This is a genomic window from Streptomyces sp. NPDC093089 (assembly GCF_044754405.1).
Lineage (GTDB): Bacteria > Actinomycetota > Actinomycetes > Streptomycetales > Streptomycetaceae > Streptomyces.
This window is the reverse complement of record NZ_JBIVPA010000017.1, coordinates 1-112,816: the sequence shown is the minus strand read 5'-3', so window position 1 is coordinate 112,816 and position 112,816 is coordinate 1. Positions and strand designations below refer to the sequence as shown.

The window sequence follows — 112,816 nt, the reverse complement described above, 5'->3', positions numbered from 1 at the left end:
CAACCATGGGCACGCTTTTCGCGTGACCTGATTGGACAGGCCCCGTTCGGTGAGATCGGGAACCCCCCTGTCCACGACCGGTGCAGGGCACCGGTCCGCCCGGTGGGGACCTTCGCCGCTTTCCCGGTTGGTTTGCCGGGGTGGTGCGGTTCGGACCGAGCGTCGCCGATCGTGGTCCATTCCGGGCCCCCGCACAAGGGGGTTCGTTACTCGCTAGTAACGGGTGGATAACCGGGCGATGGCGGGGCGGCGCCGAACGGGCACTCAGGGTGCGGCCGCGCGACCGCCGATATCGGCAGATCGCCGGATGAATACGGACAGAATCAGGGATTCGATTTACTACAAGTAACAGCGGCCGCGATTACCAAGTTTTGGTAAAGCGCGGCCGCTGTCTGTCGCTCTGTCGCCAAATCGCCGGACGATTCGGCGCCCTGCGCCGGGGCGGAAAAGGCCTCAGAACAGCACGCGGGCGAGGGCCTGGCGGCCCGCCGTCACGCGCGGGTCGTCGGCGCCGATCACCTCGAACAGCTCCAGGAGCCGCAGCCGCGCCGCGTCCCGGTCCTCGCCGGCCGTGCGGCGCACGGTCTCCACCAGACGCCCGAAGGCGTCCTGCACGTGACCGCCCACCAGATCGAGGTCGGCGGCGGCGATCTGCGCGGCCACGTCGGCCGGGTTGTCGGCGGCGTTCTTGCGGACGACACCCGCGTCCAGGCCCTGCACCCGCTGGAGCAGTTCGGCCTGGGCCAGGCCGAGCTTGGCCTCGGGGTGCGCCGGGTCGTCGGCGAGCACGTTCTTGTACGCCTGGACGGCCCCGGCGAGGTCGCCCGCGTCGAGCGCGGACATGGCCGCCTCCAGGAGCACGTCGTACGGGCCGGCGGGCCGCGCGGCGGGGGCCGAGTCGTCGGCGTCCGCGTCCACGACGATGCCGGTGAGGCCGAAGCGCTCCTCGCCGATCTGGATCAGCTGGTCGAGGGTCTCCCGGATCTGGGCCTCGGGCACCGCACCCTGGAAGAGCGGCAGCGCCTGACCGGCGACCACCGCGAAAACGGCCGGAATTCCCTGGATGCCGAACTGCTGCATCAGCATCTGGTTGGCGTCGACGTCGATCTTCGCGAGCAGGAACCGGCCGTTGTACTCGACGGCCAGCCGCTCCAGGAGGGGGCCGAGCTGCTTGCACGGCTCGCACCACTCGGCCCAGAAGTCGAGGACGACCGGGACCTCGGCGGATCGCTGGAGCACATCGTGCTCGAAGCCCGCCTCGTCGACGTCGATCACCAGGGCGGAGGGGGACACCGCGGGGGTGCCACCCTGCCGGGCGGCTTCGGCGCGCACCTGCTCCGCCTTCGCCTTGGCCTCTCCGGCCGCCTTCACCGCGGCGAGGTCGACGACGCCGCTCATGGACATGTTTCGGGGCTGCATGAGTACATCCTCCCCCCTCCGCGCGCGTAACCGGTAAGCCATGGCTGAACCGTGCCGTCCGCACGCCTCCCGCCGGTTGCGAGACGCGTGGACGACACGGTTCTTCGTCTTCGGTTCGCGCCGGGTCCCCACCCGGCGCCGTGGTTGTCGCTCAGGCCGCTCAATGCCTTTCGCTACAGGTCGTAGCGTATCTCCGGGGCGGGAGCCGGCGGGAGGGCCGGGGCGCGATCCACCGGGTGAACTGCCTCACACGGCGCACCCCTGGCGCGATACCTACCGGCGGGTATGGTCGGCTTCCATGTGTAGCCGCACCAAGCCCCGCAGCAGCCGTACCGGGCGCCCCCGCTCCACCGAGGCCGACACGGCCATCCTGGAGGCGACCCGGGCCGCTCTGGTCGAACTGGGCTGGTCCAAGCTCACGATGGGGGACGTCGCCGTCCGTGCCGGGGTGGCGAAGACGACCCTCTACCGCCGCTGGGCCAACAAGAACGAACTCGTGGTGGACGCCGTCGCCGTCCTCTTCGACGAACTCGAACTGCCCGACCTGGGTTCCCTCCAGGCCGACATCGAGCACGTCGTCCTCCAGTTCGCGGCGCTCCTCGAACGCCCCGAGACCAAGACCGCCCTGATGGCCGTGGTCGCCGAGTCCACCCGCGACGCACCGCTGCGCGAACGCATCCGCGCCTCGATCGTCGAACGCCAGAAGCGCCTCGTCCTGGCCGGCCGCATGCGGGCGCAGCAGCGCGGCGAACTCCCGGCGCACCGCGACCCGGTGGCCACGGACGCCACCGACGACCTGATCTTCGACGTCATCGCGGGCGCGGTCGTCCACCGCGCCCTGGTCAGCGCCGAACCCGTCGACGAGGCATGGGTGGCCCGCCTCTCCGCCCTCCTCGTCGGCGGCCTGGGCGCGGTGGCGGCCCAGGGCTGAAAGTGGCGGGCGCGGCCCACCCGTCACCCTCTACCGTGGCAGCCGTGACGACCCCACTCACGGACTCCGTCCGCGCACTGCTCGACGACGTCAACCCGGCCGTACTGGCCACCATCCAGCCCGACGGCTCTCCCCAGACCTCGGTGGTGTGGGTGGGCCGCGACGGCGACGACCTCCTGATCTCCAGCCAGGACGGCCGCCGGAAGATCAAGAACATCCGGTCCGACGCCCGGGTCAGCCTGACCGTCCACGACCGCCACGACCCGCTCCGCTATGCCGAGATACGGGGTACGGCCACGGTCGCCGAGGACGCCGGTCGGGCGCTCGCGGTGGCGCTCGCCGAGCAGTACGAGGGCGAGGGCGCCGGGCAGGAGTACCGGGAGCTGCCGCCGGAGGAGGTTCGGGTGGTCGTCCGGATCACCCCGACGAACGTCCTCGGCACGGCCGCGAAGTAGGTCACCCCGTACGGCGGGGGCGGTACGGGACCTCCCGTACCGCCCCCGCCGTGTCGGACGCGGCCGTCAGAAGCCCGGGGGCTCCGTGTAGACGCCCCACTCGTCGCGGAGGGCGTCGCAGATCTCGCCGAGCGTGGCCTCGGCGCGTACGGCCTCCAGCATCGGGGCGATCATGTTCGAGCCGTCCCGGGCCGCGGCCAGCATCGCGTCGAGCGAGGCGCGGACCTTGGCGTCGTCGCGGCGCTCCTTGCGCTCGCCGAGGACGCGGACCTGCTCCCACTCGACCTCGTGGCTGACGCGGAGGATCTCCAGGTCGCCGGTGACGGAGCCGTGGTGCACGTTGACGCCGACGACCCGCTTGTCGCCCTTCTCCAGGGACCGCTGGTACTGGAAGGCGGACTCGGCGATCTCGCCGGTGAACCAGCCGTCCTCGATGCCGCGCAGGATGCCGGAGGTGATCGGGCCGATCGGGTGCCGGCCGTCCGGGTGGGCGCGGCGGCCGCGCTCCTTGATCTGGTCGAAGATCTTCTCGGCGTCGGCCTCGATGCGGTCGGTGAGCTGCTCGACGTACCAGGAGCCGCCCAGCGGGTCGGCCACGTTGGCGACGCCGGTCTCCTCCATCAGCACCTGCTGGGTGCGGAGCGCGATCTCGGCGGCCTGCGCGCTGGGGAGCGCGAGGGTCTCGTCGAGGGCGTTGGTGTGGAGGGAGTTGGTGCCGCCGAGGACGGCGGAGAGGGCCTCGACCGCGGTCCGCACGACGTTGTTGTACGGCTGCTGCGCGGTGAGGGAGACACCGGCGGTCTGGGTGTGGAAGCGGAGCCACTGGGCCTTGTCGGTCTTGGCGCCGTAGACCTCCTTCATCCAGCGGGCCCAGATCCGGCGGGCGGCGCGGAACTTGGCGATCTCCTCGAAGAAGTCGAGGTGCGCGTCGAAGAAGAAGGAGAGGCCGGGGGCGAAGACGTCCACGTCGAGGCCGCGGCTGAGGCCCAGCTCGACGTAGCCGAAGCCGTCGGCGAGCGTGTAGGCGAGCTCCTGCGCGGCCGTCGCCCCGGCCTCGCGGATGTGGTAGCCGGAGACGGAGAGCGGCTTGTACGCGGGGATGCCCTGCGCGCAGTGCTCCATCAGGTCGCCGATGAGGCGCAGATGGGGCTCGGGCTCGAAGAGCCACTCCTTCTGCGCGATGTACTCCTTGAAGATGTCGGTCTGGAGCGTGCCGTTGAGGACGGCCGGGTCGACGCCCTGGCGCTCGGCCGCCACGAGGTACATGCAGAAGACCGGGACGGCCGGGCCGGAGATCGTCATCGAGGTGGTGACGTCGCCGAGCGGGATGTCCTTGAAGAGGACCTCCATGTCGGCGGCGGAGTCGATGGCGACACCGCAGTGGCCGACCTCGCCGAGGGCGCGGGGGTCGTCGGAGTCGCGGCCCATGAGGGTGGGCATGTCGAAGGCGACGGAGAGGCCGCCGCCGCCGGCCTCCAGGATCATCTTGTACCGCTCGTTGGTCTGCTCGGCGTTGCCGAAGCCGGCGAACTGGCGGATGGTCCAGGTCCGGCCGCGGTAGCCGGTCGGGTGCAGCCCCCGGGTGAAGGGGTACTCACCGGGCCAGCCGATGCGTTCGAACCCCTCGTAGGTGTCGCCGGGGCGGGGCCCGTACACGGGCTCCACCTCGTCCCCGGAGAGCGTGGTGAAGTCGGCGTCCCGCTTGCGGGCCTTGTCGTAACGGGCCTGCCAGCGACGGCGGCCTTCCTCGATGGCGTCAGCGTCCATGCTTCGAATTTACTAGGACGTCCTAGTAAATGTCGACGGCAAACCTCCGCACATGCGTGCGGAGGCGGGGGTCAGGCCTTGACCGGCTCCGGCCGCGCGCCGCTGACCAGCGGAAGCGTCTCGGCGACGATCTTGCGCTCGACGAAGAAGGCGGCCAGCGGGATCGTTCCGGACAGCAGCACCCAGAGCAGCTTCCCGAACGGCCACTTGGCCTTGGAGCCCAGGTCGAAGGCGAAGACCAGGTAGATGATGTAGAGGACGCCGTGGGCCTGGGAGACCGCGAAGGTCACGTCCTCGCCCATGTCGAACCCGTACTTGAAGACCATGCACGTGCAGAGCACGAGGAGCATGACGGCGGTCACGTACGCCATGACGCGGTAGCGGGTCAGCACGCTGGATTTCATGCCGTCGAGCGTAACGGCACGTTCCGGTCGATCTTCGCGCGGGGCTACCTCTCCTCGAAGTCGTCCGCCGCGACGCGCAGGGGGCGGAGCATGGCGAAGATCTCGGCGCACTCCTCGGCGTCGTAGGCGCCGAGGCCGAAGTCCATGTCCATCAGGTCGCGGGTGGCGGACTCGACGACCTCGCGGCCCTTGTCGGTGATGGAGGCGAGGGTGCCGCGGCCGTCGTTGGGGTTGGGGCGCTTGGCGACGAGGCCGGACTTCACGAGGCGGTCGACGGTGTTCGTCACCGAGGTGGGGTGGACCATCAGCCGCTCGCCGATCTTGGACATCGGCAGCTCCCCGGCCTTGGAGAAGGTGAGCAGCACCAGGGCCTCGTAGCGCGCGAAGGTCAGTCCGTACGGCTTGACGACGGCGTCGACCTCCGCGAGGAGGATCTGGTGGGCGCGCATGATCGAGGTGATCGCGGCCATCGAGGGGACCGGGCCCCAGCGCTTCTGCCAGAGTTCGTCGGCGCGGGCGATGGGGTCGAAGGGGAGACTGAGCGGCTTCGGCACGCACCGACCTTACCGACTGGTCATATGCCGGTCAGCCCCGTCTCGAACTTCGGTCGCCCGCAGCTCGGCGACCACGGCGAGGACCGCGATCGTGCCGAGCACTCCCGCGCCCGCGACGACCGCGTGGACGGACGCGAACTCGGCCGCGATCCCGGCGCCGGCCATGCCGACGCCCTGGACGGTCATCATGCCCGCCGTCATCAGGGTCATCGCCCTCCCCCGCTGCTCCTCGGGGACGGCGGCGACGAACCAGGCGTCGAGGCCGAGGGTGTACGCGCCGGTGGCGCCGGCCAGGAAGAGCGCGAGGGCCGCGAGGGCGAGGCCCGGCTCGGGGGCGTAGAGGAGGTACGGCACGACGCTGGCGACGGCGAGCGGCAGGACGATCCGGGAGCGTGCCGCCGCGCTGAGGAACGATCCGGCGAGGAGCTCGCCCGCGATGGTGCCGACGGGCAGCGCGCACATGAGCAGGCCGAGCGCGGCGGTGGAGACGCCGATCTCGTCGGCGTAGGGGGCGGCGAGCGCCTCGGGCACGACGGCGAAGAGCGGCGGCACCCAGAACATCAGCATCAGGGCGCGCACCCGCCGGTTCCGCAGCACGTCCCAGGTGCCGGCGAGCCCGCCGCGGGTCTCCGCGGCGGCCCGGGCGGGACGGCGGACGGTGCCGAGGCGGAGCAGCAGCGCGGAGACGACGAAGGTGGTGGCGGTGACGGCGAGGGCGCCGCGCGGCGGTACGGCGGTGAGCAGGACGCCGCCGACGGCGAAGCCGGTGAGGAGGGCGCTCTGCGAGACGATCCGCAGCAGGGAGCGGCCGAGGACGAAGAGGTCGCCCTCGCCGAGGATGTCGGCGAGGGTCGCCATCCGGGTGCCGTTGAAGACGGGCGAGACGACGGCGATGGCGCAGCGCAGCACGAGCAGGACGGCGACGGGGGTCGCCGGGACGACCATCGCGGCGACGCAGGCGGCGCAGACGAGGTCGCAGACGACGAGGATCCGCCGGGGCGGCAGCCGGTCGGCGAGTCCGGCGAGCAGCGTGCCGCCGACGAGGTAGGGCAGGAACCCGAGCGCGAAGGTGAGCGAGGAGAGGAGCGGGGAGCGGGTCAGGTCGTAGACGAGGACGGTCAGCGCGAGTTCGCTGACGACGACGCCGACCAGCGAGAACAGGTGGGCCACGAAGACGAACCGGAACTCGCGGACGGCGAAGACCGCGCGGTAGCCGGGACTCGCGGCGGCCCCGGCGGGCGAGGCCGACGCGGCGGGCTCCGCGGACTCGGCGGGCGCGGCGGTCCCGGCGGGCGCGGGAGCGGCCTCCTTCGGGGCGGGGTCGGGCGCGGGTGCGGGGGTGTGCGGGGGTGCCGGTTCCGGCGGCCGGGTGTCGTTCGTGGGCATGGAGGGCAGCGTGCCGGGCGCGGGGACCGCGCCCTAGACTTTCGGCTCCAGCCGAATGTCCGGGGAGGTTCCGTGCCGTACCACCTGCATTTCGGGGAGGCGGATCCGCTGCGGATCCGGTTCGCGATCTCGCCGCTGTGGGAGACGCACTCGGCCGTGCGCGTCCTCGCCCGGCCCGCGAAGCAGGGGTACCACCTGCCGTGGATGCGGCGGATCGCCGGCGCCGCGCGGGGGCTCGACCTGGCGCCGCTGCACCTGCTGATGCCGCACAGGGGGCACAGTCCCGACTCGCTCTATCCGCCGCCGCTGGGTCCCGCGGCGTCGTTCGACGAGGAGATCGCCGCGGTGCGGGCGACGGACCCCGCGCTGGCCCTGGTCGACTTCGAGCGGGCGCTGGCCGAGACGCCGGGGGCGGCGGAGTCGGCGGAGGGGCGGCGGATGCTCGCCGATCCGGCCGGTGCGGTGGAGCGGCTCGCCGATCTGCTGCGGGCCGCGTGGGAGGCGCTGATCGAGCCCGACTGGCCCCGGCTGCGGGCGCTCCTGGAGGCGGACGTGGCGCACCACTCGCGGCGGCTCGCGGAGGGCGGGCTCGAACGGCTCCTGGGGGAGCTGCATCCGGCCTTCGACTGGGCGGCGGAGACGGCGACGCTGAGGGTCGCCTATCCCGGTGAGCACGTGCGCCCGCTGGGCGGGCAGGGTCTCGTGCTGGTGCCGTCGGTGTTCACCTGGCCCGACGTGGTGAGCGGCTTCGATCCGCCGTGGCAGCCGACGGTGGCGTATCCGGCGCGCGGGATCGGCGGGCTGTGGTCCGAGCCGGGGGGCCGTACGCCGGAGGCGCTGGCCCGGCTGCTCGGGCCGGTGCGGGCGGACGTGCTGTGCGCCCTCGACGAGCCGATGGGGACGACGGCGCTCGCGCACCTGCTCGGCAGGGCGCCGTCGTCGGTCTCGTCCCATCTCTCGGTGCTGCGGGACGCGGGGCTGCTGTCCTCCCGGCGCTACGGGCACCAGGTGCTGTACGAGCGGACCCCGCTGGGGATCGCGGTGTCGCAGCCGGACGCGAAGTGACCGTCATGTCACGATGAAGCGGTATGTCCCGTCGCGTACCCGACCCTGGGGGCCGGATGTCCCGCCGCACCGCCACCGCCGCCGCCCTGGCCCTCGTCTCCGCGCTGTTCCTGGGCGGGTGCGGCGAGGACGGGCCGCCGACGGGACCGGTCGGCCCGCCGTCCACGCGCGGCGAGGCCGCGGCCCCCTCGTCGGGCTCCCCGTTCTGGGTGGACCCGGACAGCGACGCGGCCAGGCAGGTGCGCCAGTACGAGGCGCAGGGCAGGACCGAGGACGCCCGGATCCTGAAGCGGATCGCGGACCGGCCGGTCGCGGACTGGCCGGCCGGCGACGATCCCGTACCGGAGATCACGCGTGCGGTCCGGGGCGCGGCGGCCGAGAAGCGTACGGCCGTGTTCGTCGCGTACAACATCCCGCACCGCGACTGCGGGATGTACTCGGCGGGTGGCTCGCACGACGCGCAGGCGTACCGGAACTGGGTGGACGCCTTCGCGACGGCGATCGGGGAGGCCTCCGCGATCGTCGTCCTCGAACCGGACGCGGTGCCGCACGTCGTGGACGGCTGCACCCCGGCCCAGTACCACGACGAGCGCTACGAGCTCCTCGCCGGGGCGATCGAGCGGCTGAAGCGGCAGCCGCGCACCCGGGTGTACCTGGACGCGGGCAATCCGGCCTGGATCGACGAACCGGGCAAGCTGGTGGAGCCGCTGCGCCGGGCGGGGGTCGCCCGCGCGGACGGCTTCTCCCTGAACGTGTCCAACTTCCAGCGGAACGACGTCGTGCGGGGTTTCGGCGCCACGCTCTCGGGGCTGCTCGGCGGCGTCCACTTCACGGTGGACACGAGCCGGAACGGCGACGGCCCCCTCCCGGGCGACCGGGAGGAGGCCTGGTGCAATCCGCCGGGCCGGTCCCTCGGCGTGCCGCCGACGGACCGGACCGGGGACGATCTGGTCGACGCCTACCTGTGGGTCAAGCGGCCCGGCGACTCGGACGGCCAGTGCCGGGGCGGCCCGGCCGCCGGGACCTGGTGGCCCGACTACGCCCTGGGCCTCGCCCGCCGGGCGAAGTCCTAGCTTTCCGGTCCCCCTACTTCACCTGGATCCACTTCGCCTCGGACGGGATGCCGTCGCGGTCGGCGACGAAGAGCATGTACCAGCCGGGCGGGACGAGGGTCCGGTCCTGCGGCACGTCGACGGTGACGGTCATCCGGTCCTGGCTCCTCGTCAGGCCGACCTCGATCGAGCGCTGTTCGACGTCCGTGGTGTGGGTGACGGCGCTCGGCCGCATGAGCCGGGCCGTGACGATCCGGTCCGCGTCCTTCGTCTTGAAGGTGGCGCGGCCGTTCTGGTCGAGTTCCGGTGCCCCCTCCCCCAGGGCGGGCCGGTCGGCGCCCGCCCGGTGGAGGTAGGGAGGGGTGAAGACCTCGATGCGCTGCTCGAAGGTGCCGAGCTTGGTGTTGTCCTTGTCGTCGAAGAGCGGGTCGGAGCCGAAGGTGGCGACCCGGCCGTCGGGGAGCAGCAGCGCCTCGGAGTGGTAGTTGCGGCCGACGGTGGGTTCGGCGGCCTCGGTGAAGGCGTTGCTCTTCGGGTCGTAGAACTGGGCCTTGAGGATGTCGCTGCCGCTGCGGCCCCGGTAGTCCCCGGAGCCGCCGGTGGTGAAGACGGAGTCGTCGGGCATCAGGACGCTGCTGAGGTAGCGGGTGCCCTGCGGGAGCGGGGGGCCGTCGGCGAAGGCGGGGCTGTCCTTCGAGAGGTCGACGATGGAGGTGCGGGCGGTGGACTTGGCGGACTCGCCGACCCCGCCGCCGCCGAGGACCATGACCTTCTGGGCCTGGGCGGGCGGCAGCAGCAGGGAGGCGGAGGTCTCCAGCTGGTCGGGCCGGGTGAGGCCGCCGAGCTTGGTGAAGGAGTTCTTCTCCAGGTCCCAGATGCCGGGTTCGCGGCCCTTCTCGGCGGGGCCGTAGCCGGCGTTGGAGCCGGTGTAGAGGAGCTTGCCGCCCTTGGTGAGGAAGAGGGAGGGGTAGGTGGGGAAGTAGCGGAAGGGGCCCTTGGACCACTTCTTGGTCTCGGGGTCGTAGTACTCGTTGTCGCCGGGGACGACGTCGCCGACGTCGTTGAGCCCGGAGACGGCGAGGACCCGGCCGTCGGCGAGGGTGACGAGGGTGGGGTACCAGCGGGCGTCCTTCATGGGGGCGACCGGGATGTACTTCTCCGCCTTGGGGTCGAACTCGTAGGCGCCCTTGATGCCCTGGAAGTCCTGCTTCTCGGTGGTGAGCTTCTGCGCGATGCCGTAGACGTTGTCGGCGGCCTCGCCCTTGAGGCCGACGATCTCGTACTGCGCGGCCTCGGTGGTGAGGGCCTGCGGGCCCTCCTTGCGCGCCTCGACGAAGACGCGCGCCTCGGCGGCGGTCACCTTGGTCTCCCACGGCTTCATCTGGCCGCTCTTGAAGTAGGAGATCTCGAACTCGCGCTTGGCCTTGGGGACGGTGACGTCGAACTTGGAGACGTACTCGACCCCGGACGGGGAGCGGAAGACGGTGCCCTTCTTGAGGGTGACCGCCTTGTCGGGGCTCTCGTTCTTGACCCGCATGCCGCCGCCGGCCTTCTTCACCTCGCCGTCGAGGATCTCGTAGCGGGCGGTGCCGCCGGCGACGAGCAGCCGCCCGTCGGGGAGCTGGGAGTGGCCGGAGCAGAAGAAGTCCTCGGGGGTGGGGATCTTCTTGAAGGTGTTCTGCGCCGGGTCCCAGAGGACGGACTCGAAGGTCCCGGCGTCGAAGTTCTTCTGGCTGTTGCCGGAGCCGGCGATCAGCAGCACCTTGCCGGTGTGCAGGAGCGCCGCGTGGATGGCGTTGACGCGGTACGGGGCGGGGACGGCGACCTCGTCCCAGGAGCCGAACCGCCGCATGTACTCGGGCTGGGCGATCTTGTAGGCGTGGTACTTCTCCTCCGCGAAGGAGACGGCGGCGGGGGCGTTGAGCGCCGCGAGGAGAAGGACGGCCGCGCTGCCGAGCAGGGTCTTCTTGAACTTCTTCGACGGCCGGTAGGACATGGTTCAGTTCCCTCCGGTCGTCGTGGGGGCGGGTGCGGTGGGCGTGGGAGGGATCGCCGTGACGGCGGGGCGCACCTCGACGCCCTCGCGGGCGTCGGCGAGGCCGCGGGCCCTGACGCGGGCGCGGGCGGCCTCGCGGACCCGGTGGGCCCGGCGCCCGCGCACGGTGGTGAGGCCCCAGACGGCGATCGGGGCCAGGGTGATGGCCAGGGCGAGGAGGGCCCAGGTGCGCATGGCGGCGTGGGTGTGGCCGAAGTGGACGGAGGCGACGAGCGAGGCGACGAGGACGACCGCCCAGTAGAGGTGGATGCGGAAGGTGGGGACCCGGTCGGGGCTGGCCTCGCCGCCCTTGGGGGTGACGACGAAGCGGCCGCGGGTGCGGAGGAGCGCCGAGCCGAGGGACTTGAGGTAGATGGGCGCGGAGAGCGCGGACATCGCCATGCCGGCGAGGCCGCCGGAGCCCTCGGGTTCGTGGGGCGAGACGTTGTGGCGCCGGTTCCAGAGGTAGAGGCCGATCTGGAGGGCGACGGCGTCGCTGTAGATCATCAGCCACACCTGGGTGGAGACCTGGGTGCCGGAGGCGCCGAGCCACAGGTAGAGGACGCAGCTGAGGATGCCGAGGAGCCAGTTGACGGCCGTCATCGGGTAGTAGACGAGCATCAGGGTGTAGTTGAGGAGGCGGCCCGGCGGGGTGCGGAAGGGTGCCTTCCAGAACTGCTTGAGGATCGTCTCGTAGGTGCCCCGGGACCAGCGGAGCTGCTGGGAGAAGAAGTCGGTCCAGGAGGCCGGTCCCTCGCCGACGGCGAGCACGTCGGGTGTGTAGACGGAGCGCCAGAAGCGGCCGGTGCCCGGGTTCCTCCTGCGGTGCAGTTCGAAGCCGGTGGCCATGTCCTCGGTGATGGAGTCGTACAGGCCGCCGACCTGCTTCAGGGCGGAGATGCGGACGGCGTTGTTGGTGCCGACGAACATGGGCGCGCGGTAGCGGTTGCCGGCCCGCTGGATGAGGGCGTGGAAGAGGAACTGCTGCGACTCGGCGGCCTTGGTGACGAGGTTGTCGTAGTTGCCGTAGACCTGCGGGCCGACGACGAAGGCGATGTCGGGGTCGCGGAAGTATCCGAGCATCCGCTCCAGGAAGTTGGGGAGCGGGACGTGGTCGGTGTCCACGGAGGCGAGGAAGTCGTAGTCGTCGCCGTGCTGGGCGAGCCAGGCGTTGTAGTTGCCGTGCTTGGTCCTCGCCTTGTGGACGCCCTTCCTGCGGTTCCACTCGGGGACGCCGGCGCGGGTGAAGTGGCGTACGCCGAGCTCCGCGCAGAGCGCCTTGGCCTCGTCGGAGTCGCCCTCGTCGAGGAGCCAGACGTCGAGCGGTCCTTCGTGCCGCAGCCGCACGGCGCCCTCGAGGGTGCGGCGTGCCATGGAGAGCGGCTCCTTGCCCGGGACGTACGTGGTGAGGAAGGCGACGCGGGTGCCCTTCTCGGCGTACACGGGTATCGGGTCGCGGGCGACCATGGTGGCGTGGGCGATCGACGTGACGTTCACGAGCATGAAGAAGCAGATGAGGCCGATCGACACGAGCATCACGGTGTCGTACGGCACGCGCCAGGTGTCGTCGCCCTCGCGGACGGTCCAGTGGGTCGGCCAGACCAGGTAGGCGAGGAGCAGCGCCGAGAGGAGCGGCGCGAGGCACATGAGCAGGACGGCTCGTATTCGGTGCGGCTCCTTCGACAGCAGACTCCGGTACCGCACCTTGTAGGCCGCCGGGTCCGGCTCCGTGAGCGGTCCGGCGAGTCGGCTGTAGGTGTCGTAGTCGTAGCCTCCCGGTCGCACGGTGCCTCCAGCTGTCGTCGAACGAGTCGATATCCCAACAAAAGGGGACATCGTTCGGCGTGTCGACTGGAGTAGTCCGAGTGAGGGTTTTTACCGGCCGCGACCGCTCTGCCGACGCAGCGTGTAGGTGACGGCCTTCCGGGCGACCGGGTTGAGCTCCTCGACGGCCGCCATCAGGGCGCCGAGCTGCTCCAGGGCCGCGAAGGCCGACTCGGCGCCGGCGGGGTCGACGCCCTCGTAGAGCCCGAGGCCGATGAAGGAGGCGCCGACCGCGCGGGCGAGTCCGGCGGGGTCGGTGAACTCGGCGAGCGGCGTCTCCGCGAGGACGCGGACGAGCACCTGCTCGATCTCGGCGATCCACAGGTCGAGCCCGGCGGCGGTGGCGGGCACGAGCCGGGGGTGCGCCTGCGCCCCGGCGAGCAGCTGCCCGAGGAAGGCGACGTGTCCGGCCTCCCGTTCCTCGTCGTGCATCTCGCGCCCGAAGGCGAGCAGCTCGGTGAGGCTGCCGACGGAGCGGAGGCGCTCGCGGTGGCGGGCGACCCGCTGCTCGGCGCCGTGCCGGCAGGCCGCGGCGAGCAGTTCGTCGACGGAGCCGAAGTGGTAGAAGACCAGGGCCTGGTTGACCCCGGCGGTGGCCGCGATGGCGCGTGCGGACGCCTTCGCGATGCCCTGCTCGACGAGCGTGCGCAGGGCCCCTTCGAGCAGCTTCTCCCGGGTCTCCTGGCTCCGCACGTCCTGCGCCGCCGTCCTGCGGCTTTTCGTGCCCCCGCCGGCGTCCCCGCTCATGCCCGTACCTCCTCGCGCACCGGGCGCAGCCCCGCGCGCACCCCACGGGAGGGTACGTCGGCGTATGCGGCGGTGAACGACCCCTGGTAGCCGAAGAGCGGTCCGAAGTACCGGTTCACCACCCGGACGTCGATGCGGAAGCGGCCGGTGCGCTCGTCGAAGGACTCGCGCACCTCGGCCCGGCCGCCGAGCAGTTCCGGCACGCGCACGTCCAGCGGGCCCTCGCGGAAGCGGTGCTCGCCGGAGGTGATGAGGAGCGAGCCGTCGGGCTCGGCGGAGGGGTGCAGGTCGCTGGCGAGGTGCTGGTGCGTGCCGAGGTAGTCGAGGACGCGGTCGCCTCCGGGGCCGAGGACCATCGTGGCGTCGAAGCGCCGGGGCCCGCCGGGCAGGGCGAAGGTGCGGACGAAGGTGACGGTCTCCCGCCCGAACGAGTCGGCGTAGGGCACGTTCTCGATCCGGAAGGGGACGTCGCGGCCGGTGCGGGGCAGCAGGATGTTGCGCAGTCCGCCGACCGCGAGGAACGGCTTCACGAACGCCCGGCCGTGCCAGATGCGGTCCATGACGCCCTGTCCGACGCACAGCTCCCCGCTCGCGAGACCCACCGAGAAGCGGCGCCGGATCTCCGGGTGCAGTCGCTCGAACTCGGCGTCCCCCATGGCGGTGCGGAAGATCGAGGGCGCGGTGGTCGCGGTCACGGCTGCTCCAGGGCGGCGAGGAGTCGGGGTTCCCGGGTGCGGGCGGGCGGGGTGCGCAGGCAGCGCCGGGCCGCGGGGGCCCGTGGCGAGGGCGGTACGAGGACGGCGAGGGCCAGTCCGAGGACGGTGAGCGGCACGGCGGCGAGCGCCGCGAAGCCCAGCGGCAGCGCGCCGGCGGTCCACGGGACGGCCACGGCCAGCACCCGGGCGAGGAGTTCGAGCAGCCAGCGGTTCCGCGAGCGCTCCGGGGTGATGCCCCGCTCGCACCAGAGGCGCAGCCGGTCGAAGGACCAGGCCGTGGCCCAGCCCATGAGGGGCCGGAGAACGAGCCGGTCGGCGACGCGGCCCGCGGGGCCCCAGCGCGGCCGGTAGTCGTAGCCGGTGAGGAAGCGGACGCCGTCGGCGGTGGGCAGGTACCTCCAGTAGCCGCTGCCCTCGGCGAGCGGGGACAGCGGGTGCGGCGAGGCGAAGCGGAGGGCCGAGACCCGGTCGCCGCCGGCCCGGTGGCGCTCCCCCGCGGAGACACCGGTGCCGGCGACGGCCAGGAAGGGCAGCACGCGGGTCGCGTACCGGAAGCGCCGGGGTTCGTCCCCGACGCGCGGCAGGGGGGAGATCTCCGTGAAGCGGAGGTCCCACCGCTGGTGGAGTCCGGGTTCCTGGGTGCGCTCCCAGAGCGTGTCCAGGTCCGTGCGCACCCGCGTCTCGATGTAGAGACCCATGACCGCTCCCCTTGCCGACCGGCATTTTGAGCGACTGCTCAAAACTGCCCCGCGGCTGAAGGTAGCCGATTTTGAGCAGTCGCTCAACCCTCGGGCACAAGGCAGCCCCCGGCCCTTGACCAGGACCGGGGGCTGCCGCGTTCACGCCTCGGCGCCAGACGCCGAGGCGGCGCTCCACGTCAGGCGCCGAGGTGGCGCTCCACCGTCTCGACCTTCGCGGTCAGACCGTCCGTCACGCCCGGGCGGATGTCGGCCTTCAACACCAGCGAGACGCGCGGCGCCCGGGCCTCCACGGCGGCGACGGCGCGCTTCACGACGTCCATCACCTCGTCCCACTCCCCCTCGATCGAGGTGAACATGGCGTCGGTGCGGTTCGGCAGCCCGGACTCACGGACGACCCTGACGGCGTCGGCGACGTACTCGCCGACCTCTTCCCCCACACCCAGCGGGGTGACCGAGAAAGCGACGATCACGCCTTCACCGCGTCCTCGGCCGCCTCGGCCCGCGCGCGGGAGGCGATGACCGCGTCCTCGGCCTCGCGCTTGAGCTTGCGCTCGGCGTAGAAGCCGCCGAAGGGCAGCACCGAGAGGGCGAAGTAGAGGGCGGCGGTGCCGAAGCTCCACTTGGTGCGGTTCCAGGCGTCCAGCCAGAAGAGGACGTACAGGACGAACAGCAGGCCGTGGACCGCGCCCATGACCGGCACCGCGTTGAAGTCCGTCGTCCGCTTGAGCACCGAGCAGACCAGCAGGAGCAGGAACGAGACGGCCTCCGGCGCGGAGACGAGCCGGAGCCGGTGGAGGGAGGAAGCGGTCTTGATGTCCACGGAGGGGGTCACCTTCGTTCGGTCTTGTGAACGGATGCACAAGGGCCCGTCCATTGTGCACGCCGACTTTGCTGTCTCTTTATCCGGGGGCCCAGTACCTTCCTGGGGTGGCAACGTTCCGACTCCAAGGCAGCAAAGTGCTCGCCGTCTCCATGACCGGCGACTCCGTCAAGGCGAAGAACGGCTCGATGGTCGCCTACGACGGCCAGATGGCGTTCAAGAAGATGAGCGGTGGCGGTGAGGGCCTGCGCGGCATGGTGACCCGCCGGCTCACCGGTGAGCAGATGGAGGTGATGGAGGTACGCGGCCAGGGCACCTGCTGGTTCGCCGACCGCGCCTCCGAGATCAACCTCGTGTCCCTGCACGGCGACAAGCTCTGGGTGGAGGCCAGCAACCTGCTCTGCACCGACGCGGGGCTGCGCACCGGCACCACCTTCACGGGGCTGCGCGGCGGCGCGACCGGCAACGGCCTCTTCACCACCACCGTCGAGGGCACCGGCCAGGCGGCGATCACGTCCGACGGCCCGGCCGTGGTGCTGCGCGTGACCCCGCAGTACCCGCTCCAGGTCGACCCAGGCGCGTACATCGCCCACCAGGGCAACCTCCAGCAGCACTTCCAGTCGGGTGTGACCTTCCGCACCCTCATGGGCGAGGGCGGCGGCGAGGCCTTCCAGATCCGCTTCGAGGGGGACGGCCTCGTGTACGTCCAGCCGAGCGAGCGGAACACGATCGGGGGCGACGTCTGATGCCGTTCCGCGAGATCAACTCGAAGATGGTCGAGGCGACCGTCATCCCCGGGCAGCGCATGTTCAGCCAGCGCGGCGCGATGCTCGCGTACCGCGGCGACGTCACCTTCACGCCGAACACGGCGGGCGGCCAGGGCGGCCTGGTGTCGATGATCGGCCGCCGGGTGGCCGGCGAGGCGACCCCGCTGATGACCGTCGAGGGCAGCGGCACCGTGATGTTCGGACACGGCGGCCACCACATCCAGGTGATCGCGCTCACCGGCGACACCCTGTACGTCGAGGCCGACCGCCTGCTCGCCTTCGACGGCACCCTGGAGCAGGGCACGATGTTCATGGGCTCGCAGGGCGGGGTCATGGGCATGGTCCGCGGCCAGGTGACCGGCCAGGGCCTCTTCACCACCACGCTCAAGGGCCACGGCTCGGTGGCCGTCATGGCGCACGGCGGCGTCATCGAGCTGCCCATCACCCCGGGCCGCCCGGTCCACGTCGACCCGCAGGCGTACGTGGCCCACCACGGCGACGTGCGCAACAAGCTCTCCACCGCGCTCGGCTGGCGCGACATGGTGGGGCGCGGCTCGGGCGAGGCCTTCCAGCTGGAGCTGAGCGGCAGCGGCGCGGTGTACGTCCAGGCCTCGGAGGAGAAGCTGTGAGCACCCCTGTCATCCACGACCCGCACTCCCTGCCGTCGGACGACAACGTCAACCCGTACACCTTCTGCGTGGAGCTCAAGGGCTCCCAGTGGTTCCTGCAGAAGGGGAAGATGATCGCCTACTACGGGCGGATCGAGTTCAACGGCATCGGTCACGGCCGGCTCGACCGGCTGGTCCGGACGTCCTTCCACTCGCCGCTGCACGCGAGCGACTGGGTGGTGGCCGAGGGCAGCGGCAAGATGCTGCTCGCGGACCGGGCCTTCGACGTGAACTCGTACGACCTGGACCAGGGCAACCTGACGATCCGCTCGGGCAACCTCCTCGCGTACCAGCCGACACTGGCGCTCAAGCAGTCGATCGTGCCGGGCTTCGTGACCCTGATCGGCACCGGCAAGTTCGTGGCCGCGTCGAACGGCCCGGTGGTCTTCATGGAGCCGCCGATGCGGGTCGATCCACAGGCCCTCGTGGGCTGGGCCGACTGCCCCTCTCCCTGCCATCATTACGACCACGGCTACATGACCGGCGTGATGGGCGGCCTCCGGGCGCTGACGGGCATCGGCGGCACCTCGGGCGAGGAGCACCAGTTCGAGTTCGTCGGCGCGGGCACGGTGCTGCTGCAGTCGACGGAGCTCCTCATGGCGGAGCGGTCGATCGGCGGGCCCCCCGCGCAGGCGGGTGTGCCCGGCGGGCAGTCGGCGCACGGTTCCGGCCAGGGCGTGCCCGGATCGGTACCGCGCCTTCCCGGCCAGCTCGGCGACCTCCAGCGTCGCTTCGGTCTGTGAGCGGTAGTCTGCGGAGTGTGACGTCCTCGAACGCGCGCTCCCAGACTTCGTCAAGTATTCAACTTCTTAGGTAGAATCCATATATGGAGACCGAGACCGCAGCCACCCCCTGGCTCACCGACGGCGAGCAGTGCGCCTGGCGCACCTTCCTGGACGTCCAGAGAATGCTGACGTACCAGCTGGAGAGGGACCTCCAGCCGTTCGGCCTGACGATGAACGACTACGAGATCCTGGTGAACCTCTCGGAGTCGGCGGAGCGGAGGCTGCGCATGAGCGACCTCGCCTCGGCCACCCTCCAGTCCAAGAGCCGGCTCTCGCACCAGATCACCCGGATGGAGAACGCCGGACTCGTCCGCCGCGAGAACTGCGAGTCCGACCGGCGCGGGCTCTACGCCGTCCTGACCGACGACGGCATGGAGACCATGCGCAAGGTCGCCCCGCACCACGTCGAGTCGGTGCGCAGGCACTTCATCGACCAGCTCAGCGGAGAGGCCCTCGGCGACCTCCACGAGTCCCTGAAGCCGGTCGCGGAGCAGCTCCGCGGCCGCCGCGGCAAGCCGTGACCTGACAGAGAACGCGAAGGGCCTCTCCGGACGACCGGAGAGGCCCTTCCCGCATGGACCGGGGTCAGTTTCCGGTCAGGCTCGCGATCAGCTCGTCGGAGGCCGCGTACGGGTCGAGGGCGCCGGCCACGATCCGCTCGGCGAGCGCGTCAAGACGCCGGTCGCCGTGCAGGTCGCCGATGCGCTCGCGCAGGGCCGTGACCGCGATGGCCTCGACCTCGCCCGCGGCGCGGGCCCGGCGGCGCTCCGCGAGGACCCCGTGCTCCTCCATCCAGGCGCGGTGCTTCTCCAGGGCCTCCACGACCTCGTCGACGCCCTCGCCGCGCGCCGCGACCGTCTTGACGATCGGCGGCCGCCAGTCGCCCGCGCCCCGCGCCTCGCCGAGGCCCAGCATGTGGTTGAGCTCGCGGGCGGTGGCGTCGGCCCCGTCCCGGTCGGCCTTGTTCACCACGTACAGGTCGCCGATCTCCAGGATGCCCGCCTTCGCGGCCTGGATCCCGTCGCCCATGCCCGGCGCGAGGAGGACGACCGAGGTGTCGGCCTGGGAGGCGATCTCGACCTCCGACTGCCCGACGCCGACCGTCTCCACCAGGATCACGTCGAAGCCGGCCGCGTCCAGGACGCGGATGGCCTGCGGGGCCGCCCAGGCGAGACCGCCGAGGTGGCCGCGGGTGGCCATGGAGCGGATGTAGACGCCCGGGTCGGAGGCGTGCTCCGACATCCGGACCCGGTCGCCGAGGAGCGCTCCCCCGCTGAACGGCGAGGACGGGTCGACGGCCAGCACCGCGACCCGCTTGCCCGCCCGCCGGTACGCGCTGACCAGCGCGGACGTCGACGTGGACTTGCCGACGCCGGGCGAGCCCGTCAGGCCCACCACGTACGCGCCGCCGGTGAGCGGCGCGAGCGCGGCCATCACCTCGCGCAGCTGCGGGGACGCCCCCTCCACGAGCGAGATCAGCCGGGCCACGGCCCGCGGCCTGCCCTCCCGTGCCTGGGTGACCAGAGCGGGGACGTCCACCATGTGCAGGGCTCCTTGCCTGGAGTGACTTACTTGCCGGAGACGCGGACGATCAGCGCGTCGCCCTGGCCGCCGCCGCCGCAGAGGGCGGCCGCGCCGATGCCGCCGCCGCGCCGCTTGAGCTCCAGCGCGAGGTGCAGCACGACACGGGCGCCGGACATGCCGATCGGGTGGCCGAGGGCGATGGCGCCGCCGTTGACGTTCACCTTCTCGGGGGTAACGCCGAGGTCCTTCATTGACTGGACGGCCACCGCGGCGAAGGCTTCGTTGATCTCGATCAGGTCGAGGTCCTCGACGGACAGGCCGTCCTTCTTCAGCGCGTGCAGGATCGCGTTGGACGGCTGCGACTGGAGCGAGTTGTCCGGGCCCGCGACGTTGCCGTGGGCGCCGATCTCGGCGATCCACTCCAGACCCAGCTCCTCGGCCTTGGCCTTGCTCATCACGACGACGGCGGCGGCGCCGTCGGAGATCTGCGAGGAGGTGCCGGCGGTGATGGTGCCGTCCTTGGCGAAGGCCGGGCGGAGCTTGCCGAGGGACTCGACGGTGGTCTCGGCGCGGATGCCCTCGTCCTTCGAGAAGACCACCGGCTCACCCTTGCGCTGCGGGATCTCGACCGGGGTGATCTCGGCCTCGAAGATGCCGTTCTTCTGGGCGGCGGCCGCGCGCTGGTGCGACAGGGCGGCGATCTCGTCCTGCTCCGGGCGCTGGATGCCGAGGCGGGTGTTGTGCTTCTCCGTGGACTCGCCCATGGCGATGCCCTCGAAGGCGTCGGTGAGGCCGTCGTACGCCATCGCGTCGAGCATCTCGATCGCGCCGTACTTGAAGCCCTCGCGGGACTTCGGCAGCAGGTGCGGGGCGTTGGTCATCGACTCCTGGCCGCCGGCGACGACGACGTCGAACTCGCCGGCGCGGATGAGCTGGTCGGCCAGCGCGATGGCGTCGAGACCCGACAGGCACACCTTGTTGATGGTGAGGGCGGGGACGTTCATCGGGATGCCGGCCTTGACCGCGGCCTGGCGGGCGGGGATCTGGCCGGCGCCCGCCTGGAGCACCTGGCCCATGATCACGTACTGCACCTGGTCGCCGCCGATGCCGGCCCGGTCCAGGGCGGCCTTGATGGCGAAGCCGCCGAGGTCGGCGCCCGAGAAGGACTTGAGCGAGCCGAGGAGGCGACCCATGGGCGTCCGGGCGCCCGCGACGATCACTGAAGTGGTACCGGTCGTTCCAGACATGAGGCACGGCCCCTTGGGATGAGGAGTGAACGAGGGTTTACCGCCAATGTACTGAGCGGCGCCGCGCCGGGTCACCGGCCTGCCGGTGTGACGGCGCGCACGTTGCGTCACCACCTTCCCGGCGGTGCACTGGAGGCATGCTGACGCGAATCGACCACATCGGGATCGCCTGTTTCGACCTGGACAAGACTGTCGAGTTCTACCGTGCCACGTACGGTTTCGAGGTCTTCCACTCCGAGGTCAACGAGGAGCAGGGCGTCCGCGAGGCCATGCTCAAGATCAACGACACCTCCGACGGCGGGGCCTCGTACCTCCAGCTCCTGGAGCCCACCCGGGAGGACTCCGCGGTGGGCAAGTGGCTCGCCAAGAACGGCGAGGGCGTGCACCACATCGCCTTCGGCACGGCGGACGTCGACGGCGACGCCGAGGCGATCCGCGGGAAGGGCGTCCGCGTCCTCTACGACGAGCCGCGGATCGGCTCCATGGGGTCCCGGATCACCTTCCTGCACCCCAAGGACTGCCACGGCGTCCTCACGGAACTGGTCACCTCGGCCGAGCCGTCCGCTGACCACTCCTCAGCGGAGCACTGACCCCCGGATTCCTGGCCCGGTAGAGTGGGCGACTCCGGGCCGGGGCCGGTCGGGGCTGCCCCGCGTGGCACCGAAGTCGGGATGTCGGGGTCGTCCGATCTGCCACGATTCCCCGGGGGTCCGTCCTCGACCGTGAGGGCGGTGCTCGTTGGAGTGTTGCGACCAGGGGACGGATGGACCGCGCTGTGCGGGGCTACGAACGCCAGGAGAGCCACCGAGCCGAGGACGACCATCTCGCGAGGTTCGAAGCCGAGATGGACCGGCTGAAGACCGAGCGCGAGAAGGCCGTCCAGCACGCCGAGGACCTCGGTTACCAGGTCGAGGTCTTGCGTGCCAAGCTCCACGAGGCGCGCCGCACCATCGCGTCCCGGCCCGCGTACGACAGCGCCGACATCGGCTACCAGGCCGAGCAGCTGCTGCGGAACGCGCAGGCGCAGGCCGAGCAGCTCCGCCAGGACGCCGAACGGGAACTGCGCGAGGCCCGCGCCCAGACCCAGCGCATCCTCCAGGAGCACGCCGAGCACCAGGCCCGGCTCCAGGCCGAGCTGCACAACGAGGCCGTCCAGCGCCGCCAGCAGCTCGACCAGGAGCTCAGCGAGCGCCGACAGACCGTCGAGGCGCACGTCAACGAGAACGTCGCCTGGGCCGAGCAGCTCCGCGCCCGCACGGAGTCCCAGGCCCGCCGCCTGATGGAGGAGTCCCGCGCCGAGGCCGAGCAGTCGCTCGCCACCGCCCGCGCCGAGGCCACCCGGCTCGCCGAGGAGACCAGCCGCCGGGTCGGCGCCGAGGCGGAGTCCGCCCGCGCCGAGGCCGAGGCGATCCTGCTGCGCGCCCGCAAGGACGCCGAACGGCTCCTGACCGCCGCCTCCAGCCAGGCGCAGGAGGCCACCAGCCACGCCGAGCAGCTCCGCTCCACCACCACCGCCGAGACCGACCAGGCCCGCCGCCAGGCGACCGAACTCTCGCGCGCCGCCGAACAGCGCATGCAGGAGGCCGAGGAGAGGCTCCGGCTGGCCCGCGCCGAGGCCGAGAAGGCCCTCTCCGAGGCCAAGGAGGCCGCCGCCCGCCAGCTCGCCTCCGCCGAGTCGGTCAACGAGCAGCGGACCCGGACCGCCAAGACGGAGATCGCCCGGCTCGTCGGCGAGGCCACCAAGGACGCCGAGGCGCTGAAGGCGGAGGCCGAGGAGAAGCTCCGCGAGGCGACCGCCCACGCCGAGAAGATCCTCTCCGAGGCCTCCGAGAAGGCCGTGTCGGCCGCCGCCGAGGACTCCGCCGCCGCGCTCGCCAAGGCCGCGCGCAGCGCCGAGGAGATCCTCACCAAGGCGTCCGAGGACGCCCGGGAGACCACCCGCAAGGCCTCAGAGGAGGCCGAGCGGGTCCGCCGCGAGGCCGAGACCGAGGCGGACCGGCTGCGCGCCGAGGCCGGCGAGCAGGCCGACGAACTGCTCGGCTCGGCCAAGGACGACACCAAGGAGTACCGGGCCAAGACGGTCGAGCTCCAGGAGGAGGCCCGGCGGCTGCGCGGCGAGGCCGAGCAGCTGCGCGCCGAGGCCGTCGACGAGGGCGAGCGGATCCGCAGCGAGGCCCGGCGCGAGGCCCTCCAGCAGATCGAGGAGGCGGCGAAGACCGCCGAGGAGCTCCTCACCAAGGCCCGCACGGACGCCGAGGAGCAGCGGGCCAAGGCCGGCGCCGAGGGCGAGCGGATCAAGTCCGAGGCGATGGAGCGCGCCCAGACGCTCCGGACCCAGGCCGAGGAGACCCTGGAGCGGACCCGCGCCGAGGCCGAGCGGCTGCGCGCCGAGGCCGACGAGCAGGCCGAGTCGGTGAAGGCCGCGGCCGAGGAGGCCGCCGCCGGGCTGCGCGCCGACGCCGAGCGGGCCGCGGAGGCCCGCCGCACGGAGGCCGCCGAGGAGCTGACCCGGCTGCACGCCGAGGCCGAGGCCAAGGTGGCGGCCGCGGGCGAGGAGCTGACCGACGCCCGCGCCGAGAGCGAGCTGATGCGGCGCGAGGCCGCCGACGAGACGGAGCGGCTGCGCACCGAGGCCGCGGAGCGCATCCGCACGCTCCGGGAGCAGGCCGAGCAGGAGGCCGAGCGGCTGCGCGCCGAGGCCGCGTCGGACGCGTCGACCACCCGTACCGAGGCCGAGAGCGCGGCCGTACGGCTCCGCACCGAGGCCTCGGCCGAGGCCGAGCGCCTGAAGTCCGAGGCCCAGGAGACCGCCGACCGGGTGCGGGCCGAGGCCGCCGCCGCCGCCGAGCGGGTGGCCACCGAGGCCGCCGAGGCGCTGGCCGCCGCGCAGGAGGAGGCCAACCGGCGCCGCCGGGAGGCCGAGGAGACCCTCGCGTCGGCCCGTTCCGAGGCCGGCCGGGAGCGCGAGCTCGCCCGCGAGCAGTCCGAGGAGCTCCTCGCCGCCGCCCGCAAGCGCGTCGAGGACGCGCAGGCCGAGGCGCAGCGCCTGGTCGAGGAGGCGGACGCGCGGGCGACCGAGATGGTCACCGCCGCCGAGCAGACCGCCCAGGAGGTACGGGATTCGGTCGCCGGCCTCCGCGAGCAGGCCGACGAGGAGATCGCCGGGCTGCGCAGCGCCGCCGAGCACGCGGCCGAGCGGACCCGTACCGAGGCTCAGGAGGAGGCGGACCGGGTCCGCGCCGACGCGTACGCGGAGCGGGAGCGGGCGTCCGAGGACGCGGCCCGCACCCGGACGCGCGCCCAGGAGGAGTCGGACGCCGCGAAGGCGCTGGCCGAGCGGACCGTCACGGACGCCCTCGCCGAGGCCGAGAAGCTGCGGACGGACACCGCCGAGTACGCGCAGCGGGTGCGCACCGAGGTGACGGACTCGCTCGCCTCGGCCGAGCAGGACGCGGCCCGCACCCGGGCCGACGCCAGGGACGACGCGAACCGGATCCGTTCGGAGGCCGCCGAGCGCGCCGAGACCGCGGTCGGCGAGGCGCGTGCGGAGGCGGAGCGGATCGCCGCCGAGGCGGCCGTGCTCCGCACGGAGGCCGAGCAGGACGCCCAGCGCCTGCGTGCCGAGGCCGAACAGGTCAAGGCCGACGGCGAGGCACACGCCGAAGCACTGCGCGACGCGGCCATCGCCGACAGCGAGCAGGTCCTCGACGACGCCCGCAAGGCCGCCGACAAGCGCCGCGCCGACGCCGCCGAACAGGCCGACGCCCTCCTCGCCGAAGCCACGAGCGAGGCCGAGCGGCTCACCACCGAGGCCGTCGAGCTCATGGAGACGACCGAGCAGGACGCCCAGCGCCTGCGCGCCGAGGCCGAACAGGTCAAGGCCGACGGCGAGGCACACGCCGAAGCACTGCGCGACGCGGCCATCGCCGACAGCGAGCAGGTCCTCGACGACGCCCGCAAGGCCGCCGACAAGCGCCGCGCCGACGCCGCCGAACAGGCCGACGCGCTGATCGCCGAGGCCACGAGCGAGGCCGAGCGGCTCACCACCGAGGCCGTCGAGCTCATGGAGACGACCGAGCAGGACGCCCAGCGCCTGCGCGCCGAGGCCGAACAGGTCAAGATCGACGGCGAGGCACACGCCCAGGCCCTGCGGAACGCCGCGCTGGCCGACGGCGAGCAGGTCCTCGACGACGCCCGCAAGGCCGCCGACAAGCGCCGTACCGACGCCGCCGAACAGGCCGACGCGCTGATCGCCGAGGCCACGAGCGAGGCCGAGCGGCTCACCACCGAGGCCGTCGAGCTGTCCGACGCGGTCACGGCGGACGCGCGGGCCGAGGCCGAGCGGGTCGCGGCGGAGGCCGCCGAGCAGGCCGCCCGGACCGTCGCCGAGGGCGAGCGGGCCAAGGCCGAGGCGGAGGCCGCGGGCGCCGCGGCGCTGGCCGCGGCGCAGCAGGACGCCGAGCGGATCCGTGCCGAGTCGGAGCGGGTCAGGGCGGACGCCGAGGCGGCGTCCGAGCAGATGCGCTCGGAGGCCCGCGAGGAGGCGGACCGGACGCTCGACGAGGCGCGGGAGGCCGGCGCCCGGAAGCGTTCGGACGCGGCCGAGCAGGCCGACCAGCTCATCGCGAAGGCCCAGGAGGAGGCGCTGCGCGCCACCACGGAAGCCGAGTCGCAGGCGGACACGATGGTCGGCGCGGCCCGCAAGGAGGCCGAGCGGATCGTCGCCGAGGCGACCGTCGAGGGCAACTCCCTGGTGGAGAAGGCCCGTACCGACGCGGACGAGCTGCTCGTCGGGGCGCGCGGCGACGCGACGGCCATAAGGGAGCGGGCCGAGGAGCTGCGGGGCCGCGTCGAGGGCGAGATCGAGGAGCTGCACGAGCGGGCGCGGCGCGAGACGGCCGAGCAGATGCGGACGGCGGGCGAGCGGGTCGACAAGCTGGTGACGGCCGCGACGGAGCAGCGTGCCGAGGCGGACAAGAAGGCCAAGGAGCTGCTCTCCGAGGCGAGCTCGGAGGCGAGCAAGGTCCGCATCGCCGCGGTCCGGAAGGCCGACGCGCTGCTCAAGGAGGCCGAGCAGAAGAAGGCCTCGCTCATCGCGGAGGGCGAGGGCATCAAGGCGGAGGCGGAGCGGATCCGGGCGGAGGCCGCGGCCGAGGCGGAGAAGACCGTCGCGGAGGGCCAGCGCGAGCTGGAGGTCCTGGTGCGCCGCCGCAAGGACATCAACGCCGAGATCTCCCGTGTCCAGGACGTACTGGAGGCGTTGGAGTCTTTCGAGACCCCGTCGACGGGAACGAAGTCGGCCGGGGGCGTGGGCGCCAAGGCGGGCGCTTCGGCGGGGACCACCCGTTCGAGTGGCAAGTCCCAGGACGGCTAGCCACTCAAAAGGCTGGACATTCTCCAGATCAAACGGGCATACGCTCGATGACACGCCGCTTCGGCCCCTAGGATTCCCCCTAACACCTCACCGGTCTCATTCGACAGGAAACCCATGAGCGACACATCCTCCCCCTTCGGCTTCGAGCTCGTGCGGCGCGGTTACGACCGCGGTCAGGTGGACGACCGCATTACCAAGCTGGTGTCCGACCGCGACAGCGCCCTGTCCCGTATCACCTCGCTGGAGAAGCGCATCGAGGAGCTCCACCTCGAGACGCAGAACGCGCAGGCGCAGGTCACCGACGCCGAGCCGTCGTACGCGGGCCTCGGCGCCCGGGTCGAGAAGATCCTCCGGCTCGCCGAGGAGGAGGCGAAGGACCTGCGTGAGGAGGCCCGCCGCGCCGCCGAGCAGCACCGCGAGCTGGCCGAGTCCTCCGCCCAGCAGGTGCGCAACGACGCGGAGTCGTTCGCGGCGGACCGGAAGGCGAAGGCCGAGGACGAGGGCGTCCGGATCGTCGAGAAGGCGCAGGGCGAGGCGAACTCGCTGCGTGCCGAGGCGCAGAAGGACGCGCAGTCGAAGCGCGAGGAGGCGGACGCCCTCTTCGAGGAGACCCGCGCCAAGGCCGCTCAGGCCGCCGCGGACTTCGAGACCAACCTGGCGAAGCGCCGCGAGCAGTCGGAGCGGGACCTGGCCTCCCGTCAGGCGAAGGCCGAGAAGCGTCTCGCGGAGATCGAGCACCGCGCCGAGCAGCTCCGCCTGGAGGCCGAGAAGCTGCGTACGGACGCGGAGCGCCGGGCCCGCCAGACGGTGGAGACCGCGCAGCGCCAGGCCGAGGACATCGTGGCCGACGCGAACGCCAAGGCCGACCGGATCCGTTCGGAGTCGGAGCGCGAGCTCGCGGCGCTGACGAACCGCCGCGACTCGATCAACGCGCAGCTGACCAACGTCCGCGAGATGCTGGCGACGCTGACCGGTGCCGCGGTCGCCGCGGCGGGCTCCCCGATCGACGACGAGCGCGCGGCCGGCGTCCCGGCCCAGCAGTCCCGGTAACGAGTCGGCAGCACCCGCCGAAACCCCCTGTCATTCCGGTGGCGGGGGGTTTTGCGCACCCGTAGGTTGGTACGCATGATCGAGCTTGAGGGCCTGACCAAGCGCTACGGGACGAAGACAGCGGTCGACCATCTCTCCTTCCAGGTGCGGCCGGGCATGGTCACCGGGTTCCTGGGGCCCAACGGGGCGGGCAAGTCGACGACGATGCGGATGATGCTCGATCTGGACAACCCGACGAGCGGGACGGTCCGGATCGACGGCAAGCACTACCGGGAGCTGGCGGAGCCGCTCAAGTACATCGGGGCGCTGCTCGACGCCAAGGCGATGCACGGCGGCCGCTCCGCGTACAACAACCTGCTGTGCCTCGCGCAGTCCAACCGGATCCCGGCGCGGCGGGTGGACGAGGTGCTCGGCCTGGTGGGTCTGACGCCGGTCGCGAAGAAGAAGTCGAAGGGTTTCTCCCTCGGCATGGGTCAGCGGCTGGGCATCGCCTCGGCGTTGCTCGGTGATCCCGAGATCCTGATGTTCGACGAACCCGTCAATGGTCTGGACCCCGAGGGAATTCACTGGATCCGCAATCTGATGAAGGCGTTGGCCGCCGAAGGCCGGACGATCTTCGTTTCCAGTCATCTGATGAGTGAAATGGCACTGACGGCCGATCATCTGATCGTGATCGGCCAGGGAAAGTTGCTGGCCGACACGTCGATGGCGGATTTCATCCAGCAGAATTCCCGGAGTTTCGTGCGCTTGCGCTCCCCGCAACAGGAACGCCTTCGGGACGTGCTCCACGACAGCGGGTTGATCGTGGTCGAGGCGGGCAACGGCACCCTGGAGGTGGACGGGGCGACGACCGAGAAGCTGGGCGAGCTGGCCGCCGAGAACGGTCTGACCCTGCACGAGCTGAGCGCCCAGCGCGCCTCCCTCGAAGAGGCCTTCATGCAGATGACGGCCGGTGCGGTCGAGTACCACGCGCACGGCACCGACGTACACGGCGCACCGGCGCCGGGCCCCCGATGGGGCGCGAACGCCGCGTCGGCCCCCGACTCCCCCGACTCCTACGACTCGACCTCCCAGGGAGCCTGAACGATGGCAGCGGCATCCGCGGTCCTCCAGTCCGAGTGGACCAAGATCCGGACGGTGTCGTCGACCGTCTGGACACTGGCGAGCGCCTTCCTCGTCACGATGGCGATGGGCGCGGGGCTGAGCGCCCTGGTGAACTCCACGTTCGGCGATCTGAACGAGGCGGAGCGGATCACCTTCGACCCGACCCTGGTCAGCTTCTCCGGGATGATCCTCGGCCAGCTGGCGATGGTGGTCTTCGGCGTCCTGGTGGTGGGGACCGAGTACTCGTCGGGCATGATCCGCACCTCGCTGGCGGCCGTGCCGCAGCGGGCCTCCTTCCTCTTCTCGAAGATCGCGGTGGCGGGCGGGCTCGCCCTGCTGGTCGGGCTCGCGACGAGCTTCGTCACCTTCTTCCTGGGGCAGGCGCTGCTCGGCGACCACAGCGCCTCGATCAGCGACGACAACGTGCTGCGCGCGGTGTTCGGCGCCGGGCTCTACATGGGCCTGATCGCGGTGTTCTCCATGGGCGTCGCGACGATGCTGCGCTCGTCGATGCTGTCGCTCGGCATCCTGGTGCCCTTCCTGCTCCTGGTCTCCAACATCCTCTCGGCGGTGCCGAAGGCCAAGGAGGTGGCCCAGTACTTCCCGGACCAGGCCGGCGCGAAGATCATGCGGGTCATCCCCGACGCGATGAACTCGGAGGAGGCTCCGTACGGGCCCTGGGCCGGGCTGGGGATCATGGTGCTCTGGGTGATCGCCTCGCTGCTCGGCGGCTACCTGGTGCTGAAGAAGCGGGACGCCTGATCCCGTAGGCGGCGCCCGATCCCGTAGGGGACGGCCAGGGAATCTCCCCGAGGTTCGGCGGAGGTTCCCTTCCGCTTCGCCGGAACCGTCCGTGGCTGGATAAGCTCCTAGCTCATACGGGGGGCTCCGGCCGCAGGCCGCCACGCCCCGACATGGATGCGACCGACCTGTCGATGGGGCTGGAGAATGATCGAGGCAGTCGGCCTGACGAAGCGCTACGGCGCCAAGACGGCCGTGTACAACCTTTCCTTCCAGGTGAGGCCCGGTGTGGTCACCGGGTTCCTGGGGCCCAACGGGTCGGGCAAGTCGACGACGATGCGCATGATCCTGGGGCTCGACCAGCCCACCGCCGGGCACGTGACGATCGGCGGGCACCCGTTCCGGCAGCTGCCGAACGCGCCCCGGCAGGTCGGCGCGCTGCTCGACGCCAAGGCCGTGCACGGCGGGCGGAGCGCGCGCAGCCACCTCCTGTCGCTCGCGCAGCTCGCCGGCATCCCGGCGCAGCGCGTCGACGAGGTCCTCGGCGTCGTCGGCCTGCAGGACGTGGCCAAGCGCCGCTCCAAGGGCTTCTCGCTCGGCATGGGCCAGCGCCTCGGCATCGCGGCGGCGCTCCTCGGCGACCCGCAGGTGCTGCTCTTCGACGAGCCGGTCAACGGCCTGGACCCGGAGGGCATCCTCTGGGTCCGCAACCTGATGAAGAAGCTGGCCTCCGAGGGCCGGACCGTCTTCGTCTCCAGCCACCTCATGAGCGAGATGGCGCTGACGGCGGACCACCTGATCGTGATCGGCCGCGGGCAGCTGCTCGCGGACATGAGCGTCACGGACTTCATCTCGGCGAACTCCGCCGACTTCGCCCGGGTGCGGACCCCGCAGACCGAGCCGGCGCAGCGGGAGAAGCTGACGGCGGTCCTCACGGAGGCTGGCGGCCAGGTCCTGTCCGAGCCGGACGGCGCGCTGCGGGTGACGGGTCTCCCGCTGCCGCGGATCAGCGACCTGGCGCACGGCGCGGACGTGCGGCTCTGGGAGCTGTCCCCGCACCAGGCGTCCCTGGAGGAGGCGTACATGCGGCTGACGCAGGGCGCCGTGGACTACCGCTCGACCGACGACCGCCTCGCGCACCTCCAGCCGGCCCCGCACCCCGGCCAGCAGGGGTACGGGATGCCGCCGCAGCCGGTGGTCCAGGACGTGCCGCAGCAGGGCTGGTACGCCCCGCCGCCGCCCGGGCAGAATCCTTACGCCGGGGCACCGCAGGCGCCCGCGCCGGGTCCGTACGCGCCGCCGGCCGTCGCGCCGTCGCCCGTCTCCCAGCCGACCACCCCGCAGCCGAGCGACACCACCGAGGACGCCCGATGACCGCCCCCGCCCAGCACCCCGCTCCGGCGCCGTACACGTACGTCTCCCCCATCCCGGTCCGCCGGGCGCACCTGGGTGACGCGCTCGCCTCCGAGTGGACGAAGATCCGCTCGGTGCGGTCGACGATGTGGACGCTCGGCGTCATGATCCTGCTGATGCTGGCCCTCGGCCTGGGGGTGGCGGCCATCGCCGCGGCCTCGGACGCGCCGATGGGCGAGGAGTCCGCGCTCGGGTTCGGCTTCTTCGGCATGCTGCCCGCGGCGATCTGCGTGATCACGCTGGGCGTGCTCACCATCGCCTCCGAGTACGGCACGGGCATGATCCGTACGACCCTGACGGCCTGCCCCAGCCGGGCGCGGGTGCTGACGGCGAAGGCGGCCGTCTTCTTCCTGCTGGTCTTCACGGTCACCACGGTGGTCGCGACGCTGGTCGCGGCGGCGCAGGTGGCCATCGTGGACACGGCCGCGGACCCGTCGGCGGGCGAGTTCCTGCGCGCCACGGTCGGCGCGGGCGCCTACCTGGCCCTGCTCGGTCTGCTGTCGCTGGCGATCGGAACGGTGATCCGCCACTCCGCCGGCGCGATCACGGTGATGATCGGCGTGCTGCTGCTGCCGCTGGTGGTGGCGCTCTTCATGTTCTCCGAGGCGCTCAAGTCGGTGCAGGAGTGGCTCTTCACGTACTCCATCCCCTCGCAGATGATCGCGCTGTACGCCGACCAGCCGCCCTTCGGGAGCGACGGCCCGGCGGGCTGGCAGCCGCTGTTCATCCTGGCGGGCGTCACGGCCGTCGCGCTCGGCGGCGCCTTCGCGCTGCTGAACAACCGGGACGTGTGAATCCGCCGGGTACCCCTAGTACTTCGGCGCGTTGCGGGACCGCTGCACCTTGCTGGTGCGGCGGTCCTTCGCGTTCCAGCAGGCCTTGTGCCAGTGGCGGCGGTCGTCCACCCCGCCGTACTCCGGCCAGGCGACGACGTGCGGGGCGCCGGGCGGGATCTCCTGGTCGCAGCCGGGGCAGCGGTAGCGCTTGCCGGGGGAGCTGGCGCCGGCGACGAGGCGGACGTACCACTCCTCGCCCTGCCAGGTCTCGGTGCGCTGCACGCCGCCGTACCGGTCGCCGTGGTCGGCCTGCGGGTCGGGCTTCTCGCCGCCTCGGGAACGGTTGTGGCGCGGGGACACGGGCACACCTCACGGGGTCTGGGAACACGGACCGTTCCCTCCAGCCTACGGGCCGCGACGCGGTGCCCCCGGCCCCGCCCGGGACGGCTTAGCGGAAAATCGCAAGAACTTCATGAACGGCCGTTGCCTTTGGCACGTGCAAGGCGTTGTTGCCAGTGCGAGGGGAGATACGCGTCGGCCGCAAGGAGGCAGAAGGCGATGCGCGTGGGTACGTTCGTTCTGGCCGCCCAGTTCCCGGGCCAGGGGCAGGGAGAGGCGCTGCACCGTGCGGTGCGGACCGCCGAGGTCGCGGAGGAGGCGGGGCTCGACTCCGTCTGGCTGGCCGAGCACCATTTCGTGCCGTACGGGGTGTGCCCGTCGGCCGTGACACTGGCCGCGCTGCTCCTGGGCCGCACCCGTCGGCTGCGGGTCGGCACGGCGGTGAGCGTGCTGCCCAGCGTCCACCCGGTCGCCCTGGGCGAGCAGGCGGCGCTGCTGCACCTGACCTCGGGCGGCAGGTTCACCCTCGGGGTGGGCCGGGGCGGCCCCTGGGTCGACCTGGAGGTGTTCGGCTCCGGCCTCGACGCGTACGAGCAGGGCTTCCCCGAATCGCTCGACCTGCTGCTGCGCTGGCTCACCGAGCCCAGCGTGGGCGCCCGGGGCGAGCGGTTCTCCTTCCGCGACGTGCCGGTGGTGCCACGGCCGGACGAGCTGATCGACGGCCCGGCCCGCCCCGAGGTGGTGGTGGCCTGCACCTCGCCGAAGAGCGTGCGGCTCGCCGCCGAGCGGGGCCTGCCGATGCTGCTGGGGATGCACTGCGGCGACGAGGACAAGGCCGAGATGGTCGCGGCCTGGGCCCGCTGCGCGCGGGAGGCCGGACGGGACCCGGACGAGATCGCGCGGATCGGCGCCTGCCACGTCTCCGCGGGGGTGGCGCAGCTCGCCGACCGCGGTCCCGACGCGGCCGAGGCGCTGGTGAAGGCGATGCCGGGCTGGCTGCGGCAGGGGCTCGACGCCCATGTCACGGTCGACGGCCGGCACCGGGCGATGCGGGACCCCGTGGCGTACACGGAGCTGCTGTGCGGGATGCACCCGGTGGGCACGCCGCGGATCGCGGCGGACCGGCTCGCGGCGACCTCGGAGCGGACGGGCATCACGCGCTTCGCCCTCCTCGCGGAGGGCTCGGGCGACCTCGCGGCGACCGAGGAGAACGTGCGGCGGCTCGGTGCGGAGGTCCTGCCGCTCCTGGTGTGATCCCCGGCACGGCCGGGACCGTGCCGCCGCTCCGGCATCTCCTGGCGACGATGCGCGTCGGCGCGCACCGATCGCGACCCCGTGATGCGGAGCGGCAGCACCATGCCTCAGCAGTCGCGGAGTTCGGGCGACTGGTTGAGAAGCTGCCCCCGTACGGATGTGAAGCGGGCGAGCCGCTCGTCCACCGCCGGGTCCAGCGGGAACACCGCCACCCGGTGGCAGTTCTGGAAGGCGAGACGCACCCCGAAGTGCCGCTGGAGCGCGCCGCGGATGGCGTCGCTGGCGAGCGCGCGCAGCAGCTGACCACGTGCCTGCTCGTTCGGCGGCGGCGTCTGGTTGTCGGCGAACTCTCCGCCGTCGACCTTCAGCTGGGCCACCAGAGAGCTGATCATCTCCCATGCGTAGGGCAGGGAGGTCCGGACGCAGTCGACGAAGTCGGCTTCGTCGACCTCGCCTCGCTCGGCCTGTTCCAACAGTGCCGGTGAGACGTCGAGCGACATGGGTTCTCCTCTCGCGACCCCGCGGACGGGGTCTTGCGGGCAGGGACGAAGGCCGGTCCGCCCGACACGCAGCGTGCACGGACGACGACCTCCAGCTTCCACGGTAAGCGCGCAGTCCTGAGCGCACCAGAAGATTGGGAACACAACCGGCTGATAACCGACGGGTGTTCGGCTCATGACCGTGCTCCGGCGCACCCCGGAGACCACTCGGAGAGTCCCCGGACGATGCCCGAATCGCGCGGAAGAGCACCCGTCTTGTAGCGTTGCCGACCATGCGTCTCGTCATTGCCCGTTGCTCCGTGGACTACGCGGGCCGGCTCACGGCCCACCTGCCCTCCGCCCCCCGTCTGATCCTGGTGAAGGCAGACGGCAGCGTCTCCATCCACGCGGACGACCGGGCGTACAAACCGCTCAACTGGATGTCCCCGCCGTGCACCCTCAAGGAGGGGGTCGACGGCGAGGAGGGCGTCTGGACCGTGATCAACAAAGCGGGCGAGAAACTGATCATCACGATGGAGGAGATCCTCCACGATTCCTCACACGAACTGGGTGTCGACCCCGGTCTGATCAAGGACGGCGTCGAGGCGCACCTCCAGGAGCTGCTCGCCGACCGCATCGAGACCCTCGGCGAGGGCTACACCCTGATCCGCCGCGAGTACCCCACCGCGATCGGCCCCGTCGACATCCTGTGCCGGGACGCGGACGGCGGGACGGTCGCGGTGGAGATCAAGCGCCGCGGCGAGATCGACGGCGTCGAGCAGCTGACCCGCTACCTGGAGCTGCTCAACCGCGACCCGCACCTCGCGCCGGTCAAGGGCGTCTTCGCCGCCCAGGAGATCAAGCCGCAGGCCAAGGTCCTCGCGACCGACCGCGGCATCGGCTGCGTCGTCCTCGACTACGACGCGCTGCGCGGCATCGAGGACGACAAGCTGCGGCTGTTCTAGCCGGGGCACGGAGTACGGAGAGTACGGGGACGGCCCCGGGCGCTAAGGACGCGCCCGGGGCCGTTCGTCGTTCCCGACCCGCGGTACGGGGTCAGGCGGGGGTCCCCGTGGCGGACGGGCTGCCGCCGAGCGCGGAGGAGGCGATGCCGACGGGGGCCTCGCTGCTGGTCGACGTGGAGGTGGGCGGCGTGGACGACGGCGTCTCGCTCGGCGTGGCCGGGGTGGACGACGGCGGCTTGGGCGTGGTCGACGACGGCTTGGGCGAGGAGGAGGTGGTCGACGACCGGGTCGGGGTCGGCCGTCCGGGCGGCGGGGTCGTGCCGGTCGACGGCGACCCGGACGTCGACGACGGGCTGTCCGAGGGCGAGGCGGAGTCGGACGAGCCCGGGCTCGCCGAGTCCGACGGGGACGCGCTGCCCGAGCCGGAGGGGCTCGGGGAGCCGGAGGCCGTGGGCGTACCCGTCTCCCCCGGCTCGCCGTCGGCCGGCGGCTCGTCGCCGGAGCCGTCGGCGGTCCCGTCGTCGGGCGCCGTGGTTTCGGTGGTGACGCTGTTGGTGACGGGCACCTCGTCGTCGCCGGAGGTGATGCCGAGGGTGACGACGGTGCCGAGGACGGCGACGAGGAGGGCGCCCGCGCCGACCGCGACGAGGTTGCGGCGGGCGCCGGCGAGGAGGCTGTCCTTGAGGCCGGGGCGGCCGGCGTCCTCTGCGGCGCCGGGGCGCGTGAGGAGCGTCGGGCCCTCGTCGGCGAAGTCGGGGAACGCCGGGAACGCGGGCTTCGGGGCGGGCTTCGCCCGGACCGGTCCGCCCGGCAGCGGGGCCGTGGCGGCGGCCGCCGGGCCGAGCGCGGGGCGGGTGGAGGCGGGGCGGGTGGAGGCGGGGCCGCGCAGGGCCGGGACGCCGCGCGGCGGGGAGACGTGCTCCTCGGCGCGGGCCGCGGCCGGGGCGCCGTGCTCCCCGGCGAGGTCGGCGACGAGGGCTAGGGCCCGGCGGCCGGCGACGGTGCCGCGCTTGTCGGCGAGCACGCCGCGCATGCCGATGGAGGCCTCCAGTTCGGCGCGGGCCCGCTCCAGGTTGCCGGCGAGGATCGCGAGGACGCCCAGTTCGTGGTGGAAGTACGCCTCCTCCGCCACGTCCCCGGTGTGCCGGGCGGACTCCTGTCCGGCGCGCAGGGCCCGCTCCCAGGCACCCCAGTGCAGCCCGGCGGCGAAGGCGGGCGCGGCGGCGCGGGCGAGGAGGACGGCGGTGGCCCGGCGCTCCGTGTCGTCGGCGGTTTCGGAGCCCGTACCGGAGCCGGCGGCCGTACCGGAGCCGGAGCCGGAGCCGGCGGCCGTACCGGAGCCGGAGCCGGCGGTCGTACCGGAGACGAGGGCGGTGAGGGCGGCGAGCAGCGCGTCGGACTCGGCGGCGGCGCGGTCGGGCGTGACGGAGGGGTGGGCGGCCCACCAGGCGTAGTGCTGGGCGACGGTGTGGGCGCGGTCGGCGGCCCCGTGCTCGTACCCGTGGGCGAGGAGCTGGGTGAGGACGCCGGAGGCGAGCCGGTAGCGGGGGCCGACCGGGGAGAGCAGGCCGCAGGCGACGAGCTCGCCGAGGGCGGCGTCGGCGTGGGTGTCGCCGACGAGGGCCGGCAGGTGGGCCTGGTGCGGGAGCTCGCCGCCGAGGGCGACGGCGAAGCGCAGGGTGGCCTGGGCGGAGCGGCTGAGGCGGGAGGCGAGGAGGGCCGCGGGGGCGGCGCCCTCGCCGAGGCTCGGCAGGGGTATCTCGCGCAGTTCGACGTCGGGGTCGTCGATGCCGTCGAAGGCCGCGGCGGCGACGGCCGCGGCCGCCTCGGGGTCGGTGGGCCCGAAGGCCTCTTCGAGGGCGCCGAAGGCGTCGAACTCGGCCGGGGTGACCCGCAGCCGGTCGCGCTGCCGGAGCAGGGCACCGGCCTGGACGAAGCGCAGGGGCAGGCCTTCGGACTCGAACCACAGGTCGCCGGCCCAGTTGGCCTCGTCGTCGGTGAGGGTGCGGCCGGTGGCGCTCTCCAGGAGCTCGAGGGCGGCGGCGCGGCCGAGGCCTTCGAGGTGGAGTTCCTCGATGGGGGCGTCGGCCGTCGGGACGGGCGCGTCGGTTCCCGCGGCGAACAGGAAGGCGCATTCGGGGGCCGCGTCGAGGAGCTCGTCGAGGGCGGCGCCGCCGAACTCCAGGTCGTCGACGACGACCACGGCGCCGATGTCGCGGACCAGGTCGAGGAGGGTGTCCCGGTCGGGCCGCTGGTCGGGAGCATGGCGGACGGCGGTGAAGAGCTCGTGGAGGAGTTCGGTGGGGGTGCGGTGGTGGCCGGAGAGCCGTACGACGCCGTCGGGGGCGAGCTCCGCGCAGTCGGCGGCGACCGCGTCGAGGAGGGCCGTGCGGCCGGATCCGGCGGGGCCGGTCAGCCGGGCGGAGCGGCCGCGGGTGATGGTCGCGGTGAGCTGTTCGCGCTGCTCCCGCCGTTCGAGCAGGGGCAGGGCGGGCGCGGCGGGTCCGGCCGGGACGGGCGGGGCGGCGGCGCGGGCGGCCTCGGCGCGCTCCTCGGCGGTGCGGGGGCGGGGGGCCGCGGGTTCGCGTCCCGGCGGGCAGGGTTCGATCTCGCTGCCGTCGACGGGATTGACGGTGAGGAGCAGTCCGCCGGAGACGAGCTGGACGACGCGGGCGCGCACGGGGGCGGGGGCCGGCGCGGGCACGCCCCCGCGCGCCTGGCGGGTCTCGTCACTTTCGGTGTCGTGCCCGTACTCCTCCGACCCACGGTTGATCGGGTCCATGGTGCAAGCCCCCAAGAAGCGGTGTCCGGTGCCCGCCGGATGGGTCCGTCAATGTGCAGGCGACCGAACCCTAGACCGTGGTCAGGCGCTCGGGAACAGGCGGGGTGCCTCGGAGACCAAGACGTCACGGTCTTGTGAGGATTGAGCGTGACGCCTGGTTCACACAGCTGCTTCACAGACGGGGGCGGCCCCGGGGGTCACACCCGGGGCAGGGACTCCAGGGCGAGGCCGCCCTCGATGGCGAGGATGCGGTGCAGCCGGGTGGCGACGAGGAGCCGCTGCATCTGGGGCGGCACCCCGCGCAGGACGAGCCGCCGGCCGCAGCGGCCGGCCCGCCGGTGGGCGCCCATGATGACGCCGAGCCCGGTCGCGTCCCAGGAGTCGAGGCCGGTCAGGTCCAGCACCAGGTCGCCGACTCCGTCGTCGACCGCCGAGTGCAGGACCGTACGGGCGTCCGCCGCGCTGCGGACGTCGAGGCGGCCCCCGACGACCAGCTCGACATGGTCGCCCCTGATGTGCATATGCGCTCCCCGAGAGTGCTCCGTCTTCGCAACAACTGACTGCCGCATCGGCAGATACGTTGCGCCTTGTCAGCGAACCGACACCGAAATTCACCCCACGGGGTGAGACGGGGTGGCGGGTCCGGCTCAGTACTTGTAGAAGCCCTGCCCGCTCTTGCGGCCGATGTCACCCGCGTCCACCATCCGGCGCATCAGCTCCGGGGGCGCGAACTTCTCGTCCTGGGACTCCGTGTAGATGTTGTCGGCCGCGTTCACCAGGATGTCGATGCCGGTGAGGTCGGCGGTGGTGAGCGGGCCCATGGCGTGGCCGAAGCCGAGCTTGCAGGCGATGTCGATGTCCTCGGCGGAGGCGACGCCCGACTCGTGGAGCTTGGCGGCCTCGACGACGAGGGCGGCGATGAGCCGGGTGGTGACGAAGCCGGCGACGTCGCGGTTGACGACGATGCAGGTCTTGCCGACGGACTCGGCGAACTCGCGCGCGGTGGCGAGGGTGGCGTCGCTCGTCTTGTAGCCGCGGACGAGCTCGCAGAGCTGCATCATCGGGACCGGCGAGAAGAAGTGGGTGCCGACGACGGCCTCGGGGCGCTCGGTCACCGCGGCGATCTTGGTGATCGGGATCGCGGAGGTGTTGGAGGCGAGGACGGCGCCGTCCTTGGCGACCTTGTCGAGCGAGCGGAAGATCTCGTGCTTGACGTCGAGGTTCTCGAAGACGGCCTCGACGACGATGTCCGCGTCGGCGACGGCTTCGAGCTCGGTGGTGGCGGTGATCCGGCCGAGGGCGGCCTCGGCGTCGGCGGCGTCCAGCTTGCCCTTGGCGACGAACCGGTCGTACGACGCCTTGATGCCGTCGGTGCCGCGGGTCAGCGCGGCGTCGGTGACGTCACGCAGGACGACGTCCCAACCGGCCTGCGCCGAGACCTGCGCGATGCCGGATCCCATGAGTCCGGCCCCGATGACGGCAAGCTTCCTGGCCACGATCTTCCACCCCTCAACACGTGTTCACGTCTGGCTCTCCGGCGGAGATTAGCGGTCGCGGGGCGCCATGTGACCGCTAAGTAACGCGCGTCACGCCCTCTTTGACGGACGTCACACTCGCGACACCCCCGCCGCGGCTGCGGGCCTCCCGCGACGACGCCGGGTGACGGTCGGCACACGGGCGTTCCGGAGCGCCGACGGCTCACTAGGCTGACCGCATGGTCAATCTGACGCGCATCTACACCCGTACCGGCGACCAGGGCACCACGGCCCTCGGCGACATGAGCAGGACCGCCAAGACGGACCTGCGGATCTCGGCGTACGCGGACGCCAACGAGGCCAACGCCGCCATCGGCACGGCCGTGGCCCTCGGGCAGCTCGACGAGGCGGTCGTGAAGGTCCTCGTCCGCGTCCAGAACGACCTCTTCGACGTCGGCGCGGACCTCTGCACCCCGGTGGTGGAGGACCCGAAGTACCCGCCGCTCCGCGTCGAGCAGTCGTACGTCGACAAGCTGGAGGCCGACTGCGACCGCTTCCTGGAGGACCTGGAGAAGCTGCGCTCCTTCATCCTGCCGGGCGGCACGCCCGGTGCGGCGCTGCTGCACCAGGCGTGCACGGTGGTCCGGCGGGCGGAGCGCTCCACCTGGGCCGCCCTGGAGGTGCACGGCGAGACGATGAACGCCCTGACCGCCACCTACCTCAACCGGCTATCGGACCTGCTCTTCATCCTCGCGCGGACCGCGAACAAGGAGGTCGGGGACGTGCTCTGGGTGCCGGGCGGGGACCGCTGAGCCGTCCTGACGAGCCGGGGCGCCGTCCTCGGCGGGGTCCTCGCCCTCCGGCGCCCTCTTCGGCCAGATCGCGTAGCTGAGCGCGATCAGGCCGTGGATGCCGACCAGCCGCCAGACGCCCCCGATCGAGGCCTCCAGCTTCGAGGTGTCGCCGTCCCCGCCGACGTACCAGACCGCGGCGAGCAGGAGGGCGGAGGCGACGGAGGCCATCACCACCGAGCCGAGCCAGATCCTCCCCTCGTGGTGGGCGCGCGCCATGCCGTACCGCGGCGCCTTCACGGGCGGCGGGCCGTCGCCGAAGCGGTGCGCGGCACGGCTGTCGAGCCACTTCACGGTCCGGTGGCCGTGGCCGACGGTGTAGCCGATGTAGAGGGCGGCGAGGGCGTGCTTCCAGCTGGGGTCGGCACCGTTCTTGAGGTCGATCGCGGTGACGACGAGGAGCAGGACCTCCAGGAGCGGCTCGCACAGGAGCAGCGCGATGCCCGTCCGGGGCATCTTCAGGAGGTAGCGGGCGGCGAGTCCGGCGGCGAGCAGAACCCAGAAACCGACCTCGCAGACGGCGATGAGCGTGACGATCACGACGGTTCCCCTTTCGGTTCCCCTCCAGCCTCCCGTGGGCCCCGGCCCGTTTCGTCGTCGCCGGTGACGAAGTCCGCCTACATCGTTCGACGGAGGCGGGCGGGGACACGGATCGATCCCGGCGAGGAGGTCCCGGCCCGCGGGGGCGTGTTGGATGGGTACGTGACGCTCCCCCGCCCGCACCGCACCGATCTGCTCATCGCCTTCGCGGGACTCGCCTGCGGGCTGCTCCTGTGGTCGTACGGCCTCTACACGACCGGCGGCCGCGTCTTCGACCAGCGGTGGGCGCCGCTGATCCCGCTCGTGGTGATGGCCGCGACGGAGGCGGTGCGCCGGACGCTGCCGCAGACGGCGCTGAACGTCGCCACGCTGGCGATCGTGGCGGACCAGTTCACCAACGGGAACCTGGCCACCGTCCTGATGTTCACGGACGTCGTCTACGCGGCCGTCGTGTACGGCTCGCCCGCCTCCGCCCGCCGCGTCCCCTACACCACCGCGCTGATCACCATCGGCGTGACGGTCGGCTTCCTCGTCTGGTGGCAGAACGCGATCGCCCTCCTCATCGGGGTGATCACGGGCATGATCTCCTTCCTGCCCGCGCTGACCGGCGCCGTCGTCCGCAACCACCGGAACGCGGCGGAGGCCGCCCGGCTGCGGGCCGAACAGACGGCGCTGCTCGCCGAGATGGACCGGGCGCAGGCGGTGGTGGCCGAGCGGGCCCGGATGGCGCGCGAGCTCCACGACATGGTGGCGAACCACCTGTCCGCCATCGCGATCCACTCCACGGCGGCGCTCTCGCTCGACGAGCCGGCCACCACCCGGCAGGCGCTGACCGTGATCCGGGAGAACAGCGTGGCGGGCCTGGCGGAGATGCGGCGGCTGATCGGGCTGCTGCGGGACAGCAGCGGGGACACGGCGCCGGCCGCCGCGCCCACGCTCGCCGGGGTGGACGCCCTGGTCGCCCAGGCGCGCGCCAACGGCGGACCGAGCGGCCTGGCGTTCGCCCTGGTCGACGCCCGGGAGAGCACGACCGCGCTGCCGGCGCCGGTGGAGCTGGCCGCGTACCGGATCGTGCAGGAGTCCCTGACGAACGCCCTCAAGCACGCGGCGCCGGGCGAGGTCCGGGTGCTCCTCGCGCGCGAGCCGGCGGCGCTGACGGTCGAGGTGACGAGCCCGCGCGGGGAGCGCCCGGGCCCGACCGCGCCGGGTTCGGGGGCCGGTCTGGTGGGGATGCGGGAACGGGTGGCCCTGCTCGGCGGGGTCTTCGAGGCGGGTCCGGCGACGGACGACGAGGGAAGCGAACGATGGCGGGTACGGGCGGAACTGCCGGTGGCCGCGAGCGACGAGGAGCGGGTGTGACGGTGCGGGTGGTGGTCGCCGAGGACCAGTCGGCGGTACGGGCCGGGCTCGTGCTCATCCTGGGCAGCGCCCCGGACATCGAGGTGGTCGGGGAGGCGGCGGACGGCGAGCGGGCGGTCGAGCTGGCGCGCGAGCTGCGCCCGGACCTGGTCCTCATGGACGTACAGATGCCCCGGATGGACGGGGTGACGGCGACCGGGATCGTGGTCGCGGAGGGCCTGGCCGACGTGCTGGTCCTGACGACCTTCGATCTGGACGAGTACGTGTTCGGGGCACTGCGGGCGGGGGCGGCCGGCTTCCTGCTCAAGAACGCCGACGCGCGCGAACTGATCGAGGCGGTGCGGACGGTGGCGCGGGGCGAGGGTCTGATCGCCCCGGCGGTGACCCGGCGGCTCATCGCGGAGTTCGCCGCGTCCGGCCGCCCCGCGCGCGCGGCGCGGGGCACGGACTCGGCCGTCCTCGACGCGTTGACGCCCCGGGAGCGGGAGGTGCTGTCGGCGCTGGGCGGCGGTCTGTCGAACGCGGAGATCGCGGTACGCCTCGACATGGCGGAGGCGACGGTGAAGACGCACGTCAGCAAGGTGCTGAGCAAGCTGGAGCTGCGCAGCAGGGTCCAAGCGGCCGTGCTGGCGCAGGAGTTGGGGGTCTGACCGAGATCGGCAACGTTGGTCTGGACCTCTTGACGATTGGTCCAGACCTTCCTACGCTCGCGGGGCGCGCGCAACTCTCTCGGACCACCCCCACCCAGAACGTCCGCAACTTGAGGAGCACCGTTGAGCACTCAAGCACCGACGCGCCGAAGAGGAATCAGGGCACGGGCCGCAGCCGCCGTGACCGCCCTGGCCCTCCCGCTCGCCGCCATGGTCGGTCTCGCCACCCCCGCCGAGGCGGCCACCTCCGCCACGGCGACCTATACCAAGACCCAGGACTGGGGCACCGGATTCGGCGCCAGCTGGACCATCAAGAACACCGGCACCACCACGATCAGCTCGTGGAACCTGGAGTGGGACTACCCCTCCGGCACCCGGGTCACCTCCGCGTGGGACGCCACCGTCACCAACAGCGGCAACCACTGGACCGCCAAGAACGTCGGCTGGAACGGCACCCTGGCCCCCGGCGCCTCCGTCTCCTTCGGCTACAACGGCGCCGGATCCGGCGCCCCCACCGGCTGCAAGATCAACGGCGCCGCCTGCGACGACTCCACCCCGCCGGGCGACAACCCGCCCTCGGCCCCCGGCACCCCGGTCGCCTCGGACATCACCAACACCTCGGTGAAGCTCAGCTGGGGCGCGGCCACCGACGACAACAGCGTCAAGAACTACGACGTCCTGCGCGACGGCACGAAGGTCACCACCACCACCGCGCTGACCTGGACAGACCAGGGCCTCACCGCCGGCACCGACTACACCTACTCGGTCGTCGCCCGCGACAGCATCGACCAGACCGGTCCCGCCGCCGGCCCGACCCCGGTGCGCACCACCGGGGGCGACACCCCGCCGCCGCCGAAGGCCGTCAAGCTGGGCTACTTCACCAACTGGGGCGTCTACGGACGCAACTACCACGTGAAGAACATCGTGACCTCGGGCTCCGCGTCCAAGATCACCCACATCAACTACGCCTTCGGCAACGTCCAGGGCGGCAAGTGCACCATCGGCGACGCCTACGCCGACTACGACAAGGCCTACACCGCCGACCAGTCCGTCGACGGCGTCGCCGACACCTGGGACCAGCCGCTGCGCGGCAACTTCAACCAGCTCCGCAAGCTGAAGAAGGCGTACCCGAACATCAAGGTCCTGTGGTCCTTCGGCGGCTGGACCTGGTCCGGCGGCTTCGGCCAGGCCGTGCAGAACCCGACCGCCTTCGCCCAGTCCTGCTACGACCTGGTCGAGGACCCGCGCTGGGCCGACGTCTTCGACGGCATCGACCTGGACTGGGAGTACCCGAACGCCTGCGGTCTCACCTGTGACACCAGCGGCGCCGCGTCCTTCAAGAACATGATGCAGGCCATGCGCGCCAAGTTCGGCGCCAACAACCTGGTCACCGCGGCCGTCACGGCCGACGCCTCCGCCGGCGGCAAGATCGACGCCGCCGACTACGCGGGCGCCGCGCCGTACTACGACTGGCTGAACGTGATGACGTACGACTTCTTCGGCGCCTGGGCGGCGAAGGGTCCGACGGCCCCGCACTCCCCGCTCACCTCGTACGCCGGCATCCCGCAGGCGGGCTTCAACTCCGCCGAGGCGATCGCCAAGTTCAAGGCGAAGGGCGTCCCCGCGAACAAGCTCCTCCTCGGCATCGGCTTCTACGGCCGCGGCTGGACCGGCGTCACCCAGTCCGCCCCCGGCGGCACGGCCACCGGCCCGGCGCAGGGCACGTACGAGCAGGGCATCGAGGACTACAAGGTCCTCAAGAACTCCTGCCCGGCCAACGGCACCGTCGCGGGCACGGCGTACGCCCACTGCGGCACCAACTGGTGGAGCTACGACACCCCCGCCACCGTGAACTCGAAGATGAGCTGGGCCAAGAACCAGGGCCTCGGCGGAGCGTTCTTCTGGGAGTTCAGCGGTGACACCACCAACGGCGAGCTCGTCGGCGCCATCAACACCGGCCTGAACTAACCCCTCCGGGGAAACGCCGAAGCGGGGGACGGTGCAGCACACCGTCCCCCGCTTCTCACGTACCGGGCCACGTACTAGGCCACGTTCACCCTCTGCCCGGGGGGCGCAGCCTCCAGCCAGGCCATGAAGCCGGTCCGCGCGTCCTCGCTCATCGCGAGCTCCAGACGCACCCCCTCGTACATACAGGGCTGGATCACCGCGTCGGAGAGCAGCGCGAGCTCCTCCTCGCCCTCCGGCATCCGGCGCTCCAGCGCCACGATGGACGAACGCTCCAGGATCCGGCGCGGACGGGGCGCGTACGAGAAGACTCGGAACCAGGCGATCTCGTCACCGCTGTAACGGGCGACGCCGTACACCCAGCCCTTGCCGGTCAGATCCGGTTCGTCGGGCACGTCCCAGCGCAGCGAGCAGTCGAAGGTGCCGCCGGCACGCTGGATCAGTCTCCGGCGCAAGCCGAAGACGAAGAGCCCGATCACCACCAGTGCGACGACCAGGCCGCACACGAGCAGAGCGAGGAACATCTTCACCGACCTCCTCGCTGCGTCCCGTAGCCGGCGCGACCGGCCGAACCGAATACAACCTGCATATGCATCGCCTCAGCCGCGGCACGGTCCGGAAGGTTCCGGACCGTGCCGCGGCTGAGGGCACTACCAGTCGGTGCGGACCGTCAGCGGACCGACACCGCGCGCAGCCGGACCTCGGCGCGCCGCTCGGCGGCGGCGTCCTCGTCCGTCTTCGCACGCTCCAGCGCGCGCTCGGCGCGCTGGGCGTCGATCTCGTCCGCCAGCTCGCAGATCTCCGCGAGCAGAGACAGCTTGTCGTCGGCGAACGAGATGAATCCGCCGTGGACGGCGGCGACGACGGTCCCGCCCTCGCTCGTACGGATGGTCACCGGGCCCGACTCCAGCACACCGAGCAGCGGCTGGTGGCCGGGCATGACGCCGATGTCGCCGGAGGTGGTACGCGCGATGACCAAGGTGGCCTCGCCGGACCAGACACTCCGGTCCGCGGCGACCAGCTCGACGTGCAGCTCAGCAGCCAAGGGTGGCTCCTCGGGTCACCACCCGGCGGTCGTGCCGGGTGTTGGGGTCAATTCTAGTGGGCGTGGTGAGGGGGGCGGGACGGATCCCACCCCCCTCGGGCGAGCACGGGGCTCAGGAGACGCCGAGCTCCTTGGCGTTGTTCTTGAGGTCCTCAAGACCACCGCACATGAAGAACGCCTGCTCGGGGAAGTGGTCGTACTCACCGTCGCAGATCGCGTTGAACGCGGCGATCGACTCGTCGAGCGGAACGTCCGAACCGTCCACACCGGTGAACTGCTTCGCCGCGTGGGTGTTCTGGGACAGGAAGCGCTCGACACGGCGGGCGCGGTGGACAACGAGCTTGTCCTCCTCGCTCAGCTCGTCGATACCGAGGATCGCGATGATGTCCTGGAGGTCCTTGTACTTCTGCAGGATTCCCTTGACGCGCGTGGCGGCGTCGTAGTGGTCCTGCGCGATGTAGCGCGGGTCCAGGATGCGGGACGTGGAGTCCAGCGGGTCCACGGCCGGGTAGATGCCCTTCTCGGAGATCGGACGGGAGAGAACCGTCGTCGCGTCGAGGTGGGCGAAGGTGGTGGCCGGGGCCGGGTCGGTCAGGTCGTCCGCGGGGACGTAGATCGCCTGCATCGAGGTGATCGAGTGACCACGGGTCGACGTGATGCGCTCCTGGAGGAGACCCATCTCGTCGGCCAGGTTCGGCTGGTAACCCACCGCGGAGGGCATGCGGCCGAGCAGCGTGGAGACCTCGGAACCGGCCTGGGTGAAGCGGAAGATGTTGTCGATGAAGAACAGCACGTCCTGCTTCTGCACATCGCGGAAGTACTCCGCCATGGTCAGACCGGCGAGGGCCACGCGCAGACGGGTGCCCGGGGGCTCGTCCATCTGGCCGAAGACCAGCGCGGTCTTGTCGAGAACGCCGGCCTCCTCCATCTCGACCATGAGGTCGTTGCCCTCACGGGTGCGCTCGCCGACGCCCGCGAAGACGGAGACACCGTCGTGCAGCTTGGCCACACGGACGATCATCTCCTGGATCAGAACGGTCTTGCCGACACCGGCACCACCGAACAGACCGATCTTTCCACCCTTGACGTACGGGGTGAGGAGGTCGACGACCTTCAGGCCGGTCTCGAACATCTCGGTCTTGGACTCGAGCTGGTCGAAGGCCGGGGCCTTGCGGTGGATCGTCCAGCGCGGCGCGTCGGCCACGGTGGACTCGTCGGCGTTCAGCACCTGGCCCAGCGTGTTGAACACGCGGCCCTTGGTGGCGTCACCGACCGGGACGGTGATGCCCGTGCCCGTGTCGGTCACCGGGGCCTGGCGGACCAGACCGTCGGTGGGCTGCATGGAGATGGTGCGGACGACGCCGTCACCGAGGTGCTGGGCGACCTCGAGGGTCAGCGTCTTGGTCGCGCCCTCCTCGGCCGGGTCCGGAACCTCGACGTTCAGCGCGTTGTAGATCTCCGGCATCGCGTCGACGGGGAACTCCACGTCGACGACCGGGCCGATGACCCGGGCGACGCGGCCCGTGGCGGCGGCCGTCTCAACAGTGGTCGTCATTACTTGTCACTCCCCGCGGTCGCGTCGGCCAGGGCTGCGGTGCCACCGACGATCTCGCTGATTTCCTGGGTGATTTCGGCCTGGCGGGCCGCGTTGGCAAGTCGGGAGAGGTTGTTGATCAAGTCTCCCGCGTTGTCGGTCGCCGACTTCATCGCGCGGCGCGTGGCAGCGTGCTTGGAGGCGGCCGACTGGAGCAGCGCGTTGTAGATCCGGCTCTCGACGTACCGGGGCAGCAGGGCGTCGAGGACGTCCTCCGCCGACGGCTCGAAGTCGTACAGCGGACGGAGCGTCTCCGTGTCGCCGGCCTCCTTCGCCACCTCGTCGAGGCTGAGGGGCAGCAGCCGGGCCTCGACCGCCGTCTGCGTCATCATCGAGACGAACTCGGTGTAGACGATGTGGAGCTCGTCCACACCACCCTCCGCCGTGTCCTTCTCGATCGCCTCGATCAGCGGAGCCGCGATCGTCTTGGCGTCGCCGTACGACGGCTGGTCCGTGAACCCGGTCCACGTGCCGGCCAGCTTCCGCTCACGGAAGTTGTAGTGCGCGATGCCACGACGGCCGACGACGTAGATCGTGACCTCGCGACCTTCCGCCTCGAGCTTCGCCGTCAGCTTCTCCGCCGCCTTGATGGCGTTGGAGTTGAAGGCACCGGCCAGACCGCGGTCGCTCGAGAGGAGCAGGACCGCGGCGCGGACCGGGTTCTCCGCCTCGGTGGTCAGCGGGTGCTTGTCGTTCGCACCCGTGGCCACCGCCGTGACCGCGCGCGTCAGCTCGGTCGCGTACGGAGTCGACGCCTGCACCTTGCGCTGCGCCTTGACGACACGCGAGGCGGCGATCATCTCCATCGCCTTGGTGATCTTCTTCGTCGCGGTGACGGATTTGATGCGACGCTTGTAGACCCGGAGCTGCGCTCCCATGAGTCAGGTCCCTTCCGTCGTCACTTCGAGACGTTGACGGCGGCAGGAGCGTCCTCGCCCAGCAGCTTGCCGTCAGAGGTCTCGAACTGCTTCTTGAACTCCGCGATGGCGTCACCGACGGACTGCAGGGTGTCGTCGGACATCTTGCCGCCCTCACGGATGGAGGTCATGAGACCCGAGTGGTTCTGGCGCAGGTACGCCAGGAGCTCGGCCTCGAAACGACGGATGTCGGCGACCGGGACGTCGTCCATCTTGCCGGTGGTGCCGGCCCAGACGGAGACGACCTGGTTCTCGGTGGGCATCGGCTGGTACTGAGCCTGCTTGAGCAGCTCGACCATCCGCTGACCGCGCTCCAGCTGCGCCTTCGACGCGGCGTCCAGGTCGGAACCGAAGGCGGCGAACGCCTCCAGCTCACGGAACTGGGCCAGGTCGACACGGAGGCGACCGGAGATCTGCTTCATCGCCTTGTGCTGGGCGGAGCCACCGACACGCGAGACCGAGATACCGACGTTCAGGGCCGGACGCTGGCCGGCGTTGAACAGGTCGGACTCCAGGAAGCACTGGCCGTCGGTGATGGAGATGACGTTGGTCGGGATGAACGCCGACACGTCGTTCGCCTTGGTCTCGACGATCGGAAGACCGGTCATCGAACCCGCACCGAGCTCGTCCGAGAGCTTCGCGCAGCGCTCGAGGAGACGCGAGTGCAGGTAGAAGACGTCACCCGGGTAGGCCTCACGGCCCGGCGGGCGGCGCAGCAGCAGCGACACGGCGCGGTAGGCGTCGGCCTGCTTCGACAGGTCGTCGAAGACGATCAGGACGTGCTTGCCCTGGTACATCCAGTGCTGACCGATGGCGGAGCCGGTGTACGGCGCCAGGTACTTGAAGCCGGCCGGGTCGGACGCCGGGGCGGCGACGATCGTCGTGTACTCGAGCGCACCGGCCTCTTCCAGGGCGCCGCGCACGGACGCGATGGTCGAGCCCTTCTGGCCGACGGCGACGTAGATGCAGCGGACCTGCTTGTTCACGTCGCCCGAGCGCCAGTTGTCGCGCTGGTTGATGATCGTGTCGATGCACAGCGCGGTCTTGCCGGTCTGGCGGTCGCCGATGATCAGCTGACGCTGGCCGCGGCCGACCGGCGTCATGGCGTCGACGGCCTTGTAGCCGGTCTCCATCGGCTCGTGCACCGACTTACGGGCCATAACGCCCGGGGCCTGCAGCTCGAGGGCGCGGCGGCCCTCGGTCGCGATCTCGCCGAGACCGTCGATCGGGTTACCGAGCGGGTCGACGACGCGACCCAGGTAGCCCTCACCGACACCGACGGAGAGGACCTCGCCGGTGCGCTGCACCGACTGACCCTCCTCGATGCCGCTGAACTCGCCGAGGACGATCGCGCCGATCTCGCGCTCTTCGAGGTTCAGGGCGAGACCGAGGGTCCCGTCCTCGAACTTCAGCAGCTCGTTCGCCATGGCCGAGGGAAGACCCTCGACCTTCGCGATACCGTCACCGGCCAGGCTGACCGTGCCGACCTCCTCGCGCGAGGCCGCGTCCGGCTGGTACGACTGGACGAAGTTCTCCAGTGCGTCCCGGATCTCCTCCGGCCGGATCGTGAGCTCCGCCATCTGGGTTCCCTGCTCTCCTTGTTGGGCCCGAAGTTTCTTAAGGGGTCTGGGGGCCGACCCCCAGGAATCTTCTGCAATCTCTGCACGGCCCAACCGGGCCGCTGGTGATGCTGTGTAGCTGTGTGCTGCGGTGGCTGCGTCAGCCGGCCAGTCGGCGGGTCGCCTCGTCGAGGCGCTCCGCGATGGAGCCGTTGATGACCTCGTCGCCGACCTGCACGGTGATCCCGCCGAGGACCGCGGGGTCCACGTCCAGGTTCAGGTGCATCTGGCGGCCGTACAGCTTGGCCAGGACGGCACCGAGGCGCTGCTTCTGCTGGTCGGACAGCGGCACCGCCGAGGTGACGACGGCGACCATCCGGTCCCGGCGCGCCGCGGCGAGCTTGGACAGGGACTCGAGTCCCGCTTCCAGGCTACGTCCCCGGGGCTGGGTCACCAGACGGACGACGAGGCGCTCGGTCGACGCGTGGGCCTTGCCGCCGAGCAGGCTGCGGAGCAGCTCGCCCTTGGCGGTGGCCGTGGCGGCCTTGTCCGTCAGCGCGGAGCGGAGCTCGTTGCTGGAGGACACGATCCGGCCGAAGCGGAACAGCTCGTCCTCGACGCTGTCGAGCGCGCCCGCCTTCTGCGCCGCGGTGAGGTCGGCGATGTTCGCCAGCTCCTCGGTCGCGTCGACCAGGTCGCGCGAGCGCGACCAGCGGGAACGCACCATGCCCGAGACCAGGTCGACGGTCGCGCCGCCCACCTGACCGCTCAGGAGTCGCTGCGCGAGCTCGGCCTTGGCCTCACCCGACTGTGCGGGGTCGGTCAGGACCCGGCGCAGCGACACCTCGCGGTCGAGCAGCGTGGTGACGGCGGCCAGCTCGTCCGCGAGCTTCGTCGCGTCGGCCGACGTGTTGTCGGTCAGCGCGTCGAGGGACTCGCGGGCGGCGGCCAGTGCCTCGCGGCTCGCTCCGTTCATCGGACGGCCTCGGCCTTCTCCTCGAGCTCTTCGAGGAAGCGGTCGATCGTGCGGCTCTGGCGGGCGACGTCCTCGAGGGACTCGCCGACCAGCTTGCCGGCCAGGTCGGTGGCGAGCTTGCCCACGTCCTGACGCAGCGACGCGGACGCGGCCTTGCGGTCGGCCTCGATCTGCGTGTGGCCGGCCGCGATGATCTCCTCGCGCTGGCGCTGGCCCTCCGCCTTCATCTCCTGGATGATCGCGGTGCCCTGCTCCGTCGCCTCCTGGCGAAGACGCGCGGCCTCGTGGCGGGCCTCGGCGAGCTGGGCCTTGTACTGCTCCAGCACGCTCTGAGCCTCGATCTGGGCCGACTCGGCCTTCTCGATGCCACCCTCGATGGCCTCGCGGCGCTGCTCCAGAACGTTGTTGATGTTCGGGAGGAGCTTCTTGGCGAGGAAACCGAAGACGATGACGAAGGCGATCAGGCCGATGACGAGCTCGTCGAGATGCGGGATGAGCGGAGGCTGCTCCTCCGCCGCTGCCGCAAGAAGCAGAGCGTTCACATCAGTGCCTTCCGTAAAAGTTGGGCTGTCGGTCCGGCTTACTTGTAGACGAAGCCCATGACGATGCCGATGAGGGCGAGCGCCTCACAGAACGCGAAACCCATGATCTGGTTGGTGCGGATCAGGCCGGCAGCCTCGGGCTGGCGGGCGAGGGCCTGGGTGCCGTTACCGAAGATGATGCCGACGCCGACGCCGGGGCCGATGGCCGCGAGGCCGTAGCCGATGGAGGCGACGTTTCCGTTGACGGCGGCGAGAGTCTCGAGAGCGGACATGCCGGTTCTTCCTTCTCTTTCAAGGACCCGGTGGGGGTTGGCCACCGGACGACTGTTGGTTGGGGGGTGGTGCTGCCGGTCAGGGCGGGACTCAGTGGTGCTCGGAGAGCGCGCCCTGGACGTAGCTGCAGGCCAGGAGCACGAAGACGTACGCCTGGACGGCCTGGATGAAGAGCTCGAAGGCGGTCATCACGAGGACCATCACGAACGAGGCGCCGGCGTAGACGAAGCCCAGGCCGTTCATGAGGTACCAGGTGGCAAGCGAGAACATCACGATGAGCAGGTGACCGGCGAACATGTTCGCGAACAGTCGGACCGCGTGCGTGAAGGGCCGGATGAGCAGGTTCGAGAAGAACTCGAGAACCACGACGAGCGGCAGGATCGGGCCGAGCGACTTGTCGTAGCCGACGATGTTCTTCCAGCCGCCGACGAAGCCGTGCTTCTTGAAGGTCAGCGAGACCCAGAGGACGTAGACGATCAGCGCGAGAGCGGCCGGGAAGGCGATCAGCGAGGTGACCGGGAACTGGGCGAGCGGGATGATCGACCAGAGGTTCAGCATCCACACGAAGAAGAACAGCGACACCATCAGCGGGACGTACTTCTCGCCGTCCTTCTTGCCGATGATCTCGTAGACGATGCCGCGGCGCACGAAGTCGTAACCGGCCTCGCCGACCATCTGCATCTTGCCGGGGATCAGCTTGGGCTTGTTGAAGGCGGCCCAGAAGAACCCGACGACCACGAGCGAACCCAGGATGGCGAGCAGCATCGGCTTGGTGAAGTCGAAGCCACCCACGGAGAAGATGGGCTCGTACATGAACGTGTGCAGGCCCGGCGCCGGGAAGCCACATCCGGTGAAGATGTGGCAATCCGGGTCGAAGGCAAGCGTCTGGTCAGCACTCACCGCGGGCTCCTTCAGCGTGGCGCATAGGTACGGCAACCTCGTTGTGTCGGCGCGGCACGCAGCCGCGGGTCGGCACTGGACTGGTCTTACGGATAAGGGGGCGGCGGTTCGGCATCGAGCCTCGCGCTGGGACAGGCGTCTCGGATGCCCGCGCCCGCAGTGCCGCAGTTGGCACCGGACGATAGCAGGAAGCCGAACACGGCTTTATCCCGGCCCTACCCTTCACTGCTTCGACCCCGACTTCTCGGGCTCGACATACATGATCTTGGCCTTCATGTAGGCCCGGGCCTGAGCGGCGACCCACACCACGGTCGTCGCCAGCAGCGTGAAGGCGAAGGCCTTGAAGTCGAACAGCGTCGTGTCCTTGAACAAGGCCAAAAAGATGAAGAGCAGCAGCAGTTGGGCCGTGTAGAGCATGAGCCCCATGGCCTGGAAGAGCTGCGGCAGCGACTTAGCCGTCCGCTGGAGCACCACGAGCCCCACACCCATGAACAGGAGCACGACCAGGGTGCCGGCGACGGCGCCGAGCGCACCCTTGCCACCGGCGACCACCCCGCTGACGACCGTGGCGATGACGCCGACGGCAGCGGTGGGTACGGCGGTGTGCAGCAGGGTGCGTGCGTCGTTGGACGGCATGGCGGTGTCTCCGCTTGTGATGGAGGGGGCGATGGTGTCGTCATGGACGAGCGTAAGCCCGGTCCGAGGTGGGTCTCGGGGCCAACAGACCGTCGCACTACGGTCTTTCGGCACTGTCGCCGGGTCTCGTGAACGGTATCACAAACTATTTGAATAGGTCTTTACCCATAAGGTGTGCCAACCGTCACACATGAGAGTTACAGCGCGCGTGTGTGCACGACACGAGAGCGCCGTGTCTGGTAATGGCCGCAGATGCGGCTTTCGTCAACTCGGCGTTCCGGCCTTCCGCCGGTCGGGGAAGCGCGCGCGGTTGCCGATGGCGGTGGCGCCGTTGATGCCCGCGGGCACCGGAACGCGCTCCTCCTCGACCGCCGGGGCCTCCACGACGGGCTCGGGCGCCGAAATCCGCTTGCGCCGGCGGTACCGGGGCGGCACGACCGACTCGGCCCAGCGGGGCGCGCGCGGCGCGAACCGCGGCAGCAGGAGCAGCACCAGGCCGATGGCGCTCAGCGCGACGACGCCGAGGACGATCCACATCGACGTCGAGTGGACCGAGTACGCCAGCGTGCCGAAGGCGATCAGGGCCGACCAGAAGTACATGATCAGCACCGCGCGGCTGTGCGAGTGCCCGATCTCCAGGAGCCGGTGGTGCAGGTGGCCGCGGTCGGCGGCGAACGGCGACTGGCCCTTCCAGGTCCGGCGCACGATCGCCAGGATCAGGTCCGCCATCGGGATCGCGATGATCGTCAGCGGCAGCACCAGCGGGATGAACACGGGCAGGGCGGCGTGCGTGGCCTCGCGGGTCGAGCCCTCGAACAGCTTCAGCACGTCGGGGTCGACCTGGCCGGTGATCGAGATGGCCGAGGCGGCGAGGATCAGGCCGATCAGCATCGAGCCCGAGTCGCCCATGAAGATCCGCGCCGGGTGCATGTTGTGCGGCAGGAAGCCCAGGCACATGCCCATGAGGATGGCGGCGAACAGCGTCGCGGGGGCGGCGGCCTCGATCGTGTAGCCGTACCAGAGGCGGTACGCGTACAGGAAGAAGGCCGCGGCGGCGATGCAGACCATGCCGGCGGCGAGGCCGTCGAGACCGTCGACGAAGTTCACCGCGTTGATCGTGAGGACGACCAGGGCGACCGTGAGGAGCGTGCCCTGCCCGGGGGTGAGGGCGACCGTGCCGACGCCCGGGATCGGCAGCCACAGGATCGTCAGACCCTGCGCGACCATCACGCCGGCGGAGATCATCTGCGCGCCGAGCTTGATCAGCGCGTCCAGTTCGAACTTGTCGTCGAGGACGCCGATCAGCCAGATCAGCGCGGCGCCGGAGAGCAGCGCGCGGGGCTCGTTGGACAGTTCGAAGACGCTGCCGAGGTTCTGCAGGTGCGCGGCGACGAGGAGTCCCGCGCACAGCCCGAAGAACATGGCGATGCCACCGAGCCGCGGAGTCGGTTCTCGGTGTACGTCGCGGGCGCGGATCTCCGGCATCGCCCCGGTCGCGATGGCGAACTTCCGCACCGGACCGGTGAGCAGATAGGTCACCGCGGCCGTGACACAGAGCGTCAGCAGGTAATCACGCACGGGCTGCCCCACAGGAATCGCTGGCCATCTCAGCCCCACACCCTAGCCGTGCCGTCCATGTGGTTGGAGACACCGGGGCCGCCCGAACGGTTGCGGGCGGCCTCCGCTCAGCGTCCATACGGGGGAAATCGGCCGGTCAGCTCCCGTACCTCCGCCCGTACCCGGGCCGTTTCCGTCGCTTCATCCCGGAGGGCGATGGTGAACAGGGCGGCGATCCTGGCCATCTCCGGGGCGCCCATCCCCTGCGTGGTGACGGCGGCCGTGCCGAGCCGGATCCCGCGCCCCTCCCCGTACGGCAGGACGCAGGTGTCGAGCACCATGCCGGCGGCGGCGAGCCGGGCGCGGGCCGTGCGGCCGTCGACGCCGAGGGGGGACGGGTCGGCGGTGATGAGGTGGGTGTCCGTGCCGCCGGTGGTCACCGCGAAGCCCTCGGCGGCGAGCGCGGCGGCGAGCACCTTCGCGTGTTCCACCACCTGATGGGCGTACGCGGTGAACGCCGGGGTGGACGCCTCGCCGAAGGCCACCGCCTTCGCCGCGATCGTGTGCATCTGGGCGCCGCCCTGCGTGAACGGGAACACCGCGCGGTCGATCCGGCCCGCCAGGTCCGCGCCGCACAGGATCATCCCGCCGCGCGGGCCGCGCAGCACCTTGTGCGTGGTCGCGCACACCACGTCGGCGTACGGGACGGGGTTGGGGGCCGCTCCCCCGGCGACCAGGCCGATGGGGTGCGCCGCGTCGGCGATGAGGTAGGCGCCGATCTCGTCGGCGATCTCGCGGAAGACCGCGTAGTCGAGGTGGCGGGGGTAGGAGATCGAGCCGCAGACGATCGCCTTGGGGCGGTGGTGGCGGGCGAGCGCGGCGACCTGCTCGTAGTCGACGAGCCCGGTCTCGGCGTCGACGCCGTACGGCACGAAGTCGAACCACCGGCCGGAGAAGTTCGCCGGCGACCCGTGCGTGAGGTGCCCGCCGTGGTCGAGGCCCATGGCCAGGACCGTGTCACCGGGCCTCAGGAGGGCCGCGTACGCCGCCAGGACGGCCGAGGAGCCCGAGTGCGCCTGTACGTTCGCGTGGTCGGCTCCGAAGAGCGCAGTGGCCCGTTCCACGGCGATCCGCTCCGCCGCGTCGACGTACTCGCAACCGCCGTGGTGGCGCGCGCCGGGATACCCCTCGGCGTACTTGTTCGCGAGCGGCGACCCCAGGGCCGCCAGCACCGCCGACGACGTGAAGTTCTCCGCCGCGATCAGCTGGAGGCTGTCCGCCTGCCTCCGCACCTCCCCCAGCAGCACGTCGGCGATCTCCGGGTCCTGCCGGCGCAGGACATCCAGATCCTCATCGGGGGGCGCGGTGACCGGCATGCCACCAATGTAGGCGCGCCCCCGCCGCACCGCCCGTCAGCGGCGGGCGGAGACGCCCGTCAGGGCGGTGACGACGGGGTCGAGGGCCTGGTTGATCTCGTCCCCGATGGAGCGGAAGAAGGTGATGGGGGCGCCGTAGGGGTCGTTGACCTCGTCGGCGTCGACGGAGGGGGCGAGGAGCCACCCGCGTAGAGCCGCGGCGGCGCGGACCAGGGCACGGGCGCGCTCGACCATGCCCTCGTCGCGGGGGTCGGGCAGCGTGGCGGGGTCGATCGCCCGGACCAGGCGGGTGAACTCCTTCAGGGTGAAGGTGCGCAGGCCCGCCGAGTGGCCCATGGAGATGACCTGGGCCCGGTGGTCGCGGGTCGCGGTGAGGACGAGGTCGGCGCGGATGACGTGCTCGTCGAGGAGCTCGCGGCCCACGAAGCCGCTGTAGTCGGCGCCGAAGTCGGCGAGGACCAGTTCGGCGTTGGCCTCCATGGGGGCGCCCTCGTGGCCCCAGGTGCCGGCGCTCTCCACGATCAGGCCGCCGCCGAGGGGGTCGCCGAGCCGGTCGCACAGGGCATGGCGGGTCAGCCGCTCGGTGATGGGCGAGCGGCAGACGTTGCCGGTGCTGACGTGGAGGATGCGGAAGGTGCTGCTGTCGTCGAACCCCGCTATGCCACGCCCCTCAGGGGCGGTCAACTGGCCACCTCGAGGTCGGGTACGACCTTCCGGAGCTCCTCCGCGGACAGCGCGCCCTCGCGCAGCAGCACCGGGACCTTGCCCGTGACGTCGACGATGGACGAGGGGACGATGCCGGGCGTCGGGCCGCCGTCGAGGTACACGGAGACGGAGTCGCCGAGCATCTGCTGGGCCGCGTCGCAGTCCTCCGGGGACGGGTGTCCCGTGAGGTTGGCGGAGGAGACGGCCATGGGGCCGACCTCGGTGAGCAGCTCGATGGCGACCGGGTGCAGCGGCATCCGGATCGCGACGGTCCCGCGGGTGTCGCCGAGGTCCCACTGGAGGGACGGCTGGTGCCGGGCGACGAGGGTGAGCGCGCCGGGCCAGAAGGCGTCGACGAGTTCCCAGGCCTGCTCGGAGAAGTCGGTGACCAGGCCGTGGAGGGTGTTCGGGGAGCCGATGAGCACGGGCGTGGGCATGTTGCGGCCCCGGCCCTTGGCTGCGAGCAGGTCCGCCACGGCCTCGCTGCTGAAGGCGTCCGCCCCGATCCCGTACACGGTGTCGGTGGGCAGCACGACCAGCTCGCCCCGGCGGACGGCGGACGCGGCTTCGCGCAGACCGGTCACGCGATCGGTGGCCTCGTTGCAGTCGTATCGCCGTGCCATCAGTTCCCGGCCTCCTCGTACGCGTGGTGCTTGGTCATGGCATTGCCTTGCGGGCGGTCGCGAAGCGCGGCCGGTTGTTCAGGTCCGGGTGGTCGGCGGCGTCGGCCCAGCCGGCCTCTTCGTTGAAGATCCACGGAACCTGCCCGCCCTGGGTGTCCGCGTGCTCGATGACGACGAGGCCGCCGGGCCGCAGGAGGCGGTGGGCGGTGCGCTCGATGCCGCGGATGGTGTCGAGGCCGTCCTCGCCGGAGAAGAGGGCCATCTCCGGGTCGTGGTCGCGGGCCTCGGGTGCGACGTACTCCCACTCGGTGAGCGGGATGTACGGCGGGTTGGAGATGACCAGGTCGACCTGGCCGTCCAGCTCCGGGAGCGCGCTGAGCGCGTCGCCCTGGTGGACGGTGACGCGGGAGGCCTGGGCGTTCTTGCGGGTCCAGACGAGGGCGTCGTCGGACAGCTCGACGGCGTGCACGCGCGAGCGCGGCACCTCCTGGGCCATGGCGAGGGCGATGGCGCCGGAGCCGGTGCACAGGTCGACGATCAGCGGTTCGACGACGTCCATGGCGCGGACGGCGTCTATGGCCCAGCCGACGACCGACTCGGTCTCGGGGCGGGGCACGAAGACGCCGGGGCCGACCTGGAGCTCCAGGTAGCGGAAGAACGCCCGTCCGGTGATGTGCTGGAGCGGTTCGCGCGCCTCGCGGCGGGCGACCGCCTCCCAGTAGCGGGCGTCGAAGTCCGCGTCCTTGACGTTGTGCAGCTCCCCCCGCTTGACGCCGTGCACGAACGCGGCGAGCTCCTCTGCGTCGAAACGCGGTGAGGGAACGCCGGCGTCGGCCAGCCGCTGGGTGGCCTGGGCCACCTCGGCAAGCAGCAGGTTCACGCTGGTCCTCCGTGGTGCGGGGTGGGGCTTACGGAACTTAGGCCGCAGCGAGCTTGGCGGCGGAGTCGGCGTCGACGCAGGCCTGGATCATGGCGTCCAGGTCGCCGTCGAGCACCTGGTCCAGGTTGTACGCCTTGAAGCCGACCCGGTGGTCCGAGATGCGGTTCTCCGGGAAGTTGTACGTACGGATCTTCTCGGACCGGTCGACCGTGCGGACCTGGCTGCGGCGGGCGTCCGCGGCCTTCGACTCGGCCTCCTCCTGGGCCGCGGCGAGCAGCCGCGAGCGCAGGATGCGCATGGCCTGCTCCTTGTTCTGGAGCTGGCTCTTCTCGTTCTGGCAGGAGGCGACGATGCCGGTCGGCAGGTGCGTGATGCGGACGGCGGAGTCGGTGGTGTTGACCGACTGGCCGCCGGGGCCGGACGAGCGGTAGACGTCGATGCGCAGGTCGTTGGCGTGCACCTCGACCTCGACCTCCTCGGCCTCGGGCGTGACGAGCACGCCGGCGGCGGAGGTGTGGATGCGGCCGGCGGACTCGGTCGCGGGCACGCGCTGCACGCGGTGCACCCCGCCCTCGTACTTGAGGCGGGCCCAGACGCCCTGGCCGGGCTCGGTGGCGCCGTTGCCGCCCTTGGTCTTCACGGCGACCTGGACGTCCTTGTAGCCGCCCAGCTCGGACTCGGTGGCGTCGATGATCTCGGTCTTCCAGCCGACGCGCTCGGCGTACCGGAGGTACATGCGGAGCAGGTCGCCGGCGAAGAGCGCGGACTCGTCGCCGCCGGCGCCCGCCTTGATCTCCAGGATGACGTCCTTGTCGTCGCTCGGGTCGCGCGGGACGAGGAGCAGGCGGAGCTTCTCGGTGAGCTCCTCCCGGTCCTTCTCCAGCTGCTTGACCTCGGCGGCGAAGTCGGGGTCGTCGTGGGCGAACTCACGGGCGGTCTCGATGTCGTCACCGGTCTGCTTCCAGGCCCGGAAGGTGGCGACGATCGGGGTCAGCTCGGCGTAGCGCTTGTTCAGCTTGCGCGCGTTCGCCTGGTCGGCGTGGACCGAGGGGTCCGCGAGCTTCGTCTCCAGGTCGGCGTGCTCGCCGACCAGTTCCTCGACCGCCTCGAACATCGGGGGCTCCTGGTTTTCGTCAGTTCTACGGGACGGCAAAGCGCCGGTCCCGGCCACCCGCGCGGGGCGACCGTGGACCGGCGCAGGGGCTCGCTACTTGGCGGAGCCGGCGGCCTTGCCGAAGCGGGCCTCGAAGCGGGCGACGCGGCCGCCGGTGTCGAGGATCTTCTGCTTGCCCGTGTAGAACGGGTGGCACTCGGAGCAGACCTCGGCACGGATGGTGCCCTCGGTCAGGGTGCTACGGGTGGTGAACGACGCGCCACAGGTGCAGCTGACCTGGGTCTCGACGTACTCGGGGTGGATCTCGCGCTTCAAGGTGTCTCCTAGTTTCGGGAGGGCTCCGGGTCGCCGTCGCGGGTTGCGGCAAGCGTGAACCGGGGCCGACGTACCAGTCTGCCAGGACCGGCCGCATCTCCCAAAACGGGGGTCGGGCCGAAGGTATTCCCGGGCTACCTCACCACGCCGTCGGCCTCGCCGGTGGCGGCGTCCTCCGTCGCCGACGCGGGGATCGGCAGGTCGTCCCTGAGCGCCGTCCAGACCTGGCGGGAGGCTGCCTCCAGCGGGACCACGCGGTTGGGGTCCCGGGGGTCGTACTCGACCGGCAGGGTGATCATGTGGACGTTCTGGGCGCCGATGCCGGAGAGGCCCTTGGCGAAGCCCATCAGCTCCTGGACGGAGTCGAGTTCGGAGTCCGGGGTGACGGCCTTGGTGGCGGCGTCGGCGAGGTCGAGGAGCTTCTTCGGGTCGGTGAGGACGCCGACGTCCTTGACCTGCTCGATGAAGGCCTTCATGAAGGCCTGCTGGAGCTGGATGCGGCCGAGGTCGCTGCCGTCGCCGACGCTCTTGCGGGTGCGGACGAGGCCGAGGGACTGCTCGCCGTCGAGGGTGTGGGTGCCGGGTGCGAGGTCGAGGTGGCTCTTGGAGTCCTTGATGGCCCGCGTGGTGGTGATCTCCACGCCGCCGAGCTCGTCGATGAGCTTCTTGAAGCCGGTGAAGTCGACCTCGATGTAGTGGTCCATGCGGATGCCGGACATCGCCTCGACGGTCTTCACGGCGCAGGCGGGGCCGCCGACCTCGTACGCGGTGTTGAACATGGCCCGCTTCTCGCCGGGGACGGTGCCGCCCTCGCCGTCGGTGCAGGCGGGCCGGGTGACGAGGGTGTCGCGCGGCAGGGAGACCACGCTCGCCTTCTTGCGGCCCTCGTAGACGTGGACGACCATCGCGGTGTCGGAGCGGGCGCCGCCCTCGTCCTTGCCGTAGGCGCCGTTGTCGCCGGAGCGGGAGTCGGAGCCGAGGACGAGGATGTCCATGGAGCCGTTGTCGACGTTCTCGGGGCGGGCGGTGCCCAGCTGGGCGTTGATGTCGACGCCCTGGATGTTGCCGTCGAGCTTCAGGTACGCGTAACCGAGGGCGGCGCCGCCGAGCACGAGGACCGCGGCGGCCCCGGATATGAGGATCGGCGCCTTCCGGCGCTTGGCCTGCGGCTTGCGTCGACGGCCGCTGCCGCCGCGCCCCGCGCCGCTGCCGTTCCGCTCGGTCATCGTCCCCCCTCGGGCCCTCGGTTCACCTTCTGTGACGGCGATGCACCCGAAAGGGTTGCACGGCATCCTGTGAGGTTTCGCCGGGCAACGCACCGCGCCCACCGTGCGGGGCACGGTGGGCGCGGTGGTTCACGCAGGTCACGACGGGGTTACGGGCGCGGGGCCCGACTGTCGTCGTGTGACGCGGCTCTCACGTCAGTCGTTGTTGCTCGCTCCGGGCGTCGTCTTCTGGATCTGGAGCAGGAACTCGCCGTTCGACTTCGTCTGCTTCATCTTGTCCAGGAGCAGCTCGATCGCCTGCTGCTGGTCGAGCGCGTGCAGCACGCGACGCAGCTTCCAGGTGACGGCGAGCTCGTCGGCGCCGAGGAGGATCTCCTCCTTGCGAGTGCCGGACGCGTCGACGTCCACCGCCGGGAAGATGCGCTTGTCGGCGAGCTTCCGGTCGAGCTTGAGCTCCATGTTGCCGGTGCCCTTGAACTCCTCGAAGATCACCTCGTCCATGCGCGAGCCGGTGTCGACCAGCGCGGTGGCCAGGATGGTCAGCGAGCCGCCGTCCTCGATGTTGCGCGCGGCACCGAAGAAGCGCTTCGGCGGGTAGAGCGCGGTCGAGTCGACACCACCGGACAGGATGCGGCCGGAGGCCGGCGCCGCGAGGTTGTACGCGCGGCCCAGGCGGGTGATCGAGTCGAGCAGGACGACCACGTCGTGACCCAGCTCCACGAGGCGCTTGGCGCGCTCGATGGCCAGCTCGGCGACGGTGGTGTGGTCCTCGGCCGGGCGGTCGAAGGTCGAGGAGATGACCTCGCCCTTGACCGACCGCTGCATGTCCGTGACCTCTTCCGGACGCTCGTCGACCAGGACGACCATCAGGTGGCACTCGGGGTTGTTGTGCGTGATCGCGTTGGCGATGGCCTGCATGATCATGGTCTTGCCGGTCTTCGGCGGGGCCACGATCAGACCGCGCTGGCCCTTGCCGATCGGCGACACGAGGTCGATGATCCGCGTGGTCAGCACGCCCGGGTCGGTCTCCAGGCGGAGCCGGTCCTGCGGGTAGAGCGGGGTCAGCTTGTTGAACTCCGGGCGGCCGCGGCCGGAGTCGGCGGCCATGCCGTTCGCGGAGTCCAGGCGGACCAGCGCGTTGAACTTCTCGCGGCGCTCGCCCTCCTTCGGCTGACGCACCGCGCCGGTGACGTGGTCGCCCTTGCGCAGGCCGTTCTTGCGGACCTGGGCGAGGGAGACGTACACGTCGTTCGGACCGGGCAGGTAGCCCGAGGTCCGGATGAACGCGTAGTTGTCGAGGATGTCGAGGATGCCCGCGACGGGGATCAGGACGTCGTCGTCGGCGACCTGCGGCTCGCCGGCCTGGAAGTCGTCACGGCCACGACGGCCGCGGCGGTCGCGGTAGCGGCCGCGACGCCCGCGGCGACCGCCGGCCTCGTCGTCGTAGTCGTCCTGCGGACCGGCCTGCTGGCCGCCCTGCTGACCCTGGCCCTGGCCCTGGACCTGCTGGCCCTGACCCTGGCCCTGGCCGCCCTGGCGCTGGCGCTGGCCGCCCTGGCCACCACCCTGCTGCTCGTCGCCCTTGGCACGGTCGCGCTGACGGTCACGGCGGTCACGGCGGTCGCCGCGCTCCCCGCGGTCGCGACGGCCGCGGCCCTCGGCGCCGTCGACGGCGGCCTCGGCCTGCGCGTCGGCCTTGGCCTCGGTGCGGACCTCGGTCTTGACGACCTGGGCGGCCTCGGCCTTGGCCTCGCCCTCCGGCGAACCGGCGGGGGCGGTGGCACGACGACGACGGCGCTCACCGGCCGGCTGGTCGTCGGAGGCCGGCTGGCCCGGGATGTCGATCTGCTGCGGGGCGACGGCCTTCTCGGCCTTCTCCGCCTTGGGCGCGGCGGCCTCGGTGGCGGTGTCGCCCGTGCGGGCCTTGGAGGTGGCGCGGCGCTTCGGCTTGGTGTCGGCGGCGGCGTCGGCCTTGGCCGGGGCGGCGGCCTGGGATCCCCCGGCCTGCGCCTCCTTGATGACCTCGATCAGCTGGCTCTTGCGCATCCGCGCGGTGCCCCTGATGCCGAGGCCCGACGCGACCTGCTGCAGCTCGGCCAGGACCATGCCGTCGAGGCCGGTGCCGGAGCGGCGGCGCCGTGCGGTGCCGCCGGTGGCAGCACCTGCGGCGGGCGCGGCGGTGTCGACACTGTTGTCGGCAGTCACGCCCATCAGATCGGTGGTGTCGCTCACGAAGGGTCCTTCCCTGGAGCGGACGTCGGCCATCTGGCTCGGCGACCGGTTGTGCTGTCCGGCAGCGGTCCTGGCTTGTGGACCGTGTCCGGGGCGGTGGTCCCGCCGGGTACGGCGGAAGGGAGAAAACGTGCTGTGGGTCCGGCCCGAGCGCCCCCTGCTCGGCCCTCACGCAGAAGAGCGAGGGGTGTCGTGCCGGTTCCGGAGCGTGCTCAAAACTGCTCAGGCAGGCTGCTCAGGCAGTTGAGGAGGCTCTCGGAAGAATGGTGGTCCCTGATGGGGACTCTCCGCACCGCTCCACAAAGAGGTCGGGTGCAGACTTGAGGTTAACACTACCGGCTCCAACAAACATTCCCCCTCTCCCTCACCGGCAATCTCGTGTCCGGAGCACGACGGGGGACGCTGCCCGGCGCCCCCGCCGCCGCGCCCTAGGGCGCCAGCGGCAGCACGACCGCTCCGGACGCGTCGAGGTCGAGCCGGTTCGCGGCCCAGCCCTCGCCCGCCAGTCGGGCGACCTTGTCGGCCGTCCCGTGTTCGGCCAGCGCGAGCACCGTGGGGCCCGCGCCGGAGATGACCGCGGGGACGCCGTCCGCCCGCAGCCGGTTCACGAGGGCGATGCTCTCCGGCATCGCGGGGGCCCGGTACTCCTGGTGCAGCCGGTCCTCGGTGGCCGACAGCAGCAGCTCGGGGCGGCGGGTCAGGGCCTCGACGAGGAGGGCGGCGCGCCCGGCGTTGGCCGCGGCGTCCACGTGCGGGACGGTGCGCGGCAGCAGTCCGCGGGCGGTCTCGGTGAGTACGGGCTTCCCGGGGACGAAAACCACCGGAACGATGGAATCGGAAGGGTCCATCCTGATCGCCCGCGCGGCGCCGGACTCGGTCCAGGCGAGCGTGAATCCGCCGAGCAGACAGGCAGCGACGTTGTCGGGGTGCCCCTCGATCTCGGTGGCGAGTTCGAGGAGGGCGGCCTCGTCGAGCTTGGCGTCCCCGCCTATGGTCACGGCGCGGGCGGCGACGATGCCGGCGCAGATGGCGGCCGAGGAGGAGCCGAGGCCGCGGCCGTGCGGGATGCGGTTGGCGCAGACGACCTCGAGGCCGCGGGGCTGCCCGCCGAGCAGGTCGAAGGCCGTGCGCAGGGAGCGTACGAGCAGGTGCCGCTCGTCGCGCGGGAGCGTCTCGGCGCCCTCACCGGCGATGTCGACGTGCAGCCCGGAGTCGGCGACCCGGACGACGACGTCGTCGTAGAGCCCCAGCGACAGGCCGAAGGCGTCGAAGCCCGGGCCGAGGTTGGCGCTGGTGGCGGGGACGCGCACCCGTACGGCGGCGGCGCGGAACGCTGGACCGGCCATCGCTCGTTGACTCTCCTTGATTGCGGCAACAGACATCTGGAACAGCGGGTGGGGCTTCGCACAACGAGCGCGGAGGGCGACGCACCCGAAAACCCGGGGGCCGTTTCGGCCACGGAGGCGACAACGGCAACGACACCGCGCATATGCGTCGGGGCGGGTTGGGTACAGCCTATCGAAGGAAGGTTCTGTGGCGACATAGGGCGCACAGGAGGCGCACGATGCGTGTCGCGAGCCAACCTGTGCGCCTATGTACGTTCCTGATCGGCTGTCGATCAGGGCTTTCCCCGCACAGGGGGGTGAGATCAGGCCAGACCGAGGCGCTCGGCGGCGGCCGCGGCGTCGACCGGGACGGTGACCGGCTGCGGCGCGCCGGCCACGGCCCAGTCGGGGTCCTTCAGACCGTTTCCGGTCACGGTGCAGACGATCCGCTGACCCGGGTCGACCTTGCCCTGGGCGGCGGCCTTCAGCAGACCGGCGACCGAGGCGGCCGAGGCGGGCTCGACGAAGACGCCCTCCTGCGCCGCCAACAGGCGGTAGGCCTGCAGGATCTCACGGTCCGTCACCTCGTCGATGAAGCCGCCCGACTCGTCGCGCGCGGCGATCGCGTAGTCCCACGAGGCCGGGTTGCCGATGCGGATCGCGGTGGCGATCGTCGACGGGTCCTTGACGACCTCGCCGCGCACGAGCGGCGCGGAGCCGGAGGCCTGGAAGCCCCACATGCGCGGCCGGTGCGTCGCGAGACCGTCCTCGGCGTACTCGCGGTACCCCTTCCAGTACGCCGTGATGTTGCCGGCGTTGCCCACGGGGAGCACATGGATGTCGGGGGCGTCGCCGAGCATGTCGACGATCTCGAACGCGGCGGTCTTCTGGCCCTCGATGCGGACCGGGTTGACCGAATTGACCAGCGCCACCGGGTAGTTCTCGGAGAGCGAGCGGGCCAGCGTCAGGCAGTCGTCGAAGTTGCCGTCGACCTGGAGGATCTTCGCGCCGTGCACCAGGGCCTGGCCCATCTTGCCGAGCGCGATCTTGCCCTGGGGCACCAGGACGGCCGACACCATGCCGGCGCGGACCGCGTAGGCCGCGGCCGACGCGGAGGTGTTGCCGGTGGAGGCGCAGATGACGGCCTGCGCCCCCTCCTCCTTGGCCTTCGAGATGGCCATGGTCATGCCCCGGTCCTTGAAGGAGCCGGTGGGGTTGGCGCCCTCGACCTTGAGGTGCACCTCGCAGCCCGTGCGCTCGGAGAGAACCTGAGCGGGGACGAGCGGCGTACCGCCCTCACGGAGCGTGACGACCGGCGTCGTGTCCGTGACCGGAAGGCGGTCCCGGTACTCCTCGATGATGCCGCGCCACTGGTGGGTGCCCTTGTCGGTCATGGGTCCTTACTCCCCTTCAACACGCATGATGCTGGCGACACCGCGCACGGTGTCGAGCTTGCGCAGCGCCTCGACGGTCCCGGAGAGGGCGGCGTCGGGCGCGCGGTGGGTGACGACGACGAGGGAGGCCTCGCCGTCCTTGCCCTGCTGGCGCACCGTATCGATGGATACGCCGTGCTCGGCGAAGACCGTCGCGACCTGGGCGAGGACGCCCGGCTTGTCGGCCACGTCGAGGCTGATGTGGTACCGCGTGACGACCTCGCCCATGGAGCTGACGGGCAGCTGGGTGTACGCGGACTCGCCGGGGCCGTTGGCCTCGTTGAGCTTGTTGCGGCACACGGCGACGAGGTCGCCGAGCACGGCCGACGCGGTCGGCGAACCGCCGGCGCCGGGGCCGTAGAACATGAGGCGGCCGGCGGCGTCGGCCTCGACGAAGACCGCGTTGTACGCCTCGCGGACGGAGGCCAGCGGGTGGCTGAGCGGGATCATCGCCGGATGCACGCGCGCGGTGACGGACCCGCCGTCCGCGGCCCGCTCGCAGATCGCGAGCAGCTTGATGGTGCAGCCCATCTGCTTGGCGGACGCGAAGTCGGCGGCGGTGACCTCGGTCATGCCCTCGCGGTAGACGTCGTCGAGGCGCACGCGCGTGTGGAACGCGATCCCGGCGAGGATGGCGGCCTTGGCGGCGGCGTCGAAGCCCTCGACGTCCGCGGTCGGGTCGGCCTCGGCGTACCCGAGGGCGGTGGCCTCGTCGAGCGCCTCGGAGTAGCCGGCACCCGACGTGTCCATCTTGTCGAGGATGAAGTTCGTGGTGCCGTTGACGATGCCCATGACCCGGTTGATCTTGTCGCCGGCGAGGGACTCGCGCAGCGGCCTGATCAGCGGGATCGCACCCGCGACGGCGGCCTCGTAGTAGAGGTCCTGGCCGTTCTTCTCGGCGGCGGCGTACAGCGTCGCGCCGTCCTGGGCGAGCAGCGCCTTGTTCGCCGAGACCACGGACGCGCCGTGCTCGAAGGCGGTGGTGATGAGGGTGCGGGCCGGCTCGACGCCGCCGATGACCTCGATGACGACGTCGATGTCGCCGCGTTTGACCAGGGCGGTGGCGTCGGTGGTGATCAGCTCCGCGGGGATGCCCTCGCGGACCTTGTCCGGGCGGCGGACCGCCACGCCGGCGAGCTCGACCGGGGCGCCGATGCGCGCGGCGAGGTCGTCGGCGTGCGTCGTCATGATGCGCGCCACCTCTGAGCCGACCACTCCACAGCCCAGCAGCGCCACCTTCAGCGGACGCGTACGCATCATCCGACCTCGTTTCTCGTACTTCTGTTGCGTATCTCTACGGTGGGAACCAGTCTCACTCACCGGACGGGGGTTTCCGCCCCTCGTCCGGATCCTGAGACATCGATTTCATCACTCGACTATTTCACCACGCGACTATTTCGTCAGCCCACGTCAAGGCGCAGGAGATCTTCCTCCGTCTCGCGCCGCACGATCACCCGCGCCTCGCCGTCGCGGACCGCGACGACGGGCGGCCGGAGCGCGTGGTTGTAGTTGCTGGCCATCGAGCGGCAGTACGCCCCCGTGGCCGGCACCGCGATCAGATCGCCGGGCGCCACGTCCGAGGGCAGGAACGCGTCCCGCACCACGATGTCGCCGCTCTCGCAGTGCTTGCCCACCACACGGGCCAGCATCGGCTCGGCCTCACTGGTCCGCGACACGAGACTGACGCTGTACTCGGCGTCGTACAGCGCGGTCCTGATGTTGTCCGACATGCCGCCGTCGACGCTCACGTACGTCCGCAGCCCTTCGAGCGGCTTGATCGTGCCCACCCGGTAGAGCGTGAAGGCCGTCGGCCCGACGATCGCGCGGCCCGGCTCCACCGAGATCCGGGGCGTCGCCAGCCCCGCGGCCTCGCACTCCCTCGCCACGATCTCGTTCAGCGCCTTGGCGATCTCGTGCGGCTCGCGCGGGTCGTCGTCGGAGGTGTACGCGATGCCCAGGCCGCCACCGAGGTCGATCTCCGGCAGCTCCACCCCGTGCTCGTCCCGCACCTCGGCCAGCAGCTGCACCACACGGCGGGCGGACACCTCGAAGCCCGCCATGTCGAAGATCTGCGAGCCGATGTGGGAGTGGATGCCGATCAGCTCCAGGCCGTCCAGCTTCAGCGCCCGCCGCACCGCCTCCGCCGCCTGCCCGCCGGCCAGCGCGATGCCGAACTTCTGGTCCTCGTGCGCGGTGGCGATGAACTCGTGCGTGTGCGCCTCGACGCCGACCGTCACCCGGATCTGTACCCGCTGCCGCTTCCCCAGCGACTGCGCGATGTGGGCGACCCGCACGATCTCCTGGAACGAGTCGAGCACGATCCGCCCGACCCCGACCTCCACGGCCGTACGGATCTCCTCCTCGCTCTTGTTGTTCCCGTGGAACGCGATGCGCTCGGCGGGCATCCCGGCGGACAGCGCCGTCGTCAGCTCACCACCGGAACACACGTCCAGGTTCAGCCCCTCCTCCTTCAGCCACCGCACGATGGCCCGGGACAGGAACGCCTTGCCCGCGTAGAACACGTCCGCGTCCTTGCCGAACGCCTCCGCCCACGCCCGGCACCGCGCCCGGAAGTCCGTCTCGTCCAGGAAGTACGCCGGCGTCCCGAACTCCTCGGCCAGCGCGTCGACGCCGATCCCCCCGACCGTCGCCACCCCCCGCTCGTCCCTCGCGACGGTCCTCGACCACACCTTCGGGTCGAGCTCGTTCAGATCCGCGGGCGGCGCGGAGTAGTGGCCCTCGGGAAGGACATCGGCGTGACGGGGGCCTGCGGGGTGGGCGGAACGGCTCATGTGTCTGCTCTTTCAAATCCGATCGGGTGCGCTGATGCCGAGCACGGACAGGCCACCGGCAAGCACCGTCCCGGCGGCTTCGGCAACCGCCAGCCGGGAACGATGGGCGGCCGAGGGTTTCTCCCCCCCGAGCGGCAGCACCGCGTACTGGAACCCGAGCAGCGCATCCGCCACCACTTCCAAGTGCCGCGCCACCCGATCGGGCGCCCGAAGCCGCGCGGCGGCGAGCAGGACGAGGGGGTGGTCGGCGAGGGCGGAGAGGAGGGCGCGCTCGTACGCGTATACGTTCTCGTGCGCGTTCTCGTGCGCGTTCTCGTGCGTGTACGTGCGCTCGTTCTCGCGCTCGCGCTCGTGCGCGTACTCGTTCTCGTTCTCACGCTCGTACTCGTACGCGGGGGTGACACCGAGCTGCTCGCCGTTGACCAGCAGCCTCCGCACCCGCGAGTGCGCGTACCGCACCCGGAACAGACCGTTGCGCTCGTGCTGGACGAGGAGCGGCGCGCCCTCCAGGGACCGGTCCTGCGGCGCGGCCCGCAACAGCGACCACCGCGCGGCGTCGACCCCGAGCTCGTCCACCGCGTACGCCCCGGGACGCACGTACATCCGCTCGTCACCGCCGCCGTACGCGGCGTCCGCCCCCTGGCTCCTCAACAGCCCCACGACGGTCTCGACGACGACCCCGGCCCGCGCCTCGCTCACCTCGGCGAAGCGCACGCGGCTCCCCGCGAGGGCGGTGCCGTGCCCGTACGCACTCCCCGCACCAACGATCGCGCGGACCAGCCCGCGCCTCACATCGCCCCGAAGAGTGAAGTTCAGAAACCCGGGCCCGGTGATCTCCACACCCGCGAGCCCCGGCGCGTCCCGCAGCCGCTCCTCGATGATCCCGGCGACTTCGAGCCCACTGCGCCCGGCCGGCCGCGCGAGCGTCAACGCGATATTGCTCGCGTACTCCCCCGCACCCCCCGGCCTCGCCCTCTCGACCTTCACCGAGGACGGCACCTGGACCCGCAACGCACCGTCGTCGACCGCACGCCGCACGGCGTGCAGCACGGTCAGGGACAGGTCCGCGGGGGTCACGCTCCCAGCCTAGGGGAGAAGGGGGGGCCCCACGCGAACCGGTTTCGCCATCCGGTCACCCACACCCACGACCAGCAACCTTGCGGTCCGCTGCGCCGGGGGACGGGGTGCGTCACTCGGGTCAGGGGACGGGGTGCGTCACTCAGGTCGGGGTACGGGGTGCGTCACTCGGGTCAGGGGACGGGATCTCGCACGCACACCGGAGTACGGGCTCCGACGAGTCACTCCGCCTCGGTCCGGCCCCGGCCACAGGCCCGGCCTGGCCACGGACCCGGCCCCGGTTCTGGCCTGACCCCGGCTCTAGCCCTGGCCCTGGCCCCGGTTCTGGCCTGGCCCCGGCCTATCGTCCGAACTTGTCCAACAGTCCGGCGGTGTCCTGCCTCCCGCCGGAGGCCTGGTCCGGTGACTGGACCTGGGGCTGCGCCGGGACCGGGGCCAGGACCGAGGTCGGTGCCGGGGGCGGGGCCGGGGTCGGCGCCTGGTCCTGCCATGTGGACGCACGTTCGCGCCCACCGCCGGAGTCCTGCCGGACCTTCCCACCGTCCGGCCCACCGCTCGATTCCTGCCGTACGCCGGCTGCGGCCGGCTCCTCTCCCCCGTCCTGCCCGTTCGTTTCCCTCCGCTCTCGTCGCTCGCGATGCATCAACTGACGCACCACGCGCACGAGCTCGGAAGGCTCGAAGGGCTTCGCGAGAAAGGCATCGACACCGGACACGGCCCCGGCGGCCGCATCGTGTTCTCCGCACGCACTGATGATCGCCACCGGCAGATGACTGGTCCGCGGATCCGCCCGCAGTCGCTCCGCGGTCCTGATCCCGTCCAAGCGGGGCATGACGACGTCCAGGGTGACGACATCAGGACAAACCCGATGCACGACATCCAGACACTCGGCACCATCGGCCGCGGTCACGACCTCGAACCCCTCGAGTTCGAGATTGACCCTGATCAACTGCCGGATCACCTTGTTGTCATCGACAACGAGCACCCGACCGGACATGCCTGACACACCCACGAGAGTAGGACCCGCCCACCAGCTGCGTCCGGGTTTTACCCACTTCTGACCCGTGCGAGGGACCCCACCCCCCATGACACCCCCGAAATCCCTGTTCACAGGCACACCCCCCAAGCTGGTAGGGTTCTACCCGTCGCCACAACCACAGCGACGAACGCCCCCGTAGCTCAGGGGATAGAGCAACGGCCTCCGGAGCCGTGTGCGCAGGTTCGAATCCTGCCGGGGGCACTCCAGCTCGGACAGCCTGATCAACCCGCTGACCTGCTGAAGTGCCGAAGATGAAGGGCCGGACTCAGTCTCACTGAGTCCGGCCCTTCATCGTTGTGTGTCACTGGTCGCGAGTGAGTGGTGCGTGAAACGTTCGCCACTCATTCGCCAGCGCTCTCAGAGCGGAAAACGCCCTCGCCGCCTGACCGACAAGGTCATGATGACGGGATGAGTAGCGGACAGCGTGTGGTCGTAGGCGCAACGGCTCTCCTCGTCGGAGTCCTTGCAGGTGTGTTCTCCCTGGTTACTTGGGATCGGGCGGGTCAGATCGCCGGGGTGGCTTCCGCCCTCGTAAGCGTGGCCGGGCTAGGGACAGCAATCTGGGCGTCGATGAGCGGTGGGCGGAGCCGGCAGATCAGAGTCACCGCGACTGGGGCAGCCAAGGCCAGGAATGGAGGGAACGCCAACACAGGCATCCACGACGCGGGAGCCACACACGGCGAAGTGTCCGTCGAGCGAACCGGCGATGCTGAGGGGGACGGCGGAGAAGCGAACACTGGCATTCGTGTGCAGTAGGTAAGCGCACGGCGCATCACTTGCCAAACGTCGCAGCCCGGTCGCTCCGCATCATGAGGAGCAGGAGAGGAGGTGGGCCCAAGTGGGGTCGCCACCGCAGAGGTTGTCTGCCAAGGGAACAGGCCAAGCAGAGGCGAATGGGGCCGGCGCCTTCGCCAACTCAGGCATTGTCGTCAACATCAACGTTCCGGCTCGCCGGTCGGCTCAGGCAGGCTACCTACACCAGGTGCGACGACTGGGGGCAGCCCACTTCCAAGGTCGCCAGGATGAGCTTGCCCGGATGTCGTTGTTCTGTACGGTCCCAGACGGAGCTGCGTACTGGCGGTGGCAAGCGCCAGCATGGGCCGGCAAGACCGCTCTCATGGCGCACTTCGCCCTCCATCCGCCCGCGGGAGTCGAACTAGTAGCGTTCTTCATCACCGCCCGCCTGGCCGGTCAGAGCGATCGCAGCGCCTTCTGTGAAGTCCTACAGCGCCAGCTGTACGCCATCCTCGGGGAAGAAGAGCCGCCAGTAACCGAGCACACTCGCGATGAGCAACTCCTGACCGCTTGGGAACGCGCGGCCGAGCGGTGCGCCGCCCAAGGTAACCGTCTCATCGTGCTGGTCGACGGCCTTGATGAAGACCGAGGCGTTGTTGCTGGGCCCGAGAGCTACAGCATTGCCGCGCTGCTGCCCTCCGAGCCGCCTCATGGCTCACGCATCCTCATCGCGGGACGCCCTCACCCTCCGGTACCAGACGATGTCCCTAAGGGTCACCCGATTCGCAGCCTGGTCAACGCCCATGCGCTGGCTGTCTCGAAACATGCTGAGGCAGTGCGGCGCGACGCGGAAGCCGATCTCTTACGACTACTGCAGCCCGGCACACTAGGTCACGAACTGCTTGCTTTGATCACGGCCGCTGGTGGTGGACTCAGCTCAGCAGACCTAGCGCACCTGGCTCACACGACGCCCCGCATGGTGGAACGACACCTGTGCACAGTGACCGGGCGGGTCTTCCGAACTAGCAAGTCGGCTTGGCAGCCTGTGGGGCAGGCACCGGATACAGGCGAGGACGTCTACCTCCTGGGCCATGAAGAATTGCAACAGACCGCGCTATCCCTTATATCGGCTACTGAACTCAGCGAGTTCCGCCAGCGCCTTCACACATGGGCCGATCGCTATCACTCCCAGAATTGGCCGCCAAATTCACCTGATTACCTCCTCCGCGGGTATCCAAAGGTTCTCCGGGAAACCGGCGACCTCAGACGTTTGATCTCACTGGCGACCAGCGAGCACCGGCACAGGTGCCTGAGGAAAAAATCGGGCACAGATCTAGCGGCACTCACCGAAATCGAGTCGTCCTTCGATCTAATGGCGAACACCGATGGCGTCAGCGCAACGCTTTTGAGGTCTGCTAGCCAGCTCGCATTTCACCGCGATTCCCTCCACGAAAGCAACAGGTATCTACCTGACGAGTTGTTCTCCCTGTGGGCTCGATTGGGCATGGTCGAGCGAGCAGTAAATCACGCATTTGCGCAAGATTCCCGCGACCGGACAATTGAGGCACTTCTCTCCATCGGGGACACCATGCATGAGATGGGAGAACTTGACAGCTTTCTGTCACTAATTAACGAAGCGTACGGCCTTACTCTTTCCGTACCCGACCCAAGTGACCAGGCATATCATTGTGCCGCGATTGCACACGCCTACATAAGGGGCAAGGATTCCTCTAGAGCCGCACGACACGCACAGGAGGCCTCCGACCTAATCGCTTCCATCGATCCGATTGACGCAGACAACGAGACCCATGCGCTCATTTCTAGAGCATTCGCGCACCTCGGCGATTGGGATCTCGCAGCAAGCCAGACCGAAAAAATCGTCGGAGAGGAGGAACGCGCCCACACAGTCGCGTCTATCGCGACCATTGCTGCACGTTTGGGGGACCTGCAACGTTCAACTGAGATCACCTACGAGATAGTAAATAAGCCCCAGAGAGCACGTGCCTTGGCGCAGATTGCCAAAGAGTTCTATAAGGCAGGGCTCCCTGCAAAAGCATCGAAGCTGATTCGGGATGCTATCGCCGCGAGCCGCTCGATCGAGAATCCAAACAAGAAAGCTCATTCGCTAGCTGCCACCGGTGAGGCACTGATAGACGCAGAGCAGCTTGACTGGTCCGCTGTCGTCACAGACGAAGCCTACAATGTGGCACTTTCTGCACCAGCAGACAAGAATCGCACATTCGCCCTCTCGGCTGTCGCGCAAACTTTCGCGAAAGCACGATACTTTGGCCACTCCGCAGAAGTCGTCAACAACATGGGCAACGATTCCTGGCAAGCGATGACGCATGCATACATCGCAGAGGAAATCGCGTCATCTGGCGACTACGAGAAGGCTACTTCAGTTGCCAAGGAAATTGGCGACAGTCAGCAGCGATCCAGAGCTCTCAGCGCGGTAGCTAAGGAGCTTTCCAAGGCTAAGAGATGCGATGATGCTCTAGATCTCGCAAGTGGCATCGAAGATCAAAGGCACAGGGTGGAGGCGATGATTGAAATCGCTACCGAGATCGCCAAGTCGGGTGATCTCAGTCGGGGTCTGCGACTCGCCGACGAAATCACTGACCTTAGTCGCTCTCTGGGTCAGAACGTAGCCGATGACCCCTGGGCCCTGAGCGATATCGCGCTGGCGCTCGCCGAGTCCGCATCGCCAGATGATGCATTGCCGGTAATTGACAGGATGAACAAGCACGCGGAGACTCCAAATCTGGACCCCACGATACGGAACAAGATAATTGATTTGGCCTCAGAGGCCACGGCCTGGACGAGTCACTCCGAGAAGGCTCTCGAGCAAGTGCGCCGGTTGAAAACATCTCACAGAAAGGCCTTCGCTCTCGCACACATCTCATCCATCCGCGCCCGATCGGGTGATATTAGTGTTGCGGATCAGCTTGCCGACGAGGCTGTCGCGGCCTCGCGGGCGCTAAGCAAACCAAAGGTCCGATCCACTGCTCTAGCGGCGGCCGCGCAGGCTACAGCAGAGGCAGGCCAGAAAGAGCGCGCCCTCCACCTCGCCGAAGAAGCCGTCAAAATCGCGCAGGCCCTAGCCGACCCAGAAACACATTCAGTGGTTCTAGCGGCCGCCGCACAGGCTACAGCAGAAGCAGGGCAGAAAGAGCGCGCCCTCCACCTCGCCGAAGAAGCCGTCAAAATCGCGCGAAGTCTAACCGACTTGGAAGTTCAAGCTCATGTAATGACGACCGCGGCAAAGACTTTTTGCAAGATAGGAGAATTCCACTCTGCGCGAGATATCGTCTCATCTCTCACCGAATCTGACCTTCGAGCAGAATCCACCTTCGAGGTGGTGCAAGACCTCTCCGAGATAGGTGAGTTCCATCTCGCAGCACAACTCGCCGCCTCACTAGCGTCACCCGACGTGCAAGCTAAAGCGCAGTGCGCAATCGCTGCGGAGGCCGAGAACGCCAGGAAAGCATTGGTGTCTGCACTGCGACTTTGCCGCTGGCGAGATCTCGCATGGCTTCTTGGCAAAATAAGCCCAGGAGACCTTATCCATATTTACGAACGCCTCACGCGCGAGAGTCGTTAGCCTGTCCGAAGCCTAAGCCAGCCGTCGATGGCCTACACTCATGGACCTCTCGATCCGTTCATTGTTCAGTTCCTCCTGCCCGTCGATACATCCCTCATACCTCCGGTGAATTACGTCCGGGGAGTTTCCTGCGCGCCGGGCAACCTCGGCGACAGGTACTCCAGCGTTCAGCCACATCGTTATGCACGTATGTCGCAAGTCGTACGGCCGTCGAGCGAGTGGAGATTCAGTCTTGCCCGGCGGCAGAGCGAGCAGACGGGCATCCTGCCAGACCCTCCAGTAGCTGGAGGTGCCAAGAACCCCGCCGTGCTCGCTTGCGAAGAGACGGCCGTCCGCCACAGTGCCGAACTCCTCCAGATGCGCTCGGAGCATCATGACCAGGAGAGGCGGGATAGGGACCGGGCGTTCCGCCTTAGGCGCACGAGCCTTGAGGCCACGCTTATCGTGGCGCTCCCCTGAGTCTGTCCACCGTTTCCCTGACACCGGCCGGGTCTCCCTCAACGTGAGGGTTCCCCATCCAGTGTCGGGGAGATAGCAGTCCTTCTCTCTAAGGCCGACCGCCTCGGCCGGTCTCATCGCCGCGTAGAGCTGGCAGGCAAAAAACGCGACGAGGCGGCGACCGCGGTTGCGGTGGACGGAGCCTACGTACGAGACCGCCGTCAGCAGTTCGGCGCCCTGGGCCGGATTCACCAGGACCCGGGGGTCGACGACATCGCCCTTCGTCGGGCCGGAGCGCTTGAGGCCGTGGAGCGGGTTCTCCTCCAGGTAGCCGCACTCGATCGCGTACTCCATCGCCGTGTTGAAGCCGCGACGCCGGCGCTTGTACGTCTCCCCTGCCGCGGGGGTGTCGTCCAGCTTGAAGGAAAGCCGGTACTGCACGTCCCGGACCACCTTCGGGTCCGTGAGGGCCGACAGCCGGAGCGAGCGGTGCTGAAGCCACTGGCAGGCCTCGGCCAGCTCGCGGGGTGGCTCCTCATCGCGGTGGGCCGGAACCACCGTCCACCGCATCGCGAGCCGGATCAGCTCCGGCTCCGGCGCCTTCTTCCCGGCCTCCACCATCGCGAGCGCCACCGTGGCGAGGCTGTCGGCGAGGCCCTCCCGCGTTTTGGCCGCCGCCGTGCGCCAGCGGCTCGCCATGTACTCGCGGCTGAAGTCCCACCACGACGGATCAGGGCGCTGGTTCTCCTTCGCGGCCGCGGCCCGGAGTTCGGACTCCGGGAGCCCGGTCCCGACATCGAAGGCTTCGCCCCTTCGCATCGCCTGCCACAGTTCGGAGCGGCGGCTCTCGGCGAGGGTGACCGTGGCGAAGCTGGCCGTCTTCACCTGGCCGGCGACCTTCCAACGGAGTTGGTACGGCGCCTTCTTGCTGCGTACCTGGCTGACCTTCCACACCCTGACGTCGGTGGAGAGCGTGGCGGCCTCGAAAACGGGCGGGCGCCCGCTGTTGCGGGCGCCCGTCGTCGTGCTGGTCTTGCGGTGGGTCACGCTGCGTCCTCCAGCGTCTCGATCCAACGCTCCAGCTCGGAGCGGCGGATGCGGACGGAGCCGTTCGGGAGCTTGATCGACCTGGGGCCCTTCTTCAGCTGACGCCACCTGTAGAAGGTCGCGCGGGGTACTCCGATCTCCTCCACGACCTGGTCGATGGTGAGCATCTCGTCACGCGCCATGGGCTCGGGTCCTCCTCATCTGGCTGAGCAGTACGGGACTGACGGGCGCCGCAAAAACCGCGGAGGCCGCAGATTGCAGCGGATCTGAGGTCTGACCTGCGGCATCGAGAGTGCGGCGGTGGCTGCCGCAAAAGTCTCGGGAATCGCCACAGAAACCGGTGCCGATGAGTACGGCGGGACGACCCGGGAGCCGAGTGCCCATTACTGCGGATGTTTCAGGGACTTCTGCGGCGACGACGTCGAGGGGCCGTCGCCGCAGGTGGGCGAGGGCGGCCGGGGTCTTCTGCGGGTTCTGCGATTTACGCGGCAAGGGGCCAAGGCAGGAGAGCACGCGGTGGCTCACGCCTGAGTCCCTCGGACGCAGGGGTGGATGAAGTAGCGGGGCGCCGGCGGGCGGCCTCGCTTGCCTGTCCGGGGCGGGGTCTCGATCCGGATGTAGCCGTGGTCCTCCAGGACGGCGGCGGCAGGCTCCAGCTCGGCGACCGTGGGGAAGGCGGAGCGCGAGACCTTGCTGAACAGGTCGCGTCGGCTGACGCTCTCCCAGCCGTTGTCCTCCAGGACTGACAGGAGGGTACGGGCGCGGGCGAGGGTGGCATCTGCGCCCATTAGGTCGAAGACGCTCAAAGCGTGGGCGGTGAAGTAGTCCGCCAACTCGATCGCGGACTGCATGGTCGCCGCGCTGATGGGCTTGTTGGTGCCGTCGTCGATGTGGTCGGCCAGGTGAAGGAGCCCGGCGATGCGGGCCGTGGCGCCGATGACCTTGCCCGCCCACTTCCCGATGTGCCCGAGACGCCCACCCTTCGCCCGGAGCTGCGGCTCGATGCGTTCCGCGTACGCAACCAGGGCGGCATCTGCCTCGGGGCCCACCTGAACCACGAGGGGGTCGGTCCAGTCCGCGAGCTTGAGCGTGAGGGCGAAAACGTTCCGCTCGTACGTCGCCGCCACGGCGGGCGGAACGGGTTCCGGGTCGATCTTCCGGTAACCGACCAGGGATTCCGGCAGGCAGTAGAGGAAACGGGCGAGCAGGCCGCGCCCGTCGAAGCCGCGGTTCTTGCCGATGTCCTCCAGGACGCTGGGCTGGACGGCGAGGCCCATGGTGAGCGCGGGCGCCTCGATGAACTCCTGGCGGGTCCGGCGGTCGACGCGCAGCCGGTCGCCGGCGTGGCCCTTGAGGAAGACCTCCATGTTGGGCACACCGGAGTAACGCCCGGCGATGATGTCGAAGATGCCGCCCTCGGCGGACATGACCGCGAGCCTGCCGCCCTGCTCGGCGAGCAGGGTGGTGACGGTCTCGGGGGTGGCGTCGTCGGCGAGGAGCCGCGGGCGCGGCGGCACGGTCAGGGACTCGGCGGTCTGAGCGAGGCCGATCGCCTCGGCCACCAGGCTGTCCCGCTCGGGGCCCTCGGCCTTGGCGGCTTGGGCGGCGGCCTTGTCGGCGGCCTCGCGGGCCATGCGGGCGGTGACCTCGGCCTCCACGATCGTGAGGTTGGAGCCCTCCACGAGCGTGTTCTCCGCCTCGTAGAGCGGGGCGGTCATGGCGGCGAAGACGGCGGACTTGCGGTTGGCCGGGCCGAGAGCGACGACGACAAAGAGGTTCGTGGGCTCGCGCCACCGCCCGCGTACCTGGACGACGGCCCGGCCGCCGGCCGCGGTCGCGAGGACGGAGAGGGCGAGGGCGCCCGCGAGGTCCACCGGAGTCTGCGTCTCCTCGGCGAGCGCGACGACGAAGTCCGAGACCCAGCCGGGAAGGGCGTGGACGGGGAACGGCGGCAGCTTCGGCTGCCGGTCCAGCGGGATCGGCTCCGGCCACGCGGCCGGGACGGTCGCGGCGCCGAGCGCGAGGGCCTCGCGGAGGTCGTCCTCGGTGGCCTCGGCCGACATGCCAGCCTGGACGATGCGGGTGCCGACCTCGATGCTCCGGCGGCGCCGGGCGAGGTCGTGCACGATCTCGGCGTAGTAGGTGGCGTTAGCCGTGGAGGGCACAGCCTGGATGAGGGTGTGGAGGTAGGGTCGGCCGCCCGCGCGGACGAGTTCGCCGGTCTGCTCCAGGTGGTGCCCGAGGGTGATCGGGTCGACGGGCTGTCCCTGGGCGTGCAGGGCGAGGATCGCGCGGTGGATCGTCTCGTGGGCGGGCACGTAGTGGTCGGCCGGGTCCATCGAGCCGTTCACGTCGCCGATGACGCCGGGCGCGAGCATGAGCGCGCCAACGACGGCCTGTTCGGCTTCCCGGTCGTGCGGTGCCATTCGCTCCACGCCACCGGGCACGCTGTGCAGCGGCACCACGGGGGCGTACTGCCCATGGGCGGGCTCAGGTGTCATGCTGGGGTTTCTCCTGTTTCTGTCGAAGGGACGGAGAGCCGGGGCGGTCGCGGTCTTGTGGTGAGAGGCGACCGCCCCGGGCACAGCTACTTCTGCTTGAGCCACTGCTCGTACTGCTGGCGGACGTAGGCGCGGGGGTCGCAGATGACCGCGGTGTCGTCGGTGTCCATGAGGCGGCGGGCCGCCTCAGTGGCCATCTCCGCCGCGTCGCTCCGTACGCGCTCGCTCTCGTCGCCCAGCGCGATGCGGTCCAGGAGCGCGGCCTTGCGGAGCCAGAACTCGCGGCCGATGTCCTTGCCGAACGGCTTGTCTGCGGCGGTGCGGGCGGTCCAGCCGATCTCGCTGATGATGCTCGGGGCGAGCGCGTAGGCGTCCTCGGGCGTCGGCCACCGCTCGGCCCGGAGGTCGGCGGTGAGGTAGAGGCGCTCGCGCTTGCCGTCGCGGGTGGCGTACTGGCGCACGGCGCCCGTGGCGAAGGTGCCGCCGAGCGCGGCGGTCACCCGGTCGGTGTCGTGGGGGTCGCAGATGACTCGGATCTCGAACATGGATCAGTGCTCCTTGGTGGTCTCGGGGGCGGGGAGTTCGGGCAGTCCGGCGCGGGTGAGGGCCTGCGGGTCGAAGCCGGGCAGGGCCGCGCGCGTCAGGAGGGCGGTGGCGAGCTGCTCGGCGTAGAGGGCGCCGGTGCGGGCGGCCTCGATCTGGGCTCTGGCGCGCAGGGCTTCCACGCGCTCGATGTGGGCGTGGTCCTCGCGCCTCTCGGCCGTGTGCCGCTCGTGAGCGACGGTGGCGCGGCGATCGGTGCGCCAGTAGCGGGCGGCGAGGCCGTAGGCGACGGCGGTGGCGAGCACCCACAGCAGGAGCGGAAGGGACAGTCCGTCGGCGTATCCGGCGACCCCGGCGAAGGCGAGGCCGCCCGAGGTCGCGAAGGCGGCTCCGGCGAGGGTGCTGTCCCCGCGGTGACCGGCCGCGGCGAAGGCGCCAGCCGTGGCCGCTCCGGCGGCGAGGACGACCATCAGGACGGCGTTGCCGACGGAGTGTTCGGCGCCGTTGGCGTTCCAGATCCGGCCGAGGACCAGGACCGTGGACGTGGCGAGGGCGGGGGCCACCTTCGGCAGGGCCGTGGTGAGCCAGTGCGGGGCGGTGATCGGCTCGTTCATCGCGGGCTCCTTCGGCTAGTTGGCGAGGTCGGAGAGGGCCGTGGCGGAGGACTGGACGAGGTTGGCGATCGGCTCGTACGCGCCGGTCCCGGCGGCGAAGAACCCGAAGAGGAAGAGCACGATGGCGGCGCCGGCGCCGGAGGACTTGCTCTTGACGGCGAAGGCGGACGCGGCGCCGAAGAGCAGGACGGCGGAGATCTCGAAGTTCATTTCGGGCTCCTGTCGTTGTGGGGTCAGCGGGTGCCGTCGCGGTGGACGCGGGCGGCGATGTTGAACAGGTGGCGGCCGACGCGGATGCGGATGCCGTGGCCCTTGCAGCGGCGGCAGGTCTTGCCGCGCTTGGGCTTGCCCTTGCGGTCCGCCGTGAGGGCGAAGCCGAGTCCGTTGCACTTGCGGCAGTTGCCGAACGGCGAGGCCGCACACAGGGCGACATAACCGATTGTGACGGCGAGCAGGAGTGCGCTAGCGGCGAGGAAGGGGGTCATCAGGGGCCTCTCCGGCGGTTTTCCGGGTATGCGCAGGTCAGCCCGCTAGGGAATAGCGCGCTGATCAGATGCGGTATGGGGTGCTAGCGGTGCCGCTAGACCTAGCGGGGCTTGCTGCTAGACCTAGCGGCGATCCGCGTCAGCTCGCGTCCCGAGTTCCGTCACGTTCCGTGATGGCGGTGGAGATGCGGGAGCGCTCGATGCCGCGCCGGTTGGCGCCCTTGCCGTTCTCGGTCTTGCCCCACACCTGGGTGGTGGAGATGCCGTGCGGCTTGAGGGCGGCGGCCAGTCCCTCGGGGTCCCAGCCGCCGTAGACGTCGGGGCGCAGCTCGGCGAGCCGGGCTACGACGACTTCGGACCAGACCTTGGGCTCTTCGGCGGGGACGACGGCGAGGATGTCGCGCAGCAGGTCGTACGCGCTGGTCTCGCCGGTCTCGAACGACTCCCCCAGCGCGTGGCCGGAGAGGGTGCCGGCCTGTTCGCGGAGCTTGCGCGCCCGCAGGCCGATGGTCTCGGCGGTGGGGGCGTCGACGTAGACGGAGGAGACGATCCGGGCGTCCGCTCCTTCGCCGACGAAGTAGTGGATGCCCTTGTCCTTCCAGGAGAACATTGTGGCCCGCACGCCTCGCTTGTACGAGGACGTGCCCAGGACCATGTCGTTCTCCAGCTGGCCCATGACCTTCAGGCAGAACCGGGCCGAGGCGTTCGCGCTGATGCCGGTCGGCAGGGCCTTGGCGTCGGGACGCTGGGTGGCGAGCAGCAGCACGATGCCGGTGGCCGGGCCGCGCTTGACCAGGTCGGTGCAGATTTCCTCGAACTCCGCGCCGTGCTTGGGGTGCTCGAACCAGACCTGGCACTCGTCCACGCCGACGACGATCGGGTGGAGCCCCAGGTTCTTCATGTTCGCCAGCTCGCTGGTGACCTTCGACTCCGGGCAGATGTCCCGGGGCAGGGAGCGGATCATCTTCGCCCGGCGCCGCAGCTCGTCCCGCAGTTCCCGCAGGTCGGCGAGGGCGTACTCGATGTCCTCGTCGTCGTCCCCGGCGCGGTGGCGGTGTGAGACGCGCTCGCCGACCGGGTCAAGGTCGCCGGTGCCCTTGAGGTCGTAGGTGTGCAGCTCGGCGCGCGGGTCGAGGGCGGCGATCAGGAGCAGCAGGCGCAGGAGGAATGTCTTGCCCATGCGGGGGATCGCGCCGATGACGGCCGCGATGTACATGAGCGTCATCTCCACCCAGCGCCCGCGCTGGTCGGTGCCGAAGGCGACCGGCTTGAACAGGTCCGTGGCCCCGCTCTTGAGGAGCGGCCATACGGGCTTCCGCGCGGTCGACATGTCCTGGTCGCCGACCCAAAGGACCAGGTGCCCGGTGTGCTCCTCCGGTACGGCCTCGGGCCAGACGCAGCCCAGCGGGCGGCGCAGGCCGGACGCGAGCTTGTCGCGGCGCTCGATCACGTCCGTGACGGTCACGCCGTACGGGAGGTCCCCCTCCGCACGCCAGCCGGGCCCGTCGCGGGTGATCGGGGCGGTGAAGGTGAAGCCGTCCCGGCCCTTGCCCTGCGCCTGGTTGATCGCCGGGATGCCGAGCGCTCCCAGCGCGCGCAGGACGATGTCGCTGGTGAGCTTGGGCGCCTTGGTGACCTCCACCGCCCGGTTGATGACCGGGGCGTCGGCCTGGCCGCCGGCCGACCCGAGGGCGAGCAGCAGCGCGCCGACCGAGACGACCTGAAGCCAGCCGGGGGCGAGGACGTAGAGGGCGAGCGCGGCGCCCATGCCGATGAGCGCGGCGAGGGTGGCGACCAGGGTCCGCAGTCGGACCCGGCCGTCGCGCTGCCGGGACAGCTTGAGGTACTCCGCCGCGTCCTCGCGCCGGACGGCGGCGAGTCGGACGGGCTCGCCCTCGCGGTCGGCGACCCAGCGCATCGTGCCGCCGACGAACTTCGCCGCGCCCCGCGGGGCCTGGAGCGCGAGGCGCCCGGCATAGACCGGGGAGCGGAGCGCGTGGTACCCGGCGAGGTGGGTGTAATGACTGGCGACCCAGCGGGCGGCGGTCTTGAGTTCGGCCGTCGACCGCAGCCACGCCGGGACGATCCGTCGCCGCTTCGCGCCGGCGAGTCGGCCGAGGTGTCCGGGCCCGGCGAGCGCCGGACCGTCGACCAACCGGCGGGCCGACGGGTCGCCCGACTCGTCGGCCGACTCGTCCGTGTGGGAGTCGGGCGACGCGTCGGCGGTGGAGTTGGCCGACTCGGTGCGGGTGGATCGGGCCATGTCGAGGTCGACCACATCGGCCCCGGAGTCGGGCGACCCGGTGGCGGCCATGTCGGCTTCGAGTCGGTCGAAGAAGTCGTTCTCGTCGTCGGGGTGGTTCACTGAGACTCTTCCTTCTCTCGGGAGGGATTACGGGGTCCGGCCGCTGCTTTGGTCGGTCGTGACCGGACCCCGTGGCTCACAGGTCGAACAGGCCGCCCTGGTCGTCGCCGGGCGCCGCGGTGGCACGCTGGGCGGCTCGGCGGGCGGCGGTGAAGCAGGGCGGGCCCCAGGCGCGCAGCTCGCTCGCGGGCAGTGCCGCGGCGACGAGTTGGTGGCGAGCGAGTCGGCCGTAGCGCCCCTCGCCCTTCGTGTGGGGCTGTCTGCATGCGCCGGCACACTGGCAGCGGTGCTGTGCAGCTTCCATCACGGTGTGGAAGAGGTCGGCAGCGAGCAGGCCCGACGTCACTGGAAGCCGTCGCCAGAGGTGATGGCTGAGTTCACAGCACTTCGCGCCCGACAGTCTGCTGGCCGACGATTGGCATGATGGGCGCCGGCAAGTTCTCAGGTGTCTTTCGAGGGGTGACTATGGCGTTCAAGGCCGAACCCGAGTTCGGCTTCTCCGGACGGGACGAGTGGTCCTATGCGTCGGCCGTCGGCGTCGGACCGCTCCGGTTCGGCATGACCGTCGACGAAGTGGTCGAGGCGACTGAAACTGTCGGCCAGACGACGGTCGGCGGTTGCGCACAGGACCACGCGATCTTCTCGCCGACTTGGAAGGTCGAGGTCCACCGGCGCGGAGCGGCTTCTTCTCCACCTGCCGTCGCAACTTACGTGAGCCAAGCTGTAGGGCTGTTCTGCGTCGCTGTCGACGCCGTGAACGGTCCCCAGGTCACGTACGACGGCATCCCGCTGGTCGGGAGAGACCTGTCGGAGCTGGAGAGCGACGCAATCGCGTATGCCGAGGCAGTGGGTGTGCACTTCCGCTACACGCCCGAGGGCTACGCGGGACCGGATGATCCCGGGGTCCTCATGCGCGCGCAACCAGTCGGGCAGCTCCTCCGATCGCGTCCGTTGTTCATGGTGACGCGCGACGGCGCGAATACCGAATGGGACTCGATGCCCTCTGAGGAGTACCGCCTCAACGGTCAGTCCACGGCATGACGTGTGACTCTTGACGAAAGGTGGAGGCCCGAATAAGCCAGCCTGCCAGCCGAGTCATGTCGGGGCCACCCGTTGCGCGATACACGTCGACACCACGAGCGAGCGAGCGAGCCGGACCGTCCCAAGATGGCAACTCCAACCCTTCGGTGACGATTCACCGAAGGGGAAACGAAGAGCGTCACTGGGGATTTTCACGAAGCCTCATGATCACGCCGCCACCCCTACCGCCGGTGCCCCGCCCGGGGCCCCTCGGCGTCCGGAGCGGCGGCCGGTGACCGCCGAGAGAAGCCGACCCAGCCGGGCCCCCTTGATCCCGGCGCGGCTCTGCTTAGCCGCGTACATGGCCTCATCGGCCCGGCCGAGGAGCGAGGAGAGCTCTTCGCCGGGGAAGTCGGCGGCGCGGACCCACCCGAGGGACACGGTGGTGGCCACGTGCGGGTTGGTCTTGTCGGCGGGGCGGGCCAATACTCCGTGGAGAACGGCGAGGAGATCGGTAACCGTGCCGTCGGTGTCCAGGACGACGGCCGCGAACTCATCTCCGCCGAGGCGCCCGGCGACACCATTCGGGCCGACGTAGTGGGCGAGCCGGTCAGCGGTGGCCTTCAACAGGGCGTCGCCGGCCGCGTGGCCGTGGCGGTCGTTGATCTGCTTGAAGTGGTCGACGTCCGCGAGGACGACCACCGCCCTGTCGTCGCGCAGGAGGGCGGCGGCCCGACGGGTGAAGCCCTCACGGGTCCGCAGCCCGGTCAGCGGGTCGCGGCGGGCGGTGCGGAGCCGACGGCGCAGCCACAGCACGTGACCGGACCATCCGGCGGCAAGCGGGCCGGTCACGGCGAGGATCGTGGCCAGGGTGTTCATGCGGCGACCTCCTCGGCCGTCTCGGCGGACTCGTCCGTGTCGCTGCCGTCGTTCGTCTCGACGGAGTGGAGCTCCGGGCGGCTGGCCCGTTCGGCGAGCAACTCGTCACGCAGAACGCGTGAGTTGGCTGCCGAGCAGTGCAGTGCGGTCCGGATCGCCTCGGCGTTGATCCCCGCCAGGGGCCAGTCGGCGGTCAGCTCGAGGGCCTCGGCCAGCAGCTCCGCCGCCGAACGCGGCGGCTTCGCCCCCTTGGGCTTCTGGCGGGTGGTGCGCTTGCGCTGCTTCGGCTCGCCCGGCCCATCGGCCGGCGGCGGCACGGGCGGCGCGGCGGGCTCCTGCTCCGGCTCCTCCACGGCCCCGTCGGGGGCAAGCTCCCCGAGGCGCAGGAGGACACGCTCGCGGCGCGGGGTCTTCGACCGCCACCGCCAGCCGTAGGTCTCGCGCAAGTCGGCGCGGGCGAGCTGCCGCTCCTTCTCGCGGGAGAGCGCATCGGCGTAGGAGGTGATCTCCCACAGCGTCATCCGGCGCCAAAGCGAGAAGGTGGAGGGGAAGGCCAGCAGCCACCGCGAGGCCCGGATCTTGTCCATCCGGCGGCCGGTCGCAGCCCCGATCCGTACGGCGTAGATGTGGGCGCCGATCTCGGAGAACACCACCCACAGCAGCGGCATCGTGCCGTGGGCGAGCTTGGCCCACATCCCGTGCCCGGCGGCCACGTTCAGGCCGCAGGTGATCAGGGTCAGTGCCCAAGGCACGAACCGCACCCACGCGAGGGCCATGTCCATCCGGATCAGCAGGAGGTTGGCCACCGTGAACACCGGAATGGCCACGTCGATGCCGACAGGAAGCATCCACGGCTCGCCGAAGCCCCACCGCAGCGCGGCGGCCGACACGGCATCGAAGGAGGAGATGAGCCCGAGGGCTCCGACGCCGGCGGCGGCGAGCGCGCCGATACCGGCGAGGCCCATCTCGGGGCGGGTCAGCGGCGGCACCGCCGACCGCTCGTGGGTGATCGCGGTCGTCATCGCGCACCACCGAAGAGCTTCCGGTTCCGAACCGCCCAGCCGATGTGCTGGATGAGGAACCCGAGAACCGCCGCGGCGAACAGCCACGACTGATGGACCGCAACAGCGCCTGCGGCACTGCCCACCGCGATCAGCGAGCCGAGCCAGATGAGAACCAGCTCCGGGCCCCAGGGCACCCGCGCGCTCATGCCGCCGCTCCCTTCCGGGGACGGGAGCGGCGGACCGCCGGCCGTACCAGCGGGAGGACGTTGAACAGCTCCGGGGCGAACGCCTCGATCGCCTCGGCGGCGACCCGGCTTACCTCGTCCGGCAGGTTCGGGTTGTCCGCGAGGATGTCCCGCGCCGCGTCCAGACGGGCCGCGCGCTCCTCCTCGCTCTCGCCCTCCACCCCGAGCCACAGTTCCACCGGGGTGCCGAGGGCGAGTTCCACGAAGTCGTTGACGCTGACGGCCTGATGGCCGCCGATGAATGTACGCATGGCTGATCGCTCCTGAGCTTGTCGAAGGGGCGCTGGGTGGCCTCGGTCCGTGGTGAGAGGCAGCCACCCCAGCGCGGCGGGGTCGGAATCTCTCCGGCTCCCCTCTGCCTCGCCCGTACGGCACCCCGTGCGGGGCCCGGACAGGCGAGGGAGGCAACCGGCCGCAGCAACCGCTGCGCAGGTGACCTGACGTCCGCGAGTCACCGGCTATCCCGGTGCGTCGAAGCGGCGGATCAGGGGACGCGGTGGGCGTGGTCGCCGTGCCGGTCGAGCACGGGCGACGCCCAGAGTCTTCGTCGATGCATGGAGACCCCCTCGGTCGGTTGGATCGGATGAAGCACTGCAAGGGGGACCTGTGTCCCCACCCTCCGGCCGTTGCTCGCGGTCGCCGGGCCACCTCGCCAGTACGGGCCGAAACCCTGTTCCACCTGGCCTTTAGCGGGATTGCAGCGTCCCCGCCATGTGCTTGCAGACAGCACCTCTCTTCGGACCGAAGCCCGATGAGGTACATGTATTACCTGTTCCTCATCATGGAGAGACGGGTTGGGGTCGTCAAGTCCCTTGGTTTTCAAGGAGTTCGTGAACCCGCCCCGCTCGATGCCTCAAGCTTGGCCTGATCAGGGCAGACGCTGGACTCCACACATGTACGGCTGCGGGACGACTTGGCTACGGTGAAGTCGTCCCAAGTCGTCCCGCGGGTGGGAGAGTGCGGCATGGCCAACGAACGACTGCGCGGCGCCATCATCGAGAGCGGCATGACGCTCGATCAGGTCGCCGAGCGGCTCGGGGTGTCGGCGAAGACAGTCGAGCGCTGGATCAACGACCCCAAGCGCCAGCCGTACCGCCGATTCAAGTACGCGACGGCCTCGCTCCTTCAGCGCGAGATGTCTTACTTATGGCCTGAGGAGCGGACGTCCGCAGAGGTCACCGAGGCGGGCAACGCCGAGCTGATCAAGCTCTACCCCCACCGCTCGGTCGTGCCGAATCGGCTCTGGACGCAGCTCTACACCAGCGCTCAGCGGTCCTTCGACGTCTTGGTCTACTCGGGGTTCTGGCTCACCGAGGACGCGGCCTTCCACCAGGTCGTCAAGGAGAAGTCGGCCGCCGGCATCCCGGTCCGGTTCATGCTCGGCGACCCCGACTCAGCTGCGGTGGCAGTGCGCGGAGCCGACGAGGGGATCGGCGGGGCCATGGCAGGCAAGATCCGAAATGCCCTGGTCAACTATGCGCCACTCTTCGGACTCCCCGGCGTGGAGTTCCGCCTCCACTCCACCACGCTCTACAACTCCCTCTATCGTGCGGATGACCAGATGCTCGCGAACGGGCACCTGTACGGCGTCGGCGCGTACATGGCGCCGGTGCTGCACATCCAGCGGGTGGCCGGCGGCGAGCTTTTCGACGCTTACGCCGAGAGCATCGAGCGGGTCTGGGAGAGTGCCCGCCCCATCACCTCACCCACTGACCTGGGAGGCTCGGACTCATGAGCCGTATCGACTACTTCCGCGACCCCGCCGCTCCAAAGGCCAACTCGGTGGTGCCGTCCGTGACGGTCGTCGTACGCGACGACGAGGGGCGGCTCCTCCTCATCCACAAGACCGACAACAACCTGTGGGCTCTCCCGGGCGGGGGCCACGACATCGGTGAGCGAATCGGCGACACCGCAGTCCGGGAGGTCAGGGAGGAGACGGGGATCGAGGTGGAGGTAGAAAACATCGTCGGCCTCTACACGGACCCGGATCACGTCCTGGCGTACGAAGACGGAGAGGTCCGTCAGCAGTTCTCCATCTGCTTCCGGGCCCACCCGGTCGGCGGGTCCCTCCGCACGAGCAGCGAATCGAAGGAGGTCCGCTGGGTGAACCCAGCGGACCTCGATGACTTGGACATCCACCCGTCCATGAGGCTGCGCATCCGGCACGGCCTGGACGAGTCGCGACGGGAGCCCTACCTCGGCTGAGCGCTGGCCGCGACAGCAGCCATACGGCGCTCCACCCGCTCGTTGGCGGCGTAGATCTCGGGCGCCGCGCGCTGAATGAACCGCCCCACGATGGTGTCCGGCCCGTACCGCTGCACGATCTCGTCCAGCCGGGCGATCGGGGTGGTGTGCCCACCGTCGGGGGTCGTCGTCATGTCGGAGACGATCAGCGCGTCCACCAGCTCGGGCCGCTCAAGCTCGAACTCGGTCTCAAGCTCATGCCGGATCCCTCGCTCCTCAGCCTCCAGGAGGGCACAGGAGTGATGCGCCACGAGTCGCACCACCCTCTCGTCGACACCCTCTTGCCCTCGAAGGAATCGGGCCCCGTCGAGCGGGTGGAAGCCGGTAGTCGCGATGGCCGGCGAGTACCCGACGTCATGCAGAACGGCCGCGGCCTCCAACAGCTCGGCATCGGCGCCAAGGATCGGGCTCAGAGACCGAGCCCGCTTGGCGACGCCGAGGGAGTGCGCCCAACGACGCGGCAGCGGCTCGGACAACATCGATTCGGAGAGCGAGTACGCCCACTCAGTAAGGCCCATGGACGCCAAGGCTACGGCCGGGTGCTGGAAGGCGGGAGAGCGCGTACAGTGCGCCCCTTGCCGTGAACGGTGTCCAGCATCCCGGTGCCCTCCATCTGAGCGATGGCCCGACGCACAGCCGTTCGGGAGACACCAAAACGCTCACAGAGCTTGGCCTCGGACGGGTAGCTGTCGCCGACAGTGAGCTCATCCTCTGCAATGAGGGCAGTCATTCGCTCAGCAAGAGATCGGCGGTCTCCGCCCTTGGATACACGCCAACCGACGCCCGGCGCGGACGTGACGATGCCCTCGGCTTCGAGAGTCTTCAGAGCGCGACGAATTGTGTTACGGGCAACGCCGTACGACTGCACTAGGTCGGCCTCCGAAGGGAGCGCATCGGAGATCCGCCCTTCCTTGATCTCTTTCCTCAAGGCCTCCGAGACGACCAGGTAAGTTCCGCGTGGACTGACCTCCGGCACGGCAGCTCCCTTCATGTCATGTAGCGCTCGACGCCAAGGGTGCCACGAGCACCCAGTGGGGGCCGAGGCTGTCATCACGTTCCCCACCAACTTCTCCGTCCAGGTCAGACGCCAAGGACGATCAACGGGGCTGAGGGCGAGTGCCGAACTTCCAGTGACAGGGCGGACCAAAGACGCCGGATAGGAAGACACCAACGTCCGGCCCGGATAACAATCGGCCCCATGGTCGCTCTCCGCTCCAGGCGCCTCGAACGCCTCTTCGCTGCCCGCCTCGACTCCGTCTCCCACACGCAGGTCACTGCTCTCGTGGACAACCAGGTCACCGAGCACTACGACCTCGACTTCAAGCGGGGTCTGTACGGTGGCAAGGATTCAGACAAAAAAGATCTCGCTGGTGACGTCGCCGCAATGGCCAACACTGCTGGCGGCGTCATCGTCCTCGGGGTCGACGAAGACGATCAAGCACGAGCCTGCGCAGCCCCCGGGGTCGAGCTGAGTGATGGTGAGGTCGGCCGCATCCGTCAGATCGTGTCTTCGCTGGTCTCGCCACTGCCGACCTTCGACGTCCTGCCAGTCCCCTCGCCTGAGCAGGACCACCACGGCTTCTTCCTGATCGCAGTCCCCCGGAGCCCCAACGCTCCGCATGCGGTCCTCGTCAACAATGCGCTGCGCTTCCCGCGGCGCAACGGGACCACTACCACGTACCTGGCGGAGCCTGAGGTAGCGACTGCCTACAGAAACCGGTTCACAGGAATGCAGAGCAGGCTCGACGAAGCTGCCCGGTACGAGGCAGACCTGATTCAGCGGCTGGACACCTCTGCGACGACCTTCGCCATTGTGACGCTGGTCCCCGACGTCGCTGGCGGCTTCACACTCGACACCAAGACGCTCAAGGGATTTAAGGACGAGGTAATCCACAAGGACCCGTTCGGCGTCCAGCTGGGTCACACCATTTGGTACCGCGCTTCTGTTGGTAGCGGGCGCCTTGTTGCCGACGACAGGATGAGCGGCAAAGGAACGGCCACCCGCTTGGCCAGCGAGCTTTACGAGAGCGGGGCCGGTTCGTTCGCTGCAATTGTGGCCAACCGGGAAGCAATGGTTCCGAACGCCGCGAGCGCGTCTGTGAGCGATGTGGACGACGAGTATCTGTTCAACGCGCTGTGGGGCGGGCTCCGCTTCTTGGCACAGCACGCCCGCGATCGCGCTGCGGCCGGCGGCCATGCCACGGTACGTGCGTCGATCTGGCCGGTTAGTAACTCGCTGCAGGCAAGGCTCGTCCAAAGCCGACGCCACTTCCGAGACCAGATCGGTGATCAGCAGGCCGATCGTCCGCCCTACGTCAGCGCTGTTTTCGACATCGATGGCCTCGCCGAGGACGGTGAGCCCCTCATCGCTGCGTCCGCCGTGTTGGCGAACGGTATCGTCCAGCATTTCGGCCAGCCCGAAGCCCTCCAAGCCACCACGGACGGGGCCATCCGCATCAAGTATTGGCACCATGAAGTCCAGCAGCGCGTGCGGGCTGTTGCTCAAGGTGGGGCGATCACAATCACAGAGGAGATCGTCAACTGATCTGGCCCGGGATCCGTGGCCCAGCGCTGAGACAAGTCCCCTCTCCTCGCGGGAGTCCATCAGGTAGATGAAAACCAGCAAGTGATCGCCTGTCAGCCGTACTGCGGGAACTGATCTCCCAGAATTATCCGCCACAGCCGGATAGCCTCTTTGTGATTCCCGTCTACTTCAGCCTGGTTGGCTGCCACCGCCCGCGAGTGTGCCGCTTCCAGCGCAGAAAATAGAGACCCCCTAGCGAGCGGGGTCAAGTAATCAGATAGGTCACCGCTGAACCCTGCGGGGTCCTTCACCGACAGCCGCTTCTTGTTGTAGTCGAAGAAGGTCCGCAACCCATCCCTGGAGTTGTTCGTGAGTGAAGCAAAAGTCCGCGCCACCATCATCTCAAGATGAAAAGACGACAGATGGGAGCTGTGCGCCTTATTCCATTGCTTAACAAACCTGATTATCTTCTTCAGGTCGCCAACTAGGGCTGAATTTTGCTCATTGAGGTACGCCTCATGCCTAGCAGGATCCGTTGTCAGCCAATCGCCCGCCCCATCCGGAATGGCAAACGAACCACCTTGATACTTAATGACAGCGGCCACGTCGACGGCCAAACCATCAGCATAGAAGAGGCGCACGGCCTGACCGCGTGCTCCGATCTTACGAACGGTTGATTCGCTATTGAGGCCCCGGCGAACCTTATAGAGGAACTCCGAAGAGTCGCGCTGATATTTAGTACGCCACAGCTCCGGCTCAACGCACAAGTGGACCATCAGGTCAATGTCAGATATGGGCTTACTCGCAGTATTCCGACCAAGCGATCCGATAATCTTGTGCGAGTTGTACCGGATGCTAGATGTGGCCGGAAATGCGGATTTTAGCACCGCGACGACTGCATCGGTACGCTCGCTCACCCTCTTCCAGTTATCCGCGTTCGGAGTGATTCTGTCGTTGAACTGGTCAAACGCAGCAGCAACCGTCGAGGCCATCCCTAAACCGCCTCATCCGCTGAATACGATTGTCCACCGCGCGCGATCGTCCGACGCGACAGCTTGTAGGCAAGCCGACCAGGCGGATCGGATGTCTTATTGAGGTCATCTCTTGTACCCGTGAGGGTTCGCAGAACCTCCCGTGCGTCCTCTCGCGGCATCTCCGCCAGGTCGATGGAGAGGAACTGTCGAGCGGAAGTCTGAAGTTCCAGGTACGCGCTCGCTGACGCCTGCGCCTGCGTCATTCGCCGAGATGCATTGACTGTCGTCAGGGTCGCACTGAGTGCAGCCGCAACCAGCGCGAGAACACCAGGCCAGACACCGACGTCGCCGGCGAGAGCCGTACCACCCGACACAGCCGCCAAGGCGGCTGCGGGTACGCCGAGCATGAGGTTGATGAGCCGCCACAGCTTGGCCTGCTCGAACTGGCCTTGCGCACTCCACAGGGCGCTCTCGTGGATGCGGTCTGCTTCCTTGGCTATGGCGCCGTGGGACTCAGGGAGTCCAGCGGGGATCAACGACACGAGCACCTCATCTTGCTAGGACTGCACAACCGCGGTGAAGCCGACATCCGGGAGAGAGTTGGAGTCTAGGGTCACCAGGCATCGACAACCAGCGAGTTCGGCGAGCTAGTCGACCTTGATCCGCCACCACTCACAGAGGCGCCGAAGCGGTGTGGTGCCGGTCCTGGCGAGTGAGTGGCGAGTGAATAGCCACGATGCACATCAGTCCAGTGACATTCTCGCTGGTCAGGACGGTTGTCTGCTGCCAGGGAGTCATGCCCTCCGGAGCCGTGTGCGCAGGTTCGAATCCTGCCGGGGGCACTTCGCAGGAAGTGCCAAAAGACCCCGTGATCAGCGGAAACGCTGGACGCGGGGTCTTGTTGTATGTGCAGGGGTGTGCCGGGGTGAGCGGCCGTATGTCGAGGTCCGTGGACGGGGGCGTGGACGGGGCTTGGGGCATCGGCGCAGGTGGGAGCACGGGAACGACGAGAGCCCCGGGATGGATCCCGGGGCCTCGCGTTGAAGTGATGGGGCCGGCTAGTCGGCGGTCACTCCCCAGTAGCCGATCAGGTTCGGGCGGCCGTCGCGGTAGAGCACCGTGCAGTTCCCCTGGGCGCGGTCGGGGAGCTGCAACCGCCCTGTGTCGAGAGCCTCGTCCCAGTCCTCGTAGGTGGGTCGGCCGTCGGGGGACCAGGCCTGCACTTCGCTGGCGGGCAGCGGCCGCATGAACGGAGCATCAGTCTGGTCCGTGGCATCGACCATGTCGGGGAAGTCCAGCACTGTGCACGTACCACCGGTGAAGATGTACTCGTGCCAGGCCGGATCGCGCCACAGCTCCTCGACGGATCGCCCTCCGAAGCCGTGGTCGTCCTGCGCCAGGCTCTCTTCCTGGGCCTGCCGGAAGGCAGCCGCCAGATCAGGCTGATACGGGCCTGTCTTCGTCCATGCGTTACCGCCCACCCCTGTCCCCTCCCCGTTCGAACCGTCCAAACGGAAGCGCAGCGTAGGCGATCGCACTGACAGTCCCCCTCGCTCGATCACTCGTACTCCTGCGGCAGGTCTTCGATCCTCCGATTCGCCACTTCCTGAAGGCCGCCGAGGCGCATCGCGTATCGGTTCAGCAGCATCTCCAGGCTGTTGCCGGCGCGTTCGGCCGGTCGAGGTCTGGCGGTGGTGGGCGACGACTCCGCTGAGTGCGTGCGGGGCTTCCTGGAACTCCTGGACGCCCGGCACCGCGCCCGCTCCGCATACGTGTGGGCCGACGGCGGACGGGATGCGTGTGGGGAGGACCGGTGGTCGCTGAGCGCCGAGAACCAGGGATGGCACTCCGTACGTACCCTGAGGGCGTTGGCCTCGACTTCGGCGTCTGGGTAGAGCCGGCCTGAGCTCGGTAGCCTGCGCCCTACGCCGCAGCGCCCCGCCTGCCATGGCGGCCCCGCCTGCCAGTTACAGAACAGCCATTACGTCAGTAGATGTAATGGTCGGGGAGGGAATGAGAACAGGTGCACCACATCTCGGTCCCTCCGTCGAAATTCTCACACGCGCAGATGAGGCACGGTGAACCCGATTCGAACCTGACGCCCACTTCAGCGAGACGTGACCCCGCCTCCTGCAAGGCGCGTCTGACGTGGTTCGAGGCGTCTTCGATGGTCTTCTGCTGCTCTTCGGTCCACGTCCTGCCGTCGGACAACATGAGGCTCCGCTTCCTCCGCACCTCCCTGCCATCAGTGCAGCACTGAAGGGGTGTCGACGCAGGTGATGCCTGATTCTTCTGTGCCGCCTACAGGTAAATCTGATGCCAATGGGACTTGTCCGGGCCGCTGGGAATGTGGATCCACCCCGAGGGCCATACATCCTCGTTGGCATGCAGATCTGGAATCCTCAGGGCGTTTACCGTGTACCCCTGAGATTCCAGAAATCGCTTCAGGACTCCACTGGGGTCCGCCCTCAGCTTCTCCCGTGATGCTTCATCGAGGTCGAGGGACATCTTGTAGACCTCAACTGTTTGCTCTCCCACTTTGCTGATGGTGCCGCGAATCTCAGCTCCTTCGGGCATGACAAGATCCCTTCTACGTCGCTGTTTGCTTCTGCCCGCTCTGCATGACGCGAGCGCATCGGCAACCCTGTGACGCGGGCTCAATCTCCAGTGTGCGCCGAACGCAGATGCATGCAACCGTCACGCGACCGCCCGCTGGATCCCGCCGAGATGAGAGGCGGTCGAGGAGCGCGCCCTGCTCCAGCTCGGCTCAGAGCTGTTCTGGGTCACCACATGGCGGACGACGCCAACCGGTGGATCGCACCGGTCCTCGGCCCTCCGGAACTTCGGGAGGGATCGCCGTCTCCTGCCGAGCTGTATCGGGTGGCCCCGAAGGGGAACCCGATGCGGGGCCGGGGAGCGGCCACATCCTGCGCGCCCGTGTCCTGGCCTGCGGCTGCTGCGGTCGCGTCCGTGGCCCAGGGGGTGCGTCAGCGGCCCACCAGTGGAACGCTGGAAAGGTAGGACCTCGCACGATGTGACGGTCCTTGAGGTTGGTTGCAACGCCTGGCTGGAAGGGCGTGATGAGAGTGCCTGCCGAATCCAACCTGACTGACGCCCAGAGAGGGATTCTCGCTGAGCTAACCGAGGCTGAGGCTCGACTCCTCGACGTGCACAAGAGGGCACGTGGGCTCTTGGAACTGAGTGAAGGGGTCTCTGTGTGCGCGCAATGTTTTGACCCTGACTACCCCTGTCCTTCCTACAAGGACCCTGACTCCGGGCAAACTTGCACTCGCGACACGTGCCACCATCACTTGGTGCAACACCTTCTCTGGTGAGCTACGCAGGCGGCCGTCCTTTCGCCTGGTGGATGACGAGCAGAGCGAGCTGGACCAGGCGTACGTGAACGCCAACGGCCAGTGGAACGGAATCCTGCATCACGTCACCCCACGGATCGGCCTCCGAGCATCCACACGCTCGCCGATTCGCCCGGCCCCTGAGCACTTCACGAACCACCAATCGCCCAAGGAGCCGATCGTCGAGCGCGTCCATGCGGTCCGGGCGCCGAAGGCCGTACGGCCGGCGGGAGCAGGATGCCACCGGGTGGGAGGTCAGGCGGGAGCGGTACGCGTTCTGTGACGCCGAGCAGGGGCTTCGGTCTCGGGCTCGGGTGGCCGACGCGCAGGGCTGGGACGCCGCGGATCTCCCCTTGTGAAGGCTTCCCGGTCGGACACGCGGAACGCGGACGAACGGCTCTGGACAGGCCTCCGAGTAGCGTCGGCGGGCTTGGACCGAGTGCGAGCCGGGCAGTAGCAATTACTGACGATGTGTCACAACAGGTCGCATTTCCTGGCTCGGACGTCCGGGATCCGGTTCAGGCTTTTAGGGACCGCTGAGGTGTGCCTCGGTGTCGCACCGAGGTCGGGGGCTGGGCTCAGGAAGAACGGGGGGGGCGCCCGGCGGTCGGAACCGCCGGGCGCCCTGGTGCTCGCGCGGTGTTACTTGACGTTGATCGCGGTCCAGGCCGCGGCGACCGCGTTGTACTGGGTGCTGCCGGCGCCGTACAGGTCCTTCGCGGCGTTCAGGGTGGCCGTGCGGGCGCCCGAGTAGCCGGTGGTGGAGGTCATGTAGGTGGACAGCGCCTTGTACCAGATCTTGTACGCGGCGGTGCGGCCGATGCCGGTGACGGTGGAGCCGTCGTAGGTCGGGGAGTTGTAGGCGACGCCGTTGATCGTCTTGGCACCGCTGCCCTCGGAGAGCAGGTAGAAGAAGTGGTTCGCCGGACCCGAGGAGTAGTGGACGTTGAGGCGGCCGACCGACTTCGACCAGTAGTCGGCGGACTTGCCGTCCTTGCTGGGCTTGTCCATGTAACGGAGCGGCGTGCCGTTGCCGTTGATGTCGATCTTCTCGCCGATGAGGTAGTCGCCGGCGTCGGTGGCGTTGCCCGCGTACCACTCGACCGAGGTGCCGAGGATGTCGGAGGTGGCCTCGTTCAGGCCGCCGGACTCGCCGCTGTAGCGGAGGTTGGCGGTGGAGGAGGTCAGGCCGTGGGACATCTCGTGGCCGGCCACGTCGATGGACGTGAGCGGGTGGGTGTTGCCGATGCCGTCGCCATAGGTCATGCAGAAGCAGGAGTCGTCCCAGAAGGCGTTCACGTAGGCGTTGCCGTAGTGGACGCGGGAGTAGGCGGCGACACCGTCGCCGCGGATGCCGTTGCGACCGAGCTCGTTCTTGTAGAAGTCCCAGGTGAGGGCCGCGCCGTAGTGGGCGTCGGCGGCGGCGGTCTCGCGGCTGGACGCGAGGCCGTTGCCCCAGGTGTCGGTGGAGTTGGTGAAGAGGCTGCCGGTGCCGGACGTGCCGCCGTTGAGGTCGTACGTCTTGTGGCCGCCGCGCGTGGCGTCGGTGAGGGTGAACGAGCCCGAGGTGCCGAGGCTGACCTGGCCGGCGTACATGGTGTTGCCGGTGCCGGTCTCGATCATCTCGTAGGCGTACAGCTCCTTGCCCGTGGTGGCGTCGGTGACGACCTGGCGGCGGCTCGGGGTGCCGTCCTGCTGGACGCCGGTGACGATCGTCTCCCAGGCGAGGACGGGCTTGCCGGTCGCGGCCCAGATCACCTTGCGGGCGGTGGAGGCGGCCTCCGAGGCGTTGGCACCGGAGGCGAGGGCGGCCTGCTTGGCGGTGGCGGAGGGGACCGCGGCGGTCGTGCTCGCCACGGATATGCGGGCCTCGGTCGCCTTGGTGGTGGAGCGGGCGCCCGACTTCTTCTGGTGGACGACCAGGTCGCCGCCGAGGACCGGCAGGCCCTCGTAGGTCCGCTCGTAGCGCGTGTGGACCGTGCCGTCGGCGTCCTTGACGACGTCGCGGACGACGAGCGCCTCCTTGCCGGACAGGCCGATGGCCTTGCCGGTGGCGGCGGCGCCGGCCTGGGCCTCCTGGACGGCCGCGGCGCGCTGGTTGCCGGAGAGGGCGACGGAGGTGGCGCCGGCCTCGCGCTGGGCGTCGGCGCTGGCGGATCCGGTCTGGACTCCGACGACGACCATGGCGGCCGAGGCGATCAGGGCGGCGGCGCGGGCGGTGGTACGGCGGTGCGAGGACTGCTGGCGGGTCACGCGGGCTCCTTCGCTGAAAAGCGTGGGGGTTGTGGGGGTGGGTGATGCGGGTGTGAGCGTGCCAGCGAAGTTCACTCTTTGACAGGTCTGCAACAAGGATTTGACCAGCTGTTGTCCGAAGGACAGATAACTCTGTTCGGTATGCGGCGAGTTCGACCCCCTCGTGCCCGCCTTCGGGCAGCGGAAAGCCCCCGGAGGAGCGATGCGTTCCGGAGGCTTCGACGGGGCGAGGGGTGGGGTGGGGGCGAAGGGGAGGGAGCGAGGGGGTGGGGCCCGGTGCGTCAGGCCGAGCGCTTGCGGGGCGTCGCCTTCTTGGTCGTCGCCTTCACCGCCGTCTTCTTGGCCGCGCCCTTCTCAGCCGTCGACGTCGACTTGCGGGCGGGGCCGCCTTCTTGGCGGCCGTCCACGAGGTGGACTTCTCGGCGTCCGCGGCCTTGGGCGTACGAGTGGTCCCGTCGACGTCCTCGTACACCTTGCCGATCTCCGTCCGGGCGACCTCCTGGCCGTCGAGCTCGCGCACCTTCTCGTAGCGGACGCAGCCGCCGTCCTCGGTGTGGATCTGGCGGAAGGAGACGGACCGGCTCTCGGTGCCTGTACGACCGGCCGGTGTCCTTCCTGCGCCATCCGGACGGCCCGGAGGGGCAACTCTTCTTCACCAAGAACCCGCCGCCAAGACCACTGCCACCCTCTACGCCCTGCGGGCCGGGACCCTTCCCACCGTGTCGGCTCCCGTCGCCTGGGACGAGGTCGAGCGGTGCGCCGACGCTGCCCCCGCCCCCGGTCGGCTCGTCCTCCTCATGGACGACATCGCGCCACGTCTTGAGCGGTACGGGGAGCTCCTCGCCCCGCTCTTCTCGTCCGAACGGGCGGGAGCCGTGCCGTGAACGGCGGACTCGGGACGGGACGGAACGGCGCGGCCGAGCGCCGGGCGCCGGAGCGGGACGGGACGGGACGGCGGCAAGGGGGTGCGGGACGGCGGCCCGGCACGGGACGCCGTCGGGGCGCCACGGCAAGGCGGGGCGGTCGGCGCCCGCGGTGCCGCCCTCGCCCGTGGTGGCACCGTCGCCCGCGGTGCCGCCGTCGCGCTCGTGCCGCCCGTGGACGTCATGCGGCCCCGGTCCGCCGACGAGATCCCGGCGCAGGAAGAGCCGCCCCGGGAGCTGCAGTACTCCCTCGAACTGGACGGCTTCCGGGCCCTCGCGTTCGTGCTCGGCGACGGGCGGGTCGTGCTCCGGTCGCGGTCCCGCCGGGATCTCGCGCCCGCGTTCCCCGAGATCGCCGCGCACCTCGGGGAGCGGCTGCCGGCCGGGGTCGTCCTCGACGGCGAGCTGTGCGCGTACCGGGACGGGCGGCTGAGCTTCACCGATCCGCTGGGCCCCCACGCGGGCCGGGTGCGGGCCGGGGTGCCGGTCTCGTACATCGCGTTCGACCTGCTCGCCGTCCCCGGCGAGGACGTGCGGAGCCTGCCGCTCCGCGACCGGTGGGAGCTGCTGGGCGCGGCCCTCGCGGAGGCCGGCCCGCCCCTCCAACGCGTGCCGGCCACCACGGACGAGGGGACCGCGCGCGGGTGGTTCCGCGAGCTGCTGGACGTGGGGGTCGAGGGGATCGTCGCCAAGCGGTTGGGCTCGCCCTACCGGGCCGGCGCCACCTGGGCGTGGCGGAAGGTCCGGCACGCGGACACGGGCGACGGCCTGCTCGTGGGCCTCGTCGGCCCGGCGGGCCGGACCCGGGCCCTGCTCGTCCGGCCCCCCGACGGCCGCACCGTCACCGCCTCGCCCCGGCTCACCCCGGCTCACCCTGGCTCACCCCGGCGCAGGCGCGCGAGGTCGGCGCGCCGGCGGCCGACCGCGGCGGTCCGCTCGCCGACGATCCGGGGCACGGGCCGGTGCGGCCGGTGGACCCGCCGCTCCCCGTCGAGCTGCGGCGGCTCGCGGGGCGGCACGGGAGCACGTCGTTCGTCCGGGTCCGGTCGGGGGGCTGACGGGCGGACGCCGGGTCTCCGGAGGCATACACCGAGAGCAACTGCCCTGCTCCGCAGCGTATATGGCGCAAAGAGGCCGCAACCGGGGCCCCGCGCGGGGCGGGTGTCGCCGGTTAGGCGTTGCCGGCGGCCCTGTGGTGCACACTTGCTCCCTGGCACAGCGCTCACGGGGAAGGCGGCCGGCAATGCTGACGGGGATCGAGGAGGTCGACTGGGCCTCGTTGGGGCACGCGTACGGCCCCGCGGACGACGTGCCGGAGCTGCTCCGCGGACTCGCCTCCGCCGATCCCGCGGAGCGCGAGACCGCCCTGGACGGCATGTACGGCGCCGTGCACCACCAGGGCGACGTCTACGACTCGACGCTCGCCTGCATCCCCTTCCTGCTCGAACTGGTCGCCGACCCCGCGGTCCAGGACCGCGGCTGCATCGTCGAGTTGCTCACCAGCATCGGCGGGATCGAGCTCGACGACGACGACGAGCTCGACGAACTGGACGAACTCGCGCCGGACGACGAGGAGTTCATCCCCGCCGCCAACTACGCGATGGCCGCGGCCGCCATCGCCGCCGGGGCCGACGTCTTCCTGGGTCTCGTCGCCGACCCGGACCCCGAGGTGCGGCTCGCCGCCCCGTGCGCGCTCGCCTCGCTCCACCCCGAGCCCGGCCGGGTGCTGACCCTGCTGCGGGAGCGGCTCACCGTCGAGCGGGACACCGAGGTGCGGCTCGCCCTCGTGGCCGCCGTCGGGCGGATCGCGCTGCGGCACGCGTCGCTGCGCGACGAGACCGTCGACTGGCTCGACTGGCTCGCCCGTGCCGCGCACGATCCGGGACTGCGGCTCGCGGCCCTCGCCCAGCGGGCGCGCTGCGCACCGGCGGACATCCCCGACGACGTGGTGCCGTGGGTGACGCGGCTCCTGGAGGAGATCCGGACGGCGGCGCAGGCGCCGGCCGCCGGGGCCGACGGCTACCGGTCGGCGGCGCCGACGCTGATCGGGCAGGTCAGGGAGCTGCTCGAAGAGCACGCGGCCGGGCGGCCGGCGCCGTGGACCGAGGAGCTGCTGCGGACCCTGCACACGGCACTCGACGACCGCGTCGACGACCGGATCGCGCTGGTCCTCGCGCAGCTGCGGAGCCCCGACTGGGGGCAGCGTTCGGACGCGATCCGGCTGTGCGGCGGGCTGATCAGGATGTGGCGCGGGCGGTACGAGGAGGTCGTCCGGCTCGTCGGCGACCAGCTCCAGGACCCCGAGCCGCGGCTCAGGGAGGCCGCCACCTCCTTCCTCGAGCGACTCTTCGAGCTGGGCGGGCCGGCCTCCGACGCGCTGGTCGCCCGTCTGACGTCGGGCCCGGCCGGGTCCGGGACCGGCGGCCCCGCCGTGCCCGCCGGTCCCGGTCACGGCAGCGGGTACGCGTTCATCGGCCGGTCCGGGCGGGACGGGGCGCTGCTCGCACTGGCCCGCGCCGGGGACGCCCGCGCGGTCCCGCTGCTCGCCCGGGCCCTGGAGGAGGGCGAGGTGCGGCGGGAGCTGCTGTACGCGATGGACGGCCTCGGGCCCTCCGCGGCGATGCTCGCCCCGCTGCTGCGGCGCCGGCTCGCCGAGGTCGAGCTCGACGAGCGGCTGTACGACCGGGCGGCGCCGCTGCTGTACGCGCTGGCGGCCGTACGGGGCGGGCAGGCCGTTCCCGAAGTGCTGCGGGTGCTGCGCGGCGCCCCGGAGAACCGGCGCGACTGGGTGCGGGACTCGGCCCTGCGGACGCTGGCCTCCTTCGGCCCGGCCGCCCGGGAGGCCGTACCGGAGCTGCGAAGACTCCTGGCCGCCGAGTCGGCCGCGGTCGCCACGACGGCGGCGCGCGCCCTGTGGGCGGCCGAAGGTGACACCGGGGAGGCGCTCGCGGCCCTGGAGTGGTGGCTGCGGCCGGGCCTGTCCGGCGCGGACTGGTGCTGCGCCGCCCTGGCCCTGGCCGAGATCGGCCCGGCGGCGGCCGGGGCCGCCCCCGCCCTCCGGCCCGGCCTGGCCTCGCGGGACCTGTGGGTGCGGGTCAGGACCGCGACGGCCCTGTGGCGGGTGTCCGGCGAGACCGCGACGACGCTGCCGGTGCTGCTCGCGGCCTGGGAGGAGAACCGGCACGCGCGCATGGACATCGCGGAGGTGCTCGCGGAGATGGGTCCGGCCGCGTCCGGGGCCCAGCTCGTGATCCTCACCGAGCTGACGCGCCGGCGCCGCCACAACGCCCGCGAGGGCGCCTCCGGCAGCCACGACATCCATCTCGACGAGAAGCTCCTGACCCTGTGCCGCGCGGCGCTGGCCCGGATGGAGCGGGGCCGGCCGTAGCCGTGGCTCCCGTCCTGCGGTGCGGGCCGGCCGTGGCTCCCGTCCTGCCGAGCCCCGCACCGTCGGCCGGGGCTCCCGTCCTGCGGTGCGGGGCTCCGCCGCGTCCCGACAACCCGATGAAGGGACAAAAAGGACTTCCCTCCGAATAAGGTCTACGGGAGAAGAGCGGCACCCGTCCCGACCGACCGAGGAGCACCGTGAGACCGCACGGAGTGCGCAGCGCCGGCGTCGCCCTGTGCGCATTCGGCCTCGTCCTCGGCCTCGCGCTCGCCGGGTGCGGCGGCGGGGAGGGCGACCTGCAGAGCGCCGGGGCGACGCCGGCGGCCGTGGGGCCCGTACGGCTGTGGCCCGACCTCGCGCCCGCGACGAACCCGCCGGTGGACTACGGCGAGTCCGACACCCAGCGGGTCCCCGGCATCGAGGTCGCCGACAACGACGTCCACACGGTCGACGCGGTCGCGGTGGTCCGCGCCGAGGTCCGCGCGAACCCGGACGCGTACGCGGGCGCGGACGGGCTCCACGAGGAGACCGCGCGGGCGATCGAGGCGTGCCCGTCCGCGCCCGCGGCCTGCCCGGTCATGCGGCCGTACTACCGCGACCTCACCGGCAACGGCCGGGACGAGCTGATCGTGGGGATCCGGATGCCGCAGCAGCAGGTCGGGGTGCGGGTCTACCTCGCCGAGAACGGCGGGCTCACCAGGATCATGTCCACCGTCGACCAGGTGATCAGCGTGGAGCTGGCGGGCCGGGACCTGATCATGCGGGTCGGGTCGGCCGGCATCCCCGGGTACGAGTACCGCACGGCCTGGTCCTGGGACGAGCAGCAGCACAGCATGCTGCCCACCCGGGACGAGATCGTCCGGGTGCGGCCCTCCCGCACCGGGCCCTCGGCCGTGCCCGTGCCCCGTCTGGTCAGCCCCAGCGCCACCCCGTCGCCGAGCACCCCGCCCGCCTCGGGGGAACCCGGCGACCCCGTCCCGGCGGATCCCGTGCCCGTGCCCGCCGAGCCTGCCCGGTGAAGCCGCCCCGGCTGCCCGCCTGGACCGCGACCCTCACCTGGAAGGCCGCGGTCTTCATCACCGTGATGTGCTGCGCGCTGGCCGCGCTGCTCGGCGTGCTCGTCCACGTCTCGGTGGCCTCCCAGACCGTGAACGACTCCAGGGAGAAGGCGCTGACCCGGCTCACCGAGGTCGGCCGGCTCTACGAGGCGGGCGAGCCGCTGCCCCGCTTCGCCGGGATCGACCCGCCGGGCCTCCCGGCGCCCCTGCGGGCGCTCGCCGTCCGCGGCGAGCACGGCACGATGGTCGCCGACGACCGGGGCCGCCCGACGATGTGGGCGGCGGGCCCGGCGGACGGACACGCCCTGGCGGTCCGGGTCGACTACACGCAGAGCGCCGAGACGATCGACGCGCTCGACCGGTCGATCGTCGGCTCCTCGGTGCTCGCGATCGGCGTGACCCTGCTCGTGGGCGCCTTCGCCGTCACCCGGGTCACCCGGCGGCTGCACCTGACCGCCCAGGTGGCCCGGCGGATCAGCGCCGGCGACCTGGACGCGCGCGTCGACGACCCCCGGACGAAGGACCCCACGCGCCCGCAGGACGAGGTGGCCACCGTCTCCGGGGCGCTCGACACGATGGCCTCATCGCTCCAGCGCAAGCTGCAGAGCGAGCAGCGGTTCACCGCCGACGTGGCGCACGAGCTGCGCACCCCGCTGACCGGGCTCTCCGCGGCGGCCGAGCTGCTGCCCGAGGGCCGGCCCTCCGAGCTCGTCCGGGACAGGGTGCGGGCGATGCGCGGTCTCACCGAGGACCTCCTGGAGATCTCGCGCCTCGACGCCCGCAACGAGACCGTGGACCTGGCGGTGCACGAGCTCGGGCCGCTCGCCGAGCGGGTGGTGCGCGCCTCGGGCACGGCGACGGAGGTGCGGGTCGTCAGGGACGCCACGGTGGAGACGGACCGGCGGCGCCTGGAGCGGGTGCTCGGCAACCTGGTCGCCAACGCGCACCGGCACGGGGCGCCCCCGGTGGTGGTGACGGTGGACGGCCCGGTGGTGTCGGTGCGGGACCACGGACCCGGGTACCCGGCGTACCTCCTGGAGTCGGGGCCGCAGCGGTTCCGTACCGAGAGCGGGGGCAAGGGGCACGGGCTCGGGCTGACGATCGCCGTCGGGCAGGCGGAGGTGATCGGCGCCGAGCTGGTCCTCGCCCGGCCGGCCGAGGGCGCGGGTGCCGAGGCCCGGCTGCGGCTCCCCGAGTACGTGCGCCTCGCGGACGCCGACCCGGAGGACTGACGGCGCTCCACGGCGCACCGTCACACAAAAGGGACATAGGGCATAGCGCTTGCTACGTTGCCGACCATGACCGCACCGCGCACGGACGCTCCCCCGCCCGGGGTACGCATGCCGAAGCGCCGCGGCGTGGAACTCTCCCTCCTCGTCTGCGCCGTCCTCATCTCCGTCTCCGGCTACGCCGCGGTCGGCCTCGCCCGCAGCGGCGCCGTACCCCCCGACGCGGCCCGCTACGGCGCCGGGCTCGGACTGCTCGCGCTGGTGGCCCACCTCGCGGTCCGGTTCCGCGCGCCGTACGCCGATCCGCTGCTGCTGCCGATCGCGGTCCTGCTCAACGGCCTCGGGCTGGTGCTGATCTACCGCCTCGACCTGGAGACGCCGAACGACCAGGCGGCGGCGACGCAGCTGGTCTGGTCGACGCTCGGGGTGGCGCTCTTCATCGTGGTCGTGGCGCTGCTGCGCGACCACCGCACCCTCCAGGGGTACGCGTACGTCTCGGTGGCCGCCGCGCTCGCCCTGATGATCCTGCCGATCTTCTTCCCGGCGGTGAACGGGGCCAAGATCTGGATCAGGCTCGGCGGGCTCTCGTTCCAGCCGGGCGAGTTCGCGAAGATCCTGCTCGCGGTCTTCTTCGCCGCGTACCTCGCCGCCAACCGCAACGCCCTGGCGTACACCGGCCGACGGATCTGGAAGTTCCAGTTCCCCACCGGGCGGGTGCTCGGGCCGATCGTCGCCATCTGGCTGCTGAGCGTCGGCGTGCTGGTCCTGGAGCGGGACCTGGGGACCTCACTGCTCTTCTTCGGCCTCTTCGTGATCATGCTGTACGTGGCGACCGGGCGGACCGGCTGGATCGCGGTCGGCCTCCTCCTGGCCTCGGCGGGCGCGTTCCTGGTCGGCTCCCTCGAACCGCACGTGCACAGCAGGGTGCAGGACTGGCTCGACCCGTTCGCCTCGATCCGGGCCGGGGACGGGCCGGGACAGCTCGCCCAGTCGCTCTTCGCGTTCGCGGCCGGCGGGATGCTCGGCACGGGGCTCGGTCTCGGCCGTTCCGTCCTCATCGGCTTCGCCGTCAAGTCCGACTTCATCCTGGCGACGGTCGGCGAGGAGCTCGGACTCGTCGGCCTCACCGCCCTCTTCCTGCTGTACGCGCTGCTCGTCGCCCGCGGCTACCGCGCCGGCCTCTCGCTCCGCGACCCCTTCGGCCGGCTGCTCGCGATCGGGCTGGCCTCGATCGTGGCGCTCCAGGTGTTCGTGATCGCGGGCGGGGTGATGGGCCTGATCCCGCTCACCGGCATGGCGATGCCGTTCCTCGCCCAGGGCGGCTCATCGGTCGTCACCAACTGGGTGATCGTGGCCCTCCTCATCCGGGTCAGCGACTCCTCGCGGGTCCCGCAGCCGGACGCCGCCGACACCGGGACGCTCGCGCCCGTGACCGAGGAGGCCCGGTGATCCGGTACATCCGGCGGGCGGCGGCCCTCTGCCTCGTCCTGCTCGCCGCCCTCCTCGTCAACGCCGCCCGGGTGATGGTCCTCGAAGCCCCGTCGCTCGACGGCGACCCGGCGAACCGGCGGATCGCGATCGAGCGGTACGCCGAGCCGCGCGGCGAGATCCTCGTCGACGGGAAGCCGGTGACCGGCTCCCGGGACAGCGGCCAGCAGCTGCGCTGGGAACGCACCTACCGCCAGGGGCCGCTGTACGCGCCCCTGACCGGCTTCGCCTCCCAGACGTACGGCACGACGCTCGTCGAGCACGCCGAGGACGGGATCCTGTCCGGGACCGATCCGATGCTGGCGCCGCTGCCCCTCTGGAACGACCTCACCCGCGGCCACCAGCCCGGCGGCGACGTGGCGACCACGGTCCGCGCCACGATGCAGGAGGCGGCCTTCCGGGGGCTCGACGGGAAGCGCGGCGCGGTCGTGGCGCTCGAACCCTCCAGCGGCCGCATCCTCGCCCTCGTCAGCTCCCCCTCGTACGACCCGGGCGTCCTCTCGGGGACGGGCCCGGCGGTCAAGGACGCCTGGAAGCGGCTGAACACCTCGCCGAACCAGCCGATGCTGAACCGCGCGCTGCGCCAGACGTACCCCCCGGGCTCCACCTTCAAGATCGTGACGGCCGCGGCGGCCCTGGACGCCGGGGTCGTCCGGGACGTGGAGGCGCCGACGGACACCCCCGACCCGTTCGTGCTGCCGGGCACCCGCCAGGTGCTGCCGAACGAGGCGAAGGGCTGCGGGGACGCCTCCCTCGCGTACGCCATCCAGTGGTCGTGCAACACGGTGATGGCCGGCCTCGGGGTGGAGGTCGGCCTGGCGGGGATGGTCGACGCGGTGGAGCGGTTCGGCTTCGACGACACCGGCCTGCGGGTGCCGTCCTGGGTGGCGAAGTCCAACTTCGACCGGGAGATGAGCCCCGACCAGCTGGCGCTCTCGTCCATCGGCCAGTTCGACACGACGGCGACCCCGCTCCAGATGGCGATGGTCGCCGCGGCCGTCGCCAACAACGGGGAGATCGCCCACCCGTACCTCGTCGACCGCACCACCACCTCCGGCGGCACGACCGTCGACCGCACCGGCCGCCGCAGCTACCGGCAGGCGATGAACCCGTCCACCGCGATCCAGCTCCAGCGGCTGATGGTGAAGGCGGTCGAGGAGGGCACCGGCTCGAACGCGGCGATCCCGGGCGCCCGGGTCGGCGGCAAGACGGGCACGGCCCAGCACGGCTTCGGCAACACGGGCACCCCGTACGCCTGGTTCATCGCCTGGGCGCAGGCCGAGGACTCCGCCCAGCCCGCGGTCGCGGTCGCCGTCGTCGTCGAGGACGCCGAGGCCTCCCGCACGGACATCAGCGGGGGCGGCAGCGCGGCCCCCGTCGCGAAGGCCGTCATGGCGGAGGCGCTGCGCCTGGAGGCGGCGGCCCGGCCGTAGGGGCGGGGGCCCGGCCGTAGGAGCGGGGGCCCGGCCGTAGGAGCGGGGGCCCGGCCGTAGGAGCGGGGGCCCGGCCGTAGGGGTCACTCCTCCGCCGCGCCCTGCGCGATCGCGTCCGCGACCTCCGTGACGCGGGCCCGCTCCTCCGCCGCGAACCGCTGCGCGTCGAGGCGTTCGGCGATCTCCTCGTCCTGGGCCATCAGGAGGTCGAGGTTGGAGTCGCCGAGGTCGAAGACGCCCATGTCGAGGTAGGCCTTCTGGAGGCGCTCGCCCCAGAGGCCGATGTCCTTGACGCAGGGGACGATCCGGCTGAAGAGGAGCTTGCGGAAGAGGTGCAGGAACTCGCTCTGCTCGCTGAGCTCCTCTGCCTCCTTCCGCGGGATGCCGAAGTTCTCCAGGACCTCGACCCCGCGCAGCCGGTCGCGCATCAGGTGGCAGCCCTCGATGACGAACTCCTCGCGCTCGCGGAGTTCGGCGTCGGAGAGCTGCCGGTAGTAGTCGCGCAGCGCCATCCGGCCGAAGGCCACGTGCCGGGCCTCGTCCTGCATCACGTACGCCAGGATCTGCTTGGGCAGCGGCTTGTCGGTGGTGTCGCGGATCATGCCGAAGGCGGCGAGGGCGAGGCCCTCGATGAGCACCTGCATGCCGAGGTAGGGCATGTCCCAGCGGGAGTCGCGCAGGGTGTCGTCGAGCAGGCCCTGGAGGTCGTCGTTGATCGGGTAGAGCATCCCGATCTTCTCGTGGAGGAAGCGGCCGTAGATCTCGGCGTGCCGGGCCTCGTCCATGGTCTGGGTGGCCGAGTAGAACTTGGCGTCGAGGTCGGGGACGGACTCGACGATCCGGGCGGCGCAGATCATCGCGCCCTGCTCGCCGTGGAGGAACTGGCTGAACTGCCAGGAGGAGTAGTGGCGCCGCAGGTCGCCCTTGTCCTTCTCGGTCATCTTGGCCCAGTGGCGGGTGCCGTACAGGTTCAGGACCTCGTCGGGGGTGCCGAGCGGGTCGTACGGGTCGACCTCCAGGTCCCAGTCGATGCGGGTGGCCCCGTCCCACTGCTTGTCCTTGCCCTTGCGGTAGAGGGCGAGGAGGCGCTCACGGCCGTCGTCGTAGTCCCAGGAGAAGCGGGCGGCACCGGTGGCGGGTACCTGCCACACGGGTCCGGCGGGGGCGTTGACATAGAGGTCGTGCGTCGACACTGACGACTCCTTCCGTCCGTTCCCAGCAGGCTCACACGGTAGTAGACGAGTCGTCAACAAGTCGTGCGCAAGGGATTGACGGGCTTGCCGACGGGCGGTCTCCTACGAAGCGACCCCCGGTAACGCGACGTCGAGTGCAGCGAGGTGCCCGGACCATGACCCCCTTCACCGAGCCCGACTTCAGCCTCCTCCAGGACGCACTGGGGCCGCTGCGCGACCGCGAGCAGGTCGCCGAACGCCTCCTGGAGTCCTCCCGCAGGCATTCGTACGACCCGGACACCGCACTCGACTGGGACTCCCCCTTCGAGGACGGCAAGTGGTTCTGGCCGCCCGAGCTCGTCTCCCTCTACGGCACCCCTCTCTGGCGCCGGATGTCCGAGGAGCAGCGGATCGCCCTCTCCCGCCACGAGGCCGCCTCGCTCGCCTCCCTCGGCATCTGGTTCGAGATCATCCTGATGCAGCTGCTCGTCCGGCACATCTACGACAAGTCCCTGACCAGCCATCACGTCCGCTACGCGCTCACCGAGATCGCCGACGAGTGCCGCCACTCGATGATGTTCGCCCGGCTGATCACCCGCGGCGGCACCCCGGCCTACCCGGTGCCGCGGATCTACCACAACCTCGCGCGGATCCTGAAGACCGTCTCCACCACCCCCGGCTCCTTCGCCGCCACCCTGCTCGGCGAGGAGATCCTCGACTGGATGCAGCGCCTGACCTTCCCGGACGAGCGGGTGCAGACCCTGGTGCGCGGCGTGACCCGGATCCACGTCGTCGAGGAGGCCCGCCACGTGCGGTACGCCCGCGAGGAGCTGCGCCGCCAGATGGCGACCGCCCCGCGCTGGGAGCAGGAGTTCACCCGGCTGAGCTGTGGGGAGGCCGCCCGGGTCTTCTCCACCTGCTTCGTCAACCCCGGGGTGTACGAGGCCGTTGGCCTGGACCGCCGGGAGGCCGTCGCCCAGGTGCGGGCGAGCGGGCACCGGCAGGAGGTCATGCGGTCCGGGGCGAAGCGGCTGACCGACTTCCTCGACGACATCGGCGTGCTGCGCGGGCCCGGCCGCCGCCTCTGGAAGTCCTCGGGCCTGCTCGCCTGAAGGCGCCGCTCCGCGGTTACGCTGCGGACATGACCAGCGCCGCCACTCCCGCGTACCGCAGGCTCACCGTCGAGGAGCGGCGCGGGCAGCTGCTCGACGCCGCCCTGGAGCTCTTCGCCCACCGGACGCCCGAGGACGTCTCCCTCGACGACGTCGCCGAGGCGGCGGGCGTCTCGCGGCCCCTCGTCTACCGGTACTTCCCCGGCGGCAAGCAGCAGCTGTACGAGGCCGCCCTGCGGTCCTCCGCCGACGCCCTGAACCACTGCTTCACCGAGCCGCAGGACGGGCCGCCCACGGAGCGGCTCGGCCGGGTGCTCGACCGGTACCTGGCCTTCGTCGACGAGCACGACGCCGGGTTCAGCGCCCTGCTGCGCGGCGGCAGCGTCGCCGAGACCTCCCGGACCAGCGCGATCGTCGACGAGGTGCGCCGGGCCGCCGCCGAGCAGATCCTCGTCCACCTCGGGGCGGAGCGGCCGGGCCCCCGGCTCTCCCTGCTGGTCCGCACGTGGATCGCCGCCGTGGAGGCGGCCTCGCTCATCTGGCTCGACGAGGAGAAGCAGCCGCCGGCCCGGGAGCTGCGGGAATGGCTCGTCGACCACCTCGTCGCCCTCCTCGCGGCGACCTCGGCGAGCGACGCGGAGACGGCGGAGGTCGTCCGGCGGCTCCTCGCGCAGGAGACGTCCGCCGGCCCGGTGGCGACGCTCGCCCGCAAGGTGATCCCCGTGGTCGGCGAGGCGGCGCACCTGCTGTGAGCCTGGTGCCGGAGGCCGCCCGGGAGAGACTGGAGGGGTGAAGAGCGAGAACACCCCCTTCCGCGGCGGCCCCCTCGACGGCCGGGTCCTGCCGATCCTCCTCGGCCCGACCGGCCACCCCCCGAAGTGGTACGAGGTCCCGGTCCCGGCCCGCGACGGCCGCCCGCCGGCCCTGTACGCCTACCGGCGCGAGCCGGCGGGCTACACGAAGCGCCTCGGCCTCCAGCGCGGCTGGGTCTACCAGTACGCCCCCGAGGGTCGCGAGCGGCGTGAACTGAAGTGGCCGTGGTCCAAGCCGAGCGGCGCCCCGGCGCCGAACGCTGAGCCGAACGAGTGAGGACGCCGGACGCGCCCCTGTTCGTACGGTAATCAGATGAAGTGACACGTCATCATCCCCGTGGAGGTGGTGACGTGTCACGAAGGCTGCTGCGCACGGTCTGCACGGGGGCTCTCGCCGCCGCGACCGCCCTCACCGGAGCACTCCCGGCAGCGGGCACCGCCCCGCCCTCCCCGGCCCCGGCCCCGGCCCCCCCGACGGAAGCCCCCATCGCCTGGGCCGACCCTGCAGCGGAACCGGTGGGCCCGGTCGACCCGACCACCGATCCGACCCTCCCGGTCGCCCCTCTCGCCCCGCCGACCACCCCCGCCGATCCGCTCGACCCGACCGATCCGCTCACCCCGGCTGCCTCGGAGCCCCCCTCCGCCACTCCCACCACGCCCACGACTCCCTCCACCGCCGCACCCGGCGACGATGACGCCGCCGCCCTCCCCCCGCCCGGCGGCGACTCCGTGACCGGCCTCCTCACCCGGCTGCGCGCGCTGTACCAGCAGGCCGAGGAGGCCACCGAGCGGTTCAACGCCGCCGAGGAGGCGCTGAAGGTGCAGACCGCGGACACCCGGAAGGTCACGGCTCGGCTCACCGCCGCCCGCACCGCCCTGGCACAGGGGCGCGCCGAGGCGGGACGGATCGCCCGGGAGCAGTACCAGGGGAGGTCCGAGTTCTCCTCGTACCTGCGGCTGCTGTTCTCGGCGGACCCCCAGTCGGCGCTCGACCAGGGGCACCTGATGGCCCGCGCGGCCCGCGGCCGGGCCACCGCCGTCGAGCGGCTGGAAGGGACCGAACGGAAGGCCGACGCGCTCGCGAGCGCCTCGCGCAAGGCCCTGGACCGGCAGCAGACCCTGGCGGCGGCGCAGCGCACCCGGCGCGACGAGGTGGCGGGGAAGCTGCGGGAGGTGGAGAAGCTGCTCGCCGGCCTCTCGCCGGAGCAGCTCGCCCGGCTCGCCGAGCTGGAGCGCGTCCAGACGGCGGGCGCGCAGCGCGAGCTGCTCGACACCGGCGTCCTGGACGGCACCCGCACGCCCTCGCGGGCGGGCGCGGACGCGCTGCGCTTCGCGGTGGGCGAGATCGGCAAGCCGTACGAGTGGGGGGCGGAGGGGCCCGACTCGTACGACTGCTCGGGGCTGACCCAGCGGGCCTGGGCGGCGGCGGGGCGCGAGATCCCGCGCACCAGCCAGGAGCAGTGGGCGACCCTGCCCCGCGTCGCGCTCACCGAACTGCGCCCCGGCGACCTCGTCGTGTACTTCCCCGGCGCGACCCACGTGGCGCTCTACCTCGGCGGCGGCCTGGTCGTGCAGGCGCCCCGCCCCGGCGGAAAGGTGAAGGTCTCCCCCGTCGCGGCCAACCCCCTGCTCGGCGCCGTACGCCCCGACCCGGGCGCTCGGCCACTGTCCGCGTACACCCCGCCCACCCTCCCCCCGGGCGCCAAGGAGGGAGCGGACGAGGGCTTCAACCGGGGCTGAGCCCTCCTCCTCAAGGGCCTTGGGAACGCCTTGCCGATCAGGCCGGGCTCGCGGGGCCCGGCACGCCCGCTCCCTGATCCGGCCCGACCGACGGGACGTCCCCTCGGCCCGTGCGCCACGCGCGGAGGTCCCGGCCCTACTCGAAGAGCGTGATCACCCCGATCACCCAGACCCCCGCGAAGGCCAGGCACCCCACCAGGCACCCGAGCCCCATCAGCACCCCGCCCACGTCCCACCCGTCGGCGCCGGGCACGTGCTCCCCGTCCTCGTCCCCGTCGTCCTCGTAGGAAGCCGGCTCGTCCCAGTCGACCGCGCGTCCCAGCTCCTGCTCACGCGCGGTCCGCAGCGCCACGAGCCGCTCCTCGGCGACGGCCGTCGCCGCCAGCGCCTCCGGCCCCCGCCACGCGAGCGCCTTCATCCGCCACCCCGTGGACCCGTACCGCTCCTCGAACGCGGCCGTCTCGTCCTCCCGCCGCTCCTCTTCGAGGTACGTCCACCGCCCCGCCTCGGCCGCGTCCCCGTACAGCCGGTACACCTCACCGAGCCGACGCCGAAGCGTCAGGTCATACGGAAAGGACGAAACAAGGCCACGCAGGCGCTGCCGCGCCATGGGCACACGCCCGGCCGCCAGGTCGGCGTCCACACGCGCAAGGGTGTTCGACAGAGACATGCCCCCATCCTCGACCACCCGCCCGCCACCGATCGACCCGATTTCGAACGCCCCCCGCAAGGCCGCGGAGGCGAAGTTCTCCAGAGGGGCCACGGTGCCCGCGAGAACGCCGGAGCCGGTCTCCGCGGACAGGAGCCGTGCGCGCTTGTCCCCCGTCCTCGATCGACCTGTCCAGCCGCACCTCGGTCAACCCACGATCAAGGACCAGGTCCCGAACTGCCCGGCCCCCGGGGTGTCGCCCACTCCGCGTTCAGGCCGCTGCTCAATCGGCGTCGAAGCCGCCCGTGTCCGCGTCAGCTCCGGTGCCGGCGCCGCCGTCGCCGCCCTCCCCACCGTGGCCGCCCGCCGCACGGCGCCGCGCCCGCACCTTGTCGGAGACGAGGCCTCCGGCGAACAGGCCCGCGATGCAGGCCAGCATGAGGGCCGTCATCGAGAAGAGCACGGCGTCCCACGGAAGCTCGTCCACGTCGTCGCCGAGGAGGACGAGCAGCAGCAGGCCGGGGAACCCGGCAAAGAGCAGAGCGCCGCAGACAGTGGTCACCGTGAGGCTCTCGTGGATGCCGGCGTAACGGGTGACATCCTGCGGTGTCGCCGTCCGTCCCGGCACCACGACGGGATACAGGGCGAGTGCCTGGCATGCCAGGCAGGCGAGTTGGACGAGCCCGTAGTCGGCGAACGAGAGGCATCTGGTGGCTCCTGTGCCTCTAGCGCGTGTCGGTGCGGTTCGGGGCTGCTGGACGTGCCGGGCCGGCTAGTGCTGTGACCGCATAGGTTCACCGGGTTGCTCGTTGTGCTGGTTGGAAGTGATGACGCTTCCAACCAGCAGGGGAGGTGGGATGGCACCAC

The 112,816-nt window shown here is 70.7% G+C and carries 107 protein-coding genes, 1 tRNA gene and 3 pseudogenes; 39 read left to right on the top strand and 72 right to left on the bottom strand.

Annotated elements, in window-relative coordinates:
• Window positions 1-453: 453 nt before the first annotated feature.
• Complete coding sequence (locus ACIQFX_RS33260; RefSeq protein WP_402470922.1) at window positions 454-1,419, bottom strand: tetratricopeptide repeat protein; 966 nt, start codon at window positions 1,417-1,419, stop codon at window positions 454-456.
• Window positions 1,420-1,717: 298 nt separating this feature from the next.
• Here ACIQFX_RS33260 and ACIQFX_RS33255 point away from each other — a divergent pair, with 298 nt between their 5' ends.
• The gene (locus ACIQFX_RS33255) at window positions 1,718-2,350 is read left to right on the top strand and encodes a TetR/AcrR family transcriptional regulator (protein WP_402470920.1); all 633 of its coding nucleotides are present in this window, start codon (window positions 1,718-1,720) and stop codon (window positions 2,348-2,350) included.
• 44 nt (window positions 2,351-2,394) lie between these two features.
• Window positions 2,395-2,805, top strand: coding sequence for a PPOX class F420-dependent oxidoreductase (locus ACIQFX_RS33250; RefSeq protein ID WP_402470917.1), 411 nt, complete (start codon window positions 2,395-2,397; stop codon window positions 2,803-2,805).
• Window positions 2,806-2,871: 66 nt separating this feature from the next.
• Here the strand turns inward: ACIQFX_RS33250 and ACIQFX_RS33245 are convergent, their stop codons facing one another.
• From ACIQFX_RS33245 to ACIQFX_RS33230, 4 genes are all read right to left on the bottom strand, one after another.
• A complete protein-coding gene (locus ACIQFX_RS33245; protein ID WP_402470914.1) occupies window positions 2,872-4,572 on the bottom strand; it encodes a methylmalonyl-CoA mutase in 1,701 nt (566 codons plus the stop codon).
• Between the two features lie 71 nt (window positions 4,573-4,643).
• Complete coding sequence (locus ACIQFX_RS33240; protein WP_402470912.1) at window positions 4,644-4,976, bottom strand: DUF3817 domain-containing protein; 333 nt, start codon at window positions 4,974-4,976, stop codon at window positions 4,644-4,646.
• Between the two features lie 44 nt (window positions 4,977-5,020).
• Complete coding sequence (locus tag ACIQFX_RS33235) at window positions 5,021-5,530, bottom strand: MarR family winged helix-turn-helix transcriptional regulator (protein WP_402470910.1); 510 nt, start codon at window positions 5,528-5,530, stop codon at window positions 5,021-5,023.
• Between the two features lie 9 nt (window positions 5,531-5,539).
• A complete protein-coding gene (locus tag ACIQFX_RS33230) occupies window positions 5,540-6,916 on the bottom strand; it encodes an MFS transporter (protein ID WP_402470907.1) in 1,377 nt (458 codons plus the stop codon).
• Between the two features lie 72 nt (window positions 6,917-6,988).
• Here ACIQFX_RS33230 and ACIQFX_RS33225 point away from each other — a divergent pair, with 72 nt between their 5' ends.
• Window positions 6,989-7,981 (top strand): DUF5937 family protein, encoded by a 993-nt coding sequence (locus ACIQFX_RS33225; protein ID WP_402470905.1) that lies wholly within the window; start codon window positions 6,989-6,991, stop codon window positions 7,979-7,981.
• A 56-nt stretch (window positions 7,982-8,037) separates the two neighbouring features.
• The gene (locus ACIQFX_RS33220) at window positions 8,038-9,054 is read left to right on the top strand and encodes a glycoside hydrolase family 6 protein (protein WP_402471006.1); all 1,017 of its coding nucleotides are present in this window, start codon (window positions 8,038-8,040) and stop codon (window positions 9,052-9,054) included.
• Between the two features lie 13 nt (window positions 9,055-9,067).
• Here the strand turns inward: ACIQFX_RS33220 and ACIQFX_RS33215 are convergent, their stop codons facing one another.
• The 7 genes from ACIQFX_RS33215 to ACIQFX_RS33185 form a co-directional block, all read right to left on the bottom strand.
• Complete coding sequence (locus ACIQFX_RS33215; RefSeq protein WP_402470902.1) at window positions 9,068-11,029, bottom strand: galactose oxidase-like domain-containing protein; 1,962 nt, start codon at window positions 11,027-11,029, stop codon at window positions 9,068-9,070.
• Window positions 11,030-11,032: 3 nt separating this feature from the next.
• Entirely contained in the window at window positions 11,033-12,904 is a 1,872-nt protein-coding gene (locus tag ACIQFX_RS33210; RefSeq protein ID WP_402470899.1) for a glycosyltransferase family 2 protein, read from the bottom strand.
• Between the two features lie 39 nt (window positions 12,905-12,943).
• On the bottom strand, window positions 12,944-13,639 hold the full coding sequence (locus ACIQFX_RS33205) for a TetR/AcrR family transcriptional regulator (protein WP_402470898.1): 696 nt from the start codon (window positions 13,637-13,639) through the stop codon (window positions 12,944-12,946).
• Window positions 13,636-14,295, bottom strand: coding sequence for a DUF4166 domain-containing protein (locus ACIQFX_RS33200; protein ID WP_402471004.1), 660 nt, complete (start codon window positions 14,293-14,295; stop codon window positions 13,636-13,638). Before ACIQFX_RS33200 ends, ACIQFX_RS33205 begins: the two co-directional genes overlap by 4 nt.
• Window positions 14,296-14,330: 35 nt before the next feature.
• Window positions 14,331-15,053 carry a hypothetical protein gene (locus tag ACIQFX_RS33195; protein ID WP_402470895.1) on the bottom strand — a complete coding sequence of 241 codons (723 nt, stop codon included), beginning with the start codon at window positions 15,051-15,053 and terminating at the stop codon, window positions 14,331-14,333.
• A gap of 179 nt (window positions 15,054-15,232) precedes the next feature.
• On the bottom strand, window positions 15,233-15,526 hold the full coding sequence (locus ACIQFX_RS33190) for an MTH1187 family thiamine-binding protein (RefSeq protein ID WP_376489516.1): 294 nt from the start codon (window positions 15,524-15,526) through the stop codon (window positions 15,233-15,235).
• Complete coding sequence (locus ACIQFX_RS33185; RefSeq protein ID WP_402470892.1) at window positions 15,523-15,876, bottom strand: DUF3817 domain-containing protein; 354 nt, start codon at window positions 15,874-15,876, stop codon at window positions 15,523-15,525. The genes ACIQFX_RS33190 and ACIQFX_RS33185 overlap by 4 nt, the downstream gene beginning before the upstream one ends.
• Before the next feature lie 107 nt (window positions 15,877-15,983).
• Here ACIQFX_RS33185 and ACIQFX_RS33180 point away from each other — a divergent pair, with 107 nt between their 5' ends.
• The 4 genes from ACIQFX_RS33180 to ACIQFX_RS33165 all read left to right on the top strand — a co-directional run bounded on the left by ACIQFX_RS33180 (window position 15,984) and on the right by ACIQFX_RS33165 (window position 18,617).
• Window positions 15,984-16,622 carry an AIM24 family protein gene (locus ACIQFX_RS33180; protein WP_026057632.1) on the top strand — a complete coding sequence of 213 codons (639 nt, stop codon included), beginning with the start codon at window positions 15,984-15,986 and terminating at the stop codon, window positions 16,620-16,622.
• Entirely contained in the window at window positions 16,622-17,272 is a 651-nt protein-coding gene (locus ACIQFX_RS33175) for an AIM24 family protein (protein WP_402470889.1), read from the top strand. The genes ACIQFX_RS33180 and ACIQFX_RS33175 overlap by 1 nt, the downstream gene beginning before the upstream one ends.
• A complete protein-coding gene (locus ACIQFX_RS33170) occupies window positions 17,269-18,054 on the top strand; it encodes an AIM24 family protein (protein WP_402470886.1) in 786 nt (261 codons plus the stop codon). The genes ACIQFX_RS33175 and ACIQFX_RS33170 overlap by 4 nt, the downstream gene beginning before the upstream one ends.
• Before the next feature lie 83 nt (window positions 18,055-18,137).
• Window positions 18,138-18,617, top strand: a complete 480-nt coding sequence (locus ACIQFX_RS33165; RefSeq protein WP_402470885.1) for a MarR family winged helix-turn-helix transcriptional regulator — start codon at window positions 18,138-18,140, stop codon at window positions 18,615-18,617.
• A gap of 64 nt (window positions 18,618-18,681) precedes the next feature.
• Here ACIQFX_RS33165 and meaB read toward each other — a convergent pair whose 3' ends face one another.
• Together meaB and ACIQFX_RS33155 are read right to left on the bottom strand one after the other, a co-directional pair.
• Window positions 18,682-19,638 (bottom strand): methylmalonyl Co-A mutase-associated GTPase MeaB, encoded by a 957-nt coding sequence (gene meaB / locus ACIQFX_RS33160; RefSeq protein WP_402470884.1) that lies wholly within the window; start codon window positions 19,636-19,638, stop codon window positions 18,682-18,684.
• Window positions 19,639-19,664: 26 nt separating this feature from the next.
• Window positions 19,665-20,867, bottom strand: a complete 1,203-nt coding sequence (locus ACIQFX_RS33155) for an acetyl-CoA C-acetyltransferase (RefSeq protein ID WP_402470881.1) — start codon at window positions 20,865-20,867, stop codon at window positions 19,665-19,667.
• Between the two features lie 137 nt (window positions 20,868-21,004).
• Here ACIQFX_RS33155 and mce point away from each other — a divergent pair, with 137 nt between their 5' ends.
• The 7 genes from mce (at window position 21,005) to ACIQFX_RS33120 (ending at window position 31,343) form a co-directional block, all read left to right on the top strand.
• A complete protein-coding gene (gene mce, locus ACIQFX_RS33150; protein WP_402470878.1) occupies window positions 21,005-21,457 on the top strand; it encodes a methylmalonyl-CoA epimerase in 453 nt (150 codons plus the stop codon).
• Between the two features lie 185 nt (window positions 21,458-21,642).
• Window positions 21,643-26,241: a polarized growth protein Scy gene (scy, locus tag ACIQFX_RS33145; RefSeq protein ID WP_402471002.1), complete on the top strand. Its 4,599-nt coding sequence runs from the start codon at window positions 21,643-21,645 to the stop codon at window positions 26,239-26,241.
• Window positions 26,242-26,355: 114 nt separating this feature from the next.
• Window positions 26,356-27,291 (top strand): cellulose-binding protein, encoded by a 936-nt coding sequence (locus ACIQFX_RS33140; RefSeq protein ID WP_017236114.1) that lies wholly within the window; start codon window positions 26,356-26,358, stop codon window positions 27,289-27,291.
• 75 nt (window positions 27,292-27,366) lie between these two features.
• Window positions 27,367-28,374, top strand: a complete 1,008-nt coding sequence (locus tag ACIQFX_RS33135) for an ABC transporter ATP-binding protein (protein WP_402470875.1) — start codon at window positions 27,367-27,369, stop codon at window positions 28,372-28,374.
• A 3-nt stretch (window positions 28,375-28,377) separates the two neighbouring features.
• Complete coding sequence (locus tag ACIQFX_RS33130) at window positions 28,378-29,157, top strand: ABC transporter permease (RefSeq protein ID WP_402470872.1); 780 nt, start codon at window positions 28,378-28,380, stop codon at window positions 29,155-29,157.
• A 186-nt stretch (window positions 29,158-29,343) separates the two neighbouring features.
• Window positions 29,344-30,510 (top strand): ABC transporter ATP-binding protein, encoded by a 1,167-nt coding sequence (locus ACIQFX_RS33125; RefSeq protein ID WP_402470870.1) that lies wholly within the window; start codon window positions 29,344-29,346, stop codon window positions 30,508-30,510.
• Window positions 30,507-31,343 carry an ABC transporter permease gene (locus ACIQFX_RS33120; protein ID WP_402470868.1) on the top strand — a complete coding sequence of 279 codons (837 nt, stop codon included), beginning with the start codon at window positions 30,507-30,509 and terminating at the stop codon, window positions 31,341-31,343. Before ACIQFX_RS33125 ends, ACIQFX_RS33120 begins: the two co-directional genes overlap by 4 nt.
• Window positions 31,344-31,358: 15 nt before the next feature.
• On the opposite strand, the gene ACIQFX_RS33115 is transcribed toward ACIQFX_RS33120, so the two are convergent.
• The gene (locus ACIQFX_RS33115) at window positions 31,359-31,685 is read right to left on the bottom strand and encodes an ATP/GTP-binding protein (protein WP_402470866.1); all 327 of its coding nucleotides are present in this window, start codon (window positions 31,683-31,685) and stop codon (window positions 31,359-31,361) included.
• A 198-nt stretch (window positions 31,686-31,883) separates the two neighbouring features.
• Between ACIQFX_RS33115 and ACIQFX_RS33110 the strand changes: the two genes are divergently transcribed.
• Window positions 31,884-32,918, top strand: coding sequence for an LLM class flavin-dependent oxidoreductase (locus ACIQFX_RS33110; protein WP_402470865.1), 1,035 nt, complete (start codon window positions 31,884-31,886; stop codon window positions 32,916-32,918).
• A gap of 107 nt (window positions 32,919-33,025) precedes the next feature.
• On the opposite strand, the gene ACIQFX_RS33105 is transcribed toward ACIQFX_RS33110, so the two are convergent.
• Complete coding sequence (locus tag ACIQFX_RS33105; RefSeq protein WP_017236120.1) at window positions 33,026-33,418, bottom strand: SCO5389 family protein; 393 nt, start codon at window positions 33,416-33,418, stop codon at window positions 33,026-33,028.
• 272 nt (window positions 33,419-33,690) lie between these two features.
• On the opposite strand from ACIQFX_RS33105, the gene nucS reads away from it, so the two are divergent.
• A complete protein-coding gene (gene nucS, locus ACIQFX_RS33100) occupies window positions 33,691-34,362 on the top strand; it encodes an endonuclease NucS (protein ID WP_376489503.1) in 672 nt (223 codons plus the stop codon).
• 91 nt (window positions 34,363-34,453) lie between these two features.
• On the opposite strand, the gene ACIQFX_RS33095 is transcribed toward nucS, so the two are convergent.
• The 3 genes from ACIQFX_RS33095 to ACIQFX_RS33085 all read right to left on the bottom strand — a co-directional run bounded on the left by ACIQFX_RS33095 (window position 34,454) and on the right by ACIQFX_RS33085 (window position 38,640).
• Window positions 34,454-37,144, bottom strand: coding sequence for an ATP-binding protein (locus ACIQFX_RS33095; RefSeq protein WP_402470862.1), 2,691 nt, complete (start codon window positions 37,142-37,144; stop codon window positions 34,454-34,456).
• Window positions 37,145-37,341: 197 nt separating this feature from the next.
• On the bottom strand, window positions 37,342-37,665 hold the full coding sequence (locus tag ACIQFX_RS33090) for an STAS domain-containing protein (RefSeq protein WP_030210572.1): 324 nt from the start codon (window positions 37,663-37,665) through the stop codon (window positions 37,342-37,344).
• Window positions 37,666-37,791: 126 nt separating this feature from the next.
• A complete protein-coding gene (locus tag ACIQFX_RS33085) occupies window positions 37,792-38,640 on the bottom strand; it encodes a 3-hydroxyacyl-CoA dehydrogenase family protein (protein ID WP_402470859.1) in 849 nt (282 codons plus the stop codon).
• A 218-nt stretch (window positions 38,641-38,858) separates the two neighbouring features.
• On the opposite strand from ACIQFX_RS33085, the gene ACIQFX_RS33080 reads away from it, so the two are divergent.
• Window positions 38,859-39,431 (top strand): cob(I)yrinic acid a,c-diamide adenosyltransferase, encoded by a 573-nt coding sequence (locus ACIQFX_RS33080; RefSeq protein ID WP_376490454.1) that lies wholly within the window; start codon window positions 38,859-38,861, stop codon window positions 39,429-39,431.
• Here ACIQFX_RS33080 and ACIQFX_RS33075 read toward each other — a convergent pair.
• Window positions 39,348-40,010: a hypothetical protein gene (locus tag ACIQFX_RS33075; RefSeq protein ID WP_402470855.1), complete on the bottom strand. Its 663-nt coding sequence runs from the start codon at window positions 40,008-40,010 to the stop codon at window positions 39,348-39,350. The two genes, ACIQFX_RS33080 and ACIQFX_RS33075, sit on opposite strands and share 84 nt — an antisense overlap.
• A 162-nt stretch (window positions 40,011-40,172) precedes the next feature.
• Between ACIQFX_RS33075 and ACIQFX_RS33070 the strand changes: the two genes are divergently transcribed.
• From ACIQFX_RS33070 to ACIQFX_RS33060, 3 genes are all read left to right on the top strand, one after another.
• Window positions 40,173-41,369, top strand: a complete 1,197-nt coding sequence (locus ACIQFX_RS33070; RefSeq protein WP_402470853.1) for a sensor histidine kinase — start codon at window positions 40,173-40,175, stop codon at window positions 41,367-41,369.
• Complete coding sequence (locus tag ACIQFX_RS33065; RefSeq protein ID WP_402470851.1) at window positions 41,366-42,019, top strand: response regulator; 654 nt, start codon at window positions 41,366-41,368, stop codon at window positions 42,017-42,019. Before ACIQFX_RS33070 ends, ACIQFX_RS33065 begins: the two co-directional genes overlap by 4 nt.
• Before the next feature lie 210 nt (window positions 42,020-42,229).
• Window positions 42,230-43,987: a glycosyl hydrolase family 18 protein gene (locus tag ACIQFX_RS33060; RefSeq protein WP_402471000.1), complete on the top strand. Its 1,758-nt coding sequence runs from the start codon at window positions 42,230-42,232 to the stop codon at window positions 43,985-43,987.
• A gap of 74 nt (window positions 43,988-44,061) precedes the next feature.
• Here ACIQFX_RS33060 and ACIQFX_RS33055 read toward each other — a convergent pair whose 3' ends face one another.
• The 25 genes from ACIQFX_RS33055 to ACIQFX_RS32935 all read right to left on the bottom strand — a co-directional run bounded on the left by ACIQFX_RS33055 (window position 44,062) and on the right by ACIQFX_RS32935 (window position 70,078).
• The gene (locus tag ACIQFX_RS33055; RefSeq protein ID WP_376490450.1) at window positions 44,062-44,508 is read right to left on the bottom strand and encodes a DUF2550 domain-containing protein; all 447 of its coding nucleotides are present in this window, start codon (window positions 44,506-44,508) and stop codon (window positions 44,062-44,064) included.
• Window positions 44,509-44,654: 146 nt separating this feature from the next.
• Window positions 44,655-45,029, bottom strand: coding sequence for a F0F1 ATP synthase subunit epsilon (locus tag ACIQFX_RS33050; RefSeq protein ID WP_017236132.1), 375 nt, complete (start codon window positions 45,027-45,029; stop codon window positions 44,655-44,657).
• A 112-nt stretch (window positions 45,030-45,141) separates the two neighbouring features.
• Window positions 45,142-46,584 (bottom strand): F0F1 ATP synthase subunit beta, encoded by a 1,443-nt coding sequence (gene atpD / locus ACIQFX_RS33045; RefSeq protein WP_017236133.1) that lies wholly within the window; start codon window positions 46,582-46,584, stop codon window positions 45,142-45,144.
• Entirely contained in the window at window positions 46,584-47,501 is a 918-nt protein-coding gene (locus tag ACIQFX_RS33040) for a F0F1 ATP synthase subunit gamma (RefSeq protein ID WP_386254109.1), read from the bottom strand. Before ACIQFX_RS33040 ends, atpD begins: the two co-directional genes overlap by 1 nt.
• A 20-nt stretch (window positions 47,502-47,521) precedes the next feature.
• Window positions 47,522-49,120: a F0F1 ATP synthase subunit alpha gene (gene atpA, locus ACIQFX_RS33035; RefSeq protein ID WP_033206791.1), complete on the bottom strand. Its 1,599-nt coding sequence runs from the start codon at window positions 49,118-49,120 to the stop codon at window positions 47,522-47,524.
• Window positions 49,121-49,259: 139 nt separating this feature from the next.
• Complete coding sequence (locus tag ACIQFX_RS33030) at window positions 49,260-50,075, bottom strand: F0F1 ATP synthase subunit delta (RefSeq protein ID WP_017236136.1); 816 nt, start codon at window positions 50,073-50,075, stop codon at window positions 49,260-49,262.
• Entirely contained in the window at window positions 50,072-50,617 is a 546-nt protein-coding gene (locus ACIQFX_RS33025; RefSeq protein ID WP_402470845.1) for a F0F1 ATP synthase subunit B, read from the bottom strand. The genes ACIQFX_RS33030 and ACIQFX_RS33025 overlap by 4 nt, the downstream gene beginning before the upstream one ends.
• Window positions 50,618-50,655: 38 nt before the next feature.
• Window positions 50,656-50,889 (bottom strand): ATP synthase F0 subunit C, encoded by a 234-nt coding sequence (gene atpE, locus ACIQFX_RS33020; RefSeq protein WP_010474382.1) that lies wholly within the window; start codon window positions 50,887-50,889, stop codon window positions 50,656-50,658.
• 91 nt (window positions 50,890-50,980) lie between these two features.
• Window positions 50,981-51,790: a F0F1 ATP synthase subunit A gene (atpB, locus tag ACIQFX_RS33015; protein ID WP_033206787.1), complete on the bottom strand. Its 810-nt coding sequence runs from the start codon at window positions 51,788-51,790 to the stop codon at window positions 50,981-50,983.
• A 222-nt stretch (window positions 51,791-52,012) separates the two neighbouring features.
• Window positions 52,013-52,426 (bottom strand): hypothetical protein, encoded by a 414-nt coding sequence (locus ACIQFX_RS33010; protein ID WP_367822019.1) that lies wholly within the window; start codon window positions 52,424-52,426, stop codon window positions 52,013-52,015.
• A gap of 264 nt (window positions 52,427-52,690) precedes the next feature.
• Window positions 52,691-54,004 (bottom strand): MraY family glycosyltransferase, encoded by a 1,314-nt coding sequence (locus ACIQFX_RS33005; protein WP_402470842.1) that lies wholly within the window; start codon window positions 54,002-54,004, stop codon window positions 52,691-52,693.
• A gap of 107 nt (window positions 54,005-54,111) precedes the next feature.
• Complete coding sequence (glyA, locus tag ACIQFX_RS33000; RefSeq protein ID WP_402470840.1) at window positions 54,112-55,359, bottom strand: serine hydroxymethyltransferase; 1,248 nt, start codon at window positions 55,357-55,359, stop codon at window positions 54,112-54,114.
• 36 nt (window positions 55,360-55,395) lie between these two features.
• Window positions 55,396-56,043: a protein-tyrosine-phosphatase gene (locus ACIQFX_RS32995; RefSeq protein WP_367822025.1), complete on the bottom strand. Its 648-nt coding sequence runs from the start codon at window positions 56,041-56,043 to the stop codon at window positions 55,396-55,398.
• Window positions 56,040-56,687, bottom strand: coding sequence for an L-threonylcarbamoyladenylate synthase (locus ACIQFX_RS32990; RefSeq protein WP_402470837.1), 648 nt, complete (start codon window positions 56,685-56,687; stop codon window positions 56,040-56,042). The genes ACIQFX_RS32995 and ACIQFX_RS32990 overlap by 4 nt, the downstream gene beginning before the upstream one ends.
• A 34-nt stretch (window positions 56,688-56,721) precedes the next feature.
• Window positions 56,722-57,567 (bottom strand): peptide chain release factor N(5)-glutamine methyltransferase, encoded by an 846-nt coding sequence (gene prmC, locus ACIQFX_RS32985; protein ID WP_402470834.1) that lies wholly within the window; start codon window positions 57,565-57,567, stop codon window positions 56,722-56,724.
• Between the two features lie 37 nt (window positions 57,568-57,604).
• Entirely contained in the window at window positions 57,605-58,681 is a 1,077-nt protein-coding gene (prfA, locus tag ACIQFX_RS32980; protein ID WP_402470833.1) for a peptide chain release factor 1, read from the bottom strand.
• A 93-nt stretch (window positions 58,682-58,774) separates the two neighbouring features.
• A complete protein-coding gene (gene rpmE / locus ACIQFX_RS32975) occupies window positions 58,775-58,996 on the bottom strand; it encodes a 50S ribosomal protein L31 (RefSeq protein WP_015036196.1) in 222 nt (73 codons plus the stop codon).
• A gap of 134 nt (window positions 58,997-59,130) precedes the next feature.
• Entirely contained in the window at window positions 59,131-60,222 is a 1,092-nt protein-coding gene (locus tag ACIQFX_RS32970) for an LCP family protein (RefSeq protein WP_402470829.1), read from the bottom strand.
• 195 nt (window positions 60,223-60,417) lie between these two features.
• Window positions 60,418-62,454, bottom strand: coding sequence for a transcription termination factor Rho (gene rho, locus ACIQFX_RS32965; RefSeq protein ID WP_402470828.1), 2,037 nt, complete (start codon window positions 62,452-62,454; stop codon window positions 60,418-60,420).
• A gap of 428 nt (window positions 62,455-62,882) precedes the next feature.
• A complete protein-coding gene (gene thrB / locus ACIQFX_RS32960; RefSeq protein ID WP_376485080.1) occupies window positions 62,883-63,800 on the bottom strand; it encodes a homoserine kinase in 918 nt (305 codons plus the stop codon).
• A gap of 302 nt (window positions 63,801-64,102) precedes the next feature.
• Window positions 64,103-65,173 carry a threonine synthase gene (thrC, locus tag ACIQFX_RS32955; protein ID WP_367822041.1) on the bottom strand — a complete coding sequence of 357 codons (1,071 nt, stop codon included), beginning with the start codon at window positions 65,171-65,173 and terminating at the stop codon, window positions 64,103-64,105.
• 6 nt (window positions 65,174-65,179) lie between these two features.
• Window positions 65,180-66,472, bottom strand: coding sequence for a homoserine dehydrogenase (locus ACIQFX_RS32950; RefSeq protein ID WP_402470825.1), 1,293 nt, complete (start codon window positions 66,470-66,472; stop codon window positions 65,180-65,182).
• 140 nt (window positions 66,473-66,612) lie between these two features.
• Window positions 66,613-68,004 carry a diaminopimelate decarboxylase gene (gene lysA / locus ACIQFX_RS32945; protein ID WP_402470822.1) on the bottom strand — a complete coding sequence of 464 codons (1,392 nt, stop codon included), beginning with the start codon at window positions 68,002-68,004 and terminating at the stop codon, window positions 66,613-66,615.
• A gap of 12 nt (window positions 68,005-68,016) precedes the next feature.
• The gene (gene nrtL / locus ACIQFX_RS32940; protein WP_402470819.1) at window positions 68,017-69,081 is read right to left on the bottom strand and encodes an ArgS-related anticodon-binding protein NrtL; all 1,065 of its coding nucleotides are present in this window, start codon (window positions 69,079-69,081) and stop codon (window positions 68,017-68,019) included.
• A gap of 340 nt (window positions 69,082-69,421) precedes the next feature.
• Entirely contained in the window at window positions 69,422-70,078 is a 657-nt protein-coding gene (locus ACIQFX_RS32935; RefSeq protein WP_402470997.1) for a response regulator, read from the bottom strand.
• A 171-nt stretch (window positions 70,079-70,249) separates the two neighbouring features.
• Here ACIQFX_RS32935 and ACIQFX_RS32930 point away from each other — a divergent pair.
• Window positions 70,250-70,321: transfer RNA gene (locus tag ACIQFX_RS32930), tRNA-Arg, on the top strand.
• A 1,021-nt stretch (window positions 70,322-71,342) separates the two neighbouring features.
• On the opposite strand, the gene ACIQFX_RS32925 is transcribed toward ACIQFX_RS32930, so the two are convergent.
• Complete coding sequence (locus ACIQFX_RS32925) at window positions 71,343-71,567, bottom strand: hypothetical protein (protein WP_402470817.1); 225 nt, start codon at window positions 71,565-71,567, stop codon at window positions 71,343-71,345.
• A 333-nt stretch (window positions 71,568-71,900) separates the two neighbouring features.
• Between ACIQFX_RS32925 and ACIQFX_RS32920 the strand changes: the two genes are divergently transcribed.
• On the top strand, window positions 71,901-74,456 hold the full coding sequence (locus tag ACIQFX_RS32920; protein WP_402470814.1) for a tetratricopeptide repeat protein: 2,556 nt from the start codon (window positions 71,901-71,903) through the stop codon (window positions 74,454-74,456).
• 12 nt (window positions 74,457-74,468) lie between these two features.
• Here the strand turns inward: ACIQFX_RS32920 and ACIQFX_RS32915 are convergent, their stop codons facing one another.
• From ACIQFX_RS32915 to ACIQFX_RS32875, 9 genes are all read right to left on the bottom strand, one after another.
• Window positions 74,469-75,941, bottom strand: coding sequence for a tyrosine-type recombinase/integrase (locus tag ACIQFX_RS32915; protein ID WP_402470813.1), 1,473 nt, complete (start codon window positions 75,939-75,941; stop codon window positions 74,469-74,471).
• The gene (locus ACIQFX_RS32910; protein WP_376317246.1) at window positions 75,938-76,108 is read right to left on the bottom strand and encodes a helix-turn-helix transcriptional regulator; all 171 of its coding nucleotides are present in this window, start codon (window positions 76,106-76,108) and stop codon (window positions 75,938-75,940) included. The genes ACIQFX_RS32915 and ACIQFX_RS32910 overlap by 4 nt, the downstream gene beginning before the upstream one ends.
• A 354-nt stretch (window positions 76,109-76,462) precedes the next feature.
• Window positions 76,463-78,442, bottom strand: a complete 1,980-nt coding sequence (locus tag ACIQFX_RS32905; RefSeq protein WP_402470812.1) for a DUF3987 domain-containing protein — start codon at window positions 78,440-78,442, stop codon at window positions 76,463-76,465.
• Window positions 78,443-78,528: 86 nt separating this feature from the next.
• Entirely contained in the window at window positions 78,529-78,987 is a 459-nt protein-coding gene (locus ACIQFX_RS32900) for a hypothetical protein (RefSeq protein ID WP_402470809.1), read from the bottom strand.
• Between the two features lie 3 nt (window positions 78,988-78,990).
• Window positions 78,991-79,599 carry a hypothetical protein gene (locus ACIQFX_RS32895; protein WP_402470807.1) on the bottom strand — a complete coding sequence of 203 codons (609 nt, stop codon included), beginning with the start codon at window positions 79,597-79,599 and terminating at the stop codon, window positions 78,991-78,993.
• A 15-nt stretch (window positions 79,600-79,614) separates the two neighbouring features.
• Entirely contained in the window at window positions 79,615-79,809 is a 195-nt protein-coding gene (locus tag ACIQFX_RS32890; RefSeq protein WP_033206753.1) for a hypothetical protein, read from the bottom strand.
• Window positions 79,810-79,832: 23 nt separating this feature from the next.
• Window positions 79,833-80,084, bottom strand: a complete 252-nt coding sequence (locus tag ACIQFX_RS32885) for a hypothetical protein (RefSeq protein ID WP_402470804.1) — start codon at window positions 80,082-80,084, stop codon at window positions 79,833-79,835.
• 139 nt (window positions 80,085-80,223) lie between these two features.
• Window positions 80,224-82,449, bottom strand: a complete 2,226-nt coding sequence (locus ACIQFX_RS32880; RefSeq protein ID WP_402470801.1) for a cell division protein FtsK — start codon at window positions 82,447-82,449, stop codon at window positions 80,224-80,226.
• A 76-nt stretch (window positions 82,450-82,525) separates the two neighbouring features.
• Window positions 82,526-82,753: a hypothetical protein gene (locus ACIQFX_RS32875; protein ID WP_402470798.1), complete on the bottom strand. Its 228-nt coding sequence runs from the start codon at window positions 82,751-82,753 to the stop codon at window positions 82,526-82,528.
• 161 nt (window positions 82,754-82,914) lie between these two features.
• Here ACIQFX_RS32875 and ACIQFX_RS32870 point away from each other — a divergent pair, with 161 nt between their 5' ends.
• A complete protein-coding gene (locus tag ACIQFX_RS32870) occupies window positions 82,915-83,490 on the top strand; it encodes a hypothetical protein (protein ID WP_402470796.1) in 576 nt (191 codons plus the stop codon).
• Window positions 83,491-83,697: 207 nt separating this feature from the next.
• Here the strand turns inward: ACIQFX_RS32870 and ACIQFX_RS32865 are convergent, their stop codons facing one another.
• From ACIQFX_RS32865 to ACIQFX_RS32850, 4 genes are read right to left on the bottom strand one after another with little or no spacing between them, the layout of a single operon-like run.
• Complete coding sequence (locus ACIQFX_RS32865) at window positions 83,698-84,348, bottom strand: GGDEF domain-containing protein (protein ID WP_402470793.1); 651 nt, start codon at window positions 84,346-84,348, stop codon at window positions 83,698-83,700.
• Window positions 84,345-85,370, bottom strand: a complete 1,026-nt coding sequence (locus ACIQFX_RS32860; RefSeq protein WP_402470789.1) for a DUF2637 domain-containing protein — start codon at window positions 85,368-85,370, stop codon at window positions 84,345-84,347. The genes ACIQFX_RS32865 and ACIQFX_RS32860 overlap by 4 nt, the downstream gene beginning before the upstream one ends.
• Entirely contained in the window at window positions 85,367-85,558 is a 192-nt protein-coding gene (locus ACIQFX_RS32855) for a hypothetical protein (RefSeq protein ID WP_402470787.1), read from the bottom strand. Before ACIQFX_RS32855 ends, ACIQFX_RS32860 begins: the two co-directional genes overlap by 4 nt.
• Window positions 85,555-85,848, bottom strand: a complete 294-nt coding sequence (locus ACIQFX_RS32850) for a hypothetical protein (protein WP_402470783.1) — start codon at window positions 85,846-85,848, stop codon at window positions 85,555-85,557. Before ACIQFX_RS32850 ends, ACIQFX_RS32855 begins: the two co-directional genes overlap by 4 nt.
• 713 nt (window positions 85,849-86,561) lie before the next feature.
• Between ACIQFX_RS32850 and ACIQFX_RS32845 the strand changes: the two genes are divergently transcribed.
• Together ACIQFX_RS32845 and ACIQFX_RS32840 are read left to right on the top strand one after the other, a co-directional pair.
• A complete protein-coding gene (locus ACIQFX_RS32845) occupies window positions 86,562-87,332 on the top strand; it encodes a helix-turn-helix domain-containing protein (protein WP_402470781.1) in 771 nt (256 codons plus the stop codon).
• Window positions 87,329-87,802 (top strand): NUDIX hydrolase, encoded by a 474-nt coding sequence (locus ACIQFX_RS32840; protein ID WP_385658468.1) that lies wholly within the window; start codon window positions 87,329-87,331, stop codon window positions 87,800-87,802. The genes ACIQFX_RS32845 and ACIQFX_RS32840 overlap by 4 nt, the downstream gene beginning before the upstream one ends.
• Here the strand turns inward: ACIQFX_RS32840 and ACIQFX_RS32835 are convergent.
• Both ACIQFX_RS32835 and ACIQFX_RS32830 read right to left on the bottom strand, forming a co-directional pair.
• Window positions 87,790-88,359: an HD domain-containing protein gene (locus ACIQFX_RS32835; protein ID WP_402470779.1), complete on the bottom strand. Its 570-nt coding sequence runs from the start codon at window positions 88,357-88,359 to the stop codon at window positions 87,790-87,792. The two genes, ACIQFX_RS32840 and ACIQFX_RS32835, sit on opposite strands and share 13 nt — an antisense overlap.
• Before the next feature lie 11 nt (window positions 88,360-88,370).
• The gene (locus ACIQFX_RS32830; protein WP_402470776.1) at window positions 88,371-88,817 is read right to left on the bottom strand and encodes a GntR family transcriptional regulator; all 447 of its coding nucleotides are present in this window, start codon (window positions 88,815-88,817) and stop codon (window positions 88,371-88,373) included.
• A gap of 306 nt (window positions 88,818-89,123) precedes the next feature.
• Between ACIQFX_RS32830 and ACIQFX_RS32825 the strand changes: the two genes are divergently transcribed.
• Window positions 89,124-90,386: a helix-turn-helix domain-containing protein gene (locus ACIQFX_RS32825; RefSeq protein WP_402470773.1), complete on the top strand. Its 1,263-nt coding sequence runs from the start codon at window positions 89,124-89,126 to the stop codon at window positions 90,384-90,386.
• A 92-nt stretch (window positions 90,387-90,478) separates the two neighbouring features.
• Here the strand turns inward: ACIQFX_RS32825 and ACIQFX_RS32820 are convergent, their stop codons facing one another.
• The 7 genes and pseudogenes from ACIQFX_RS32820 to ACIQFX_RS32790 all read right to left on the bottom strand — a co-directional run.
• Window positions 90,479-91,357: a hypothetical protein gene (locus ACIQFX_RS32820; RefSeq protein WP_402470771.1), complete on the bottom strand. Its 879-nt coding sequence runs from the start codon at window positions 91,355-91,357 to the stop codon at window positions 90,479-90,481.
• Between the two features lie 2 nt (window positions 91,358-91,359).
• A complete protein-coding gene (locus ACIQFX_RS32815; RefSeq protein WP_402470768.1) occupies window positions 91,360-91,881 on the bottom strand; it encodes an SLATT domain-containing protein in 522 nt (173 codons plus the stop codon).
• Window positions 91,882-92,397: 516 nt separating this feature from the next.
• Window positions 92,398-92,820: a hypothetical protein gene (locus ACIQFX_RS32810; protein WP_402470766.1), complete on the bottom strand. Its 423-nt coding sequence runs from the start codon at window positions 92,818-92,820 to the stop codon at window positions 92,398-92,400.
• Window positions 92,821-93,640: 820 nt separating this feature from the next.
• Window positions 93,641-93,916, bottom strand: a complete 276-nt coding sequence (locus tag ACIQFX_RS32805) for a hypothetical protein (protein WP_402470763.1) — start codon at window positions 93,914-93,916, stop codon at window positions 93,641-93,643.
• A 1,418-nt stretch (window positions 93,917-95,334) separates the two neighbouring features.
• Window positions 95,335-96,876: a M4 family metallopeptidase gene (locus ACIQFX_RS32800; protein WP_402470994.1), complete on the bottom strand. Its 1,542-nt coding sequence runs from the start codon at window positions 96,874-96,876 to the stop codon at window positions 95,335-95,337.
• Between the two features lie 350 nt (window positions 96,877-97,226).
• Window positions 97,227-97,352, bottom strand: a complete 126-nt coding sequence (locus tag ACIQFX_RS32795) for a hypothetical protein (RefSeq protein ID WP_402470761.1) — start codon at window positions 97,350-97,352, stop codon at window positions 97,227-97,229.
• 41 nt (window positions 97,353-97,393) lie between these two features.
• Window positions 97,394-97,534: pseudogene (locus ACIQFX_RS32790) on the bottom strand (Ku protein); the annotation flags it as partial.
• Here ACIQFX_RS32790 and ACIQFX_RS32785 point away from each other — a divergent pair.
• The 3 genes and pseudogenes from ACIQFX_RS32785 to ACIQFX_RS32775 all read left to right on the top strand — a co-directional run.
• Window positions 97,497-97,661, top strand: a pseudogene (locus ACIQFX_RS32785) (hypothetical protein); the annotation flags it as partial. The pseudogenes ACIQFX_RS32790 and ACIQFX_RS32785 overlap by 38 nt on opposite strands.
• A gap of 3 nt (window positions 97,662-97,664) precedes the next feature.
• A complete protein-coding gene (locus ACIQFX_RS32780; RefSeq protein WP_402471012.1) occupies window positions 97,665-97,829 on the top strand; it encodes a hypothetical protein in 165 nt (54 codons plus the stop codon).
• A 222-nt stretch (window positions 97,830-98,051) separates the two neighbouring features.
• Window positions 98,052-98,552, top strand: a pseudogene (locus ACIQFX_RS32775) (DNA ligase); the annotation flags it as partial.
• A gap of 185 nt (window positions 98,553-98,737) precedes the next feature.
• Here ACIQFX_RS32775 and ACIQFX_RS32770 read toward each other — a convergent pair.
• Window positions 98,738-98,887, bottom strand: a complete 150-nt coding sequence (locus ACIQFX_RS32770; protein ID WP_402470758.1) for a hypothetical protein — start codon at window positions 98,885-98,887, stop codon at window positions 98,738-98,740.
• Between the two features lie 224 nt (window positions 98,888-99,111).
• Here ACIQFX_RS32770 and ACIQFX_RS32765 point away from each other — a divergent pair, with 224 nt between their 5' ends.
• From ACIQFX_RS32765 to ACIQFX_RS32745, 5 genes are all read left to right on the top strand, one after another.
• Window positions 99,112-101,256, top strand: coding sequence for a PBS lyase (locus ACIQFX_RS32765; RefSeq protein ID WP_402470757.1), 2,145 nt, complete (start codon window positions 99,112-99,114; stop codon window positions 101,254-101,256).
• Window positions 101,257-101,453: 197 nt separating this feature from the next.
• A complete protein-coding gene (locus ACIQFX_RS32760) occupies window positions 101,454-102,275 on the top strand; it encodes a hypothetical protein (RefSeq protein ID WP_402470754.1) in 822 nt (273 codons plus the stop codon).
• The gene (locus ACIQFX_RS32755; protein WP_402470752.1) at window positions 102,272-103,546 is read left to right on the top strand and encodes an ATP-binding protein; all 1,275 of its coding nucleotides are present in this window, start codon (window positions 102,272-102,274) and stop codon (window positions 103,544-103,546) included. Before ACIQFX_RS32760 ends, ACIQFX_RS32755 begins: the two co-directional genes overlap by 4 nt.
• Before the next feature lie 66 nt (window positions 103,547-103,612).
• A complete protein-coding gene (locus ACIQFX_RS32750) occupies window positions 103,613-104,992 on the top strand; it encodes an FtsW/RodA/SpoVE family cell cycle protein (protein ID WP_402470749.1) in 1,380 nt (459 codons plus the stop codon).
• Window positions 104,989-106,464: a penicillin-binding transpeptidase domain-containing protein gene (locus ACIQFX_RS32745; RefSeq protein ID WP_402470747.1), complete on the top strand. Its 1,476-nt coding sequence runs from the start codon at window positions 104,989-104,991 to the stop codon at window positions 106,462-106,464. Before ACIQFX_RS32750 ends, ACIQFX_RS32745 begins: the two co-directional genes overlap by 4 nt.
• An 83-nt stretch (window positions 106,465-106,547) precedes the next feature.
• Here ACIQFX_RS32745 and ACIQFX_RS32740 read toward each other — a convergent pair whose 3' ends face one another.
• Window positions 106,548-107,657 (bottom strand): ferritin-like domain-containing protein, encoded by a 1,110-nt coding sequence (locus ACIQFX_RS32740; protein ID WP_402470744.1) that lies wholly within the window; start codon window positions 107,655-107,657, stop codon window positions 106,548-106,550.
• A gap of 155 nt (window positions 107,658-107,812) precedes the next feature.
• Between ACIQFX_RS32740 and ACIQFX_RS32735 the strand changes: the two genes are divergently transcribed.
• The 4 genes from ACIQFX_RS32735 (at window position 107,813) to ACIQFX_RS32720 (ending at window position 111,300) form a co-directional block, all read left to right on the top strand.
• Entirely contained in the window at window positions 107,813-108,748 is a 936-nt protein-coding gene (locus tag ACIQFX_RS32735) for a diiron oxygenase (protein ID WP_402470741.1), read from the top strand.
• Window positions 108,749-108,777: 29 nt separating this feature from the next.
• Complete coding sequence (locus ACIQFX_RS32730; protein ID WP_402470739.1) at window positions 108,778-109,500, top strand: TetR/AcrR family transcriptional regulator; 723 nt, start codon at window positions 108,778-108,780, stop codon at window positions 109,498-109,500.
• A gap of 37 nt (window positions 109,501-109,537) precedes the next feature.
• Window positions 109,538-109,837 (top strand): hypothetical protein, encoded by a 300-nt coding sequence (locus tag ACIQFX_RS32725; RefSeq protein WP_402470736.1) that lies wholly within the window; start codon window positions 109,538-109,540, stop codon window positions 109,835-109,837.
• A 74-nt stretch (window positions 109,838-109,911) separates the two neighbouring features.
• Window positions 109,912-111,300: an NlpC/P60 family protein gene (locus tag ACIQFX_RS32720; protein WP_402470734.1), complete on the top strand. Its 1,389-nt coding sequence runs from the start codon at window positions 109,912-109,914 to the stop codon at window positions 111,298-111,300.
• A 136-nt stretch (window positions 111,301-111,436) separates the two neighbouring features.
• Here the strand turns inward: ACIQFX_RS32720 and ACIQFX_RS32715 are convergent, their stop codons facing one another.
• Both ACIQFX_RS32715 and ACIQFX_RS32710 read right to left on the bottom strand, forming a co-directional pair.
• Window positions 111,437-111,970 (bottom strand): DUF6584 family protein, encoded by a 534-nt coding sequence (locus ACIQFX_RS32715; protein WP_402470732.1) that lies wholly within the window; start codon window positions 111,968-111,970, stop codon window positions 111,437-111,439.
• A gap of 262 nt (window positions 111,971-112,232) precedes the next feature.
• Entirely contained in the window at window positions 112,233-112,511 is a 279-nt protein-coding gene (locus ACIQFX_RS32710; protein WP_402470729.1) for a hypothetical protein, read from the bottom strand.
• Window positions 112,512-112,816: the final 305 nt, after the last annotated feature.

Coding starts and splice junctions, on each gene's coding strand:
- ACIQFX_RS33260 (WP_402470922.1), bottom strand. CDS start 1,419: ATGCAGCCCCGAAACATGTCCATGAGCGGCGTCGTCGACCTCGCCGCG.
- ACIQFX_RS33255 (WP_402470920.1), top strand. CDS start 1,718: ATGTGTAGCCGCACCAAGCCCCGCAGCAGCCGTACCGGGCGCCCCCGC.
- ACIQFX_RS33245 (WP_402470914.1), bottom strand. CDS start 4,572: ATGGACGCTGACGCCATCGAGGAAGGCCGCCGTCGCTGGCAGGCCCGT.
- ACIQFX_RS33240 (WP_402470912.1), bottom strand. CDS start 4,976: ATGAAATCCAGCGTGCTGACCCGCTACCGCGTCATGGCGTACGTGACC.
- ACIQFX_RS33230 (WP_402470907.1), bottom strand. CDS start 6,916: ATGCCCACGAACGACACCCGGCCGCCGGAACCGGCACCCCCGCACACC.
- ACIQFX_RS33220 (WP_402471006.1), top strand. CDS start 8,038: ATGTCCCGCCGCACCGCCACCGCCGCCGCCCTGGCCCTCGTCTCCGCG.
- ACIQFX_RS33215 (WP_402470902.1), bottom strand. CDS start 11,029: ATGTCCTACCGGCCGTCGAAGAAGTTCAAGAAGACCCTGCTCGGCAGC.
- ACIQFX_RS33210 (WP_402470899.1), bottom strand. CDS start 12,904: ATGTCCCCTTTTGTTGGGATATCGACTCGTTCGACGACAGCTGGAGGC.
- ACIQFX_RS33205 (WP_402470898.1), bottom strand. CDS start 13,639: ATGAGCGGGGACGCCGGCGGGGGCACGAAAAGCCGCAGGACGGCGGCG.
- ACIQFX_RS33200 (WP_402471004.1), bottom strand. CDS start 14,295: ATGGGGGACGCCGAGTTCGAGCGACTGCACCCGGAGATCCGGCGCCGC.
- ACIQFX_RS33195 (WP_402470895.1), bottom strand. CDS start 15,053: ATGGGTCTCTACATCGAGACGCGGGTGCGCACGGACCTGGACACGCTC.
- ACIQFX_RS33175 (WP_402470889.1), top strand. CDS start 16,622: ATGCCGTTCCGCGAGATCAACTCGAAGATGGTCGAGGCGACCGTCATC.
- ACIQFX_RS33165 (WP_402470885.1), top strand. CDS start 18,138: ATGGAGACCGAGACCGCAGCCACCCCCTGGCTCACCGACGGCGAGCAG.
- meaB (WP_402470884.1), bottom strand. CDS start 19,638: ATGGTGGACGTCCCCGCTCTGGTCACCCAGGCACGGGAGGGCAGGCCG.
- ACIQFX_RS33155 (WP_402470881.1), bottom strand. CDS start 20,867: ATGTCTGGAACGACCGGTACCACTTCAGTGATCGTCGCGGGCGCCCGG.
- mce (WP_402470878.1), top strand. CDS start 21,005: ATGCTGACGCGAATCGACCACATCGGGATCGCCTGTTTCGACCTGGAC.
- ACIQFX_RS33140 (WP_017236114.1), top strand. CDS start 26,356: ATGAGCGACACATCCTCCCCCTTCGGCTTCGAGCTCGTGCGGCGCGGT.
- ACIQFX_RS33135 (WP_402470875.1), top strand. CDS start 27,367: ATGATCGAGCTTGAGGGCCTGACCAAGCGCTACGGGACGAAGACAGCG.
- ACIQFX_RS33130 (WP_402470872.1), top strand. CDS start 28,378: ATGGCAGCGGCATCCGCGGTCCTCCAGTCCGAGTGGACCAAGATCCGG.
- ACIQFX_RS33125 (WP_402470870.1), top strand. CDS start 29,344: ATGATCGAGGCAGTCGGCCTGACGAAGCGCTACGGCGCCAAGACGGCC.
- ACIQFX_RS33120 (WP_402470868.1), top strand. CDS start 30,507: ATGACCGCCCCCGCCCAGCACCCCGCTCCGGCGCCGTACACGTACGTC.
- ACIQFX_RS33110 (WP_402470865.1), top strand. CDS start 31,884: ATGCGCGTGGGTACGTTCGTTCTGGCCGCCCAGTTCCCGGGCCAGGGG.
- ACIQFX_RS33105 (WP_017236120.1), bottom strand. CDS start 33,418: ATGTCGCTCGACGTCTCACCGGCACTGTTGGAACAGGCCGAGCGAGGC.
- nucS (WP_376489503.1), top strand. CDS start 33,691: ATGCGTCTCGTCATTGCCCGTTGCTCCGTGGACTACGCGGGCCGGCTC.
- ACIQFX_RS33095 (WP_402470862.1), bottom strand. CDS start 37,144: ATGGACCCGATCAACCGTGGGTCGGAGGAGTACGGGCACGACACCGAA.
- ACIQFX_RS33090 (WP_030210572.1), bottom strand. CDS start 37,665: ATGCACATCAGGGGCGACCATGTCGAGCTGGTCGTCGGGGGCCGCCTC.
- ACIQFX_RS33080 (WP_376490454.1), top strand. CDS start 38,859: ATGGTCAATCTGACGCGCATCTACACCCGTACCGGCGACCAGGGCACC.
- ACIQFX_RS33060 (WP_402471000.1), top strand. CDS start 42,230: ATGGTCGGTCTCGCCACCCCCGCCGAGGCGGCCACCTCCGCCACGGCG.
- ACIQFX_RS33055 (WP_376490450.1), bottom strand. CDS start 44,508: ATGTTCCTCGCTCTGCTCGTGTGCGGCCTGGTCGTCGCACTGGTGGTG.
- atpD (WP_017236133.1), bottom strand. CDS start 46,584: ATGACGACCACTGTTGAGACGGCCGCCGCCACGGGCCGCGTCGCCCGG.
- ACIQFX_RS33040 (WP_386254109.1), bottom strand. CDS start 47,501: ATGGGAGCGCAGCTCCGGGTCTACAAGCGTCGCATCAAATCCGTCACC.
- atpA (WP_033206791.1), bottom strand. CDS start 49,120: ATGGCGGAGCTCACGATCCGGCCGGAGGAGATCCGGGACGCACTGGAG.
- ACIQFX_RS33030 (WP_017236136.1), bottom strand. CDS start 50,075: ATGAACGGAGCGAGCCGCGAGGCACTGGCCGCCGCCCGCGAGTCCCTC.
- atpE (WP_010474382.1), bottom strand. CDS start 50,889: ATGTCCGCTCTCGAGACTCTCGCCGCCGTCAACGGAAACGTCGCCTCC.
- ACIQFX_RS33010 (WP_367822019.1), bottom strand. CDS start 52,426: ATGCCGTCCAACGACGCACGCACCCTGCTGCACACCGCCGTACCCACC.
- glyA (WP_402470840.1), bottom strand. CDS start 55,359: ATGCCGGTCACCGCGCCCCCCGATGAGGATCTGGATGTCCTGCGCCGG.
- ACIQFX_RS32990 (WP_402470837.1), bottom strand. CDS start 56,687: ATGGCACGGCGATACGACTGCAACGAGGCCACCGATCGCGTGACCGGT.
- prfA (WP_402470833.1), bottom strand. CDS start 58,681: ATGTTCGAGGCGGTCGAGGAACTGGTCGGCGAGCACGCCGACCTGGAG.
- ACIQFX_RS32970 (WP_402470829.1), bottom strand. CDS start 60,222: ATGACCGAGCGGAACGGCAGCGGCGCGGGGCGCGGCGGCAGCGGCCGT.
- thrB (WP_376485080.1), bottom strand. CDS start 63,800: ATGGCCGGTCCAGCGTTCCGCGCCGCCGCCGTACGGGTGCGCGTCCCC.
- thrC (WP_367822041.1), bottom strand. CDS start 65,173: ATGACCGACAAGGGCACCCACCAGTGGCGCGGCATCATCGAGGAGTAC.
- ACIQFX_RS32950 (WP_402470825.1), bottom strand. CDS start 66,472: ATGATGCGTACGCGTCCGCTGAAGGTGGCGCTGCTGGGCTGTGGAGTG.
- lysA (WP_402470822.1), bottom strand. CDS start 68,004: ATGAGCCGTTCCGCCCACCCCGCAGGCCCCCGTCACGCCGATGTCCTT.
- ACIQFX_RS32935 (WP_402470997.1), bottom strand. CDS start 70,078: ATGTCCGGTCGGGTGCTCGTTGTCGATGACAACAAGGTGATCCGGCAG.
- ACIQFX_RS32925 (WP_402470817.1), bottom strand. CDS start 71,567: ATGAGGCGGCTCGGAGGGCAGCAGCGCGGCAATGCTGTAGCTCTCGGG.
- ACIQFX_RS32910 (WP_376317246.1), bottom strand. CDS start 76,108: ATGCTCACCATCGACCAGGTCGTGGAGGAGATCGGAGTACCCCGCGCG.
- ACIQFX_RS32905 (WP_402470812.1), bottom strand. CDS start 78,442: ATGACACCTGAGCCCGCCCATGGGCAGTACGCCCCCGTGGTGCCGCTG.
- ACIQFX_RS32900 (WP_402470809.1), bottom strand. CDS start 78,987: ATGTTCGAGATCCGAGTCATCTGCGACCCCCACGACACCGACCGGGTG.
- ACIQFX_RS32895 (WP_402470807.1), bottom strand. CDS start 79,599: ATGAACGAGCCGATCACCGCCCCGCACTGGCTCACCACGGCCCTGCCG.
- ACIQFX_RS32890 (WP_033206753.1), bottom strand. CDS start 79,809: ATGAACTTCGAGATCTCCGCCGTCCTGCTCTTCGGCGCCGCGTCCGCC.
- ACIQFX_RS32885 (WP_402470804.1), bottom strand. CDS start 80,084: ATGACCCCCTTCCTCGCCGCTAGCGCACTCCTGCTCGCCGTCACAATC.
- ACIQFX_RS32875 (WP_402470798.1), bottom strand. CDS start 82,753: ATGGAAGCTGCACAGCACCGCTGCCAGTGTGCCGGCGCATGCAGACAG.
- ACIQFX_RS32870 (WP_402470796.1), top strand. CDS start 82,915: ATGGCGTTCAAGGCCGAACCCGAGTTCGGCTTCTCCGGACGGGACGAG.
- ACIQFX_RS32865 (WP_402470793.1), bottom strand. CDS start 84,348: ATGAACACCCTGGCCACGATCCTCGCCGTGACCGGCCCGCTTGCCGCC.
- ACIQFX_RS32860 (WP_402470789.1), bottom strand. CDS start 85,370: ATGACGACCGCGATCACCCACGAGCGGTCGGCGGTGCCGCCGCTGACC.
- ACIQFX_RS32855 (WP_402470787.1), bottom strand. CDS start 85,558: ATGAGCGCGCGGGTGCCCTGGGGCCCGGAGCTGGTTCTCATCTGGCTC.
- ACIQFX_RS32850 (WP_402470783.1), bottom strand. CDS start 85,848: ATGCGTACATTCATCGGCGGCCATCAGGCCGTCAGCGTCAACGACTTC.
- ACIQFX_RS32845 (WP_402470781.1), top strand. CDS start 86,562: ATGGCCAACGAACGACTGCGCGGCGCCATCATCGAGAGCGGCATGACG.
- ACIQFX_RS32840 (WP_385658468.1), top strand. CDS start 87,329: ATGAGCCGTATCGACTACTTCCGCGACCCCGCCGCTCCAAAGGCCAAC.
- ACIQFX_RS32835 (WP_402470779.1), bottom strand. CDS start 88,359: ATGGGCCTTACTGAGTGGGCGTACTCGCTCTCCGAATCGATGTTGTCC.
- ACIQFX_RS32820 (WP_402470771.1), bottom strand. CDS start 91,357: ATGGCCTCGACGGTTGCTGCTGCGTTTGACCAGTTCAACGACAGAATC.
- ACIQFX_RS32805 (WP_402470763.1), bottom strand. CDS start 93,916: ATGCCCGAAGGAGCTGAGATTCGCGGCACCATCAGCAAAGTGGGAGAG.
- ACIQFX_RS32800 (WP_402470994.1), bottom strand. CDS start 96,876: ATGGTCGTCGTCGGAGTCCAGACCGGATCCGCCAGCGCCGACGCCCAG.
- ACIQFX_RS32765 (WP_402470757.1), top strand. CDS start 99,112: ATGCTGACGGGGATCGAGGAGGTCGACTGGGCCTCGTTGGGGCACGCG.
- ACIQFX_RS32750 (WP_402470749.1), top strand. CDS start 103,613: ATGACCGCACCGCGCACGGACGCTCCCCCGCCCGGGGTACGCATGCCG.
- ACIQFX_RS32735 (WP_402470741.1), top strand. CDS start 107,813: ATGACCCCCTTCACCGAGCCCGACTTCAGCCTCCTCCAGGACGCACTG.
- ACIQFX_RS32730 (WP_402470739.1), top strand. CDS start 108,778: ATGACCAGCGCCGCCACTCCCGCGTACCGCAGGCTCACCGTCGAGGAG.
- ACIQFX_RS32715 (WP_402470732.1), bottom strand. CDS start 111,970: ATGTCTCTGTCGAACACCCTTGCGCGTGTGGACGCCGACCTGGCGGCC.